Here is a 115,343-nt window from a genome sequence, read left to right as displayed (position 1 = left end):
CTGACCACCGAGATCGGCGTGGACCGTTCGCTCGTCGACGTCGACCGGATCCTCGAGCTGGCCAGCGACGTCGCGCACCAGGTCGCGCGGCCCGCCGTGCCCGTGACGCTGTTCGTCGCCGGGCTGGCCTCGGCCGGCGGGTCGCCCGAGGACGTCGAGCGGATCCTGCGGATCGTCGAGCAGCACGCCCAGCAGTGGGCCTCCGGGCTGGACGGCTCCGCGTGATCACCGTGCGCTACTTCGCCGCGGCGGCTGAGGCGGCCGGGGTCGACACCGAGCAGGTCGCCGCCGGGTCCGCCGGAGAGGTCGCCGCTGCGCTCGTCGCGCGGCACCCGGCGCTCGGCGCCGTGCTCGGGCGGTGCGCGCTGCTCGCGGACGGGGTGCGGGTCGAGGGCGACGGCCTCGTCGCGGCCGGGGCGACGCTCGACGTCCTGCCGCCGTTCGCGGGCGGCTGACGCCCGGCCGCTGACGCCTGGCCGCTGACGCCCGCCATTGTCAGCCGGTGTGCCGCTCAGCCGCCGATCGCGCTCATCGGCCGGTCCGGCTGGTGGAACCCGGGCTCGCCGATCCCGTGCCCGGCCTTCTTGCCCGCGAGGCACCGCAGGTAGGCGTCGACGAGGTCGGCGTCCGTGCCGCCCTCGCGCAGGATCTGGCGGGTGTCGACCTCGGCCTCGGAGAACAGGCACGCGCGCAGCTGTCCGTCGGCCGTGAGGCGCAGCCGGTCGCACGCACCGCAGAACGGTGCCGTCACGCTCGCGATGACGCCGACGGTCTGCGGCCCCCCGTCGACGTACCAGAGCTCCGCCGGCGCGGCGCCGCGTCCCTCCACCTCGGTCAGCGTGAACTCGCTGCTCAGGCGCTCGAGGATCTCGGCCTGGGTGACCATCTGCACGCGGTCCCAGGTGTGTCCGCCGTCGAGCGGCATCTGCTCGATGAAGCGCATCTGGTAGCCGCGGTCCACGGCGAACCGGGTCAGCGCGACGACCTCGTCGTCGTTGACACCCCGCATGGCCACGGCGTTGATCTTCACCGGGCTCAGTCCTGCGGCGTCGGCCGCGGCGATGCCCGCGAGCGTCTCGACGAGTCGGTCGCGGCGAGTCAGCTCCATGAAGCGGGAGCGGTCGAGGGTGTCGAGGCTGATGTTGACCCTGCTCAGGCCGGCGTCCTTCAGCGGCGCCGCCAGGGCGGGCAGGCGCAGCGCGTTCGTCGTGATCGAGACCTCGGGTGCGTTCGGCAGCGCGGTCAGCCGGCGGACGATGTCGACCACGTCGACCCGCAGCAGCGGCTCTCCGCCGGTCAGCCGGATCTCGGTGATGCCGTTCTCGACGCCCACGCGGGCCACGCGGATGATCTCGTCGGTGCTGAGCATCGTCGAGCGGGCGAGCCACGGGACACCCTCGGCGGGCATGCAGTAGGTGCAGCGCAGCGAGCAGCGGTCGGTCAGCGAGATCCGCAGGTCATGGTGCGGTCGGTTGAAGCGGTCGACGAGCGTCGTCATTGCATCCCCACCCAGACGTGCGATCCGTTCTCGAGGATCTCACGCTTCCAGACGGGCAGCTCGGCCTTGACCATCTCCACCAGCCGACGGCAGGCGTCGAACGCCGCGGCCCGGTGCGCGCTGGACACCGCGGCGACGATCGCGGCCTGCCCGACCTCGAGGTGGCCGACCCGGTGGCTCACGGCGACGCCCAGGACCCTGTCCTCCGCAGCGATCGCGTCGACGATGCTGCGCAGCACGCGCTCGGCGTCGGGGTGGGCCGAGTACTCGAGCGCGACGACCCGGCCCTCGACGGACGGGTCGTGGTCGCGGACCAACCCGGCGAACGTCGCGACGGCGCCGGCGACCGGGGTGCTGACGTGTTCCACGTGAAACAGCAGGTCCAGCGGCTCGTCGGCGATGCGCGCGATCATCCGTGATCGCCCCCGGCGAGCTGGTCGACGAGGTGGGGAAGGAGGGGAAGGACGGCTGCGAGGCCCTCGGTGACGCCGCCGGGTGAGCCGGGCAGGTTCACGACGACCCTGCCGTCGGCCGTGACCCCGGCGAGCCCGCGGGACAGCACTGCGGTCGCGACCGATCCCGAGCGCCGGAGCAGCTCCGGGATGCCGGGCAGCTCACGCACGAGGAGCGGCCGCGTCCCCTCGGGCGTCTCGTCGCGCGGCCCGACGCCCGTGCCCCCGGAGGTCAGGACGACATCGGCACCTACGGCCGCTTCGATCGCGGCTCGCACGGAGGCCGCTCCGTCCGGCACGACGCGGACGTCCACGGCGTACCCCGCGGCCTCGAGCAGCTCGCGCGCGGCGGGCCCGGACCGGTCCTCGCGCACGCCGGCGGCCGAGCGGTCGGAGACGACCACGATGACGGCGCTGCGGGTAGAGGGCACGCGGCCAGAGTAACCACGGGCCGCGACTGTCCTCCGGCCTCGTCCACAGCCCGCCGACCTGGGGACAACCGCCGACGGGCCGGCGCGAGGGCAGCTAGCGTCCCGCCGATCGGAAGGAGGTCGGATGCGGACGAGGCTCACGGTCCTGCGCGGGGACGAGGCGTGCGACGTCGTGGTCACGACGGACGCCGACGCGACCGTCGGCGACGTCGCGGACGCCCTCGCGCGGGCGATGGGGCAGTCGCTCGGGTCGACCCTGCGGGTCGTCCACGCCGGTGAGGTCGACGGCTGGGCGCTGCCTCGCGGCGCGGTGGCGGTCGAGGTGGCGCTGCGCGCCGGCTCCGTCGTCACCCTCGTCGACCCGGCTCACGACGATGCCGTCGCCGGCGCCAGGGTCCAGGTGCTCACCGGGCCGGCGGCGGGGCTCGACGTCGAGGTGCCGCGCGGCCTGGCGACGCTCGGTCGCGGCGAGGACAGCGACGTCGTGATCGACGACCCGATGGTCTCGCGCAGCCACGCGCGCGTGCTCGTCGGGGCGCACGTGGAGATCGTCGACGCGGGATCCTCGAACGGGGTCGTCGTGGGTGGTGGTCGGGTGGACCGGGCCGTCGTCGGCCCGTCCGACTACGTGCTGCTCGGAGACTCCGTGCTCCGTGTGACGCCGCTCGCGCCCGACGACCGCGACGACTCGGCGGTCGTGATGTTCAACCGGTCCCCGCGCCTCGCCGCGGCGTTCGGGGCGCGCACGGTCGAGGCGCCGACCCCGCCCGAGCCGCCGACTCCCGCCAAGCTGCCGCTGCTCGCGCTCGTCGCGCCGCTGCTCCTGGGCGTGGCGCTCTTCGCGGTCATGCGCAGCACCCTCACGCTCGTCTTCCTGGCCCTGAGCCCGGTCATCATGGTCGCGACGTTCGTCGACCGGCGCCGCGGCGACCGCCGGCGCCAGCGCGAGCAGGCTGCGCAGTTCGCGGCGGAGGTTGCCGCGCTGGACCGTGAGCTCGACGCCGACGAGGAACGGGCTGCGCGGCTCGCGGAGATGCCGTCCACCGCCACCGTCGTGGCCGGCGCGCGGGCCCGAAGCCCCGTCCTGTGGTGCCGCCGGCCGGAGCACGCGACGTTCCTGGCCGTGCGTCTCGGCGTCGGGAGCGCCGTGTCGCGCACGACGGTCCGGCTTCCCGGTCGCGGCCGGGCCACGACCGAGCTGTGGTCGATGCTCACCGACGTCCGCGACCGGCACGCCGAGGTCGCGGGCGTGCCGCTCGTGGCTGACCTGCGCGCCGTCGGCGCCGTGGGGGTCGCGGGGCCGGCGTCGAACGAGGTCGCACGGGCCCTCGTCGTGCAGCTCGCCGGGCTGCACTCGCCGGCGGAGCTGGTGATCGCCGCCGTGGCGTCGCCGTCCAGCCAGGTGTCCTGGGAGTGGCTGGCGTGGCTCCCGCACGTCGAGTCCGCGCACAGCCCGCTCGGCGGTCCACACCTGGCCGCGCACCCGGCGGCTGCATCCGTGCTGGTCACGAGCGCGGAGGAAGTGGTCGCGGCGCGTGGGGCGTCGAGCGGGGTGCTGCCAGCGGTCCTGCTGGTCGTCGAGGACGACGCGCTCGCGGACCGAGGCCGGCTCGTCAGGCTCGCCGAGACCGGTCCTGCCGTCGGCGTCCACGTGCTGTGGCGCGCCGACGTCGTCGACCGGCTGCCTGCCGCCTGCCGAGCCTTCGTCGCCGGAGCGGCGGATGGCTCGTGGTGCGTCGGGACCGTCGCGGACGGCGCGCGGGTGGACGCGGCCGTCGAACGGGTCGGGACCGACGAGGCCACCGACTTCGCGCGCGGACTCGCGGCAGTGGTCGACTCGGGCGCCCCGGTGATCGACGAGACCGACCTCCCGCGCAGCGTCGGCTTCGTCGCGCTGGCCGGCGCGGAGGTCGCCGAGAGCCCGGCGGCGGTCCTGGAGGTGTGGCGAGAGACCGGGTCGGTCCTCGATCGGGACGGGCCGCCGGTCCGGCGGCGGCGCGACGCCGGGCTGCGAGCGCTCGTCGGGCTCGGGTCCGGCGGCCAGTTCGTGCTCGACCTGCGTGCCCAGGGGCCGCACGCCCTCGTGGGTGGGACGACCGGCGCGGGCAAGAGCGAGCTCCTGCAGGCGTGGGTGCTCGGGCTGGCGACCGCCCACAGCCCCGACCGGGTGACGTTCCTGCTCGTCGACTACAAGGGCGGCGCAGCTTTCGCCGACTGCGTGGACCTGCCGCACTGCGTCGGCCTCGTCACGGACCTGTCGCCGCCCCTGGTCCGCCGCGCGCTCGCCTCGCTGCGGGCGGAGCTGCGGCGGCGCGAGCACCTGTTCAACCGCAAGGGCGTCAAGGACCTGCTCGAGCTCGAGCGCAGCGGCGACCCGGAGACGCCGCCGGCGCTGGTCATCGTGGTCGACGAGTTCGCCGCGCTGGTCGCCGAGGTGCCGGAGTTCGTCGACGGGGTCGTCGACGTCGCTCAGCGCGGCCGGTCGCTCGGTCTGCACCTGATCCTCGCGACCCAGCGTCCGGCCGGTGTCATCAAGGACAACCTGCGCGCGAACACGAACCTGCGCGTGGCGCTGCGGATGGCCGACGAGCACGACTCGACCGACGTGCTCGGGTCCGCGCTCGCGGCGGGCTTCGACCCCGGGCTCCCCGGGCGCGCGGCGGTGCGGACAGGGCCCGGGCGCGTGTCGATGTTCCAGTCGGCGTACCCGTCCGCGCGCTCCGGTGGCGCCCCCCGGCGGCCGACCGTGCGCATCGAGTCGCTCGCGTTCGGCCCGGCCGTCCCGTGGGACGTCGCGCCCGTCGTCAGCGAGCCCGACGACGACACGCCCACGGACATCGCGAGGGTCGTGGCGACCGTCCGCGCGGCCGCGCTCGACATCCCGCCCCCGCGTCGGCCCTGGCTCCCCGAGCTGCCGGCCGTCGTCGGCCTCGAGGCAGCGCTCGACGGGATCGTGCTGGGCATCGCCGACCGTCCCGCTCAGCAGGAGCAGCACGTCGTGTGCTGGCGGCCCGACGAGGACGGCTGCCTCGCCGTGCTCGGTACGGGAGGATCGGGGAAGTCGACCCTGCTGCGGACCGTTGCCGCGTCCGCGGCCGGCGAGAACGCCCACGTCTACGGCCTCGACCACGGGTCGGGCGGGCTCGCGATGCTCGACGTCCTGCCGCACGTCGGTGCGGTGATCGACGGCGCCGACACCGAGCGCACGGTCCGCCTGCTCCGCCGCCTCCGCGACCAGCTCGACGAGCGGGCCACCCGGTTCGCCGCGGCGCGCGCGGGGACGCTCACCGAGTACCGAGCCCTCGCGGGTCGGCCCGACGAGCCACGGGTGCTGCTCCTCGTGGACGGCCTGGCCGCCTTCCGCGAAGCCTACGAGGCGGATGCCGGGCGCACCGGCGCGTGGGCCGCGTTCCAGCGCATCGTCGTCGAGGGCCGGCCGCTCGGCATCCACGTGGCGATGTCCGCCGAGAGGCCGGGGGCGCTGCCGACCTCGCTGTCGGGCAGCGTGCAGCGCCGGCTCGTGCTCCGGCAGGCCGACGAGTCCGCGTACGGCGTGCTCGGGATCCCCAAGGACGTGCTCGGCCCCGCGTCCCCACCGGGCCGCGGCGTGTTCTCCGGCGAGGTCGACGAGCTCCAGGTGGCCGTCCCCGGCGCGGCCGCGAGCCCCGCGGAGCAGGCCCGGGCACTCGTGGCCCTCGCCGCCCGGGTGCGACGGGATCGCCCGCCGGAGGCCGTGCGTCGCCTTCCGACGTTCGTCGCGCAGGCGGACCTGCCCGTGGAGGTCGACGGCCTGCCGGTCCTCGGCGTCGCCGACGACACCCTGCAGCCGCTGGGATTCACGCCGCGCGGCACCTTCGTGCTCGCGGGACTGCCAGGGAGCGGCAGGACGACGGCCCTCGGCGCGATCGCCGAGGCGCTGCGCCGCTGGTCGCCGGGCACGCCGCGTTACTACGTGGGCAACCGGCGGTCGCCCGTGCACGCGGCGGCGGGCTGGACCGACGTGGCGCTCGACGCCGACGACGCGGCCGCGCTCGCCCGCGCGATCCTGCCCTCGCTGTCGAGGCCGGACCGGCTCGTCGTCATCATCGTCGAGGGTCTGGGCGACTTCCTCGGCGGCCCGGCCGAGCAGCCGCTCACGGACGTCGTCCGCGCTGCCCGGCGGGGTGACCACCTGGTCGTCGCCGAGGCCGAGACGAGCGCGTGGGGATCATCGTGGCCGCTCGTCGCGGACGTGCGCGCCGGCCGCCGGGGCCTCGTCCTGCAGCCCGACTCGCTGGACGGCGACGCCCTGTTCCGCACGGCTTTCCCGCGCATCGCCCGCGCCGAGTTCCCCCCGGGACGCGGCGTCTACGTCGAGGCCGGGCGCCAGCACCGGGTGCAGGTGGCCGTCCCCGGGTAGGGCTGTGGAAAACCGGGACGAAGCGGACGCGAACTCTCCTACGGTGCAGCCAGGCGGAGACCTCCGCCGCACGGACCACCGGGAGGAACCATGGCCAACCTCGACGTCTCCTACTCCGAGATGCGTGACGCGGCGACGCGGCTCAGCACGGGTCAGGACGACATCACCACCAAGCTCAACGAGCTCAAGGGCTTCATCGAGGGGCTGATCTCCTCGGGATTCGTCACCGACCAGGCCTCGGTGACGTTCGGGGAGTCCTACCGGAAGTTCACGCACGGGGCGACCGAGCTGATGGGCGGTCTGTCGAGCCTCGGCGACTACCTGCGCAAGGCGTCGGACGCCCTCGAGGACACGGACAAGCAGCTCGCGTCCGCACTGCGCGGCTGACGCACGGCCGACGAGGGGGCGAGGCATGGGCGACCGGTTGATCGTCGACACCGACGGCCTGCGCGAGGCCGGCACGGCGCTGCGGTCCGTCGCGGAGGAGTTCGACGCCGCGGACGCACGCAGCGACGCAGTCGCTGAGGATGTCGGGCACGACGAGCTGGCCGGCGCGATCCGGGACTTCGCGCACGGCTGGGACGACCGGCGCGCGGACATGGTCCAGGGCGTGGCCGAGCTGGCACGGTCGTGCGAGGGGATCGGCGGCGCGTTCGAGGACCTCGACCTGCAGTTCGCCGCGGTGCTGCGGGGGGACGCGTGAGCGAGTCGTGGTTCCCCCTCGCGCCCGCCGATCCCGTGCCGGGTGACCCGCGCGTCGTGCGCCGGGCGTCGGAGCGGTACGAGGACGTCGCGCTCGCCATCGCCACTGCGGCGGGCCGACTGCGAGAGATCGCCGCACAGCGCCACGACGTCTCCGAGGCGGTCGAGGCCATCGCGACCAAGGCCGGTGACGTCGCCGACCAGATCGGCCGCGCCCGTGGGCGGTACGCAGTCGTCGGGCGGGCCCTGGGTGCGTACGCCGTCCGGCTGGACGCGGCACAGGGTGCTGCCCACGCCGCGTTGCGGGCCGGGCGGAGCGCCGACGAGGACCGCCAGGACGCCGATGCTCGCGTCGTCGCGGCCCGGGCCGCCCTCGAGGTGTCCACACCCGACGACCTGCCCGCCAGGACCCGGGACCTCGAGCGAGCACGGGCCGACCAGGACGGCGCCGACCGTGCCCTGGATGCAGCGCGAGCCGACCTCGAGCGCGCGGTGCTGGCGCGCGACGCGGCCGCCGAGACCGCGGCGACCGCGATCCGCGGTGCCCTGCACGACGGGCTCGACGACGGGTGGTGGCAGGACTGGGGCAAGGCGGTGCTGACGACGATCGCCGCGGTCGCCGACGTGGTCGCCAACGTCTGCGGACTGCTGGCACTGGTGTTCTGCTGGGTGCCGGGGCTCGGCGAGCTGTTCGCGCTCGCGGCCCTCTTGGCGGCGGCGGTGAAGCTGGCAGCGGACATCGTCCTGGCCATCTCGGACGACGACGTGACCTGGGGAGACGTCGTCTGGGATGCGGCCGGCCTGATCCCCGGTGGTCTGGGCAAGGGCGTGGGGACGATGGCGCGCACCACCACGCGAGCCGCGGCCGGGACGGCCCGGCGAGAAGCCGGCCTGATCGCCTCGAGGCCCCCGGGGTCGCGCCCGCCCGGTGCTCCGGGCGGCGGCAGCTCGTGGGACGTCATCCAGAACCTGGCCGGCGGCCCCGCGTCCACCCTGAGCCGCCACGAGGCCACCGAAGCGATGGGGTCGGCGAGCGGTCGAGCCGCCTTCAAGGACGCACTGGATCCACGCATCGAGTTCAGGGCCTACCGCGACGGCCGCTCGATCACCGGGTCCAAGACCCTGCGCGAGTGGTGGGCCGACAGCCGCGGGGCGACGTTCGCCGTCCGCATGCTCGGCGACCCCGCGCTCGCGAAGGACCTCCACGCGGTCAACGCGATCTCGCCGAACCTCCTGGATGTCTCTGCCAGTACGGCAGACGCGGTCCGACGATCCCTGCGCTGGCGACGCGCGGCCGCCGGGGCCTACGGCGTGACCGCGTCCGACGCATTGTTCGGTCCGCAGGACTTCTCCGACTGGGCGTTCGACACCGACAACTACGCCCCGGGTGGCTACCACGCGGGGCAGAGCCTGTGGAACGTCCACCAGGACGGCGACGCCCGACGGGTCCTCGACGTGGCGCCGGGCCGATGACCGGGAGCGCGCTGGAGCCGACACCGATCGCCCTGTACCTCCCGGACGACTGGTGGATCGTCGACGTGGCCTCCGAGCCCGCCCGTGAGCGCTCGATCGCCGCGCTGGTCGCCCGGCAGGTGGGCCGCGCTGACGACCGGGCCGCGCTGCGCGCCGAGATTCGCACCGCGCTGGGCAAGCAGGCGAGGGACGCGGCCCGGGCGGGCGCGTTCCTGCTCGCGATCTCGCTCATGCAGGTCGGCGAGGCTCGCCTCCCCGCGGCGCTCGCGGCGTACCGGCTCCCGCGCTCGGGGGGCGGCGAGCTGCACTCGCTTGAGCGAGCCTTCGCGCCGTTGCCGTCGGACGGCCTCGAGCTGGTGGTCGCCGATCGGGGGTCCGTGCTGCGCCGGACGTGGGTCGATCGCGCGACCGCCCGCGAACCTGCGCCTGACACCCGGGTCTTCCGCGCCGACTACTGGCTCGACCTTCCCGGCGCCGCCGAGATCGTCCTGCTCACGTTCAGCACCCCTCTCGTCGAGGCGGCCGACGCGTTCCTCGAGCTCTTCGACACCATCGTCGACACGGTCGACGCCTCCACCGGGGCCAGCGCCCGCGAGGTCGACACTCTCGTGGAGCACCTGCGGCGCGCCGGCGGATCCGTGCCACGGCGCTGATCCGGTGGCGGCGCGTGACGACAGACGCGACAGCTTCCCCGCGTACCGTGACCAGGCCCGACGTGGGTGACGCGACGTGAGGAGTGACGATGGGCAAGGCACGTCCGCCCTGGCTGCTTCCGGCCGCGCTCGTGAGCGCGATCGGCCTGGTGACCCTAGCGGTGTCCGTCGGTCGCGCGGCGCCCGACGAGCGGGCTCACGCGCTGCTCGTCGCGGCGATCACGGTCGTGGTCCTCGCGGTGATCGTGACGGCGATCGTCGTGCCGATCACCCGCGCGAACCATCGCCGGGTGCGCCGCGTCGCCCAGGAGCGCCCGGGGTGGGACCTGGCCGCCGCGTGGGCCGACGGGACGCTGGGCGATGCCCTGCGGGAGCTCGGCGCGACCAAGCCGCTCCCCCAGGGGTCGGGCGACGCGATCGTGCTTGCCTGGTCGGGCGAGGGCGTCGAGCTCTGGGACGGCGGCAAGCCGCCGGTCCGCCTGCTCGCCCTGCCGTGGCGGGACGTGGTGCAGGTGACGGGCACGCGCGCCCAGGCGGGCACCATGGTCATGAACGGCCTCGCGGTGACCGTCCACAGTGGCGTGGCGCTCGTCCTGTGCCCGAGCCGCCAGCTCTCGGGCGGGATCGCCGGCGCGAGCGAGCTCCAGGTCGAGCAGCTGGCGGATCGCCTGCGAGCGCACGCAACCACCCACTGACACACCCGCGACGGCCGGCGCCCGCGCCCGGTACCCTGGCCGGACAACTGAACACGCTGCTCGAACCGCGGCGGGAGAGATCCCGCGCGTGTAGCGGGACGCCGAAGGAGAAACCTCCCCGGGAAACTCTCAGGCCCCTGTACCGCCGCGGCGAGGCAACTCTGGAAAGCGGCCCGGCGACGGGCCCACCGACGGTGCAAGCCGGCGCGCCCCGAAGCCCCGAGAGGGCGTGGCGGACCGGCAAAACTCTCAGGTCGTGTGCCCGCACACGGATGACAGAGCGGGGAGCCCACCGTCCGCCCCGACGTCAGTCGGGCGAGCCCCCAGCGGAGCAGCACGTGACGAATCCTCAGTTCATCTCGGGTATCAACGTCGGCACAGCCGAGTCGGTCCCCACGACCGCCGTCGAGCACACGCCCGCCGCCGTCGAGTTCGCCGACCGCCACATCGGTCCGCGCGGGACCGAGACCGCGCGGATGCTCGCGACGGTCGGCTACGAGAGCCTCGATGCGCTCATCGACGCCGCCGTTCCCGAGTCGATCCGCAGCGGCCGCCCGCTGGACCTGCCCGCCGCGCGCAGCGAGGTCGAGGTGCTCGCCGCGCTGCGCACCATCGCGGGCAAGAACAAGGTCCTCACCTCGATGATCGGCCAGGGCTACTCGGACACGATCACGCCGGCGGTGATCCGCCGCAACGTGCTCGAGTCGCCCGCCTGGTACACCGCCTACACGCCGTACCAGCCGGAGATCAGCCAGGGTCGCCTCGAGGCGCTGCTCAACTTCCAGACGATGGTCACCGACCTCACCGGCCTGGACATCGCCAATGCCTCGCTCCTCGACGAGGCCACCGCGGTCGCCGAGGCCGTCGCCCTCATGTGGCGCGGCCAGCGCAACAAGGCCGGCACCGTGATCCTCGACGACCAGCTGTTCGGCCAGTCGCTCGCCGTGACGCTCGGGCGCGCGCACGCCATCGGGCTGCCCGTCGTCGTCGCCGACCTGTCCCAGGGGCTGCCCGAGGTCGAGGGCGACCTGATCGGCGTCGTCGTCCAGCAGGTCGCCGCCTCGGGCGAGGTCCGCGACCTGACGTCGGTGATCGCTGCCGCGAAGGCCCGCGGCGCGCTCGTCACCGTCGCCGCCGACCTGCTCGCCCTCACGCTCCTGACCAGCCCCGGCACGCTCGGCGCCGACGTCTCGGTCGGGTCCGCGCAGCGGTTCGGCGTCCCGCTGTTCGGCGGCGGCCCGCACGCCGCGTTCATGGCGGTCCGCACCGGCCTCGAGCGCATGCTGCCCGGCCGCCTCGTCGGCGTCTCGATCGACGCCGACGGCGCCGCCGCGTACCGGCTCGCGCTGCAGACCCGCGAGCAGCACATCCGCCGCGAGAAGGCGACGAGCAACATCTGCACCGCGCAGGCGCTGCTCGCGATCGTCGCGTCGATGTACGCGGTCTACCACGGTCCCGACGGCCTGCGGGCGATCGGCGAGCGCGTGCACGGCTACGCCCGCTGGATCGCGAAGGCGCTCGAGGACCACGGCGTCGAGGTCGAGCACGCGGCGTACTTCGACACCATCCGTGCCGTCGTCCCGGGTCGTGCGCGCGACGTCGTCGCTGCGGGTGTGCGCCAGGGGGTCAACCTGTGGGCGCCCGACGACGACCACGTCCAGATCTCGTGCGACGAGGCGACCGACGAGGCAGCCGCGCAGGCGGCGTTCTGCGCGTTCGTCGTCAGCGGGGTGACCGACATCGAGTCCGACGGGAGCGGCAACCGCCACTTCGTCCTGACCAGCGCCCAGGCCGCACCGCTCCCGGACGCGCTCCGCCGCACGGACGCCTACCTCACGCACCCGGTCTTCCACCTGCACCGCTCCGAGACCGCGATGCTGCGCTACCTGCGCAAGCTCTCCGACAAGGACCTGGCCCTCGACCGCACGATGATCCCGCTCGGCTCGTGCACGATGAAGCTCAACGCCACGGTCGAGATGGAGCCTATCTCCTGGCCCGAGTTCGCGAGCATCCACCCGTACGCCCCGGCCGACCAGACGCAGGGCTACGCCGAGCTCGTCACGCAGCTGCAGGACTGGCTCGCCGAGATCACCGGCTACGCAGCCGTCAGCGTCCAGCCGAACGGCGGCTCGCAGGGTGAGTTCGCCGGCCTGCTCGCGATCAAGGCGTTCCACGCGGCCAACGGCGAGGCGCGCGACATCTGCCTCATCCCGGCCAGCGCGCACGGCACCAACGCGGCGTCGGCGGCGCTCGCGGGCATGCGCGTCGTGGTGGTCGCCACGGCCGACGACGGCGAGATCCAGCTCGACGACCTGCGCGCCAAGCTCGAGCAGCACGGCCCGGCGGTCGCCGCGATCATGATCACCTACCCCTCCACGCACGGTGTGTACGAGGAGCACGTCCGCGAGGTGTGCGACCTGGTCCACGCCGCGGGCGGGCAGGTCTACATCGACGGCGCCAACCTCAACGCGCTCGTCGGCCTCGCACGGCCCGGCGAGTTCGGCGGCGACGTCAGCCACCTCAACCTGCACAAGACGTTCTGCATCCCGCACGGCGGCGGCGGCCCAGGCGTCGGCCCGGTCGCGGTCGCGGCGCACCTCGCGCCCTACCTGCCCGGCGACCCGACGCCCGGCGCGACCAACGCGGTCGCTCCGGTCAGCGCCGCGCCGTGGGGCTCCGCCAGCATCCTGCCGATCTCGTGGGCGTACGTCGCGCTCATGGGCCCGGACGGGCTGCGGACCGCGACCGAGACCGCGGTGCTCGGCGCCAACTACCTGGCCACGCGCCTGCACGAGCACTTCCCCGTGCTCTACACCGGCCCGGCCGGCCTCGTCGCGCACGAGTGCATCCTCGACATCCGCGAGATCACCAAGGCCACGGGCGTCACGGCCGAGGACGTGGCCAAGCGGCTCATGGACTACGGCTTCCACGCCCCGACGCTCAGCTTCCCGGTCGCGGGCACGTTGATGATCGAGCCGACCGAGTCCGAGGACCTGGGCGAGCTGGACCGCTTCGTGGACGCGCTGGTCGCGATCCGCGGCGAGATCGACCAGATCGCCGCGGGCGTCTGGCCGGTCGAGGACTCCCCCCTGCGGGGTGCCCCGCACACGGCCGCCTCGGTGTCGTCGGACGTCTGGGAGCACGCGTACGGCCGCCAGACCGCCGCCTTCCCCGTCGCGAGCCTGCGCGCCGGCAAGTACTGGCCGCCCGTGCGCCGCATCGACGGAGCCCGCGGCGACCGCAACCTCGTCTGCTCGTGCCCGCCGGTCGAGGCGTACGCGGAATGACCGACGCTGTGAAGGAGACCGAGATGACCGACGTCCTGTCCCCGCTGCACGACGAGCACGTCGCGCTGGGTGCCGCGCTGACGAGCTTCGCCGGCTGGCAGATGCCGCTGCGCTACTCCTCGGACATCGCCGAGCACCAGGCGGTGCGCACCGCGGCCGGCCTGTTCGACCTGTCGCACATGGGTGAGCTCGAGATCAGCGGCCCTGACGCCGGGCGCGCGCTGGACGGCGCTCTCGTCGGGAACCTCTCGGCGCTCGCGCCGGGTCGCGCCCGCTACACGATGATCTGCGCGGAGGACGGGGGCGTCATCGACGACCTCGTCGTCTACCGGCTCACGCAGGACCGCTACCTCGTCGTCGCCAACGCCTCCAACGTCGACGTCGTCCGCGACGCGCTCGTCGAGCGGCTGGCCGGCGACGCGACGCTGGACGACCAGTCGCTCACCACCGCGCTCGTCGCCGTGCAGGGCCCGCTCGCCGAGCAGATCGTCACGTCCCTGACCCCGCAGGCCGACGCCGTGAGCGCGCTGAAGTACTACGCCGCGGTCGACGCGACGGTCGCGGGCATCGACGCGCTCGTCGCCCGCACCGGGTACACGGGCGAGGACGGCTTCGAGCTGTTCGTGCCCGCCGAGCAGGCTCCCACGCTGTGGGCCGCGCTCCTCGAGGCCGGCACGCCGCTCGGCCTGGTCCCCGCCGGGCTCTCGGCGCGCGACAGCCTGCGCCTCGAGGCCGGGATGCCGTTGTACGGCAACGAGCTCGACCGCACGACCACCCCGCACGACGCCGGGCTGGGCCGCGTGGTCAAGCTCGACAAGGTGGACGACGAGGGGAACCCCGTGCCCTTCGTCGGCCGCGAGGCCCTCGCCGCGCGCGGCGAGGCGCAGCCCACGCGCCAGCTCGTCGGGCTGCAGGGCCTGGGCCGACGAGCGGCCAGGCACGGCTACCCCGTCACCACGCCGGCCGGCGAGGTGGTCGGCGAGGTCACGTCCGGCGCCCCCTCGCCCACGCTCGGCCACCCGGTCGCCATGGCCTACGTCTCCCCGAAGCACTCGGCCGAGGGCACCGAGCTGCTCGTCGACGTGCGCGGCCGTGGAGAACAGGTGCGCGTGGTGCCCCTTCCCTTCTACCGTCGTCCTCGGTAGAACCGAGTCACACCCAGCCCAGCCCGCACGCCGAGAGAGAAGCCCCATGACCGTCGAGCTGCCCGCCCACCTGCACTACACCGTCGAGCACGAGTGGCTCGACGACGCGTCGCCCGCCACGATCGGCATCACCTCGGTGGCCGCCGACGCGCTCGGCGACATCGTCTACCTCGAGCTGCCGGCCGTCGGCGAGTCCCTCACGGCGGGCTCGGTCATCGGCGAGATCGAGTCGACCAAGTCGGTCTCCGAGCTCTTCTCCCCCGTGAGCGGCACGGTCGCCGAGGTCAACCAGGCCGCGATCGACGACCCGTCGCTGGTCAACTCCGACCCCTTCGGCGCCGGGTGGCTGCTCAAGGTCGAGGTCACCGAGACCGGACCCGTCCTGACGGCCGAGGCCTACGCGGCCCAGTCCGCGGGCTGAGACCTCCCTCGGCAGATTGCGGCCATACGGGGGAATCGTGACGGCCCGATAGAGTGAATGGCCGCAGGATCCAGGGCTCGGTGTATCTACCTCGAGGTACTCGGTTCATTGTTGACGGCAGAACACACGCCGCGGTGGGGGCAGCGAGGCACGACGAGACAGGTTTCGAAAGTGGCGTCATAACCACTCTCGGGCCCGCTCTCATCCGGTACTCAGCCCCATCGTGGGCCCGGCGCAGACCGGGAACACGTCAGAACCGGAGGACATCATGACCATCCTGGACACGAGCGAGCAGGCCACCTCGGCCGTCACCGTCTCCCTCACGCGCCGCGAGCGCGTCGTCCTGGCCGAGCTGGGCGAGGACGTCACGCTCGAGGAGATCGCCACCCGCCTGTTCGTCACGCGCAACACCGTGAAGTCGCAGGTCCGGAGCGTCTACCGCAAGATCGGCGTGTCGACCCGCTCCGAGGCCGTGGCCTGGGCGATCGAGCACGGCATCCGCTGACCGACTCCGAGCCGGGCCGAGCGCCTGGCAGACTCGCGCGCATGACCGAACCGGTGCTCGTCGTCGCGGCCGCCATCGTGGACGACCTCGACGACCCCCGAGCACTGCTCGCCGCTCGTCGCGCCGTGCCCGCGTCGCTCGCGGGCCGGTGGGAGTTCCCGGGCGGGAAGGTCGAGGTCGACGAGGACCCCGTGGACGCGCTGCACCGTGAGCTCCGTGAAGAGCTCGGGGTCCGGGTCGAGCTGGGCGCCGAGATCGTCGGGCCCGACGACGGTGCGTGGCGACTCACCGAGACGTACGTGATGCGCCTCTGGTACGCGGAGCTGGCCGAGGGCGTGCCCGCTCCGCTCGTCGAGCACGACGAGGTCCGGTGGCTGGCCGCGGGGCGGTGGCTGACGGTGCCGTGGCTGGACGCCGACGTGCGGATCGTCGAGGCGATCAGCAGCATCAGCCCGGCCGCCGTCAGCCCAGCGCGAGCCGCATCCGCCGCACCGCCTCCGTGAGCGTCGCCGTCGACGCCGCGAGGTTGAGGCGCACGTACCCCTCGGCGGCAGCGCCGAACGTCGCACCGTCGTTGACCGCCAGGCGACCGTGCTGCAGCAGGCGCCTCGACGGCTCGGCACCGTAGGCGCGCAGGTCGATCCACGCGAAGTAGGTCGCGGCGGGCGGCTCCCACCGGGCCTTCGGGACCTGTGCCGCGAGCAGGTCCTCGACGAGAGCCTGGTTCGCACGCAGCCCGTCGAGCACCTCTGCCAGCCATGACCGCCCTTCCGCGTACGCGGCGGCGTGCGCGATCGTGCCGAGGTGGCTCACCCCGTGCCGGATGATCTCGGGCAGGCGCGCCAGGTCGTCGACCGCGTCGGGGCCGGGCACCGCGACCGCGGACTTCAGGCCCGCGAGGTTGAACGCCTTCGACGCCGAGTGCAGCGCGATGGCGTCGGGGATGACGGTCGTCGTCGGGGTGAAGGCGCCGCGCAGGACGAGCGGGGCGTGGATCTCGTCGGCCACCACACGCACCCGGTGCCGCCGCGCGAGGTCTCCGACCGCCCCGAGCTCGTCGGAGGTGTGCACCGCGCCCGTCGGGTTGTGCGGGTGGCAGAGCAGGTACGCGCCGCCGCTGGCCCGGGCGAAGGCCGAGTCGAGCACGTCGAGGTCGAGCCGGCCGTCGTCGCCGAGCGGCGCGCGGACCACTCGTCGGCCCGCGTGCTCGATGAACTGCGCGAACGGCGGGTAGACGGGCGGGTTGATGACCACCGGGGCGCCCCTCTCGGTGACGAGCGACAGCACCTCCGCGGCGCCGATCATCACGTCCGGCACCGACCGAGTCGTGGCGGCGTCGATCTCCCACCCGTACAGCTCCTGGACGAACGGGGCCAGCGCCTCGCCGTTGAGGCCCTCGGCGTCGTATCCCGTGTCGCCGAGCCGCATCGCCTCGGTGACCGCGCGGACCACCGGCGCGGGTTGCGGCACGTCCATCTCCGCGACCCAGCAGGGCAGCACGTCCGGCGGGTACTGGCTCCACTTGATGCTGGTGCGCTCGCGGAGCTCGACGAGGGGGACGGTGTCGAAGATCGTCACCGGTCCGACGCTAGCCGACCCATCCCGCCGCACTTGGTGCGGGAGTTGCCCCCCGGGGCGGCGGACGGCCTCAGGGGTCGACTCCCGCCACAAGTGCGGCGGGATGCGTCGTGTCGACGAGCCGAGCGGGGGCGGATCGAGCGGGGACGAGCCGAGCGGGGCGGGCCGGCCGGAGCGGGGACGACGAAGGCCCCGGCCGCGCATGGCGGGCCGGGGCCTTCGGGGACGCGTCAGAGCGTGGCGCGGACCGTGCGGGTCGCCGCCAGGATGCGCTCGAGCGAGGGGGTGACCTCCTCGTAGCGGCGGGTCTTCAGGCCGCAGTCCGGGTTGACCCAGAGCTGGTCGACCGCGATGGCCTTGACCGCGTCGGCGAGCAGCTCGGTGACCTCGGCCTCCGAGGGGACGCGCGGCGAGTGGATGTCGTAGACGCCCGGGCCGACGGCGCGCGGGTAGCCCGCCGCGGCGATGTCGCCGAGAATCTCCATCTTCGAGCGCGCGGCCTCGATGGACGTCACGTCGGCGTCGAGGCCGTCGATCGCGCCCATGATCTGGCCGAACTCCGAGTAGCACAGGTGCGTGTGGATCTGGGTGTCCTCGCGCACGCCCGCCGTCGAGAGGCGGAACGAGCGGACCGACCAGTCCAGGTACGCCGCGTGGTCCTCGGCGCGCAGGGGCAGCAGCTCGCGCAGGGCGGGCTCGTCGACCTGGATGATCGCGATGCCGGCGGCCTCGAGGTCGTTGATCTCGTCGCGCAGCGCGAGCCCGACCTGGTTGGCGGTGTCCCCGAGCGGCTGGTCGTCGCGGACGAAGGACCAGGCCAGGATCGTCACCGGGCCGGTGAGCATGCCCTTCATGTGCTTCTGGGTCAGCGACTGCGCGTACTGCGCCCAGGCCACCGTGATCGGCGCCGGGCGGGACACGTCGCCCCACAGGATCGAGGGGCGGGTGCAGCGCGAGCCGTACGACTGGACCCAGCCGTTCTCGGTCACGGCGAACCCGTCGAGGTTCTCCGCGAAGTACTGCACCATGTCGTTGCGCTCGGGCTCGCCGTGCACCAGCACGTCGAGGCCGATCTGCTCCTGCAGCTCGACGACGCGGGCGATCTCCGCCTTCATCTCGTCCTCGTACTGCCCCGCCGTCAGCTCGCCCTTGACGAAGGCCGCGCGGGCCTTGCGGATCTCGGGCGTCTGGGGGAACGAGCCGATCGTCGTGGTCGGCAGCGGCGGGAGGTCGAGGCGCTCGGCCTGGGCCTTCTTGCGCGTCTCGAAGTCGCCGCGGTTGAACGCGTCCTCGGTGAGGGCGGCCACCCGGTCACGGACCTCGGGACGCACCACGCCGGGGGCGGTCTTGCGGGAGTTCACCGCGTCGGAGGCCTCGAGCAGCTGCTCGTGGATGGCCTCGCGGCCCTCGGTCAGGCCCTCGGCGAGCACGACGACCTCGCGGACCTTCTGGTCCGCGAACGCGAGCCAGCTCTTCAGGGTCGCGTCGAGGTTCGGCTCGTCCTCGGTGGTGTGCGGGACGTGGAAGAGGCTCGTCGACGTGCCGACGGTGACCGCGGCGGCGCCGAGGTTCTCCAGGCGCTCGAGGATCGCGAGCTTCGCGTCGAGGTCGGCGCGCCAGATGTTGTGGCCGTCGATCACGCCGGCCACCAGCGTCTTGGTCTCCAGGCCGGGGACGGCCTCGGCGGGGACGTCGCCGCGGACCAGGTCGATGCCGATGGCCTCGACGTCGGTCGCCGCGAGCACGGGCAGCGCCGCGCCCAGGTCGCCGTAGGGGGCCGCGACGAAGATCGCCGGGCGGCTCTCCGCGCCGGTCAGCACGCCGTAGGCCTCGACGACGGCCGCGAGCAGACGCTCGGCGGGAACTTCGATCGAGTCGGAGACGAGCGCCGGCTCCTCGAGCTGCACCCACGTGGCGCCCGCGGCGGCGAGCTCGGCCAGCAGCTGCACGTAGACCGGCAGGATGTCCTGCAGGCGGTCGATGGGTGCGAAGTCCTCGGGCGAGCCCTCGGTGGCCTTCGCCAGCGCGAGGTAGGTGACCGGGCCGACGATGACGGGCCGCGTGACGACGCCCTCGGCGAGGGCCTCCGCGAACTCACGGACCGGGCGGTCGCTCGAGTAGCTGAACACGGTCTCGGGGCCGATCTCCGGCACCAGGTAGTGGTAGTTGGTGTCGAACCACTTGGTCATCTCGAGCGGCAGGTCGTCGCCGCGGCCGCGGGCGACCGTCGAGTAGCCGGCGAGGTCCAGGCCGCCGTCGGTGACGAGGTCGGCGAAGCGGGCCGGCACGGCGCCGACGACGGCCGTCGCGTCGAGCACGTGGTCGTAGAACGAGAAGGCGCTCGGGATGGCCGGGACGTCGGTGGGCAGGCCGAGCTCGGCCAGGCGGGTGCGGGTGCGGCGGCGCAGGTCGGCGGCGGTGGCCTCGACCTCGTCGGCCGACGTCTTGCCGGCCCAGAACGCCTCGATGGCCTTCTTGAGCTCGCGACGCGGCCCGATGCGCGGGTAGCCGAGGACGGAGCCGGCCGGGAACTGGGGGACGTTGCTCATGGGAGATCAGCCTTCGGGGGTAGTCGGTACTGAGGGCACGGGGTCAGGGGCTGCACCGGTGCGGGACGAGGTGCCCGCTCCGCCGTGCAGCTGCGCGCCCTCGAGGAGGTCGAGGGCCGCGTGGTGCTTGTTGAACGTGTAGACGTGGACGCCGGGCGCCCCACCGTCGAGCACGCCGTTGATCAGGTCGATGCCGGCGCGGATGCCGCGCCGGTGCTGGTCGGCCTCGCCGTCGGCGTTGCCCAGCAGGTCGAGGAGCGACCGTGGCACCGGGACGCCGGTGAGCTCCTGCACGCGCAGCAGGCGGGCCGGGTCGGTCGTCGGGATGATGCCCGGGATGATCGGGATCACGACGCCGGCCTCGCGCGCCTCGGCGACCAGACCGAGGTAGGCGTCGGCGTCGAAGAACACCTGCGTGATGGCGAAGTCGGCGCCGGCCTCCTGCTTGGCCAGCAGCGAGGCGACGTCCTGCGCACGGGTGCCCCCGGTCGCGGCGTTGCCCCGCGGGAAGGCCGCCACCGAGATCGACAGGGGACGCACGCGGGCGCGCACGGCCTGCGACGGGCTGGCGATGCAGCGCTGCGACTCGATCTCGCGCAGCAGCTCGACCAGCTCCCCGGCGGTGTTCAGGCCCTCCGGGTGCGGCTGCCAGTCGGGCTGGTCCACGGGCGGGTCGCCGCGCAGCGCGAGGAACGAGCGCACGCCCTCGTCGAGGAACTCCTCGACGATCGCGGTCACCTCGGCGCGGCTGGTCCCCACGCAGGTCAGGTGCGCGATCGGGTTGAGGGTCGTCTCGCGCAGCAGCTGGGTGACGAGCGTGCGGCTGGTCTCCCGCGTCTTGCCCGAGGCGCCGTACGTCACCGAGACGAAGTCCGGACGGACGTCCTCGATGGCGCGGATGGTCTCCCACAGCCGGGGTGCGGCGTGCGGGTTGCGGGGCGGGAACAGCTCGAACGAGACCGTCGGCCGGTCCACCGACGCCAACGGGCGCAGTGCGGGCGCGGCGTGCACGGCCGGGGTGCGCGGTTCCACGGTCGCGGCGCTCACGCGGCGGACCCGAGGGTGCTCAGACACGAGGTCTGCGACATGGTTCACTCCATCGGTCCTGGCGGAAGCACCCACACCCTCGTCGCGAAGGGGGTTGCTGCGGCGTCAATGAGCCAGGTCTCTCGGCCGCTCTGGATGGTTGGCTGAAGATTAGCCACGCTCTCGCATCGTGGGCAAGGTTTCCCAGTCAGTGAGACGACGGAGTCCGCACCACGGCTGCTGGCAACGCAAGAGCCGATCCGACGCGCTTGTGCTCAGCGTTGGTCGCGCCTGGCGGCAGGAACGCTGAACGCAGCGGTGCCGGGACCAGCCGGACGCGAGCGGGGCGGGCCGGGCTGGGGGGCCGGCCTCTGCGGATCAGCCGCGGCGGCGGGGCGGCGTGAAGGGCTGGGGGCGCTGGCGCTGCGACGGGACGTCGAACCACGAGCTCGGCGCGGGCGCAGGGACGGACATCAGGCCGTCCTGGACCGCCGCGAGGATGGACGCGTCCGGGGCGGCCGATCCGACCAGCGCCTCGCGTGCGGCACGTGCGGCGTCGTCGCCGGGCTCGCTGCGGGGCAGATCGGTCATGCGCGGCAGAGTAGCCCGTTAGGGGGACGTGGCAGAACTCCGCACGGGCAACGTCACCCGCCAGGAGCAACGCGCGGCAGCCACCTGCACCGGGTGCGGCGGTCAGGCGGTGGTGGGCGTGCGCGCGAGGACGACGGGGCACCCTGCGAGGTGGTCGTCGACGACGCCGCAGGCCTGCATCGCGGCGTAGGCCGTGGTCGGGCCGACGAACCGGAAACCGCGGGCCTTGAGCTCCTTGGCGAGTGCCTTCGACTCGGGTGTCGTCGCCGCCAGGCCGGCCCACGTGGACGGGCGGACCCAGTCGGAGCGGTCGGGTGCGAACGACCACAGGATCTGGTCGAGCGTGCCGCCGGCTGCGTGCAGGTCCCGCAGGGCGCGGGCGTTGGCGATCGCGGCGTCGATCTTGGCGCGGTTGCGGACGATCGACGCGTCGGCCATGAGGCGGGCCACGTCGGTGTCGTCGTACTCAGCCACGACCTCGGGGTCGAAGTCGGCGAACGCCTCGCGGAACGCGGGGCGCTTGCGCAGGACGGTGATCCAGGCGAGGCCGGACTGGAACGCCTCGAGGGTGAACCGCTCGTACAGGGCGTGCTCGCCGTGCACCGGCACGCCCCACTCCTCGTCGTGGTAGCGCTCGTACAGCGGGTTGCCGTCGCCGAAGCAGCGCCGGGCGGTGAGGGTGCTGGCGGGGGCGGCGGCAGGATCCACGGAGGTGGTCCCCGCGGCGGCGTTGCCCAGGGCGACATCGGTCATGGGGTGAGTCTGCCGCTGCGCTCCGACATCGGGGCAGGGTTCCGGGGCGAATTGTGGACGCGGGCGCCCGGCCCCGGGGCTGTGGTCGGCTCGAGGCTCAGGCGGGCCGTGGGGTCCGGGCTCAGGCGCGGGCGATCATCGCCTCGATCCCGTCGAGGATCACCCGCGTCCCGAACGGCAGCGCGCCCTCGTCGGGCGCGGCGAACGCCCCCGCGCGCGCGGCGGCCACGAGGGCGGGGTGCGTCTGCTCGTCGGCGAGCAGCAGGACGAGCTCGTCGGGCGACGCGGCGAGGTCCTCCTCCACCAGCTCGGTGCGCCGGGCAGCGATCGCCGACGCGACGCGCGCCTCGTCGAGCATGTGCGCGGCGAGCGTGCCGGTGACGGCGAGCCGGTCCGCCGGGGACAGCGGCGTGTCGTCGAGCGCCGCGAGCATCGCCTCCATCCAGGCGAGCCGGTTGGGGCCGAGCGCGTGCAGCACGGACGTGGTCTGCGCGAGCCAGGGGTGCGCCGCGATGACCGGGCGCTGCTCGCCGAGCAGCACCTCGAGCCGCGCCCTCCAGTCCCCCACCTTGGGACCCACGAGCGGCGGCCGCCCGCCCGCACGGTCGGACATCAGCGCGAGCACCTCGTCCTTCGACGACACGTACCGGTAGAGCGACATCGTCGTGAAGCCGAGCGACTCGGCGAGCCGCGCCATCGAGACGCTGGCGATCCCCTCGGTGTCCGCCAGCGCGATGCCGGCGTCGGCGATCTGCTCGACGGTCAGGCCCGGTCGCCGCCCGCGTCGGCCCGGCGCCGGTGCCCGCCACAGCACCGCGAGGTCGCGTGGGAGCCCGGCGAGGTCCGGGCCCGGTCCGTCGCCGGCCCGCTCGGCCTCCGCGCGCGCCTTCTCCGCCTCGCGCGCGGCCCGCTGCTGCGCCAGTGCTGCGGCGCGCTCGGCCTTCGCCGCGTCGCGCAGTGCCCTGCCCGCCTCGCGGGCGGCGTCGCGGGCTGCCCGCTCGCGCTCGCGCTGCGCGTTCTGGTCCGCCTTGGCCCGGTCGCGCTCGGTCCGCTCCTGGTCGCGCCGGGCGGCGTCGGCCGCCTTCGCCGCGTCCTGCTCGCGCTCGTCCTCCGACCGCCGCGCCTGCTCGGCGTCCTTCGCGCGGGTGCGGTCGATCTTCTCGGCGTCGCGTCGAGCCCGCTCGGCCTCCTTCTGCGCCGCCCGCTCGTCGCGCTCGCGGTCGCGTCGCAACGCGTCGGCCTCGCGGCGTGCGTCCTCGGCCTCGCGCTGCTCGCGCGCCTCGGCGCTGGGGTCCAGCTCGTCGTGCTCGGTCACAGCAACCTCCTTGACGTCCGATCCTATAAGTGTGTATGACATACACACACAGTTTACGACGTACGCAGAAAGGAACCACGATGACCGCTCCGATCATCGCCGTGCAGGGGCTGCGCAAGTCCTACGGTGACGTGACCGTCCTCGACGGCGTCGACCTCGAGGTCGCACGCGGCGAGGTGCTCGCCCTGCTCGGCCCCAACGGCGCCGGCAAGACGACGACGGTCCGCATCCTGTCCACGCTGCTCCGCCCCGACGCGGGCACGGTGACCGTCGCCGGCTACGACGTCGTCCGCAGCCCGGGCCGCGTCCGGGCCGCGATCAGCCTCACGGGGCAGTTCGCGGCGGTCGACGAGCTGCTCACGGGCGAGGAGAACCTGCGCCTCATGGCCCGGCTGTCGCACCTGGGCCGCACCGAGGCGCGAACCCGCCCCGCGGCGCTGCTCGAGCTGTTCGACCTCACCGACGCGGCACGCCGTCCGGTCAAGACGTACTCGGGCGGCATGCGACGCCGGCTGGACCTCGCGGCGAGCCTGCTCAGCCGCCCGCAGGTGCTCGTCCTCGACGAGCCGACGACGGGTCTCGACCCCCGCAGCCGCAACGACCTGTGGACCGTCATCGGCGACGCCGTCCGGGCGGGCACGACCGTGCTGCTCACGACGCAGTACCTCGAGGAGGCCGACCAGCTCGCCGACCGGGTCGCGGTGATCGACCACGGCCGCGTCATCGCCAGCGGGACGGCGGCCGAGCTCAAGGGCCAGGTCGGCGCCGCGCACGTCGAGCTGACGACGCCCACGGGGATCGAGCGCATCGAGACCGACGGCTCGGTCGGCGACGTGCACCGCATCCTCGGCGACGTCGAGCGCCGCGGCCTGCCCGTCGAGAGCTGGGCCGTGCGCACCCCGACCCTCGACGACGTCTTCCTCACCCTGACCGGCCAGCCCGCCGATGCCGCCACCACCGAGGCCCGAGAGCTCCAGGAGACCCGATGACCACCCTCGACCTGACCCCCCGCGTCGACCAGTCGCCCACGGGGAGCCTCGGCGACACGCTCGCACTCGTCGGCCGGTGCCTGCGCCGGTCCACCCGCCAGCTCGACACCCTGCTGCTCGCGGTCATGCTCCCCGTGATGCTGCTGCTGATGTTCGTGTACGTGTTCGGCGGGGCCATCCAGTCGGGCATGGACTACGTCGACTTCGTCGTCCCTGGCATCCTGCTGCTCACCGCCGGCTACGGCGCCTCGACGACGGCTGTGGACGTGGCGAGCGACATCACCGCCGGGATCATGGACCGGTTCCGGTCGATGCCGATCCGCGCGACGGGCGTGATGACGGGCCACGTGGCGGCGAGCATGGCGCGCAACGCCGTCTCCACCGCGCTCGTGGTCGGCATCGCACTGCTCATCGGCTTCGACGCGAAGGCCTCGGTGCTCGACTGGTGCGCGGCGATCGGCCTCATCGCCCTGTACGTCGCCGCGCTGACCTGGATCGCGGTCGCCATCGGCGTCGTCGCGTCCGGTCCGGAGGCGGCGAGCGGGTTCTCGTTCGCCATCCTGTTCCTCCCCTACGTCTCCAGCGCGTTCGTCCCGGTCGAGTCCATGCCGTCGGTCCTCTCGTCGATCGCCGCGTGGAACCCGGTGACGCCCGTCGCGGACACCCTGCGCGGGCTGCTGCTGGGCACCCCCGTGGGCTCGTCGGCCGCCCAGGCGGTCGCCTGGTGCGTGGGCCTGCTGCTCGTCGGCTGGGTCGCGTCGAGCGTGCTGTTCCGGCGGCAGCGGTGAGGCGCGCGGGGTAGGAAGGAGGGGTGAGCACACCAGAGCCGAACCCGACCGCGTCCCGCCGCACCTGGGCCTGGGTGATCGTGGCGTGCGTCGTCGTGGTGGCGGTCGTCGTCGCGGTGATCGTCGCGACGAGGCCCGACGACGACGACGCGGCGGCGCCGCAGCCGACGACGAGCACGACGAGCACGACGAGCACCCCGGCTGCGACGCCGTCGGACACACCGACCGCGACCACCACCACGACCGCTGCCCCCGCGGGCTGCGCCGCGACGGACGACACCACGCCGGAGGACGCCGGTGTCGCCGAGGTCGCGGACGTGGACGGCGACGGCCGCGAGGACCAGGGGTGGATCACCGGCGGCGCCGACCGGCGGTTCGGGATCACGACCGCGTCCGGCGCGACGTTCTCCGCCGCGATCGACAGCGCGAGCCCGGAGCCGGCGTCGGCGGTCGTGCAGGTCGTCCAGACGGACGAGGTGCCGATCGCGCTCGTCGACCTAGGCCGTGAGGCGCTGCTCTTCTCGCTGTCGGGGTGCGCGGTGACGCCGGTGCAGAACGCGCAGGGCGAGCCGTACACGTTCGACCGCGGGTTCGGCGACGCCGGTACGGGTGTGGGCTGCACGTCGGACGGCGGGGTCCTGCGGCTGGCCGGGCTGAACGCGGTGTCGGCCGACGACGGCGCGACGTTCGACGTCACGCGGACGTTCGTGGACCTGTCCGCCGACGGGAGGACGGCGACGAACGGCGATGCCGAGCAGGTCGCGACCGGCGCCGCGAAGGACGACCCCGTGGTGACCACGGCGCAGGAGGTCAGCTGCGGGGACCTCGTGGCCGGCGAGGACGGGCCGAGCGAGCCGCGGTCCTGACGATCAGAGCGCGGCGATCGCCTTGCGGATACGCGTCGGCGAGACCGGGACCGGCGTGCCGAGCTGCTGGGCGAACAGGCTGACGCGCAGCTCCTCGAGCAGCCAGCGGACCTCGTCGACCTTCTCCGGGTCGGCACCCGGCCGGACGTTCTCCAGCTGCTCGGCCGCGTCGCGCACCTGCCAGCCGAGGTCGGCGTCGCGCTGCGGGTTGTCCGCGGCCTTGGACAGCCGGTACTGCGCCGCGCGCAGGTAGCGGGTCAGCTGCGGCAGGCGGGCCGCTCCCGTGGCCGCGACGAACCCGTCGTGCACGAGCCGGTTCGCCTGCGCTCGCACGTCCTGGGCGGTGGCCAGCAGGGCCAGGCTCGTCGCGCCGCGCAGGTCGACGTCGAGCTCGCGCCACGCGGTCAGCACGGTGACGAGGGCGCCGACCACCTGGTGCACCGCGTCCTCGAGCCCGTCGCGGACCCTCGCGCGCAGGGCGGCGTACGCCTCGGCGTCGCGGACGACCGTCGGGCCGACGAGGGCGTCGATCGCCGCGAGCTGCACGTCGGTGACCAGCGCCGCGGTGCTCGGGTAGGGGCTCGCCGCGAGCGTGAGGGCCTGCGTGCCGGTCCAGCGGGACGTGATGCGGGCCGCCGGGAGGCCGACGTCGAGCAGCAGCAGCCGGCGCAGGCCGGCGCGTGCGGCGGCCGGCACGGCGGACTCGTCGGCCAGCGCGCGCACCGCGACGGACCGGTCGGGCTCCTCGACGAGCGTCGGGTACGCCCGCACGACGACCCCACCGGAGCCGGTCGCCTCGAGGACCTCGGGCAGCGCGGGCAGGTCGGCGGGCCAGGTCGTGAGCCCGGTACGCACGAGGTCGAGCGCGGGCGCCGCGCCGGCCGCCGGCGCGGATGGTGAAGCCTTCGGCCCGCTCAGGGGGACGAGTGCTTCACGAACCGCCGACGAGGGCAACGAGGGCTGGACGGCCGCGCGGGCCTCGGCCATCGCCGCCTGGACCGCCGTGCGCACCGCGTCGTCCACCGCGCGCTGCGCCCGGGACGCGAGCCGGTCCTGCAGCACCGCGAGCTCCTTGCCCTCGTCGATCACCCCGCCCTTGTCCCCCACGACGCGGAACGTCATGCGCAGGTGGCTCGGCAGGCGGTCGTCGCCGAAGTCGTCGTCGGCGACCTCCACGTCCCGCAGCGCGCGGACGGCGGAGGCGAACGCGTCGTGGAACGAGGGCGCGGAGTCGCCGGCGCGCACGGTGTCGGTCCAGGCGGCCATGTTCGTCCGCATCCAGGCGGCTACCTGGCGCGCGACGTCCGGGGCCGGCACCAGCTGCACGCGCACGGGCTTGGGCAGCGCGCGGATCGTCGCGGTGACGAGCTCGTCGAGCAGCCCCGGCACCATCCAGCCGAAGCCGTCGGGCTGCACGCGCGTGAGCTGGCCGATGGGCACGTGCACGGTCACGCCGTCCGCCTCGGTGCCGGGCTGGAACTGGTAGGTCAGGGGGAGCGACAGGTCGCCCTGCGGCCAGCGCGAGGGGAACGCCGACTCGTCGATCTGGTCCGCGTCGGACGCCACGAGCAGCTCACGGCTGAACGACAGCAGGTCCGGCGTGGCGCGCCGGGCGGTCTTCCACCACTGGTCGAAGTGGCGCGCGGAGACGACGTCGTCGGGCACCCGCTCGTCGTAGAAGTCGAACAGCACGTCGTCGTCCACCAGCAGGTCACGGCGGCGGGCGCGAGCCTCGAGCGCCTCGGCCTCGGCGAGCAGGCGGCGGTTCTCGTGGAAGAACTGGTGGTGGGTGGTCCACTCGCCCTGGACGAGCGCGTGCCGGACGAACAGCTCGCGTGCCTGCGCCGGGTCGACCTTGGCGAACAGCACGCGGCGCTGCGCGACGATCGGCACGCCGTACAGCAGCACCTTCTCGAACGCGGTGGCGGCACCCTGCTTCGTCGACCAGGCCGGCTCGGAGTACGTGCGCCTGACCAGGTGCGCGCCGACCTCCTCGGCCCACTCGGGCTGGATGCGCGCGGCGTCGCGCCCCCACAGGCGCGAGGTCTCGACGAGCTCGGCGGCCATCACCCAGGCGGGGGGCTTGCGGGACAGGCCGGAGCCGGGGAACAGCGCGAACCGCGCACCGCGCGCGCCGAGGTACTCGTTGCGCGGTCGCCGCCCGCCGCGCGCGTCGGGCTTCTTGCCGCGGGTGGAGACCTCGGTGGCCTCCTGCATCCCGATGTGCGACAGGAGCCCGGCCAGGATCGCGATGTGGATGCGGTCGCCGTCCCAGCTGAGCGCGAACTGGCCCGTGCGCACGGTCTCGTCGACCTCGCCCTCCGGCTCGTCCTTCGGGCGGGGGGCGCCGACGACGATGTCGAGCGGCTTGGCGAGCTCGCGCAGCTGCGTGACCACGTCCTGCCACTCGCGGATCCGCAGGTAGTTGAGGTGCTCCGCGCGGCACATCCGGCGGAATGCCGAGCCGGACAGGTCGCGCTGCTGGTCGCGCAGGTAGTGCCACAGGTTGAGGTAGGACAGCAGGTCGGACGTGGGGTCGGCGAATCGCGCGTGCATCTGGTCGGCGCGCTCGCGCTCCTCGGCCGGGCGCTCGCGGGGGTCCTGGATGGACAGCGCGGCGGCGATGATCATGACCTCGCGCGCCACGCCGCGGTGGCCGCCCTCGACGATCATCCGAGCCAGGCGGGGGTCCATCGGGAGCTGGGCCAGCGCGCGGCCGGTGGTGGTCAGGCGCGTGGCGCCGTCGCGGTGCTCGAGCGCGCCGAGCTCGGTGAGGAGCTGGACGCCGTCGCGCACCGAGCGGTCGTCGGGCGGGTCGACGAACGGGAAGTCGTTGACGTCCTCGGGGGTCGTCGCGACACCCACCGCGATCATCTGCAGGATGACCGACGCGAGTGATGTACGGAGGATCTCCGGCTCGGTGTACAACGGCCGGGACGCGAAGTCCTCCTCGGAGTACAGCCGGATCGCGATGCCGTCCGCGACGCGGCCGCAGCGGCCCGAGCGCTGGTTCGCCGACGCCTGGCTGATGGGCTCGATCGGCAGCCGCTGCACCTTCGTGGCCTTGGACCACCGGCTGATCCGCGCGGTGCCGGGGTCGATCACGTAGCGGATGCCGGGCACCGTGAGGGACGTCTCGGCGACGTTGGTCGACAGGACGATCCGTCGGTGCTGGTGGCGCTCGAACACGCGGTGCTGCTCCGCCGCGGACAGCCGGCTGTACAGCGGGAGCAGCTCGACGTGCTGAGGGTGGCGCGGGTCGGTGACCCGCGGGCCGAGCGAGCCGCGCAGCGCGTCCTCGGCGTCGCGGATCTCCCGCTCGCCCGAGAAGAACACCAGGATGTCGCCCGGGCCCTCGACCATGAGCTCGTCGACGGCCTCGATCAGCGCGGTCGGCAGGTCGCGGTCCTTGGCGCCCTTGACGGGCGCGCCGTCGGTGCCGAGCTCGTCGGGCGACAGGGGCCGGTACCGCACCTCGACCGGGTACGTGCGGCCGCTGACCTCGACGACCGGCGCGGGGACGCCGTCCGCGTCGGCGAAGTGCGCGGCGAAGCGCGCCGAGTCGATGGTGGCCGAGGTGATGACGACCTTGAGGTCCGGCCGGCGCGGCAGCAACCGCGTGAGGTAGCCGAGGATGAAGTCGATGTTCAGCGAGCGCTCATGCGCCTCGTCGATGATCAGCGTGTCGTAGGACCACAGCATCGGGTCGCGCTGGATCTGGGCGAGCAGGATGCCGTCCGTCATCACCTTGACGAGGGTCGACTCCGACGACTGGTCCGTGAACCGGACCTGGTAGCCGACGATCTCGCCGAGCGTGGTGCCGACCTCCTCGGCGATCCGCTCGGCGACGCTGCGCGCCGCGATGCGCCGGGGCTGGGTGTGGCCGATCTGGCCGGCCCTGCCGCGGCCCAGCTCCAGGGCGATCTTCGGCAGCTGGGTGGTCTTGCCCGAGCCCGTCTCGCCCGCGACGACGACGACCTGGTGGTCGCGGATCGCCGCGGCGATCTCGTCGCGCCGGGCGCTGACGGGCAGCTGCTCCGGGAAGCTCAGCGGCGGCAGGACGACGGCCGCACGGCGCTCGGCGTCCCGCGCGCGGCGGGCGGCACGGCGCTGCTCGTCGGCCTCGCCCGCCCCCGTGCCCCCGCGCGGGCGGCGGGCGCCCGTCGTCGGCGCGCCCTCTCGTCGGGCGGCTCCGCCCCGACCGCGACCGCGGCGGCCGCGCGAGGCGGGGGACGCCGGGCTCGGCGGGGTGGTGGTCACGATCCACGATTCTCCCAGGCCCGGCGGCCTGCACGCGCCTTGAAATGTCGGCGGCCCACGGGCGGCACGTCGGTCATCCGCCCGGCACGGGTCGTACGGTGATCCGGTGGAGACCACGGAGGGTGAGCAGCGCGCGGTGGCGGCGCTGGACGCGAGCGGACTGGCCTACCAGCTGACCCGGCACGGGCGGGTGGGGTCGTTGGCCGAGGCCGCCGCAGCGCGCGGCGTGGAGCCGGCCCGGATCGTCAAGACGATCGTGGTGCGGCGCGGCGAGGGCGACTACGTGTTCGTCCTGGTGCCGGGCGACCGCACGATCAGCTGGCCCAAGCTGCGCGAGCTCCTCGACGTCAACCGGATCTCGATGCCGGACGCCGCGGTCGCCCGCGACGTCACCGGGTACGAGCGCGGCACGATCACGCCGTTCGGGTCGCTGCAGCCGTGGCCGGTGGTCGCGGACGCGCGCGTGCCGGGCGGGTACGTGTCGATCGGAGCGGGCGCGCACGGTGTCGCGGCCGGCCTCGACGGGTCCGCGCTGGTGCGTGCGCTCGGGGCGACGGTCGCCGACGTGACCGACCCCGAGAGCCCCGCGTGAGGCACGCCACGCCGGGAACGTCCGGTACGCCCGGCCCGTTGGTCCTCTCGAGTGGCGCTCGGTGGCGACCGGCGTACGGTCTTGTCGCCGAGCCGAGAACGTGACCGGCAGACGAGCGGCACACGACGACGAGGGGCGCACGTGATCGACCTGGCAGAAGCGGGCAGCATCCGCATCGAGGCGGGCCCGGAGACGACTGTCGTGCGCCTGGTCGGGGAGATCGACGCTGCGCTGCGGGCGCAGGCGAGCGAGTCCATGGCGCTGGCCCTGACGGCGGACGCGCCCGTGCTCATCGAGGCGACCGAGGCGACGTTCATCGACTCCTCGGGCATCGCCTTCGTCATGCAGCTGCACCATGCCGCGACCGAGGCGGGCATCGACGTCGCGCTGCGTGACCCGAGCCGCGTGCTGCGCGAGGTGCTCGAGATCATCGGCTACTCCGACCAGCTCCGGGACGCCGACGGCGTACCCGCGCAGTAGGCCGCGGCCTGCCTTCGAGGTCGTGTCGGACCCCCGGGATACGGTCCGGGCATGCGGTTCTTGCACACCTCCGACTGGCACCTGGGCCGGACGCTGCACGGGGTCGACCTCCTCGACCACCAGGCGGCGTACCTCGCGCACCTGGTCGACGTGGTGCGCTCCGAGCAGGTCGACGCGGTGGTCGTCGCGGGTGACGTGTACGACCGCGCGATCCCGCCCGTCGAGGCCGTGACGCTCCTGTCCGAGACGCTCGCGCAGCTGTCCGAGCACGCGACCGTCGTGGTGACGTCCGGCAACCACGACTCCGCGACGCGGCTGGGGTTCGGCTCCGCGCTGATGCGCGACCGGGTCCGGCTGCGCACCCGGGTGGCGGGGCTTGCCGAGCCCGTCGAGCTCCCCGACGGCGTGCTCGTCTACGGGATCCCGTACCTGGACCCGGACTCGGTGCGGCACGCGCTCGCGGACGACGAGGGCACGGTGCCCGCGCGCTCGCACGAGGCCGTGACCGTCGCCGCGATGAACCGTGTCCGCGCCGATCTCGCCGCTCGCCCGGGCCGCCACCGGGCGGTCGTGGCGGCACACGCGTTCGTCATCGGGGGCGAGGCCTCCGAGTCCGAGCGGGACATCCGCGTCGGCGGCGTCGACCACGTGCCCGCCGGCGTGTTCGCGGGCGCGGAGTACGTGGCGCTCGGGCACCTGCACGGGCCGCAGCGCGTCTCGGGGCCGGACGGCGCGACGGTGCGGTACTCGGGCTCGCCCCTGGCCTACTCCTTCTCCGAGCAGCACCACGCGAAGTCCTCGGTCCTCGTGGACCTGGCGGACGGCGGGGTGCGCACCGAGCTCGTCGCGGCGCCCGTGCCCCGTCGCCTCGCGGACGTCACGGGCACGCTCGAGGAGCTGCTCGGCGCGGCGGGCGAGCCGCACGTCGACGCCTGGACGCGGGTGACCGTCACGGACGCGCACCGGCCGGCGGACCTGTACCGCCGCGTGCGTGACCGGTTCCCGCACGCGCTCGTGGTCCAGCACCGGTCGTCGTCCGACGCGGTCGCCGCGCGTGCCGTCGCCGTGACGGCCGCGCACGACCCGGTCGCCGTCGGGGCGGACTTCGTCCAGCACGTCACGGGTCACGCGCCCACGGTCGACGAGCTCGCGGTGCTGCGCGCCGCGTACGAGCACGTCGCCGCGGCGGAGCGGAGCGCCTGATGCACCTGCGCACCATGACCCTGCAGGCCATCGGCCCGATCGCGGGCGAGCACACGGTCGACTTCGAGGCCGTGTCCGCCTCCGGGCTGTTCCTGCTCGACGGCCCGACGGGCTCCGGGAAGTCGACGCTGATCGACGCGGTCGTCTTCGCGCTGTACGGCAAGGTCGCGTCCGCCGAGGCGAGCGACGACCGGCTGCGCTCGGCGTACGCGGCCGAGGACGTCGAGAGCTTCGTCGACCTCACGTTCGAGGTCGGGTCGGGGACCTACCGGGTGCGGCGCACGCCCGCGTACGACCGGCCGAAGAAGCGCGGCGCGGGGACGGTCAAGCAGCAGGCGTCGGTCCGCATGTGGCGCGTCCAGCCCGACGACCCGACGGGCGCGATCCCCGGCAGCGAGCCGATCACCCGGCTCGACGAGGCGGGGCTCGAGATCGAGCGGGTCGTCGGCCTCTCGCGCACCCAGTTCGTGCAGACGATCGTGCTGCCGCAGGGCGAGTTCGCGCGGTTCCTGCGCGCCAACCCCGAGGACCGCCGCGGGCTGCTGCAGAAGATCTTCGGCACCGAGGTGTACGAGCGGATGCAGCAGCGGCTCGCGGAGATGCGCGCCGAGGCGAACCGCGAGATCGAGGCCGCACGCTCCGCGCTGGGCACGGCCGCCGCGCACCTGATCGGCGCGGCGCGCCTCGGCGAGGACGACGCTCTGGCCGTGCGGGCCTCGGTCGAGGCGGCCGGCGCCTCCGCGGGGATCGACGAGGTCACGGCGCTCGTGGGCGCGCACGCGGTCGCGCTGGGTGCGGCTGCCGAGGGTGCTGTGACGACGGCCGCGGCGGCCGAGCTCGCGCGGGCCGGTGCCGGCGTGGCACTGGACGACGCCGTCCGCACCGAGCGGCTCATCGCCCGCCGGACGCGGCTGCTCGCCGACCAGGCAGCCCTCGACGCCGCGCTCTCCCAGCACGCCGAGGCGGTGCTCGTGCTCGAGCGGGCGCGGGCCGCCGCAGCCGTGCGCCCCCTGCTCGAGGGCGCCGACCGCGCGCTCGCCGATGTCGCGACGGCGCGCAAGACCGTCGTGGCCGCGCTCGACGCCGCGCCGCCCGCGCTCGCCGCCGTTGTGACCGGGGGCAGTGACGGCACGGACCACCCGGGTGACGTCGACCCCGCCGTCCTCGGACCGCTGCGCGACGTCCGCGAGGACGCGGTGCGCGACGCCGCGGCCCTCACCAGGGTCGTCAGCCTCGAGGCCGAGCTCAACGACAAGCGCCGGGCCGTGCGGGACGCACGCGACCTGGTCGAGACGCTGCGCGACGAGATCGCGGCCGACGACCGGTGGCTCGCCGCTCGCCCGGCCCTGAGTGCGACGCTCGCGGAGCAGTCCGCGGCCGCGGAGGCGCTGGCCGCACGGGTGCCGGAGCACTCCGCGACCCTGGCCGCGCTCGAGTCGTCGGCATCCGCCCACCTCGCCCTCGCCGCCTCCCGGAGCGAGCTCGCGGCAGCCGCCGAGGGTCAGGGCGCCGCAGCCACGGCGGCGGCCGCCACGGTCGCGCACGAGGCCGCGCTGCGCACCGCGCGGATCGCCGGGCTGGCCGGCGAGCTCGCGACCGCGCTCCGGGACGGCGAGTCGTGCCCGGTCTGCGGCTCGGGAGACCACCCCGCCAAGGCTTCGCTCGCCCCCGACCACGTGTCCGCTGCCGACGTCGCGGCGGCCGAGCGTCAGCGCTCGGCCGCGGAGGAGGCGCTCGGCCAGGCGCGCGACCTGCACGGCAGGCTGGCCGAGCGGGTCGCCGTGGCGCAGGACGCGCTCTCCGGGTCGACCCCCGAGCAGGTCGCCGCCGACCTCGCGAGCACGCGCGACCTGCTCATGGCTGCCCGCGCGGCGGCCGCGGACGCCGAGCGGTTGACGGCCGAGTGCGTCGCCCACGACGAGGCGACCGCGGCCCGCCGAGCGGCCAGGCAGGAGACCGTGACCCGCCAGGCCGACGTCACGGGTCGCGTCGAGGTCCTGCAGCAGGCGCTCGGTGCCGACGAGGCCGAGGTCGCGCTCGCCAGCACCGGGTTCCCGACCGTCGTCGCGCGGCAGTCGGTGCTCCTCGCCCTGGTCGAGGCCGCGACCGAGCTGCTGGCGGCCATCACCGACCGCCAGGACGCGGAGCGGCACGCCGCGGACCGGCGCGCCGAGCTCGAGGGCGCCCTCGCGGAGCGTGACTTCGCCGACGCGGCCGCCGCACGTGCGGCGCTGCTCGGCCGCTCCGACCTCGCCGAGCTCGAGCGGGGGGTCACCGCGTACACCGCCGCCGTCGAGCGGGTGCGGGCCGACCTCGCCGAGGACGAGATCAATGCGCTCGCGCCCGACGCCGCGGTCGACCTGCCCGCCGCCCGCGAGGCCGAGCGCGTCGCCCGCGAGGCGGCGACCGCGGCCGAGGGGCACGCCCGGGTCGCGGTCGAGCGCGCCGCAGCCGCGCAGGACGCCGCCGACGACGTCCTCGAGGCCGCGCGCCGGCTCGCTTCCGCGTGGGCCGCCGGCGGACCGGTGACGCGGCTCGCGGGACTGGCCTCCGGCACCGGTGGCGACAACGGCAAGGGCCTGTCGCTCGCGACGTACGTGCTCGCGCGCCGGTTCGAGGACGTGGTCGCCGCCGCCAACGAGCGGCTGCTGGCGATGTCGGACGGTCGCTACGAGCTCACGCGTTCCGAGCAGAAGGAGGACGTCAGCTCGCGACGCACCGGCTTGTCGATGCGGGTCGTCGACCACCGCACGCAGCAGCAGCGGGACCCCCGGACGCTGTCGGGCGGCGAGAGCTTCTACGTCTCGCTGTGCCTCGCGCTCGGCATGGCGGACGTCGTCACGGCGGAGGCCGGCGGCATCGACCTGGGGACGCTGTTCGTCGACGAGGGCTTCGGCACGCTCGACGCGCACACGCTCGACCAGGTGCTGCTCGAGCTCGGCAAGCTGCGCGCCGGCGGCCGCGTGGTCGGTGTCGTGTCCCACGTGGACGCGCTCAAGCAGTCCATCGCCGACCGCATCGAGGTGCGGCCGCTGCCCGAGGGACCGAGCACCCTGCGCGTCCTGGCGTCGTGAGGCCGGCGGCTACCAGGACCACCCGCGGGACGTGAGCTCGACCTCCTCGCGGAACCGCTCGCCCGGGTCGCCGAGCGCGCACGGCAGCACCTCGACACCGGCCATCTGGCACGCCTCGGCGAGCAGCTGGTCGTACGCGAGCTGCGACGCGATGATCCGCTCCGCCCGCGCGTACAGGTGCGGGTCGAGCTCGAGGGCACGCACGTGGTCCGCGACGACGCTCAGCCGCTCCTGCACGCGCAGCGCGTCGAACGGGTCGGTCAGGGGCGGGTGCCGGTGGCGCAGCTGGTCTGCCAGCTCCTCCAGCCGGGCGGCGAGGGCCGTCCGCCATCGCGGCGGCTCGTCGGGCGACGGGATGCACATCACCGCCAGCCAGAACAGCACCCCCGGGAGGATGAGGACGAAGATCAGGAGAAGCCACGTCATCGGGCGTCCTTCGTCGTGCAGGTCTCGCCAGGCTAGGTCCGCACTGTGACGCACGCCAGGGGTGCGGGCCTCAGGACCGGGGTGATCCGCGCCGATGTGAGGGGGGTGAGGGCACTGACGAGGAGGCGCGTCGCCGCGGTCGGCGTCGTCGCAGTCTTCGCGGTCGCCGGCCTGACCGGGTGCGACGCGGCGGTGCAGACGCCGGGAGCCTCGTCGGTGACGAGCACGCCCGCTCCGGCCGCCACGGCGACCACGCCGGCACCAAGCCTCGTGCCGAGCCCGTCGCGTACGCCGGTCCCGTCGCCCACACCCGCCCCGTCCAGCACAGCCGGTACCGCGCTCGCCGCGGTCGAGGCCCTCGACGTCAAGGGCCGCGCGCCGCGCACGGGCTACGACCGCGACGAGTTCGGCCCGGCGTGGCAGGACGTCGACCGCAACGGCTGCGACACGCGCAACGACATCCTCGGGCGCGACCTCGTCGACGTCGCCTACAAGGCCCGGACGCGTGAGTGCGTCGTCGCCTCCGGCACGCTGCACGACCGCTACTCGGGCGACGACATCGACTTCGTCCGCGGCCAGGACACCTCCACCGCCGTCCAGATCGACCACGTCGTCGCGCTCTCGGACGCCTGGCAGAAGGGCGCGCAGCGCTGGGACGACGCGCGCCGCACGGCGTTCGCGAACGACCCGCTCAACCTGCTCGCCGCCGACGGCCCGCTCAACCAGTCCAAGGGCGACGGCGACGCCGCCACGTGGCTGCCGCCGAACAAGGCGTTCCGCTGCGAGTACGTCGCGCGGCAGGTCGCGGTGAAGCTCGACTACGACCTGTGGGTGACGGCAGCCGAGCATGACGCGATGGTTCGCGTGCTCTCGACGTGCCCGGCGCAGCAGCTGCCCACCTCGGACCCGGTGCCCGGGCCGGGCGGGGCGGATCTCGGCGCCTTGAAGGAACCGACCAAGTCGCCGACCAAGGCACCGACGAAGGCGCCGACGAAGAAGCCCGCGCCGCGCGACGCCGACGTGACGTACGCGAACTGCGCGGCGGCCTGGGCGGCCGGCGCCGCACCGGTGCACGAGGGCGACCCCGGCTACAGCCGCAAGCTCGACCGGGACGGCGACGGCGTGGGCTGCGAGTGGGCGCCCTGACCCGTCTCGCCTACGGTGGGCCGGTGACTCGGAACAGGACCAGCAGCCGGCGGTGGGACGCGTGAGCGCGCGGGGCGTGGTGATCGGCGTCGTCGTGGGCGTCGTCGTCCTCGGCGCGGGCGCGGTCGGCGCCGACCGGTGGGCGGCCGGCGAGACCCAGGACCGTGCGGTGGACGCGATCGAGCAGAACCTCGAAGGCGTCGTCGGCACCCCGTCGGTGGACGTCGGCAGCTTCCCGTTCCTCACCCAGGTGTGGGCAGGCTCGATCGATGACGTGACCGGCCACGTGCAGGGCGCCACGCTCGGCGGGCTCGATGCGACGGACGTCGACGTCGAGGCCACGGGCGTCTCCACGAGCGAGCCGTACACCGCCGACCACGCGACCATCTCCGCGACTCTGCCGACCGCGTCGATCGAGAAGGTCGTGGCCGACCGGTCGGGGCTCGACCTCAAGGTCACGCTGGTCGACGACAAGCTCAAGGTCTCCGGGACGGTCCTCGGGCTGACCCTCGCGGCGCAGATCGACCCGCGCGTCACCGAGGGCAAGCTCCTGGCCGACGTCGCCGAGCTCTCGCTCGGCGGGCTCAAGGTCGACCCGAGCGACATCCCCGGCGGCGGCGGTGCGCGGCTCGAGGGCATCGAGATCCCCGTCGAGGGGCTGCCGAAGGGCCTCGTCCTGACGGACGCGAAGGTCACGGACGACGGTCTGCGGATCACGGCCGAGGGCGACGACGTCGTCCTGACCGTCCAGAGCTGACGGGTGGACTGGCTCTCCGACGTCTGGCACGACGTCACCACCCCGCAGCCCGCGCCCTCCACGACCGCCACGCTCGTCACGGCCGCCGTCGTGCTCGTCTGCCTGGTGGTCCCCACGGTGTGGCACATCGCCCGGCACGCCCTGACGATCGTGCACGAGGCGGCCCACGCGTTCGTGGCCGTCCTCGTCGGGCGGCGCCTGTCCGGCATCCGCGTGCACTCCGACACCTCCGGGCTGACCGTCTCGGTCGGCAAGCCGCGTGGGCCGGGCATGGTCGCGACCGCCGCGGCCGGCTACCCCGGCCCGGCGATCGTCGGCCTGGCGGCGGCCTGGTTCCTCTCGCTCGGGTACACGGTCGGGGTGCTGTGGGCGCTGCTGGTGCTCGTGGTCCTCGTGCTCGTGCAGATCCGGAACTGGTACGGGCTGTGGGCGGTGCTCGTCAGCGGCGCCGTGCTCGTCGTGGTCACCGTGTGGGGCTCGTCGGACGTGCAGGGCATCACCGCGCACGCCGTGACCTGGTTCCTGCTGCTGGGCGCGCCGCGCGCGGTGCTCGAGATGCAGTCGCAGCGCCGTGGCCTGCGCCGCGGCGGTCGTCAGGACACGTCCGACGCGGGCGCGCTCGGCCGCCTCACGCACCTGCCGGGCGGGTTCTGGGTCGCGGTGCTGCTGCTCGTCTGCCTGGGCGCGCTGGCGCTCGGCGGCTGGTGGCTGCTCAGCGCCCGATGACGCACCGGCCGAGCTCGCGCGCCAGCGCCGACCTCTCGTCGGGCGTGACCCACAGCCCGTAGGCCGCCTTCACGCGCACCTGCCGCACCGCGTACACGCAGCGGTACCCGACGGCCGGCGGCAGCCACGCGGACGCGTCGGACGCGCCCTTGTCCTGGTTGGCGCCCCCGTCCACCGCGAGCAGGTTCGCCGGGTCGTTGGCGAAGGACCGGCGTCGGGCGGCGCTCCACGACGCGGCCCCGGTCTGCCACGCGTCGGCGAGCGCGACGACGTGGTCGATCTGCACCGCGGCCGAGGCCGCGCCGCGTGCGAAGGCGATCTGCGTCCCGGTGTACGGGTCGTCGAGCGTGCCGCGCAGGACGACGCAGTCCTGCGTGACAGGCGCGGCCAGGTCCCGGGTCAGGACGTCGTTGCGCGTGTCGCAGCCGTTGCGGTCCTCGTCGGCCCACGCGGCGCCGAACTGCTCGCGCTCGTAGCCGTCGGACGAGCCGGGAGCTCGGACGGGCAGCGCGGCGAGCGCGGCACGGGCCGCGGCGAGGTCGGCCGCCGCGACGGGGAACTGCGCGGACGCGCGCGTGCGCGACCACCACGGACCGCCGAGCCCGACGACGAGGCAGCAGACCAGCAGCGCGGCCCACACCCAGCGCGCTCGCATGCCCCGACGATGCCGCGCGACGGCCGCCGCAGAGGCGCGGATCCACCTGTGGACGGCTCAAGGTCCTGGCCGGGCCGCGCCGCACCTGACAGGCTGACCTGCATGGACCCGTCCTACGACCTGTGGACCCGAGTCGCCTGCGAGTTCATCGGGACGGCGATCCTCATCATCCTCGGCAACGGCGCGGTCGCCAACGTGCACCTCAAGGGATCCAAGGGCTACGGCGGCGGCTGGTCGCTCATCGCGATGGGCTACGGGTTCGGCGTGATGATCCCCGCGGTGATGTTCGGAGGGATCAGCGGCAACCACATCAACCCGGCGTTCACGATCGGCCTGGCGACCTGGGGCCTGTTCCCGTGGTCGAACGTGGCTCCGTACATCGCGGCGCAGATGCTCGGCGCGATGGCGGGACAGGTGGCGATCGTCCTGACCCACAAGCCGTACTACGACCGGACGACGAGCACCGACGACGTGCTCGCCACGTTCTCGACGGTCAACGCCGCCCGCTCGCGCGTGAACGGCTTCGCCAACGAGCTGCTCGGGTCGGTCGTGCTGTTCTCCTGCGCGCTCGCCCTCGTGCACTCCCCGCTGACCGCGACCGAGCCCGCCGTCGCGCACGTCGCGATCGGCTTCCTGGTCTGGGGGCTGGTCGCCGGGCTGGGCGGCCCCACGGGACCTGCGCTCAACCCGGCGCGTGACCTGGGGCCGCGCATCGTGCACGCGCTGCTCCCGCTCAAGCACAAGGGCGGCTCAGACTTCCGCTACGGGTGGGTGCCCGTGGCCGCGCCGATCGTCGCCGGCGTGATCGGCGTCGGGGGCTGGAAGCTGCTACTCGGCTGACTCGACCGGCGTCAGCACGAACACGGGGATGAGCCGGTCGGTCTTGGTCTGGTAGCTCGCGTAGTCGGGCCAGCTCGCCACCGACCGTGCCCACCACTCGTCGCGCTCGGCGCCGGACGCCTCGTGCGCGAGGTAGTCGCGCTTGTCCGCGCCGTCCTGCAGCTCGACCAGCGGGTTCGCCACGAGGTTGTGGTACCAGAGCGGGTGCTCGGGCGCGCCGCCCTTGGACGCGACGACCGCGTAGGAGCCCTCGTGCTCGACGCGCATCAGCGCGGTCTTGCGGAGCTTCCCGCTCGTGGCGCCGAGGGTCGTGAGGACGATGATCGGCACGCCGCGCATCGTGTTGGCCTCGCGGCCGTCGGTGGCCTCGTAGGTCTCTGCCTGCGTGCGGGCGTGCTCGGACGTGCTGGGTGCGTACTCTCCGGTCAGCGGCATGCCGTCAGCAACGGATCGCCCGGGGCATGCATTCCCGTCAAGGCCGAGCCCGCACGTGCCGATGGATGCGCATGCGCTTCAACCCGCCCCCGAACTGGCCCGCCCCTCCCGAGGGCTGGGTCCCTCCCGCCGGCTGGACGCCGGACCCCTCGCTGCCGCCCCCGCCCCCGGGCTGGCGGCTGTGGATCGAGGGTGAGCCGCTGTCCTCCGTCACGGAGACCGACCACCAGCGCAAGCACGCCGTCCGGTCGTTCTGGATCGGCATCGCGTTCTTCGTCGCGAGCTCGGTGGCGATCTTCATCGCCTCGCGCAACGGCGGCGGCGTGATCTGGTACGGCGGGCTGATCGTCGGCATCGCGTCGCTCGTGCGTGCCGTCCTGAGCTACCGCGCCTCGCGCGCGTCCGGCGGCCCGGCCCTGACGAGCCGCTCGATGGCGGTCGTCGGCATCGCGGTGCTCGTCAGCGTGGTGGCGGCCGGCGTCGCCGCGAGCTCCTGGGTGGAGTCGGCGAACCTCACCGCGACCGTCGGCTCGTGCTGGAAGCTCGACGGGGACGACGCCGTCGCCGTGCCGTGCTCGGCGTCGCACTCCTACCGCGCGATCGCCGAGGTCACGGACGAGTCGCAGTGCCCGCAGCAGTACGTCGGCACGGTCGAGGGTGACGCCGGCAAGCTCCTGTGCATGGCCGACGACTGACGGTCAGGCGCCCTCCGACAGCGCGCGAGCCCGCAGCAGCACGGCGTCGAGCATGTCCGGGGTCAGGCGGCCGGTGAAGGTGTTCTGCTGGCTCACGTGGAAGCAGCCCAGCAGCGTGAGCCTCGTCGCGCCGCGGGTGACCACCAGCTCGACGCCGTGCCCGAACGCGGGACGCGGCCGTGGCACGTCCCAGCCGAGGTCGCGCAGCGTGGCGAGCAGCGCCTGCCAGCCGAAGCCGCCCAGGACCACGACGACCGCCGGGTCGACGATCTCGAGCTCGCGGGCGAGGAACGGCGCGCACGTGCGGCGCTCGTCGGGCGTCGGTGCGTTGTCCGGCGGGGCGCAGCGCACCGGGGCCGTCGCGCGGATGTCGGTGAGGGTCAGGCCGTCACCGACGCGCGTCGACGTCGCCTGCGAGGCGAAGCCGGTGCGGTGCATCGCGGCGAACAGGAAGTCCCCCGAGCGGTCGCCGGTGAACATCCGGCCGGTCCGGTTCGCGCCGTGCGCTGCCGGAGCGAGGCCGACGACGAGCACCCGGGCGTGCGGGTCGCCGAAGCCCGGGACGGGGCGCGCCCAGTAGGTCTCGTCGCGGAAGGCGGCCCGGCGCACCCCGCCGACCTCCTCGCGCCACGCGACCAGCCGCGGGCACCTGCGGCAGGCGACGACCTCGGCGTCGAGGTCGGCCAGCGCGTCGGGCATCAGAACCGGTCGGGGTCGCCCGCCCCGACGCGCACCACCTCGGGCGTGCCGTCGGTCCAGTCGACGACGGTGGTCGGCGCCGTCCCGCAGTCACCGGCGTCGACGACCGCGTCGAGCGCGTCGTCCAGCTCCTCCTTGATCTGCCAGCCCTCGGTCATCGGCCAGTCGTGGCCGGGCATCAGCAGCGTGCTCGACAGGAGGGGCTCGCCGAGCTCCCGCAGGATCGCGGACACCACGGGGTGGTCCGGGATGCGCACCCCGACGGAGCGCTTCTTCGCATGCGCGAGCCGGCGCGGCACCTCGGGCGTCGCGAGCAGGATGAACGTGTACGGGCCGGGCGTCGCGGCCTTGATCGCGCGGAACGCGCTGTTGTCGAGGTGCACCAGCTGGCCGAGCTGGGCGAAGTCCGCGCACACGAGCGTGAAGTGGTGGCGGTCGTCGAGGTGGCGGATCTTGCGGATCCGCTCGGCGCCCTGGTGGTTGTCGATCCGCGTGCCCAGCGCGTAGCAGGAGTCCGTCGGGTAGGCGATGACGCCGTCCTTGCGCAGGATGTCGACCACATGGGCGATCGATCGCGGCTGGGGGTTCTCGGGGTGGACGTCCAGGTAGCGCGCCATGCTGCGAGCGTACGAGCACCCGCGGGCGGCCGCGACCAGGCATGCGAACGGCCCGCGGCCCCACCCCGTGCAGGGGCGGGCCCGCGGGCCGTGGTGCAGCGTGGGTCAGCTGGCGTCGAGGATGTCGACGACGAAGACGAGCGTCGAGTTCGCCGGGATGCTCCCCTGGGCGGTGTCGCCGTAGCCCTTGTCCGGCGGCACGACCAGCAGCACCTGGCTGCCGACGGTCTGGCCGACGAGGCCCTCGTTCCAGCCCGCGATGACGCTGGCCTCGCCGATGTTGGTCACGTCGTACGTGTCCGGCGTGCGCGTCCAGGAGGAGTCGAACGCCGTGCCGTCCCAGGTCCAGCCCGAGTACTTGACGGTGACGGTCTGGCCCTTCTTGACCTCGGCACCCTTGCCCTTGATGAGCGGCTGGGCGACGAGCGTCGTCGGCGCCTTCTCCGTCGAGGCCTTGATGGTGGGCTCGCCGGTGTCGCTCAGCGTGACGGTCGGCAGACCCGCCTTGGGGGCGACCGCGTCGCCCTCGGCGCGGGTCGGGATCGTCTTGGCCCCGACGACCTCGAGCGCGAACACCTGGGTCGCGGCGGCGGTCGTGGCCGTGGCCGCGGACGGGGCCGCGAAGGTCAGGCGGACGCCGACGTGCGTGCCCTTGAGGGCGGCGTCGAGCTCGGGGATCTGCGTCGCGCCGGCCGTGAACGACTCCGCGCTGTCGGGGTAGCTCGACTGCAGGACCGAGCCGTCGGCACCCGAGATCGCCACGATCTGCACGCTCAGGTGCTGACCGTCCTTGATCTCGTCGCCGTCGCCGTCCTTGACGACGTTCACGACGAGGCCGCCCACGGAGAAGGGCTTCTCGGGGAGCGTGACCTTCGGCTCCTTGCCGGCGTCACCCACGACCGTGATCTTCTTCACCGAGGCGACGTCCGCGGCGCTCGCTGTCGCGGTCGTCGGCTGCGGGGAGCTGCTCGACGAGGCCGTCGGCGAAGCGGTCGACCCGTCACCGGAGTCGGTGCCGCACGCGGCGAGCGTGGCGGCGAGGGTCAGGGCGAGGGCACCGGCGGCCAGGCCGCGGGCTCGTGTCGTGCTGCGCACGAGGTACTCCGTCGTTTCGGGGGCTCCACCCCGGCGACGAGGCGGCGGACCACGGAACCGTACGCGATGAACCTGGACGTGCGCTGAGCGAGCCGCATGATGACGCGGTTCGCTCACGCCGCCGGGCTGCCCAGCCCGAGGAAGGCGCCGAGCTCCGCGAGCTGCTCGGGGCGCGTCGGGAGGTAGTCCGTCAGCGTGCGGGACCGGACGACGACGGCGCACCACTGGGCGCGGGAGATCGCCACGTTGACGCGGTTGCGGTTGATGAGGAACTCCATGCCCCGGGGTACGTCGTCGGGCGACGAGGCAGCCGTGGTCAGCAGGGCGACGGGAGCCTCCTGACCCTGGAACTTGTCGACGGTGCCGACCCTCACCCCTCCCAGGCCCGCGTCCCGCAGAGCGCGAGCCACCGTGGCCACCTGTGCGTTGTAGGGGGCGACGACGAGAACGTCCGCGCTGGTCAGCGGCCGGTCGACGCCCCTCGCCGGGTCGCGCCAGCGGCGGCCGACGACCGCCCGGACCTGCTCGACGACGACAGCCGCCTCCGCCGCGGAGCTCACCGCGTCGCCGTCGTGGTCGACGAGCAGCACCCGGACTCCCGGCTCGATCCCCTCGAGCTCGCGGTCCGCGGTCTGGGGCACGCAGGTCAGGCGGTCCTCGTAGGACAGCCGGCTCACGGCGGCCGTGAGCGCGGGGTGCATCCGCCAGGTGCGGTCGAGGAAGTAGCCGAGCTCGTCGGGCAGGGTGTCGTGGCCGTCCGCGAGCCAGCCGAGGGCCGAGCGGTCGACGGGGAACGGGTGCGAGCCCTGGCTGACCTGCGGCAGCTGCTGCGGGTCGCCGAGCAGCAGGAGGTTGCGCGCGGCGCCCGAGACGGCCACCACGTTCGCCAGCGCGAACTGCCCGGCCTCGTCGACGACGAGCAGGTCGAGGGGCTCGTCGGGCAGGCGTTTGGCGTTGACGAAGTCCCAGGTCGTGCCGCCGACGACGTACCCGGCACCCGCGGCCGACGCGTAGAACGTGCCGTAGTCCGAGTCGGTCGGGACCGGCCGCCACGGGACGTCCGCGTCCTTGTCCTTGCTCCGCTTCGCGATCCGCTCCGGCGGGAAGCCGGCCGCGATGACCGACTCGAGCATGTTCGCGATGACCGCGTGCGACTGCGCGACGACGCCGACGCGCCACCCCTGCATCGCGAGCTGCGCGATCACGTGCCCGCCCGTGTAGGTCTTGCCCGTCCCGGGCGGGCCCTGCACGGCGAGGTAGGAGCGGTCGAGGTCCAGGACCGCGGCCGTGATCGCCTCGGTGGTGCCCTCGGCGTCCTCCGGGCGAGGCAGCGGGAGGCCGGACAGGGTGCGGGGCGGGACGCGGCGCAGGATGTCGAGCGCCGCGTGCTGCGGCAGCCGCGGGAGGCCGTCCGCGACGCGGGCCGCGAGCTCGCGGATCGCGGCGGCGATCCCCGTCGTGACGGGTGGCGAGCCGGGGGTGAGCGCCATGGGCAGCTCGTCGCCTCGCTCGGCGTCGGGGGCGATCGACTCACGGATCGTGACGACGTCCCACGCGCCGTTCGGCGCACGGTGATCGTCGACGGTCTCCACGCTCAGGACCTCGGAGCCGGTCGCGCCGCGCAACCCGTTGCTCGGCACGTTCGTGAACGACGGTGGCCCGTCGTAGAGCGCGAAGGGCTTGGCTCCGGCCTTGATCTCGCTCCCGGGCTCGAGCGTCCCGCGGATGCTGAGCTCGCGTCGGGGCCGCTTGGCCCTCGCCGTCGTGTGCCAGTCGGCGACCACCTCGACCGGACCGGTGACCAGCAGCGTCGACCGGGCGTCCGACCACTCGTCGACCGGGTCCCGGAACCGCGCGAAGTGCGCCCACCAGAACGGCTTGTCGTCGCGCCGGTGGTAGGCCAGGCACGCGCCGAGCAGCTCGAGCGCGTGCGCGTCGCGCTCGCGGGCGGCCGGTTCGACAGTCCCCGTGCCCGCCCCGCCGCGCAGCCCCGCCGCCGCGGCCAGCAGGCGCTCCTCGAGCTCGTCGACCTCCGGGTCGGCTCCGTCACCAGGCCCGGCCTGGCCGTCGTCGTCGCTCCCCGACGTCCCGCTCCCGGGCGGCCGGTCGACCTGCTCGAGCAGGAAGTTCCGCAGCCGCAGCGTCGAGACGCAGTCGTACTCGTTGTAGTCGGCGATCTCCCCGAGCCGACGCCGCCACTCGTCGTCGTGCCCGGCGTCGCGCTCGGCGCAGGCCTCGGCGTACTCGACGATCGAGGCCGCTGCGTTGGTCACGTCGCTCTCGCGCAGGTGGTCACCCATGTACAGCGGCTCGAGCTTCTTCAGCGAGTACGAGGCGGCGCCCACCCGCAGCGAGTGCCGCACGGTCGCATACAGGTCGACGAGCAGGCCGGTCCTCGCCCAGCCGTCGATGACGTCCTCGTACACGCCGTGCCGGCCGGCCAGCCGGTGCAGCGCCGTCTTCTCGTACGGCGCGTAGTGGTAGACGTGCAGATCAGGGTGCTGGGCGAGGCGAGCCTGCACGTACTGGACGAACTCCACCAGGGCGGCGCGCTCCTGCGCGCGGTCGTGCGCCCAGAAAGGCACGAACCTCGGCTCCTCCTCGCCGGCAGGGGCCTCGACCACGCCGAACAGGTACTCGAGGCCCCAGTCCGCGGGCGAGTCGGCGGGCACCGAGTCGTCGGTCCACAGGGGGTCGCCCTCGAAGTCGAAGAAGATGTCGCCCGCACTCGGGGCCGGCAGCGAGACGATCGCCGCGGGGTCGATCACCTCGAACGCGAGCGGGGCCCGGTCCGGGTCCTCGCGCGTCGCGCCGCCCGGGCCGACCTGCAGGCGCGCCTGCAGCCGCAGCGCTCCGAGCGTCGTGGCGCTGAGCCCGTCGACCGGCTCGGTGGACGCGGCGAGCGTGTCGATGGTGTCGATGCCGGCGGCAGCGAGCCGCGCCCGCTGCGTCCTGCGCATGCCCGCGACCAGCAGGACGTCGCGCGACGCGGCGACCTCGGGAGCGCACACGTCGCAGGTCCCGCACGCGGCGTACCGCTCGTCGCGCCACCGCAGCGGCGACTCGTCCGCCCGTCGTTCGGCGAGCAGGGCCTCCAGCCGCGCGCGCCGGTCCCGGTAGACGGGCAGCAGGTCGGCGAGCCGGTGGCTGGAGACCGTGCGGTCGCCGAGCACCAGGTGGACCTCGTCGGCCGTCGGGACGCCGGCACGCACCAGCTGGTCCGCGTACGCGGCGAGCTGGACGAGGGCCGTCGTCTTCGCGCTGCGGGCGAGCTTGGTGTCGTGCACCGCGTAGCGGCCGTCGGCCTGCCGGACGACGAAGTCGGCCCACCCGCTGAACGTGCCGTCGAAGAACCCCGCCTGGTAGACGACGGGAGCGCCGGACCGCAGGGCCGCGAGCGTCCGCTCCTGGACGTCGACCAGCGCGGCGCGCTCGGTCGCGTGCTCCCACGTCGGCCGGGCGATCCGGACCACGTCCGAGCCGTACCCGGCGAGCACCTGCTGCTCGTGGACCTCGCCGAGCGTGGCGACCCGCGCCAGCATCGCGTCCGCCCCGAGCTGCACAGGAGCCGCGCGTCCCAGGCGCGCGTCGAGCGCGCGCACGACCGCGAACTCGCAGGTCGCGGCGTGGGTGAGGTCGCTGGGGCTCAGGACGAGCCCGCCGTCATCGAGGAGGAGCACACCGCGACCGTATCGGCGCCCACCGACGTGCGGCCCGGGCCGTCACGCCCCGAGCGCCCTCGTCGTCGACGGGTCGACCTTGCGCCCCGAGACCGCGATGTCCGCCCGCGCACCGGCGGCGGCGCCGGCGGACCAGCCCACCCCGCTCAGCCGGCGCCGGGACGTGCGCACCTGCGGGAACGCCTCCGACAGGGCGGCGTCGACCCGGGTGTCGCGCGCCGCCACGACGAGCGCGCTCGACGTGCCCTCCGCCTCGGCCTCGGTGAGCACCTCGGCGTAGAACGCCGTGAGCCGGTCCGCGACGACGATCGTGAACCCGGCGGCGAACGCTCGCTTGTCGCTCGCCGTCCCCCCGTGCGCGTACATCTCCGCGAGCATCTGCGGCTCGAGGGAGTCGGCGAGCACCGCGGCCATCGACATGTCCGACGCGAACCCGAACGCCACGTGCTCGGTCGCACCGCCGCGCCGCACCCGCAGCGAGCGGCACCCGAACGCCCCGTAGACCGCGGACCGCAGCGCGAGCCGGTCCAGCACCCACGAGCCGACGATCTCGGTGTCGGTGCGGATCGGCTCGTGCGCCTCCTCGCGCGTCATCCGCACGCTCGCCTCGTCGATGCTGTGCCGCAGCATGAGCTTCTCCGCGCGGCTGCGGGCCAGCTCGCGCTCGGCCTCGTGCGGAGACCCGCCGTCGGCGATGGCCAGCAGCGTGCGGATCAGGGCCTGCGTCTGGTCGAACGACTTCGGCATCGGGTACTCCTCGGGTCTGCGAGAGCGTCACGGTACGAGCCGGGTCCGACACGTGGCCCGGCGGGCAGCAGTGGGTGGGCGGCGGGAGTCAGACCGCCGGGATCACGTCCACGATCCCCTCGAGCCCGACGAGGTCGACGGTGTGGTGCGTGACGAGCGCGGCGCCGTGCGCGTGCGCCGTGGCGGCGATCAACAGGTCGAGGCTGCGCGCTCGCGGTTGCCTGCCGGCAGCAACGACCGCTGCGGAGATCAGCCCAAAGCTCGAGGCCACCTCCGCGTCGACAGGAAGCGGATCGAACCGGCGCTCGACGTAGCTCAGCACGCGGAGTCGCCGAGCGCGCGCGGCACTGCTGTCCGCGGCGAGGACGCCGAAGTTCAGCTCCGCAAGGCTGACCACGCTGACGGCGAGCTCTGCATCGATGGCGTCGAGTCGGCCCTCGATCAGGACACTCGTGTCGAGGACGACCCTCATGCGGAGGCGAAGGGGTCGCGCAGACCGTGGTCGAGCTGGTCGCTCTCGGCCCGGAGGCTGTCGTCGGCTTCGTGACCGAACAGGTCCGCCACCTCGTCGTAGTGCAACCACGTCCGACGGCCCAGCGGTGCGAGTTCGGCGACCTCACGGCCGTTGACCGAGACGCGGAGTCGTTCGCCTGCCTCCACGCGCCGGAGCACCGCGCTCGCGTTCTGGCGTAGCTCGCGTACTCCGACGACGTCCATGGTCAGCGACGGTAGCACTTGTGCTACATCTGGGCTTGGCGCTCGAATTCTCATGGCTTGAGACTGCCCTCAGCTCGAGCCTTGCCGATGCCGAGCGCGGAATCTGTGGAAGGCAGAGCCCGCGGCGGGGGCTGTGGTCGGCTCGACGACGTGCGACGGATAGCCTCGCAGGACTGGTACGACCGACGACGAGGACGGTTCATGGCTCCCATCAGGTTCGGCGTGGTCGGCAGCGGCTGGCGCGCAGAGTTCTTCGTGCGGATGGCACGGCTCCTGCCCGAGCAGCTCGCCTGCGTGGGCGTCGTGACGCGCACCGCCGAGCGCGGCGCCGAGGTCGAGCGCCTGTGGGGCGTGCCGACCGTGCGCACCGCGGCGGAGCTGGCGGCGCCCGAGCTCGTCGTCGTCGCGACGCCGTGGCCCGTGACGCCCGACGCGATCCGCGAGCTGGTCGCCCGCGGCGTTCCGGTCCTGGCCGAGACGCCCCCGGCGCCGGACGCCGACGGCCTGCGCGCGCTGTGGGGCGACGTGGGCGCGTCAGGCCTCGTGCAGGTCGCCGAGCACAGCCCGTTCATGCCGGCGCACGCGGCGCGGCTCGCCGCGGTGCTGGGTGGGATCCTCGGTGAGGCGAGCAGCGTACAGATCTCGTCGACGCACCTGTACCACGCGGTCGGGCTGATCCGTCGGTTCCTCGGGGTGGGCTTCGACGAGGTCACCGTCCGCGCGACGACGACGACCGAACGGCTGCTCGACCCGGTCGGCCGGGACGGCTTCACCGGCGCGAGCGAGCCCCGCGAGGCATGGAACATCCTGGCCACGCTCGACTTCGGCCAGGGCCGCAGCGCGCTGTACGACTTCACCGACAACCAGTGGCACAACCCGCTGCGCACCAACCGGATCGTGGTCCGCGGCTCGCACGGCGAGCTGGTCGACGACGCCGTCACGCGCTGGGTCGACGAGCGCACCATCCTCACGTCGACGTTCAACCGCAGGGTCTCCGGCCTCGAGCAGAACCTCGACGGGTTCGACCTCGAGCACATCAGCCTCGACGGGCGAGTCCTGTACCGGAACGAGTTCCACGGTGCGCGCCTCGCCGACGACGACCTCGCGGTCGCCGGCATCCTGGCCGCCACCGGGGCGTGGGTCCGCGGCGAGGCCGAGCAGCCCTACCCGCTGGCGGACGGCTGCCAGGACCACCTGCTCGGCCTGGCGATCGAGGAGGCCGGCCGCACCGGTGAGCCGGTCACCACCGCGCGCGAAGCGTGGGCGAGCTGATGCCCTGGTTCGACCTGCTGGGCTGGGTCGGGTCGCTCCTGGTGATCCTGTCCCTCATGCAGGCGCGCGTGCTGCGGTTCCGCTGGATGAACCTCGTCGGCGCGGCGCTCGCGACGGGCTACAACGCCGCCATCGGCGTGTGGCCCTTCGCGGTCATGAACGGCGTCATCACGATCATCGACGTCTACTGGGTGATCCGGCTGCAGCGCGAGCGCAACGACGACGTGACCTACGAGGTCATCGAGGTGGGCACCGACGACGCGCTGTGGCGCCACATCCTGGCCGTGCACCGCGACGACATCGCCACGTTCGGCCCCGACACCCTCGACCCGGTGGGCGACGACCGTTCGGTGTGGGTCGTCGCGCGCAAGGACGAGGCGGTCGGGATGGTCGTCGTGCGCGACGCGGGCAACGGTGTCGGCCGCGTCGAGATGGACTACGTGACGCCCCGGTTCCGCGACTTCACCCCGGGGCAGTACGTCTACCAGCGCAGCGGGGTGTTCGCGGCGAAGGGCTTCCAGACGCTCGAGCACGGCGACAACGCCCAGGCCCGCACGTACCTGACGCGGGTGGGCTTCCACCGCGAGGGCGAGGTGTGGACCCGCCCGGTCGCGGCCTAGGAAGCCAGCCGGCCCGACGCCGCGGGATCGCTGATCTCGGCCCACACCGCGTCGAGCGACAGCCCGAGCACGTCGGCGATCGCCGCGATCGTCGGGAACGCGGGGGTGGCGACGCGGCCCGACTCGATCTTGCGCAGCGTCTCGGGCGAGACTCCCGCGTCGAGCGCGGTCTCCAGGATGGAGCGCGAGCCGCGGGCCCGGCGCAGCAGGGCGCCCAGGCGCTGCCCGCGCTCGAGCTCGGCAGTGGTGAGCGGCAGTCGAACCATGAGCCGATAGTAATACCGGGATAGTATGGCCGGGATAGTTATTGGTAGGACGACGAAGAAGGCACCATGATCGAGATCCTCAGCCCCGCCGAGCTGCTCCGAGCCAAGGACACGGGCGCGCTCGTCGCCCAGATCCTGCAGACCCTCAAGGGTCGCAGCACGGTGGGCACCAACCTCCTGGACATCGACCGCTGGGCCCGGCAGATGATCGCCGACGCGGGCGCGCTGTCCTGCTACGTCGACTACGCGCCGTCGTTCGGCAGCGGCCCGTTCGGGCACCACATCTGCACGTCGGTCAACGACGCGGTCCTGCACGGGCTGCCGCACGACTACACGCTCGCGGACGGCGACCTGCTCTCGCTCGACCTCGCCGTCTCGCTCAAGGGCGTCGTCGCCGACTCGGCGATCAGCTTCGTCGTCGGGTCCGCGAGCCCGCAGGACGAGGCCATGATCGACGCGACCGAGCGGGCCCTGCGCGCGGGGATCGCGGTGGCGATGCCCGGTGCGCGCGTCGGCGACCTCTCGCACGCGATCGGCGAGGTGCTGACCGCGGCGGGCTACCCGATCAACGGCGACTTCGGCGGCCACGGCGTCGGGTCGACGATGCACCAGGACCCGCACATCGCCAACGACGGGCGCGCGGGCCGCGGCTACACGCTGCGCCCCGGCCTGCTCCTGGCGCTCGAGCCGTGGGTCATGGCCGACACCGACGAGCTCGTCACCGACGCCGACGGCTGGACGCTGCGCAGCGCGACGGGCTGCCGGACCGCGCACAGCGAGCACACCATCGCGATCACCGACGACGGTGCCGAGGTCATGACCCTGCCCTGACCGCCTGAGACACCTGCGCGGAGCGACCGTCGCCGGTGAGCAGCGAGACCCGGAGCGTGAACGGCGGCGCCACCCGGACGACCACGTCGTACTCGTGCGGCTGCTCGAGGGTCGCCCGCGTCACGACGATCGGTGCGGTGCTGATCCGGGCGCGGCGGGGGACGTCCGGCAGCGCGATCGACAGCGAGACGGGCAGCGTGACCGGCCCCGGCAGGCCCGGCAGGCGGATGTCCTTCACGGCGTCGGAGCTCAGCGCGTCGGGCAGGTCGAGCCGCTGCAGCGCCTCGCGGACCGCCCGCGCACCGGACGGGTCCGCCGCAGGCACCCGCAGGGGCAGGCGGATCGGCGGGAAGGTCCGGCGCGACGCCGAGACCAGCACGGTGAGGACGGTCGGAGGCAGGTCCTCGAGCGGCGCGTCCGACGCGACCCGCGCGAGCACGTAGCCGGACAGCAGCTGGACCGAGACAAGGTCGAGCGAGGGCGGGTCCGGCACCCATGCGGGCACGGTCACGGCCTGGGCCGACGAGCGTCCGGCCGGGTCGACGAGCGTCACGGCCACCCCGACCGCCGAGGTGGCCACGGGTCGCGTGAACCACAGGGCCAGAGGCGTGCGCCCGGCCGCGCGCGGTCCGGCGACGAGAGCGAACGCGGCAGGCGGCGAGGTCCCGGTCACGGGCCCGGCCGGCACGAGACCCAGCGCGAGCGGGTCCGCAGTCCCGATGCCGTCCGCGACGGCAGAGACCCGGAAGACCCCGTCAGCCAGCGTCCGGGAGGTCGACGACGTCGACGTGGTCACGAGCACCCCGTCGTGACCCCCGCCGAACACGGTCGCGACGAGCGGCGCGAGGTCCGGCGGGCCGGCCGGCCGGACGCGGACGACGACGTCGTCGCTGGCCGGCGAGGGCAGGCCCCGAACCGCCTCGACGGGCACGGTGAGCACGGGCACGGCGACTGCCCGCACGTGCCAGTCGTCCCACGACTCGTCGAACGCCCCCGACCACGACCCCGAGTACAGGGCAAGCCCGGACGCCGGGTCGACGGGCGCGCCGGGGCCGGGTGCGACGGCGGGCACCGTCGCGAAGGCGGGTCCCATCGTCTCCGGGCGCAGGGCGGCCTCGGCGGAGCGGGTGCGGTAGAGCAGGAACGAGGCGACGGGCACGTCGGAGTCGGCGGACAGCGACACCGAGACCGTGCCGGCGGCGCCGAGCACCGTCCGCACGCGCGGCGGCCCGGGGTGGCGCAGGCGCGGCGCGGCCACGGACTGCAGGACGGCGTGCGCGGGCGAGCCGGTGGGCCAGTCGGACGCGACGCCCGTCGGGGACAGCGTGGTGACGGTGAACAGGTGGATGTCGGTCGACCCCGCGGGCAGCGCGACGTCGGCCTCGCGGGCGGTGCCGGGCAGCTCGAGCAGGCGGCGGAAGGCCGCGCGCCTCGCCGTCGGCGTCATCCCGTCGTACGCGGCCCACAGCTGCGCGAGCCGCACGCCCGGCAGGGTCCCGTCGGGCGCCTTCTGCGCGAGGCCGGCAGCCTGCCGCAGCGACGTCTCGGCCGCCTCCCACACGGCGATGCCCTTGCGGCCGTCGAGCGCCGCACCCGCCGCGACCGACCAGTGCACGCGCACGTGGCTGCGTCCCTGGGCGTCGGGGGTCGAGCCGATCGGCACCCCGGGCGGGGCCGGCGGCAGGATCGGGGGGACGGGCACCGGGCTCGCGACGTTCGCGATGGCGGGGTGCGCGGGGTCGGGGAGCCAGCCCGCGTCGCCCACGGCGACGAGCGGCACGCGCGCCCAGACCTGCACGCCCCAGCGCGGGGTGGCGGAGAAGTCGAGCGTCGGCACCGGGATCGTCACCCGGTAGCGACGGCCGTACGCGCCCTGCGCGGAGCCGGGCGCGACGACCGCGTCGCCCTCCTCGTCCAGGTGCTCGATCGTCACGTCGCCGGGGCCGGTCAGCGTCTCGCCCACGAAGGGCAGGGTGACGTCGCGCCGGAACGCCCCGGCGGGCGCGGCGGCGACGGGGTCGACGCCCGCGGGCGGGGGTGCAGCCGCCGTGGGGGTGCGGAACAGCACGGCGGCGAGCGCGACCGACGAGGGCGTGCGGTCGCGCCACTCCACGGAGATCTCGACGGCCAGGGTCGCAGGGCACGTCGTCGAGCCGGTGTAGCTGCTGGTCAGCGAGACGCCGACGACGTGCGGCCCGGGCGGCCCGGGCTCGTCGCCGTCCCAGGGCACGTCGGCCCACGGGGACCAGACGCCGAACACGTCCTGCACCGCGATGGGGTAGCCGACGTGCCGACCGCCGCTGCCGAGCGGGATCTCCTGGTCGGCGTCGACCATCGACGTGCGGGTGGAGGCAGGCGTGGGGGCCGGCCCGTCGGGCACGAGCACGAGCGCGCGGCGGTCGCCCGCGAGCCGCTCGTCGACCAGCACCTCGGCGGCCGAGGCCCCCGTGTACCGGGCGATGACCCCGGACGTCGGTCGGCCCATCGCGACCGACCCGGGCACGCGGTCCCACTGCACCTGCACCGACTCGCGCCACGCGCCGTCGCGCGACTCCGGCGCCAGCAGGCCCGAGCGGCGGGTGGTCAGCGCGTGCGGGGTGGTGGTGGCGATGTGCGGCTCGGGCTCGGGGACGTACGCGGCGACCTGGACCGGCCCGGTGCGGGCCGGGGTGTCGGGGTAGTCGGCCGTGACCATGAACTCGAGACCCTCGCCGCGGGGCAGCTGCGTGGCCGGGTAGGCGGTGCCGAAGCCGGTGGCCAGCGCGAGGAACGGGTCGGCCGACGCAGGCAGGGTCAGCAGGGACAGCGGCGAGAGCGTCGCGGTCGTCGCGAGCGACGACGTCCGGCCGCCCGACGAGGGCGGGTCGACCGGCGGGGAGTCCGCGAGCGCCGCCTGGTCTGCCGGGGTGCGGCCGGGCCGGTAGAGCCGGTCGATCCGGGGCAGCAGGTCCCCGACGACCTCCTTGAGCAGCGCGGTCGGGTCCGGCGCGCGCCACGCGGGCGAGACGGCGTGCCCGGTCGAGGTCACCGGCGCCCAGCCGAGCGGCGGGCCGCCACGGTCGAGGCGCTGCTGGGCCGCGGTCACCGGGTCGGTGAGCGCCGAGATGATGCCCTGCTTCGAGGTGTCGTAGTCGGTGCCCGGCCACGTGGCGTCGACGGGCAGCCCGACGAGCTCGATCGGCTTCCAGCCGGGGTCGTCGATCATCTCCTGCAGGGGCACGATCTGGACCTGGGGGTCGGTGCCGTTGCTCAGCAGGACGCGGGTGATACCCGCCGTCTTGAGCCGCAGGATCGCGCGCCCGCCGCCGGGCACGGTCACGGCCGCGGCGCCCATCGCCTCGGTGAGCCCGCCGCCCCGGTAGGTCCCGACGATGCCGACGGGCTGGGTCGCGTCGACGACCTGGCAGTCGACGACGACGATCGCGGCGATCGTCGGCAGCCGCAGGACGAGCCCGTCGTCGTGCTCGCGCACCACCACGTCGACCTTGCCGACCTTCGGCCGCGGCCGGCCCACCCACACGGTGAACGGTCCGAACGGCACGCCCAGCAGCGGGTTGCACTGCCAGCGCAGCTGCACGTCGACGGCCCGCTCCTTGAGCTCGGCCGCGGCGTTGCGGATCCACGGCGCGACCGAGTCCGACACGTGCGTGGTCGCGTGCAGGCCGCGCACGCCGACGAGCTGCCCACGCAGCACCGTCGCCCACGGCACCTGCGACCCGGTCGCCCGCAGCCAGTACGGACGGGAGATGCGATCCATCAGTCCTCCACCTCCCAGGGGGCCCGCTCGAGCAGCACCTGCACGGCGGTCACGGCCGCCGCGGCGGTGCCGGACAGGTCGTCGGCCTCCCGCCGCAGCTGCACGGTCAGCTGCTTGCCGCGCGCACCCGCGCCCAGCAGGATCACGGCCCGGGTGTCGCCGGGTGCGCGCACGACGCGCGTCACCGGTGCGCCGCCGCCCGCCACGGCCAGCGTCATCCAGTCGCCTGGCCTCGGCGCCCACCACTCGTGCGTCGGGTCGTCGGCGTCGACCGGTCCCGTGACGCGCGTCGCGACCAGCCGCGAGCGCCACAGGGCCTCGCTGCCCTCGACGACCACGGCGACGGGCTGCGGCACCGCGTCGGGCGACCACAGCACCTGGACCGCGGGGTACCGGGGCACCTGCGGCACGGGGAGCCCGGCCGCCTGGAACGCCTCGTCGAGCTGGCCGCCGGTCGGCCGCTCCGCGAGGGTCGCGAGCCCGGCGGGGACCGGGACCAGCGCGTGCAGGGGGCGCGTCGCGGCGAGCAGGCGGGCGAGCTCGGGCACGTCGTGGAACCGCGACGTGGTGAACGGCACGCGGTAGAGCCGTCGGCCCTCCGCGTTCTCGGGGGCGCCCTTGGTCACGGCGAGCACGTCGAGCAGGTAGTCGGTCAGCGGCTCGAGCGGGTAGTCGAGCGTGATGACCGAGTGGTAGGTCGTCGACCCGGCATCGGGCGTGCACGGCAGGGTGTCGAGCAGCGCGGTCACCGTCTCCTGCCACGGCGTCATCACCGCGACCCCCTCGACCGCGGCGAGCAGCGTGCCGTCGACCTCGGCGGGGATCGTCAGGGGCACGCCGGGGCCACCGCCGCCGGGGGGCGACGGGTGCCGGCCGGACGCGGACCGCACGACGACCCGGATCTCCTCGCCGTACGCGTCGAACAGCGCGCCGACCTTCTGGGTGGCCAGCGCGATGCGCAGCGGCTCGCCGAGCAGCACGCCCGCCTCCCCGACGCCCGGCGCGGTGGTCAGCAGCCACGGCTCGAGCCGCTCGGGAGCCTTGTCCGTGCCGTCGGCGCGGAAGCGGAACTCCTGCGGGGTGCCCGCGGTGTACGACTCGGGGACGGTGGCGGCCGGCTTGGCCTCCTGCTTGATCGACTGCGCCTCCCAGCTCACGCGCACGGTGTACTCGCGGCCGGGCAGCAGCAGGGCGTGGTCGTCGGGGTCGTCGGTCACGGCCGTGACGACGGCGCCCTTGTCCGTGGTGATCGTCGTGGTGTCCCAGTCCTCGCGGTGCAGCTCGGCCGCCGTGGTCCCCGCGGCGGCGACGACCCAGAAGGCGAGGCCGAGGAGGTCCTTCGCGTCACGGTCCCAGCCGATCTCGATCTCCACCGTGCCGTCCGGCACCTTCGGCGTGAGCAGCACCGGCAGCAGCCCCCCGCCGGCGGCCATGACGCGCGCCGCGATCTGGGCCGCACGCTGCACGGGGTCGGACCACGGGTCGGCCAGCCACTGCGGCGGGATGGGGTGGCTCGAGGTGATCATGTCCGCGCCGCTCGCGCGGTACTCGTCGATGACGTTCCCGTCGGCGTCGCGTGAGCGCAGCACCAGCCCCTTCTCGATGCCGCGACGAGGCACGAGCAGCAGCGCGTCGAACGACGCGAGCCCCGCCTCGACCCGCAGCGTGACGCTGTCCGCGAGCTCGCTCGGGGAGAACCGCAGCGCGTCCCACGCCTGCTTGACCTGCTCGATCTCGAGGTCGTCGGCGCCCGGGGCGGGCTCGGGCTCGTCGCCGGTGGGCGAGCGCAGGATGCGCCCCTCGCACTGGCTCTGGCCGTCCCCGGTCGCGACGCGCCCCCACGCGGCCTGCGCGTCCTGCAGCGAGACGCCCCCCGCGAGCAGCGCAAGCACGTCGGGGGTCCCGGCGCCCGCGGCCGGCAGCGAGCCAGGCCCGAAGGTCGCGGCGGAGCCGTTCGTGGCGGCCAGCGCCTCGCGGCGGGTCCCGAGGACCCCGCCCTTGCGCGGGCAGGTCACGCGGTCGCCGACGACGACGGCCGGGTCCGTGCCCTGCAGGAGGTCGACGAACGCGTCGCCGGTCCGCCACGGCTCGCGCACCACGGCCTGGGAGTCGGGCGGTGCCGAGCGCCAGGTGCCGGGCTCGTCGGGCCACGCCACCCCGGTCAGCGTCCAGCCCGCCGCGGAGGGGCCGGTGGCCTGCTCGTCGAAGGTCCACAGCACCGGGACGGCCTTGGCGACGGGCGTGCAGATCGTGCCCCAGCGCTCCTCGACGGTCGTCGTGAGCTCGCGGCCGAGCGTCACGGCACGCGGGGTCGCGGTCGGCAGCCACGACAGCAGGGCGAGCGCGGGCCCGACCAGCGGGTCGCCGACGAGTGCGCGCGCCCACCAGGTCGCCGGGGTCTTGCCGGCCGTGAGGTCGCCGACGAGCTCGACCTTCGTGACGCGGTAGCGGAACCAGGAGTCGCCCCGCTGGACCCACGGGTTGGCGGGCAGCCCGTTGGCGCCGCGCGCGACCCCGCCGAGCACGACGTCCCCCGCCTTGACGCCCGGCGCGGTCTCGAACAGCACGACCGGGATCGCGTCGAGCGGCACGCTCGGCAGCTCGTCGGCCGACCCCGCCTCGACCGCCCGGCCGATGACCCCGTCGACGGCCCGGTCCACCGCGGACCCGTCCACCAGCGCGGGCGAGCGCGAGACCAGGCTGACGCCCGAGACCAGCGGCGGTGGGACGAGCGGCAGCGGGGTCGGGTCGCCGATGGTCAGCTCGACGCAGCCCTTGACGCTGAAGAAGAAGAAGTCGACCTCGCCGCACACCTGGCCGTGCACGTACGTCCGGTCGACGACGTGCTCGGTCGGCAGCCCCTGGTCGACGACCTGGCGCCCGACGAGGACGGTCAGCTCGGCGCTCGCGGAGATGCCGATGATCCACAGCCGCAGCTCGCCGGAGACGTAGATGCGCCCGCCGATCGCGAACGGGGAGAACGAGACGATCGCGTCGAAGCCCGCGGCCACCTCCAGGTACAGGCCGACGGCCTTGGAGCCCATCAGCACGACGCTGATGTGGAACCCGACGGCGACCGTGATGCCCGTGGTCACGAGCGGGAGGCCCTCGATGTGGATCGTCGTGCCGTCGCCGTGGACCATGAGGTAGCCGGTGCCCTCGAAGACGTCCAGGACGTTGACGGTCACCGGGTTGGTGTTCGTGCCGAGGTCGACGAACCACTGGTCGAGGTGGTTGACGTCGAAGAACGCGGTCACCGGGACGCGGATGGTCAGCAGGCTCGGCACCTCGTAGGACGCGACCAGGCCGATGGTGATCGTGCCGCGGCCGAAGTCGAGGTCGAGCACCGCGAGGAACGTGGCCTGCTCGCTCGGGTTCTTCAGGGCCGGGGGCGCCTTGATGACGTCGGCCTTCATGGCGAACAGCAGTCGCGGGCCGGGCACCTCGACGAGCACGAGCCCCTTGAGGTGGACGATGTAGCCGCCCTCGGACGTGCCGAGCAGGATGCCGCCGGCCACCGCGAAGGCACCGGGCTGCACCTTCCAGCCGGAGGGCTTCATGACCGAGCCGTTGGGGTCGGTGAGCTGGGACTGCAGCCACGCCAGGGCGGGGACCTGGACGCCCGTGGGCTCGTCGCGCGCGAAGTTGACGGCGATGCCGCCGAGGAAGCCGTAGATCGCCAGCCCGGAGTTGGCCAGCGGGATCGGCACGGGGAACTCGACCTCGGCGCCGATGAGGACCCCGGTCACGCCGTCCTTCTGCTTGACCGCGATCTGCGCGGCGATGCGCAGCTTCACGGGCGTCAGGGTCGCGTCGAACGCCCCCTCGAACCCGGACTCGTCGATCTTGACGTACCCGGAGCCGTGGATGACGTTCGGCACGTCGATGCTCGCGCCCAGCGCGGTGAGCTGGGGGAACTCGGCCTGGTCGAGCCGGATCCGCACGCGCGCCGAGTCGACGGTGACGATGCCGAGGTCGATGCCGAGGCCGACCTCGACCTCGAGGTAGAGCGGGTTGTCGCGGCTGATCCGGCCGCCGATGACGCGCAGGATGTCCTTGAGCGCGTCGGGCCCGATGAGCGAGCCCATCGGGATGTCGAGCGAGTAGCCCGCCGACGGGTCGAACACGGGGAGCGGCACGTACTGGACGGTCCCGTCCGGCTGCGGGTCGGAGCGCCACTGCGAGCGCAGGCCGACCGCCTTGTAGCGCGCGGTCAGCGGCTTGGTCGGCTCGACCTTGAGGATGCCGATGTCGAACGTGAACGCCGTCTCGACGTCGAGCAGCACGCTGACGCTCGTGCTGCGTGGACCGTCGCCGGTGGCGGGGTCGACGAGCCCGCTCGTGACGACCAGCTGCCCGCCGTGCAGCGTGATCTTCTGGGTCTTGATGACCCCGGCCGCGCCGACGCCGACAGCGAGCCCGCCGGCGATGACCATCGGCACGAGCTCGCCCGCGGTGGGGGAAGGCGGCGTGACGGCGGCCAGCAGCGGGGACAGCACCGCGACGGCCCCGAGGATGTCGAGGCCGGTCTGGTCGCCGGCGCCGCGGACCTGCTGCCACAGGCCGTCCTTGTCCGCGTCGATGGCCTTGAACTGCGCGGTGACGTCCCAGCTCGAGCGGTCCTCGGCGATGCGCAGCCGCAGCAGGAACTGGCTGATCCCGTCGTTCGGGTTGTCGCGCGGCGGGATGGTCGCGCCGGGCTTGACCGAGCCGATCTGGTTCTCGGCCGCGGTCTGGATGTCGATCTCGCCGTAGATCTCCGCGCGCACGAACGTCGAGCGGACGAGCTCCACCGTGACGCCGAGCTTGCGGAAGCACGCCGGGACCGGGGTGCGGGTGGGAGCCGGGTCGGTGGTCTGCGGCGGCGGGTCGGCGGCCGGGCGCTCGAGGTGGGCGGTGACGTCGATGGTCTGGTCGACCGCGGCGCTGGCCCGGGCGTGCCACCAGTCGGGGGCGTCCTGCGCGGGCGTTCCGGTCGGGCCGCTGGCCTGGGCGTCGGTCTCGCCGTGCCCCGGGTCGACCGGGGTGACGTCCGTGAAGTGCAGCTCCGTGCGGGAGGTGTCCTCGAGCAGCGCGATCAGGGCGTCGCGGCGGCGCTCGGACAGCTCGCGGTTGTAGCCCGCGGTGCCGGAGTGCCCCTCGTAGGAGGCCCATCCCTCGACGGTCCAGTGCACGTTCTTCGGCAGCGCACCGAGGCGGGCCAGGCCGTCCGGGCTGAGCAGGTTCGGCGCCGTGCCGGGATCGGTGCGGGTGCGGAAGCGCTGCGAGCGGAGGTTGCCGGGCGCCATCCACCAGGGCGTGGACGGGCCGCTGCGCATCTCGTCGGGGGTCGGGTGGTCGAACGAGTAGTAGGCGTCGATCGTCGTCGTCGCCCCGCCGCCCGTGCGCGTGATCCGGGCCTGGACGTCGACGGGCGTGCCGGTGGCGACGTCGACCTGGGCGGTCGGGCCGGTGACCGGCGCGTGCCCGGCCCAGGTCCAGGTCACCGTTCCGTGCGGGTCCTCGTTCAGCGAGACGGTCACGGCGTTGCCGGTCGCGGCCTGCGTGCGGACCCGGAAGCCGACGTTCGACGTGGTGGTGGGCACGACGTCGCGCGCGGACGACGAACCGTGGGCCGCACCCGTGCGGCGGTGGGCGTCGAAGGTCCTCGTCGTCGCGTGCGACCCCGCGTCCGTGACGGTGACCTCGACGTGCACGGTGCCCGTGTCGGGGACGGTCAGCGCGACGCGGTCGGAGAGGGTCTCGGTGCCGTCGACGAGCAGCCGGATGCGCAGGGGAGCGATGCCTCCGCCGCCGTCGACGAACATCGTCACGTCCTCGGGCAGCTCGACCGCGGAGATCGGGTCGGTGTCCGGGACGCCGATCCACTCGCCCGCCGGCGTCTGGAAGCGGATCCGCACGGTCGGCGCGGACCCGCGGTTGACGACCTCGGCGTTGAGCTCCCCGGTCACGCCGGCGTGCGCCCCGAACCCGATCCACAGGTTGCGCACGCCCGCGCTCACGGCGAGCCCCTCGAGCCCGTTCGGCGCGACGAACAGCCGCACCTCGGGCAGGTAGAGCCCCTGCCACTCGTCGGGCATCGTGCGCGCACCCGCCGGGACGCCGGACGGCCCGGCCGTGCCGGACAGGTCGAGCACCGCGGCCCGGAACGCGAACCCGACCACGTCGCCCGGCCCGACGAGCGCGTACGGCGGCTCCATCCGCACCAGGTCGACCACGGGGTCCTCGGGCGTCCCGGCGCTCGGCACGGGGATGAGGTCGACGCTCACTGACCCGCCGGCCGGGCGCAGCACGCGGACCTTGACGCTGGGGAGCCTGAACCGCACGAGGGGATGCGCCGGGTCGGCGCGCAGCTGTCCCTGGGCGTCGAGCATCGCGCCGCGCAGGTACGGCATGCGGATCGCCGAGCTCGGGACGGTCAGGGTGACGCGCACCGTGCCGTCGGGATCGCCACCGGGGCCGGTCAGCCGCAGCCCCAGCTCGATCCCGAAGCCGGACGAGAGCTCGATCGCTCCCCCGTCGCCGGTCGACCCGCCGTGCGTGACCGCGCCGCTGCTCAGGTCCATCTCGAGCGACCGGTCACCGCCGATCGTCGTCGACCAGATCTTCCACGTGCCATCGTCCTCGGCGCGCTCGGTCGAGGTCGGGGTGTCGACCGAGTCGAGCAGCGGGCGCAGGGTGTCGAGCGCCCCACCGGAGGTGGTCGAGCCGGGCAGGTCGTCCCAGAGCGTCATCGCCTGGCCTTCCGCGCGGGAATCCGTGTCACCCGAAAGGGGGACAAACCAGGCATAGAGATACATGCCCATCCGCGTCAAGGGCTCCACCGCCCCACCCACCGGCCCGAGATAGCCGCACTTGTGACAGGAGTTGTCTGGTGGGGCGCGACGGCTGCGTCAGGAGTGCACTCCCGTCACAAGTGCGGCGGGATGCGTCGCCGACGTGCGCGCGGGGCCGCCCGGTGTGACCGTCAGGGGGTGACCCGATTCGGATACACCCTCATGACCGAGCAGTCCGGCCCCCGCGAGCTGGTCGGCTACGCCGTCGACGCCGAGAAGGCGGGCTTCGACCTGCTCGTCTCCTCCGACCACTACTTCCCGTGGCTGGACAGCCAGGGGCACGCGCCGAACGCCTGGACGCTGCTCGGCGCGGTCGCGCAGGCGACCAGCACCGTCGAGCTCATGACGTACGTGACCTGCCCGACCATGCGCTACCACCCGACGGTCGTCGCGCAGCAGGCCGCCACCCTCGCGGTGCTGTCGGGCGGGCGTTTCCAGCTCAACCTCGGTTCGGGCGAGAACCTCAACGAGCACGTGGTCGGCGAGGGCTGGCCGGCGGTCGGGGAGCGGCAGGACATGCTCGAGGAGGCGATCTCGATCATCCGCTCGCTGCTCGACGGCGAGGTCGTGACCTGGGAGGGCAACCACTTCCGGGCGGACCAGGCCAAGCTGTGGGACCTGCCCGAGAACCCGGTCGAGCTCGGCGTCGCGGTCAGCGGTGACCACTCGGTCGAGCGGTTTGCTCCGCTCGTCGACCACCTCGTGGCCGTCGAGCCGGACGCCGACCTCGTGACGAGCTGGGACAAGGCACGCGGCGGGGAGGCCTCCCGCAAGATCGGCCAGGTGCCGATCTGCTGGGACCCGTCGCGCGAGCGCGCGATCGAGCGCGCGCACGACCAGTTCCGGTGGTTCAGCGGCGGCTGGAAGGTCAACGCGGACCTGCCGATGCCGGCCGGGTTCGAGGCCGCGAGCCAGTTCGTCCGGCCCGAGGACGTCGCCGAGTCCATCTCGTGCGGGCCGGACATCGACGCGCACGTCGAGGCCGTCGCCGCCTACTGGGAGGCCGGCTTCACCGACGTGGCCATCGTCCAGATCGGGGACGACGGCCAGCAGCGGTTCCTCGACGAGGCTGCCGCTCCCCTGCTCGAGGCCCTGCGGGCCGCGGCGAAGACGACGGAGGACTGACCATGGCCGTGACGAGCTTCGGCGACCTGCCCCTGGCGGACCGCGACCGCGCGTGGGACGGCGCCGGCGCCGAGAAGCGGGTCCGCGCGTGGGCCGACGCCCAGGACGAGCCGAACGCGAAGTACCGCGACGCCCACGTCTGGTACGACGCGGACGCCAAGGAGAACTTCACCGGCTACAAGCTGCTCATCGCCGACGTGATCGACGGCAGGCTCAAGGCCGTCCCGCGCGGGGTCTTCGCCGCCGCTGCGGTGATGCAGGGCTCGCGCGGCGGCGTGGACCTGCCGGACAAGGACCGCGACCGGGTCAAGAGCCACCTGGCCAAGTACTACGCGAAGCTGGACGAGACGCCGCCCTGGGAGGACTGAGCGCTACGCGCCGAAGGCGGCGACGCGCTACGCGCCGAAGGCGGCGACGCCGGCGTGGTCGTCGGTGCGCAGCTCGAACCAGACGGTCTTGCAGTCGCCTGCAGCGTCGAGGTCGGACCCCCAGTCGCTCGCGAGCCTGTCGATGAGCCACACGCCGCGGCCCCCGCCGTCGGTCGGCGGGGCGTCACGGAGCACCGGCTCGTCGCGGTGGCTGTCGGTCGCCTCGACGCGGATGCGCTCGTCGTCCACGTCGACCCGCAGGATCACGGGCGGCCACGCGTGCTCGACCGCGTTGGTGACGAGCTCGCTGACGAGCAGGACCAGGAGCTCGCGGCGCTCGGCCGGGATGCCGGCCTCGGCGAGCTTGTCGGCGGCCCAGTGGCGTGCAGGAGCGACGGCCCTGTAGTGCGGGTCCACCGTCCGTTCGGCGCGCATCGCCGGCCCCCAGTCCTGTTCTCGTGACATGCGACGGTCCAACGGACCCACCGATTCGGCAACTCGAACTCGGCTCGATGTCCGAGATGTCCGAATACTGCCTGCCACCATGGGTGCCATGACCTCCTCGCCGCCTTCCCGCGCTCAGGTCCGACGGTGGCGGCAGTACCTGGCCGACGAGCGTGCCGAGGCGGCCGTCTACCGCGATCTCGCGTCGCGTCGCGCGGGTGAGGAGCGCGAGATCCTGCTCGCGCTCGCGGACGCCGAGAAGCGCCACGAGCAGCACTGGCTCGACCTGCTGGGGCCCGACGTGGGGCGGCCCGTGCGCGGCGACATCCGCACGCGCACGCTCGGCTGGCTCGCGCGCCGGTTCGGGTCCGTGTTCGTCCTCGCCCTCGCGCAGCGTGCGGAGGCCCGCTCGGAGTACGACGACGACGAGGACGCCACCGCTCAGATGGCGGCCGACGAGCGCATCCACGAGGAGGTCGTCCGCGGCCTGGCCGCGCGCGGCCGCAACCGGATGTCGGGCACGTTCCGCGCTGCCGTGTTCGGCGCCAACGACGGCCTGGTCTCCAACCTCGCGCTGGTGCTCGGCATCGGCGCGAGCGGCGCGTCGCCGCACACCGTGCTGCTCACCGGCCTGGCCGGCCTGCTCGCCGGAGCGCTGTCCATGGGCGCGGGCGAGTACGTCTCGGTGCGCTCCCAGCGCGAGCTGCTCGAGGCCTCCCGCCCCGGGCCGGCCGCGCGCGCCGCGCTGCCGCACCTGGACGTCGACGCCAACGAGCTGGCGCTGGTCTACCGGGCGCGCGGCATGGCGCCCGGCGACGCGCAGGCCCGCGCGGACCTCGTCCTCGCGTCGCTGACCGAGTCCACGTCGTCGGCCTTCGGGGTGCCGGGGAGCGACGAAGCCGCGCCGGACGTCGACGAGCACGAGACGGTCGGCAGCGCGATGGGTGCCGCAGGCGCGAGCTTCTGCTTCTTCGCGTCGGGGGCGCTCATCCCCGTCCTTCCGTACCTGCTCGGCGCCGAGGGTCTGGTCGCGGTGGCGTGGGCGTCCGGGCTCGTCGGCCTCGCGCTGCTCGGCACGGGCGCGACCGTCGGCCTGCTGTCCGGCGCCTCCCCCGGCAGGCGCGCGCTGCGCCAGCTCGCGATCGGCTTCGGCGCCGCCGCGGCGACCTACCTGCTGGGCCTCGCGTTCGGCGCGTAGCGCGGCCGCGCAAGCGGCCATCGTGCCGTGGCTCACGTGGACAGGGGGTTTAGGTAAGCCTCACCTTGTGCTTATCCTGGCCGCGTGACGACGACGACCGCCACCGACACGGTGACCGCGACCGAGCCGACCTTCCGCATGTTCGCGGTCCAGGTCGCCGCCGTGCAGCGCCTGTGCCCCAGCGTGCTGCGCCTGACGTTCACGGGCGACGACCTCGACCGGTTCGCCGACAACGGGTTCGACCAGCGGATCAAGTTCTTCCTGCCACTGGCCGACGCCCCGTACGACGAGCTGCTCGAGCTGGGCGCGTCCGCCGACTGGTACGGGCACTGGCGCGCGCTGCCCGACGAGCGCCGCCACCCCATGCGCACCTACACGGCCCGCTCCGTGCGCACCGACCGCCGCGAGGTCGATGTCGACATCGTGCTGCACGGCGACCTCGGCCCGGCCTCGCGCTGGGCGACGACCGCGGCCCCCGGCGACGAGCTCGTCATCTGCGGCCCGAACGGCGCGGCCGTCGGCCCGCACGGCGGCGTCGACTTCGTCCCGCCCGCCGTCACCGACCGCCTGCTCATCGCGGGCGACGAGACCGCGCTGCCCGCCATCGCCGGCATCCTCGAGCGCCTGCCCGCCGACTCGCGCGGCGAGGTCCTCATCGAGATGCCCTCGAGCGACGACCGCCTCGACCTGCTCGCCCCCGCCGGCGTGACCGTCCGCTGGTTCGGCCGCGACGGCTTGGCGCACGGCACCCTGCTGATCCCCGCCGTCCGCGCCGCCGCCGCCCGCATGCTGCCCGGCCAGGCGCCGGCCGCCGACATCGAGCTCGAGGACGTCGACGAGGACATGCTCTGGGAGGTCCCGGTCGACGAGCACGGCCAGCCCCTGCGCGAGATGGCCGCGATGTACGCGTGGCTGGCCGGTGAGTCCGGTGTCATCAAGACCCTGCGGCGCCACCTGGTGACCGAGTGCGGCGTGGACCGGAAGGCCGTCGCGTTCATGGGGTACTGGCGGCAGGGGAAGTCGGAGATCAACTGATCCCGACAGGCCCGAGCTCGTTGGTTCGATCCGCTCGTTCAGGGCGATAGCCTCCACGCACCGGCCAAGGCTGTGGCAATCGCGGCCTCGCTGCCACCTTTGATCCTGATCGGCGTCGCCAAGCTCGACGTGATCAGTGGGACACCAGACGGTGGACTGGCGAGCGCATCCCTCCTCAACCTCCGGCTCCTGCTCGGCACGAGATTCGACCCACTTCGCGCAGTCGTGCACTGGAACGACCGGCTGGCGCTTCAGGACGGTGCAGTCGACCACGCCCACGGCGAACCGACCGCCGCGGTTGACGTCCGGCCGCGCAGCGCACGAGCAGCCATCTTGTTCTTCCTGTGCGGCACGTGCGTCATTGCCGTGCTGCAGCCGTCGTGGTTCCTCGGGGAGTGGTGACTCGGATCAGCGGTTGCGGGTCGCTGGTCGGTCCAGCCTTGCGGTGACCTGCGAAGACGCCAGCAGTCGGCCGGCGTCTCCGCAGGTCACGCGCGGGTCACCTGACGTGCAGCGTCACCACCTTGCTCGTGACGGTGCCCTGGGCGTTGCGCACGACGACCTTCGCCTGCAACCCGTCCCGCGCGTGCGTGGCTGCCAGCTTCAGGCTCGTGTGCCTGCCGCCGGAACGCACCCAGGTGTGGGAGCCCGCCGCCTTGGTCCACCACTGGTAGGTGGCCTTCGGTGAGGCGGCAGCGGTGACGCGGAAGGTCGCGGCCCTACCGGCCTTCGCGCTCACCGACACGGGCTGCTTGGTGATGACCGGCTTGGCGGCCTTGACCGAGATCGTCGCCGCCTTGCTGGTCGTCGTGCCGACGGCATTCGTGAACACCGCCCGGTACTTCGCGCCCTTCAGCCCGGCGCTGACCTTGACCTTGAGGGTCGTGGACCGTGCACCCGAGACCGCCTTCCAGGTGCGGTCGCCGGCCAGCTGACGCTGCCAGGTCACCGTCGGGGCCGGGTAGCCCGACGCCTTGGCCGACAGGCTGACGGTCGAGGTCAGCCCGCCTGCGACCGACTTCGGCTGTGTCGACACCTTCGGTGCGACGCGGGTCACGTGGACGACGGCCGTCGTCGACGTGGCGGTGCCGGCGGCGTTCCTGAACACCGCGCGGTAGGCCGCGCCGTCGTTGGCAGCGGTGACCGCCACCCCGAGCGACGTTGACGTGCCCGCGGTGGCCACCCACGCGGTCGACCCGGGAGCCCGCCGCTGCCACGCGACGGTCGGTGCCGGGTAGCCGCTCGCAGCGGCACGCAGGGTTGCCGTGCTGCCGAGTGCCTTCGTCGTCGACGCCGGCTGCGTGGTCACCGCCGGGGCCGCCTGCGGGGTCGCCCTGACGACGACCGAGAAGGTCGCGCTGCCCACGTTGCCGGCCTTGTCCCGCGCAGTCGCGGTCACCTTCGTCGTGCCGACGGCGAAGGACGAGCCGGGCCGCACGGAGTACCTGACCGGGACGGAACCGTCGCGGTCGTCCGTGGCCATGGCGGTGAAGTCGACCTGCACACGGCTCGCGCCCTGCGGCAGGGTGGCGACCCGCGTCGAGGGCGGGTACACCTTCGGCGCGAGCTTGTCCGCGAGGGAGACGCCCTGCACGCCGTCCAGGTCCTGGCGGTGCTTGGTGATCACGAAGCCGTCGTCGGTCACGTCGACCTGGTAGATCTCACCGCGCACGGTCCCTTCGGACATGTGGTTGTGCTCGACCATGAGAGTCGTGCCGTCGAAGGCGGTGAACACCATCGAGTGGCCCTTGTCGGCGTAGTCGAGCTCGGGGAGCTGCTCCCACGGGCCCTCGAGGGAGCCGGTGCGGGAGATGGCCTGGGCGAGCACGTACCGGTCGTCGCGGTAGGTCGTCCACATCGTCAGGAGCGAACCGTCGGGCGTGGTCTTCATGAAGGCGCCATCAGTGACGTAGCCGGGCAGCTGCTTCTTGGACAGCAGCTTGTCGTCGGTGACCGAGGTGTACCGGCCGCCGTAGAGCGGGTCGCTGTAGAACGGCACCTCGGAGGCGCGCCACAGCAGGATGGGATCGCCGGCGGCGCCCGAGAGATCGTCCTTGAGCGGGATGGCCTCCATCGTCCCGTCCTGCTTCTGCACCCACTCGTGGGCGTAGATCATGTAGGGCTTGCCCGCGGGATCGACGTAGAACGTCCCGTCGAGCGTCATGAAGTCCTCCGGCGTCACCGGGGCGTCAGGGCTCAGGTCGACGAAGGGGCCGGTGGCCGTGTCGGAGACGGCGATGATCGTCGCCCGCCGGGTCGAGGCGACCCATCGGTTCGAGTCCTCGCTGGTGTCGACCGGGTGGGTGACGCTCGTGTTGTTGTGCAGCGTCGTGAACAGGTAGTACTTCCCCTTGTAGGCGTGCACCTCGGGTGCCCACGGGCTGGTGTTCGCGTTCCACTGCGTCCCGCCGGTCGGCACCGTGTAGACGATCGTCGGCACCGACCAGTGGACGAGGTCGAGCGACTGGTACGCCATCGTCCCCGACGCCTGGACGCCGCTCCCGCACGCGCCGGTGCGGCTGTTGCTGGTGTAGAGGAAGTAGCGCTTCGACGCCTGGTCGGCCACGATGAACGGGTCGTGCAGACCCATGTCCGGCATCGTGCACGGGAAGCTCGTCGCGAGCGCCTCGGTGGCCGGTGCGGCGGGCGGGGCGGTGGCGGCCGACGGGTTGCGGACGATCACGTCGAACGACGCCGTCGCGGTGTTGCCGGCCTTGTCCTTCGCCGTGACGGTGACCGTGCTCGTGCCTCGGGAGAAGTACGAGCCGGGCGTGCGCGAGTACGTCACCGCGACGTCGCCGTCGACGGCATCGACGGCGCTCGCGCGGTAGGACACGGACGCAGGCGAGCTCGAGGTCTCGACGACACGGGTGGACGGCACGTAGATGACCGGCGCCGTCGTGTCTGCGATCGTCACGCCGCTCACGCCGTCGAGGTCCTTGAGGTGCGCCGCGACCGTCAGGGCGCCCGAGTCGGCGTAGCCCGCCTCGTACAGCTCGGCGTGCGGACTCGCCGCCGGCCCCGCCTCGGCGAGCACCAGGGTCCGCCCGTCGAACGCGGTGAACGTGCTGGCCTCGCCACGGTCGCGAGGCAGCAGCTGAGGCTGCTGGACCCACGGCCCACGGATGTTGCCGGTCGGCGAGATCGCCTGCATCTGTGCGCGCTGCCCCTCGCGCTGCGTCGTCCAGAGCATGACCAGCGCGCCGTTCGGAGCGGTGATGACCTCGGGGTCCGACGCGACGTAGGGCGCCTGCTGATCGCTGTTCGCGGAGTTGAAGTCGGGGTCCTGGCTGCCGAAGTTCTTCTCCTTCCAGAACTTCGCGTCCGAACCCTTGAACAGGAAGAACTGGTCACCGACCGGCTCGTCGAGCGCGGCGTTCAGCTGGACGGCCTCGAACGTCCCGTCGATCTTCTGGTGCCAGTCGTGCGCGTACGCCAGGTACGGGGTGCCGTCGGGGTCGACGTAGAGCGTGCCGTCCCCTGTCGTCAGGACCAGGTCGGTCACCGGGTCCGCCAGATCGACCGGGGCGAACGGGCCCTGCGGCGTCGACGCCGACAGCACGACGGTCGCCTCGGGGTGCGTGCTGAAGTACCGGTTGCCGGAGCTGTCCCAGCCCGAGCCGGTCGTCCCTGTCTCCAGGACCGCGTCGGGGTCGGTCAGGGTGACGGTCATGTAGTAGGTGGCGCCGACCTTCTGCACCTCGGGCGAGGACGGGTTGGCCGGCGTGGCCGTCAGAGGATTGTCGGTCGCAGGGTTCTGGTCCGGGTCCGGGATCTGCCAGGCACCCGTGGTGCCGGTTGCCGTGTACGCCGCGGCGGGCATGCTCCAGTGCTCGAGGTCCTTGCTCGTCTGGACCTTGACCTGTGAGCTCCCCGATCCGACGCCTGCCGTATACAGGTAGTAGGTCTTCGTCGTCGCGTCGGCATAGATGGAGGGGTCCCGCGCGGTGATCGCATCGAGGGCGACGGGGTAACCCGGCGCGACGGGCGGCGCAGCGAGTGCCGGGCTCGCGGCGGCGAGACCGGCGGCAGCAACGGCGAGAGAGCTCAGCAGGCCGACGGCCCGGGCTCTCCTGGTTGCGTGGTGCGTGTGACGTGGCATGTGGCTTGCACTCCTTGTCCTGCAGGCGAGCCCCGTGGAGGCATGTCGGCACCGTGGACGGGACGTCAGGCGACGTCTCGCGCGGTTCGGGCATGACGACAACTGCACTCGGCGTGCGCTCGGCTGTCTGTGTTCGTCCGCCCGCGCCTGGGCTCTGAGCTCTGGGCGCCGGCGGACCTGATGGACTGTTCTCGGTCTCCGGTGACCGATCTGGCATCAAGATGGTTACGTAACCATTGCCACACTTGCTCGCGCGCTCGGACCTGTCAAGGGTCTGCGGGTGGCCAATCTGTTTCCGGGAGCAATCGTTATGGTGACGTGACCATTTGCGTGGGTACGTGCCGGGGAGTCCCACTGCGAGGGCGGCCGGGGACTCGACTGCTTCGAGCGCGCCGCCCGGGTCTGCCGCCGCGAGCGGCCACGTACGATCGCCGCGTGCCCCCCGAATCGCCGCTGCCGGCGCGGCACGGCCTGAGCGCCGCCCGGCTGCGCACCCCCGACCGCGACCGGTCCCGCGATGACGAGTGGCCGACGATGGGCGCGTGGCTCCGGGACCGGCTGCCCGAGCACGTCGACGTGCCGGGGATGCTGGCGGACGGCAGGTTCGTCGACGCCGGTGGACGGGCGGTCCGCGAGGACGACCCGTTCGCCCCGCACCAGTACGTCTGGTTCCACCGCGACCTGCGTGACGAGCCCGAGGTCACCGCGCCGATCCACGTCGTGCACCGCGACGAGCGTCTCGTCGTCGTCGACAAGCCAGCCTTCCTCTCATCCATCCCGCGCGGCCGGCACGTCATGCAGAGCGTCGTCGTCCGCCTCCGCGCCGAGCTCGGCCTGCCCGAGCTGTCGCCGCTGCACCGCCTCGACCGGGTGACCTCCGGACTGCTGATGCTGGCGACCGAGCAGCGGTGGCGCGGGCCTTACCAGACGCTGTTCGAGCGGCGGGAGGTCAGCAAGACGTACTGGGCGCTGGCGCCGCTGCGCGAGGAGCTCGAGCTCCCGGTCGTCGTGCGCAACCACATCCACAAGGAGCGGGGCTCGTGGCAGGCCGAGGTGGTGCCGGACGCTCCGGTCAACGCCGAGACGCTGGTCGAGCTCGAGTCGGAGGTCGACGGGCGCGGGATCTACCGGCTGACGCCGCGGACCGGTCGCACCCACCAGCTCAGGCTTCATCTGGCCGGGCTCGGCATCCCGATCGTCGACGACCCGCTCTACCCGGTCGTCCGGGACGTCGAGGTCGACGACTTCCGCCACCCGCTGCAGCTGCTGGCCGGGCGGGTCGCGTTCACGGACCCGGTCGACGGGAGTGCGCGCGAGTTCCGCAGCGTGCGGCGGCTGCCGCTGGCCGGGGCGGGCTGAGTCAGCGACCCAGGTCCGGCGAGCGGCCCTCGGTGCTCTCTCGGACGACGAGCGTGTGGGGCGCCGTCAGCTGGACGGCCGGCGTCTCAGGGTCGGCGATGCGCGCCGTGATGCGGGCGATGGCCTCCCGGGCGATGAACGGCGTGTCCAGCGAGACCGTGCTGAGGGAGGGGCGCGAGTACCGCCCCTCCTCGATGTCGTCGACGCCGATGACGGCGACGTCCTCCGGGGCGCGCAGCCCCGCGTCGTAGACCGCGCGCAGTGCACCCATGGCGAGCAGGTCGGAGTAGCAGAAGATCGCGTCGGGACGCTCGGCGCCCTCGAGCAGCTCGCGGGCCGCCTGGTAGCCATCCGCGCGGCTGTAGTGGACCGCGGGGCGGAGGTAGTCCTCCAGCGGAGTCATCCCCGCCGCGCGCAGCGCCCGCTCGTAGCCGGCCGTGCGCTGCTGCGGCGTGGCGTAGTCCTCCTGCGGCTGCGCACCGATCGCCGCGATCCGCGTGCGGCCGATCGCGATCAGGTGAGCGGTGGCGTCGTGCGCGGCCTGCACGTTGTCGATCGCGACGTGGTCGTAACGGCCGTCGAACTCGTGCTCCCCCAGGAGCACCAGCGGCATCGTGCGGCTGTCCTGCATCGCGAGCAGCTCCGCCCGGGTCACCAGGGGGCTGAACAGCACGCCGTCGAAGAGCATCCCGCGGTCACCGCCGGTGAGCAGCTCGCGCTCGCGGTCGTGGTCGTGGCCGGTCTGGTCGATCATCACGCGGTAGCCGACGTCCGCCGCTGCGGTGATCACCTCGCGCGCGAGCTCGGCGAAGTACGGGACGTCGATCTCGGGGACGACGAGCGCGAGGACCCCGGTCCGGCCCGTGCGCAGCGTGCGGGCGACGGGGTTGGGGCGGTAGTCCAGCTCGTCGATCGCCCGCTCGACGCGGGCGCGCATCTGGGCGCTGACGTGCTCGTACCCGCTGACCACGTTGGACACCGTGCGCACGGACACCTTCGCCCGCAGCGCGACGTCTCGGAGCGTTGCCGCCACGTTTCACCCTCCCGGCTTCGCGATTCCCCTGATCATAGGGCTTGCAACGTGTGCAAACCAGGGCTACGTTTGCACACGTTGGCAAAGCGTTGCGGAGAAGCCGCGCCTGGCCACCCGAGTGCACAAGGGAGTGCTCCATGCACCAGCTACGAACTGGCCCCCGCCAGAGTTTCCGCCGGTCGACCGCCGCGGTCGTCGGCGCGCTTCTCGCCACCTCGGCACTGGCCGCGTGCGGCCCCTCGATCACCTCCGGCGACCCCAAGCCATCCGGGGGCTCGACGCCGGGTGACACGACCGCCGCCGCCGACCCGAACGTCCTGCAGGCGCCGAGCGAAGCCTCGCCCAGCGGTGAGATCACCATCTGGGACCGCTCCGGCGACCTGTTCAAGGTCTTCGACGCCGTGATCAAGGACTTCAACGCGAAGTACCCGGACATCAAGGTCAACCACGAGGCCGTCGACATCGACGCCAAGCTGCAGAACACGCTGATCACCGGCACGGACGTGCCCGACGGGGTCTTCCTGGACGACGCCAAGGTGGCCGGCTACTCGCAGTACCTGTGGAACCTCAACGACGTGCTCAAGCCGTACTCGGGCGACATCGCCCAGCAGAAGCTCGACGTGAACTCGCTCGACGGCGGGATCTACGGCGTCCCCTTCGACCTCGACCCCGGCCTGCTCTACTACAACGCCACGGCGCTGGAGAAGGCGGGCATCGACGCCACAAAGATCGAGACGTACGACGACCTGCTCGAGGCCGCCAAGCAGTACAAGGCGAAGGTGCCCGACTCGGCACCCATCCACCTCGAGCAGAGCGCGTTCCTCGGCCAGCTCCAGCTCGAGATGTACGCGAGCCAGCTCGGCACGAGCATCGCCGACGAGAAGGGCCAGCTGCGCCTGGACTCCCCGGAGTACAAGCAGATCCTGACCTGGCTGGACACCGTGCAGAAGGAGAAGCTCGGCACGCGTGCGGAGTACCTGAGCCCGAGCGACATCAAGCCGCTCGACTCGGCCAGGGAGGTCTTCTACCCCTGGGCGATCTGGTTCGACTTCGCGCCGCAGCAGCTGCTCCCGAAGACCAAGGGCGACTGGCGGGCGATGCCGCTGCCGGCTTGGACGCCGGGTGGCGCCCGCAGCGGTGCGATGGGCGGCTCGTCGTTCGCGCTGCCCAAGGACGGCAAGAACTCGCAGCTCGCGTGGCTGTTCTACGAGTTCCTCATGTTCGACCCGCAGGGCTACCAGTCCGTGTGGGGCCCGAACGAGGTCTATCCCGACGGCCTGAACACCTCGATCCCGAGCTACGAGCCGGCCGCCGACCCGGCCAAGCCGCTCTTCGGGCCCGTCGAGGCGCTGGGCGGCCAGGACCTGTGGGCCACCGCGGTCGACGCAGGCGCGCAGATCCCGGGCGGCGCGCCCATCCCCGCATGGTGGGCGGGCGCCGTCGACTACCTGGGCAACAACATCCAGCTGATGCTCGACGGGAAGATGACGCCCGACCAGGTCATCGAGCAGTCCACCAAGGACATCCAGAAGAACCTCGTGGACCGTCAGTAGCCGTCCTGCACTCTGCGCACCTGAGGACACTCCGTTGACACTCGCACCAGCCCCCCCGCGGGCGCAGGCGCCGTCGGCCACGTCGCGACGGAGACCGCACCGGTCTCCGTCGCGACGGAAGCTGGCGCCCTACGTCTTCGTCTTCCCCTTCATCGCCCTGTTCCTGGCGTTCGGCGTCTACCCGATGCTGTTCACGCTCCAGCTCAGCTTCACCGACTGGCGCGGCTCGGGATCGGCGCAGTGGGTCGGGTGGGGGAACTACACCTATCTGCTCACCAACCCGGCGTTCTGGTCGTCGCTCGGCAACTCGGCGGTCATGTGGCTGCTGATCGTGCCGGTGCAGATCGTCGTCGCCCTGCTCGTCGCGGTCCTCCTGGACAACGCGAAGACCCGGATGCGCGGCTTCTACCGCGTCGCGTTCCTGGTGCCGTTCGTGACGCCGCTCGTCGCGGTGGCGCAGATCTGGGTCGTCGTCTTCGACCAGCAGTACGGCGCCGTGAACTCGGTGCTGAACGCGCTCGGGCTGCCGGACGTCGGGTGGCTGACCACGAGCGTGTGGGCCAAGCCCACGCTCGCGCTGCTGTTCCTGTGGAAGACGACGGGGTTCATCGTCATCATCCTGCTCTCGGGGCTGCAGTCCATCGATTCCACGGTCTACGAGGCGTCATCCATCGACGGTGCGTCGCGGTTCCGGCAGCTGCGGAGCATGACGCTGCCGCTCGTCCGTCGGACCCTGATGTTCGCCGTGGTGCTCCAGACGCTGGCCATCTTCCAGATGTTCGCCGAGCCGTACGTGGTCACGGACGGCGGCCCCTACGGGTCGACGACGACTGCAGGCCTGTACCTCTACGACCACATCACCCGCGCCGACCTGGGGACGGGTGCCGCCAACTCGTTCCTGCTCGTGATCGTCGTCATGGTGCTCTCGCTCGGCTTCGTGCGCCTGCTCCGGTCGGAGGACTGACATGACCACTCCATCCGTCACCATCCGGCGACGCCTGCCGGGCGTCGTCACCCAGGTGTTCCTCGTCGTCCTGGCGCTCGCCTTCCTGGCGCCGGTCGCGTGGGCGGTGCTCTCGGCGTTCAAGCCCGCGGCGCAGATCATCAACGACCCGCTCGGTTTCGACCCGTCGAGCGCCACGCTCGACAACTTCACGCGGATGTTCGCGGACGTTCCGATCGTGCGCGGGTTCGTGAACACGGCGATCGTCCTGCTGCTCAAGGGCAGCCTGACGCTCTTCTTCGCGCCGCTCGCTGCCTACGGGTTCGCCAAGTACGACTTCCGGTTCAAGGGCGTGCTGTTCGGCACCGTGCTGATCACGCTGATGCTCCCGACGATCGTGCTGATCATCCCACTCCTGCTGGAGATGAAGGAGCTGGGCTGGGTCAACACGTACCAGGCGCTCGTGCTGCCGGGGGCGGTCGACGCCTTCGCCATCTTCTGGATGCGGCAGGTGATCACGGCCGTCCCGAACGAGCTGCTCGATGCAGCCCGCGTCGACGGCTGCACCGAGTTCGGCATCTTCTGGCGGATCATCCTGCCGGTCATCCGGCCTGCTCTCGCCGGCCTCGCGGTGCTGACGGTGATGAACATCTACAACGACTTCGTCTGGCCGGTCGTGATCGCCAGCTCCGACCGGATGGCGACCCTCCAGGTGGTCCTGTCGTCGCTCGCGCAGAACATCACCGGCAACCGGATCGGCGCCGACTACGCGACGGTCACGGGCGAGCTCCTCGCCGCGGCGTCCATCGCCCTCGTCCCGCTCCTGCTCATCTTCATCGTGCTCCAGAAGCACTTCATCAACGGCATCCTCGCCGGCAGCGTCAAGGGCTGAAGCCCGCACATGAAAGGCACCACCATGACCTCAGCCCTCCCGCGCGCCGAGTACCCGCGCCCGGACCGCGACCGTTCGGCGTCGTGGCTGACCCTCAACGGCGAGTGGGACCTCGAGTCCGAGGCCGGCTCCGCGACGATCGTCGTCCCGTTCGCCTGGGAGACCGCCGCGTCGGGCGTGGCCCGGACCTGGATGGAGCGCGGCGTCTACCGCCGGACCGCCACGGTGCCCGCCGCGTGGGGCGAGGCCCGCGTCGTGCTGTGCTTCGGCGCGGTCCACCACAGTGCGCGAGTCCTGGTGGACGGGCACGAGGTGGGCAGCCACGTGGGGGGCTACGACTCCTTCGAGATCGACGTCACCGACCACGTCCGCCCAGGTCACGCGTTCGAGCTCGTCGTCGAGGTGGTCGCACCCGCCGACAAGCGGGAGATCCCGCACGGCAAGCAGCGCTCGATCCCGCGCGACGACTACGACGGGGTCTCGTTCACACCGACGTCGGGCATCTGGCAGAGCGTCTGGCTCGAGGCCCGGGGGCGGACCTACCTGGCCGAGGTGGCCGTCCGCGGCGACTCGCTGACGGGCTTCGCCATCTCCGGCCGCCTCGCGGGCGACGCCCCCGCGTCGGCCTCGGTGGTCGCGCGGCTGGGCGTGACGTCCGTCCAGCTCGAGCGGGCCGACGACGGCAGCGTGACGGGCTCACTCGCCGTGCCCGAGCCCCGCCTGTGGTCGCCGGCCGACCCGTTCCTGTACGAGATCGAGCTGGTGACGGACGGGCAGCCCGACGACCGTGTCCTCGTCACCGCGGGACTTCGCCGGATCGAGACGCGCGGCGAGCAGCTGTTCCTCAACGGCGAGCGGCTCTACGTCCGCGGCGTGCTCGACCAGGGCTACTGGCCCGGCACGGGCCTCACCGCCCCGAGCGAGGAGGCGCTGCTCGCGGACATCGACCTGGCCGCCGAGCTCGGCTACAACCTCGTGCGCAAGCACATCAAGCTCGAGGAGCCGCGCTGGCTGCACCACGCCGACCGCGTCGGCATGCTCGTGTGGGCCGAGCCGCCGGCCCCGAGCCGGTTCACACCAGCCGCCGCCGACGCGTTCGAGGCGCAGCTCGCCCCGATGGTCGAGCGCGACGGGAACCACTCGTCGATCGTCGTCTGGGGCCTGTGGAACGAGGAGTGGGGCCTCGACTGGGACATCCCGGGCAGCCCGGACCGGGCGGCCGCGGCGGCGCACTCGTACGACACGCTGCGCGCCCTCGACGACACCCGGCCGATCGTCGAGAACTCGGGCTGGTCGCACGTGCGGACCGACCTCGTGGACTGGCACTACTACGACGAGGACCCGCAGCGCTGGGCCGACAACCTGGCCGCGATGGCCACGGGTGCGCTCGAGCACTTCGAGGTCCGGCTCGGCCCGGACTTCGTCGTCGACAAGTCGCTGTACGGCTCTGCGGACCACCCGAGATCCGGCGTCCCGATCCTCAACAGCGAGTACGGCGCGGGCTTCACGAGCCTCGAGCGCGCCTGGAGCATGCGCTGGCAGACCCAGGAGCTGCGCCGCCACGACCGGTTCGCGGGCTACGTGTACACCGAGCTCGCCGACGTCGAGCACGAGATGGCCGGCGTCGTCGACGCCGACCGTCGCCCCAAGGACCGCGGCGGGCTCGTCCCCGCGCACGTGAACGCGACGACGACGCTCGTCGTGGACCTCGTACCCGCGCACGCAGGGGCGGACATCCCGCTGCCGACCGAGCCGCTCGTGCTCGACGTCCACGTCTCGCACCACGGACCGTCCACCGTCGCCGGGCGGGTCCGTGCCGCGTGGTCGACGCCGGGGTCGCCGTCGCCCGGCGGGGCCGAGGTGGTGGCCGAGTCTGACACGGTCAAGGCCGAGCCGTTCGTGCTCTCCGAGGCCGTGACGCTGCGCGTCCCCGCGCCGACCGGAGTTCCCTCGGCTCGGCTCCACCTCTGGTTCGTCGACGACGCGGACGCCCCGCAGGCCTGGACGTACGTCGACGCGGCACCGATCGAGGCGCCGAACCGGCGGGGAGCGCGCACGGAGCGCTAGGAATTCCGTCCACATCGAGATCGCAGGGGGACGAGACGGTCGAGCCGGAGCTGCCGGGCTACATGGTCGCGTTCTTCGTGCTGTTCGGGATCCTGTTCGACGAGCATGCCGCCGCCCGCGCGCGGATCCTCGCCGGCTAGCTCGCTCGAGCCTTCCGCAGCGCCCGCAGCGTGCGGATGCTGTCGCACGCCACCAGGGCCCCGGCGACGAGCGCCGGCTGGAACACCAGCCGCACCGCGCGCTTGGTGTCCGTGTCGAGGCCGAACCCGTCCTTGTGCTCGACGAGCTGCGCGATGTTGCCGGGGAAGACCCCGATGAAGAACGCGGCCGCGGCCACGCCCACCCAGGCGCGGGCCGGCTGCCGCCAGGTCGCGACGAGCGCCGCGCCGAGGGCGATCTCGGCGACGCCGGAGACAAGCACGACCGCGTCCGGGTCGGCGGGGAACCAGGACGGGACCTGCGCCTGGAACTCCTCGCGCGCGGTGGTCAGGTGCGACGTGCCGGCGAACAGCAGGCCGGCGCCGAGGGCGACCTGACCGGCCGCGCGGGCGACGGAGGCGGGGGTGGTGGTCATGGGTCCGATCCTCGCCCCCCGACGACGACCCCGCAGGTCGACGACCCCGCAGACCGACGACCGGTGGCTTGCGCACGCCTCCGGCCCGGGAAGCGTGCGCAACCGACCGGTCGGGCGGAGGTCAGGCCTCCGGGCGCGGGGCGTGGCGGTCGAGGAACGCGTAGACCTCGCGCGCGTCCACGCCCGGGAAGGCGCCCGTCGGCAGAGCGGTGAACACCTGCTGGTGGATGCGCGCGCTCGGCCAGGACGCGTCCTGCCAGCGGGCGGCCGACGACGCGGCCGGGCGGCGGCAGCACGCCTCGTCGGGGCACGTCGAGGTGTGCCGGACGCTCGTGTCGCGGCCGCGGAACCACGAGGCCGACGAGAACGGCACGCCGACCGCCAGCGCCATCTGTCCCGTGGTGCCCGAGCCGGTCTGCGTCGAGCACCAGAACGTGCCGGCCGGGGTGTCGGTGTACTGGTAGGACTCCGACGAGCGGTCGCGGCGGGTCAGTGCGCGGCGCACGCCCCAGTTCCGGCACACCAGCTGGCCCTCGATCGCGCCCGTCACGTCAGTCGGCAGCGGCAGGCCGTCGTTGGCGTACGCGCGGTAGATCGCGCCGTCGCCGCCGATCCGCACGAAGTGCACCGGGATGCCGAGGTGGTGGGTGGCCAGGCTGGTGAACCGCTGCGCCGCGGCCTCGTGCGTCACGCCGAACGCGTCGCGCAGGTCCTCGATCGCGAGGTCCTTCTCGCGCTTGGCCTGCTGCAGGTGCTCGACCGTGGCCGTCTCGGGCATGAGCGCGCACGAGGCGAAGTAGGTGATCTCCATGCGCTGGCGCAGGAAGTCGTCGTACGACGAGGGGCGCTCGTGGCCCAGCACCCGGTGGGCGATCGCCTGCAGGGCGAGCGAGCGCAGGCCGTGCCCGCCGGGCGTCGACGCGGGCGGCAGGTAGATGCGGCCGTTCGCCAGGTCCGTGACCGTGCGGGTCGAGCTCGGCAGGTCGTCGACGTGGATGATCGCGAACCCCAGCTGCTCGGCCATCCGGGACACGGCGCGGTGCGTGAGGGCGCCCGACGTGTAGCCGGCCTTGCGCACCATGGCCTCGGCGGCCTGCTCGATCTCGGGCAGGTAGTTGTCCCGCTCCTGGCGCTCGACTCGGATCTGCGTGTTGGCCCGACGAGCCTCCTCGGGGGTCGCCACCGACTCGAGGTCGCGCCGCGCGAGCTCGGCGTGCAGGCCGACGAGGTGCTCGAGGACCGGCAGCGGCAGCGACTTCCCGGCGCGCACGGTCGGCAGCGCGAGGCGCTCGAAGCCTGCGGACCGCTGGGCGCGGTCGAGCGCGATCTCGAGGGCGGCCCGGCGTGAGGGCGGCTCGGCGTCGAGCAGGTCGGCGACGGTGACGTCGAGCGCGTCGGCGATGCTCCGCAGCAGCGCGAGGCGGGGCTCGCGGTGCCCGTTCTCGACCAGGGACAGCAGGCTCGGCGTCACGCCGACCCGCTCCCCCAGCGCGTCGAGCGTCAGCCCGCGCGCCGTGCGCAGGTGCCGCACACGGCGACCGAGCACCAGGGAGTCGCCGTCGTCGTCCGATGTGGTCACATCCTGACCGTACGTCAAGAACCGCGATGCTTGACACCCGAACGGGCCCGCATTCCGGCCAGGCTTGACGACACGATGGTTCTCACGCACAGGACGTGGGCCGCCCGAGGCCTGCGGAAGGAGCTCGAGGACATGACCACGCTGGCCGACGCACCCACCCGCACCTCTCTCGCCGACGTCTCCGCCGCTGCCCGCACGGGGGTCCACGCCTGGGTCGCCGCCGTCGCCGAGCTCACCGAGCCCGACGCGGTCGTGTGGTGCGACGGCTCGGACGACGAGCGCCGCGCCCTGATCGCGCAGATGGTCGGCACCGGCACGCTCCTTCCCCTCGACCCGACGCTGCGCCCCGGCAGCTACCTGGCGCGCTCGGACCCCGACGACGTGGCCCGCGTCGAGTCGCGCACGTTCATCTGCTCGCAGGACCAGTCGGACGCCGGCCCGACGAACAACTGGCGCGAGCCGGGTGCGATGCGCACCGAGCTCGACGAGGTGCTCGTCGGGAGCATGCGCGGCCGGACGATGTACGTCGTGCCCTTCTCGATGGGTCCGGTCGGGGGGCCGCTGTCCCAGATCGGCGTGCAGGTCACCGACTCTCCCTACGTCGTCGTGAGCATGGGCGTGATGACGCGCGTCGGCACCGCCGTCCGCGAGCTCGTCGAGGCGGGCGCCCCGTTCGTCCCGGCGGTGCACTCGCTCGGCATGCCGCTCGTCGACGGTGCGACGGACGTGCCGTGGCCCTGCAGCACCACGAAGTACATCGCGCACTTCCCGGAGACGCGCGAGATCTGGTCGTTCGGCTCCGGCTACGGCGGCAACGCGCTGCTCGGCAAGAAGTGCTTCGCGCTGCGCATCGCCTCGGTCATGGGCCGCGACGAGGGCTGGCTCGCCGAGCACATGCTGCTGATCCGCCTGACCGCGCCGACCGGCCGCCGCTACCACGTGGCCGCGGCGTTCCCCTCGGCGTGCGGCAAGACGAACCTCGCGATGCTGCGCCCCACGCTGCCGGGCTGGCGGGTGGAGACCATCGGCGACGACATCGCCTGGCTGCGGCCCGGCCCCGACGGCACGCTGCGCGCGATCAACCCCGAGGCCGGCTTCTTCGGCGTCGCACCCGGCACGGGCGAGGCCACCAATCCCGCTGCCATCGAGACCCTGAGCCACGACACGATCTTCACCAACGTCGCGCTCACGCCCGAGGGCGACGTCTGGTGGGAGGGCCTGACCGACGAGGCCCCCGCGCACCTGACCGACTGGACCGGCCGCCCCTGGACGCCCGACTCCCCGACCCCGGCCGCGCACCCCAACTCGCGCTTCACGGTCGCAGCCGCCCAGTGCCCGACGATCGCCGACGGCTGGGACGACCCGGAGGGCGTCGCGCTCGACGCGATCGTCTTCGGCGGGCGCCGGGCCACCAACGTGCCGCTCGTCGCGCAGGCGGAGAGCTGGGAGCACGGGGTGTTCATGGGCGCGACGATCTCCTCGGAGCGGACCGCCGCCGCGGAGGGCCTGGTCGGCGAGCTGCGCCGCGACCCGTTCGCGATGATGCCGTTCTGCGGGTACGACATGGCCGACCACTGGGAGCACTGGCTGGAGGTCGGGGCCGCGCTGGAGCACAAGCCGCTCGTGTTCCAGGTGAACTGGTTCCGCAAGGACGAGTCGGGGCAGTTCATCTGGCCCGGGTTCGGGGAGAACTCGCGCGTGCTGGCGTGGGTCGTCGACCAGGTCGACCGCTCCCGCGGGTTGCGCACGGACGTCGGGGCCGTGACGAGCCCCGTCGGGCTGCTGCCCGCACCCGGCGCGCTCGACACCGACGGCCTCGACCTGTCCGTCGACGCGCTCGCGGCGCTGTTCGAGGTCGACCGCGACTCGTGGGCGCTCGAGGCCGATCTCACGCAGGAGTTCTTCGCGACCTTCGGGGACCGCGTGCCGCCCGCGCTGCACTCCCGTCTCGCGCACCTGCGTGCCGCGCTCGACGACTGACGCCGTCGTCGTGCTCAGCGTTCCTCACACATGTCGGCAGGAACGCTGAACGCAGGCCGCCGACGGGTAGAACGCGGCGACTCGGGGCACGATCGGAGGGTGCCTACCCACGAAGCTGAGTCCGACCTGCTGGCCCGCGTCCCCGACGGACTGTTCATCGGTGGCCGCTGGCGCCCTGCCCAGGACGGCGCGACGCTGACCGTCACGGACCCGTCGTCGGGCGAGACCGTCAAGACGATCGCGTCGGCGACGGCCGACGACGGCATCGCCGCGCTGGACGCCGCGTCGGCGGCGTTCCCCGCGTGGGCGGCGACGCCCCCACGCGAGCGCGCCGAGATCCTGCGTCGCGCGTTCGACCTCCTGCAGGAGCGCGCCGACGACGTCGCGCTGCTCATGACGATCGAGATGGGCAAGCCCCTGGCCGAGTCGCGCGGGGAGGTCACCTACGGCGGCGAGTTCCTGCGCTGGTTCAGCGAGGAGGCGCCGCGGATCCAGGGGCGCTACGGCATCAACCCCGAGGGCACCGGGCGGACGATCGTCTCGGAGCACCCCGTCGGGCCGTGCTTCCTCATCACCCCGTGGAACTTCCCCCTCGCGATGGCGACCCGCAAGATCGCGCCCGCGCTCGCGGCTGGCTGCACGGTGGTCGTGAAGCCCGCCGCACTCACGCCGCTGACCACGCTGTTCCTCGCGCAGATCCTGCACGACGCGGGGCTGCCCGCGGGCGTGCTCAACGTCGTGACGACCTCGTCGTCCGGGCCGGTGTCGGAGGCGATCATCGCCGACCCGCGGCTGCGCAAGCTCTCGTTCACGGGATCGACGCCGGTGGGGCAGCAGCTGCTCAAGCAGGCCGCAGACGGGGTGCTGCGCACGTCGATGGAGCTCGGCGGCAACGCGCCCTTCCTGGTGTTCGACGACGCCGACCTGGACCGGGCCGTCGAGGGCGCGATCGCAGCCAAGTTCCGCAACATCGGGCAGGCGTGCACCGCGGCGAACCGGTTCATCGTGCACCGGTCGGTCGCCGAGGAGTTCTCCCGCCGCGTGACCGAGAAGGTCGCCGGCTTCGTCGTCGGGCGCGGCACCGAGGAGGGCGTGACCGTCGGGCCGCTCATCGACGACCGCGCGGTGGAGAAGGCCGAGACGCTGGTCCGCGACGCCGTGGACCGCGGCGCCACCGTCCGCACGGGGGGCTCGGCGATCGACCGGCCCGGCTCGTACTTCGAGGCGACCGTGCTCGACGACGTCCAGCCGGGGAGCAAGATCCTGCGCGAGGAGATCTTCGGGCCGGTGCTGGCGATCGCCACGTTCGACGACGAGGACGAGGCGATCCGGCTCGCGAACGACACCGAGTACGGCCTGGTCTCCTACGCCTACACGCAGAGCCTGACGCGCGGGCAGCGCCTCGTCGAGCGCCTGGAGACCGGGATGATGGGCCTCAACGTGGGTGTCGTCTCCAACGCGTCGGCGCCCTTCGGCGGCTGGAAGCAGTCCGGGCTGGGCCGCGAGGGCGGGGCCGAGGGGATCCACGAGTACCTCGAGACGAAGTACACGCTGACCCCCGACCCGTTCGCGTAGTCGTCGGCCCCTGCCTAGGCTCGCGGCAGGACGGACAACCTAGGGAGAGCGCATGAAGGGCAAGGTCGCATTCGTCGCCGGAGCCGGGCTGGGCTACCTGCTGGGCACCCGCGCGGGACGCAGTCGGTTCGACAAGATCCAGGTGTGGGCCGGGGACGTGTGGAAGGACCCGCGCGTCCAGGGGTACGTCCAGGACTTCGAGGTTCAGGCCCGGCAGTTCGCCCGCGACCAGGGCGCAGTGCTCAAGGACCGTGCGGTCGACGCGGCGTGGTCGGCGATGGGGCAGACGTCCAAGAAGCCCGCCTCGGACCCCGACGAGATCGTGGTCGAGGACGAGCTGGACCCGAACGCCCGGCGGTTCTGAGGGTCGGGTCAGGCTCGCTCGGCCCGGCCGACCGCCCAGCGGTTGACGAGGTAGAGGACGACGCCGATCGCGAGCAGGATCCCGGCGCGCAGGTAGACCGAGCCCTCGCGCCCGGTCAGCGGCGACGCGAGGACGAGCGACACGATCGCGCCGAGGACCGGCGCCCATGTGGGCGCGCGGAACGGTTTCGCGTCGTCGCCCTCGACCTTCTCGGCCGCCTCGTCGTCCTCGTCGGCGCTGCGGCGCAGCACCAGCACGGAGACGTTCACGGTCGCGAACACCAGCAGCAGGAGCAGCACCGTGGTGTCCGCGAGCCCGGCCAGGTCGCCGGTCGCGACGAGCGTCATCGCGATCAGCACCGTGAACGCGATCGCGACGTACGGCGTCTGGCGGCCCGCGTGCACGCGCGAGAAGATCTTCGGCACGATGCCCTCGTTGCTCATCCCGTAGACGAGCCGCGACGCCATGATCATGTTGATCAGCGCGGTGTTCGTGACGGCCAGCAGGGCGATGAGCGCGAACAGCTTGGGCGGGAACGTCAGCCCGGCGACCTTGACCACTTCGAGCAGCGGTCCGGTCGAGCCGGCGAGGGTCTCGGTGTCGACGAGCATCGTCGAGGTGAAGGCCACGCCCAGGTAGATCAGGCCGGCGATGATCAGGCCCCCGAAGAGGGCGCGCGGGAAGTCGCGGCGCGGGTGCTGGGTCTCCTCGGCGAGGTTGACCGAGTCCTCGAAGCCGAGCAGCGCGTAGAAGGCCAGCCCGGTGGCGCCCAGGATGGCGATCCACGGCGTGCCCTCGGTCGTGATCTCCATGGCCCGCGACGGGTCGCCGTCGCCCTGGACGAGCGCGACCACGCCGATCGCGAGGATCACGATCAGGCCGGACGCCTCGACGATCGTCAGCACCACGTTGACCTTCACCGACTCCGAGATGCCGATGACGTTGATCGCGGTGATGACCAGCAGGAAGAACCAGGCGGCGATCAGCGTCGGCACGGTGATGAACTCGGCGAGGTAGTCGCCGCCGAACGCCCGTGCCGCCGCGCCCGCGCTGGTGATGCCCGACATCAGCACCGCGAAGGCGACGAGGAACGTGACGAAGGGTCGCTCGAACGCTCGCTGCGCGTAGAGGGCGGCCCCCGCGGCCTGCGGGTAGCGGCCGACGAGCTCCGCGTACGCTGCCGCCGTGAGCGTGGCCAGCACGAACGCGCACAGGAACGGGATCCAGATCGCGCCGCCGACCTCGCCGGCGACCTTCCCGGTCAGCGCATAGATGCCCGCGCCGAGGATGTCCCCGACGACGAAGAGCAGGAGCACCTTGCGGCCGATGGCCCGGCGCAGGGTGGGGTTGGCGGTGTCGGCATCGGCGCTCACGTGCACCTCCTGGACGGACCCGGCGTGCTGGTTCGGGCCAGTCTGGCCTGGGTGGGGACTATGCGCGCGCTGTGAGCGCCTCGTCCGTCACGGCCTCGGGGGTCCCGGCGACGAGGACGTCGACGCCGTCCTCGTCGGGCTCCAGGTCCTCGAGGGTCGCGAGCTGCGAGGCCAGGAGCGTCGCGGGCATGAAGTGGCCGGCGCGGGCCTCGAGGCGGCGGGTGAGCTCGTCGGGCGGGACGACCAGGTGCACGAACCGGACGCGGCCGTGCGCCCCGCGCAGCACGTCCCGGTAGGCCCGGCGCAGGGCCGAGCAGGCCACGACCGTGTCGCCGCCGGCGGCGTCCATCGCGTCGCGGATCAATGCCAGCCACGGGGCGCGCTGCGCGTCGGTCAGCGGGATGCCTGCGCGCATCGACTCGACGTTCGCCGCGGGGTGCAGGTCGTCGCCCTCGATGAACGTCGCGCCCAGCCGCTCGGCGATCAGCCGGCCGACCGTCGTCTTGCCCGTCCCGGACACCCCCATGACCACCACGTGCTCGCTCACGCCCGCCACCCTGACAGATCCCGCCCCACTTGTGGCACGAGTCGCCTCCTGGGGCCCGTTCCGGTCTCACCGGTGCACTCCCGTCACAAGAGGGGCGGGATGCGTCGGGGATCTGGCCGACCGCGGCGGAAGTCGTGAGCAAGGGCAACTAAACTCGCGCGGTGCCATCCCTCGTCGTCGACACGACGCCGCTCCGCATCAGTCCCGCCTTCCGGCGCCTCTGGTTCGGTCTGTCGATCTCGAACCTCGGCACCCAGCTCACGGTCGTCGCGGTCGGTCTGCAGGTCTACGACATCACCGGCTCGACGTTCACCGTCGGCATCCTGGGCCTGTTCGCGCTGGTCCCGCTGATCATCTTCGGGCTGTACGGCGGCGCGATCGTCGACCACTACGACCGCCGCAAGGTCGCGCTCTACGCGTCGCTGGTCAGCTGGGCCGTGATCCTCGTGCTGGCGATCCAGGGCTGGGCGGACAACGAGCACGTCGGGCTGCTGTTCGCCCTGGTGGCCGTGCAGTCCGGGGCCAACGCGGTGAACGCGCCGGCCCGCAGCGCGATCATCCCCCGGTTGCTCGAGCCGCGGCTCATGCCGGCCGCCAACGCGCTGCAGGCGATCGGCTTCCAGACGGCGCTGACCGTGGGCCCGCTGATCGGCGCCGCGCTGGTCGCCGCGTTCGACTACGGCCTGGCGTACACGGTCGACTTCGTGCTGTTCACCTTCGCGCTCGCGGCGGTGTTCCGCCTGCCGCCGGTGCTGCCCGAGGCCTCCTCGACCCGCCGCGCGCGAGTCGGGATCGGGTCGATCGTCGACGGCCTGAAGTACCTCGGCACGCAGAAGAACGTGCGCATGACGTTCGCCGTGGACCTGATCGCGATGGTCGTGGCGATGCCGCGCGTCGTGTTCCCGGCCGTCGGCATCTGGTACCTGGGCGGCGGCGCGACGACGACCGGCATCCTCACGGCGGCGCTCGCGGTCGGGGCCGTGCTGTCCGGCACGTTCTCCGGCGGGCTGGCGCGCGTGCGGTGGCAGGCGCGCGTCATCACGTTCGCGATCACCGGGTGGGGGCTGTCGATCGTCGCGTTCGGGCTCGTGCTCGTGGCCGTCGGGCGGGACAAGCCGGACCACGTGCTGTGGGCCGCGCTCGCGATCGCGTGCTGCACCCTGGTCGCGGCCGGCGGGGCCGACGAGATCAGCGCGATCTTCCGCCAGACCATCCTGCAGACCGCCACGCCCGACGACATGCGCGGCCGGCTGCAGGGCGTGTTCATCGTCGTCGTCGCGGGCGGTCCGCGCCTGGGCGACCTGTGGATCGGGTCGATGTCGGAGTGGGTCGGCGAGGCGTGGGCGGTCGTCATCGGCGGGTCGCTGTGCGTGGTGCTGCTCTGGCTGCTGGTGCGCTGGCAGCGCTCCTTCTGGGACTACGACGGGCGGAACCCGGTCGCCTGAAGACCCACCCACGGGTGGACGGGGTCGATCCCGGAGGCTGATGTGCCGCGAGCCGCGGTCGACGAGCCTGGGGTGGTGACGACCTACATCCATGGCCGGCCCGAACGGGCGGTCCGCCGCCGACGCCGGTCGGCGATCGTGCTCACCGTCGTGCTGCTCGCGGCGACGCTCGTCGGGCTGCACCTGGCCGACGCGACGGATGCCGCCTCCGCGCAGTCCCCGACGGCCGCACCCGTCCTGGACGAGGACCCCGCGCTCGCGGGCGTCGACGACGAGCTGGCCCGCCGGTTCACCGCGGCGCAGGCCGCGGCGGCCGACGACGGGGTGGTCCTCACGCTCACGTCGGGCCGGCGCACCGCCAAGGAGCAGCGTGCGCTGGTCGAGGCCGCGGAGAAGAAGTACGGCTCGAAGGCCGAGGCGCACCGCTGGGTGCTGCCCGCGCGCTCGTCGGCGCACGTCAAGGGGTTGGCGCTCGACGTCGGCCCGACCTCCGGCGCGCTCTGGCTCGGGGAGCACGGGCTCGCCTACGGGCTGTGCCGGACCTACGCGAACGAGGTGTGGCACTTCGAGAAGCTGCCCGGCGACCGCGACGAGTGCGCGCCGATGCACCCGGACTCCTCGTCGGGCTGGTGACCGGTCCGCGACCCCCCTGGCCGCGGACCGGTCGCCGGGTCACGCCGTGGTGCAGAGCGTGCCGTTGAGGCGGAAGGCCGTCGGCGCCGGGTTGGCGCCGCTGTACCCGCCGTTGAAGCCGAACGACGTGCTGCCGCCCGCCGGGATGCTCGCGTTGTAGCCGGCGTCCTTGGCCGAGACGTCGGCGCCGCTCTGGCTGGCGACCGCGTTCCAGGCCTGCTGGACCGTCTGGCCCCCGGGGAACGACCAGGTCAGGGTCCAGCCGTTGATCGCGGCGCCCTGGTTCTTGACCGTCACGTTGGCGGTGAAGCCGACGTTCCACGATCCCGGCACCGCGTAGGTGACCGTGCAGCCGCCCGCGGGGGGCGGGGTGGTGACCGTCGGGGTGGGGGTCGGCGTGGGGGTGACGGTCGGCGTCGGGGTGGGTGTGACCGTCGGTGTCGGGGTGGTCGGCGGCGTCGTCGGGGTGGCCGTGTTGAGTGCGGCCAGCGTCGAGGTGTACGCCGCCTTCGGGTTGCCGCTGTTGTCGAAGAGCAGCGGGTTCTCGCCCGTGCGCCACGAGTCGGAGTCGCGCACGCCCCACACGGTGATGCCGGTGCAGCGGGTCACCGCGAGGCAGGCCTTGGTGACGGTCGAGTAGACCGAGGGCTGCGAGCTGCCCTGCGCGACGTCGAGCTCCGTGATCTGCACGTCGACACCGAGGTCGGCGAAGCGCTGCAGGTTGGCCTGGTAGTCGCCCGGGACACCGGTGCCGAGGTGGCTCTGGAAGCCGACGCAGTCGATCGGGACGCCCCGGGACTTGAAGTCCTTGACCATGTTGTAGACGCCCGTGGACTTCGCGTTGACGCCGTCGGTGTTGTAGTCGTTGTAGCAGAGCTTGGCGCCCGGGTCGGCGGCGCGGGCGGCGCGGAAGGCGGCCTCGATCCAGTCGTTGCCGGTGCGCTGCAGGTTGGAGTCGCGGCGGCTGCCCCGGCCGTCGTCGGCGAAGGCCTCGTTGACGACGTCCCAGGCGTAGATCTTGCCCTTGAAGTGCGTCGCGACCTGGGTGACGTGGTTGATGAGCGCGGTGCGCAGGGCCGTCCCGGACAGGTTCTGCATCCAGCCCGGCTGCTGCTGGTGCCACGCCAACGTGTGGCCACGCACCTGCTTGCCCCCGTTGGCGGCGGCCCACGCGACGAGCCGGTCGCCCTGCGTGTAGTTGAACTGCCCCTGAGACGGCTCGGTCGCGTCCATCTTCATCTCGTTCTCGGGCGTGACCGAGCTGAACTCGCGTGCGGCGACGGCCGCGTAGGTCGCGTCGGACAGCTTCGACGGTGCGATCGCCGCACCGAAGTACCGTCCGCTCTGCGCGGCCGCGGCGCCGAGCGTGCTCGCCGCCGCCTGGGCGGGGGCCATGACGGCCAGGCACGTGCCGGCCGTCGCCATCGCGAGCGTGGCAGCGATCAACGCCTGCCGCCCGCGTCGTGGTGTGCTGCTCATGGGGTCACCTCTCTCGGGTACCCGCCGTCGTTGGCGGGTGGGCGGCTCCCCTGCGGCGGGGGCGTGCGCACATCCGCGTGCGCGCGCTCGGTCCCGACCAAGCCGTTACGGCCCACCGTGGCAGGGATCCGATAACGATGTCGAAGCCTGAAACGATTCGCACCGCCGATTGCCGCGCGTGGCCGGCTGATCGATCGCCGGGCGCTGCTGGCCGATCGTCTCGCCGATTCGGCATCGTCTCGCCGATCGGAACCGACGAGACGATGCCGAACCGGCGAGACGTGGGCCGGCCCGGACTCTGCTCCTCGCCGGAGACGACCCCAGGCGGGTCAGCGGGGGACGTTGCGGATGTTGGAGCGGGCCATCGCGACCACGTCCGCCACGCCGCCCCCGATCACCTGCTTGGCCATCGCGCGCGTGAAGCCGGAGACCTGCGCGCGCGTGATCTTGGGCGGCAGGGACAGGGCGCGCGGGTCGGTGACCAGGTCGACGAGGGCCGGGCCGTCGTGCGAGAAGGCCTCGCGCAGGGCGGACCGGATCTGGCGCGGGTCCTCGACGCGGACCGACGGGATGCCGACGGCGGCGGCGATCGCCGCGTAGTCGACGGCCGGGGAGTCGGTCGCGTAGGACGGCACGCCCGCGACGAGCATCTCCAGGCGGACCATCGCGAGCGACGCGTTGTCGAAGACGATCACCTTGACCGGCAGGTCGAGCGCCCGCAGCGTGATGAGCTCGCCGAGCAGCATCGACAGGCCGCCGTCTCCGGCGATCGCGACGACGGCGCGCGGCCGGGCCGCCTCGTCCCCCGTGCCGCCCGGTCCGGCAGGGTCGCCCGACGAGGTCGACGACGGCTGCGCCAGCGCCGCACCGATCGCGTGCGGGAGCGCGTTGGCCATCGAGCCGTGCAGGAACGAGCCGATCACCCGGCGCCGGCCGTTGGGCGTGATGTAGCGCGCCGCCCACACGTTGCCCATGCCGGTGTCGACCGCGAACACCGCGTCCTCGGGCGCCTCCTCGTCGAGGATCGAGGCCGCCAGCTCGGGATGGATCGGGGTGAGGTCCTCGGCGTCCTTCGTGTACGCGCCGACGACACCGGACATCGCCTTGTCCTGCCGGGAGAGCATCTTCTCGAGGAAGCGCCGGTCGTCCCGGGCCCGGACCAGGGGGAGCACCGCGCGGAGGGTCTCGCCCACGTCGCCGAGCACGGCGAGGTCGTTGCGCGTCCGGCGGCCCAACCTCGTCGGCTCGATGTCGACCTGCGCGGTCGGCACGTCGGGCAGGAACTCCGGGTACGGGAAGTCGGTGCCGAGCAGCAGGATCAGGTCGGCGCCCTCCAGCGCCGCCGCGCACGCGCCGTAGCCGAGCAGGCCGGTCATCCCGACGTCGAACGGGTTGTCGTACTGGATGACCTCCTTGCCGCGCAGCGAGTGGCCGATCGGGGCCGCGAGCTTCTCGGCCAGCGCGAGCACCTCGTCGCGCGAGCCGCGCACGCCGGCCCCGGCGAAGATGGTCACGCGGTCCGCGGCGTCGATCGCGGCGGCCAGCGCCCGGACGGACTCGTCGGCCGGGACCACCCGAGGGGCAGGCGCCGGGGTCAGCACGTCGATGCCGTCGTCGGCCGCCTCCAGCTCCGCGACGTCACCCGGCAGCGTGAGGACCGCGACGCCCGGTGCCCCGTACGCGTGGTGGATGGCCGAGCGGATGACACGAGGCGCCTGCGCTGCCGACGTGATCATCTCGCTGTACGCCGAGCACTCGAGGAACAGCCGGTCGGGGTGGGTCTCCTGGAAGAACTGCGTGCCGATCTGCGCGCTCGGGATGTGGCTCGCGATCGCCAGGACGGGGACCCGCGAGCGGTGCGCGTCGTACAGGCCGTTGATGAGGTGCAGGTTGCCGGGCCCGCACGAGCCCGCGCACACCGCGAGCCGTCCGGTCAGCTCCGCCTCGGCGGCGGCCGCGAACGCGCCGGCCTCCTCGTGGCGGACGTGCACCCAGGCGATGTCGACGCCGTCGTCCGCCGCCCTCCGCACCGCGTCGACCACGGGGTTGAGGCTGTCCCCGACGATCCCGTAGACGTGCCGCGCCCCCGCGGCGACGATCTGGGCGACGAGCTGGTCGGCAATCGTGCGATGGGCCATCCCCCCATCGTGTGCGCGGGATCGGCGTCCCGCACCTGCTCAGGCCAGGCCGGCCAGCGCCCGGTCGAGGATCGCCCGCAGCCGGGGCACGTACTCGTCGAGCCAGTCGCCCTCGTAGGCGCGTGGGGTGATCTCGACGAGCATCACGAGCGCGAGCTGCACGCGGTAGAGCAGCAGCCGGGTCGCCGCGGCCGGCTCGTCGACCGCCCACGGCTCGCCCGCCTCGGCGGCGTAGCCCGCGAGCAGGTGCGCGGAGGTGCCGTTCCACATCGCGTCGGAGCCGACCAGGTCGAACAGCGGGTCGCCCCACACCGCGCGCTCCGGGTCGATGACGCCGAGCAGCTCGCCCGACGCAGGGTCGACGAACAGGTTGCCGGGCCACAGGTCGGTGTGGACCAGGCGCGGGGTGGTGACCTCGGCGAGCGCGTCGGCGTGGCGGGCGACGGCGGCGCGGATCTCGTCGTCGGGCAGGACGGTGCCCCACCGCCGTCCGTCCGCCAGCAGCGCCTCGACGATCAGCCCGAAGGCCTCCGGCCACGTGTCCGCGAGCAGGCCGGGGCCGTGCGGGTACCCGAACCGCGGGCCGGTGACCGTCCCCTGCCGCGCGAGGTGCGCGCCGAGCTCGGTCTCGACGCGCATGAGCCGCGGGTCGCCGGGCTCGAACCCCGCCTCGTTCAGCGGGACGCCGTCGAGGTGGCTGACGACGACCACGTCGGCGGGCAGCAGCGTGCGGCTGAAGTCCGTGAGCAGCAGGGTCGGCATGCGCAGCTCGGGGCGGCCGTCGGCCAGTGCGTAGACGAGCGCCTCGGTGCGTAGCACGTCGTGCTCGTAGGTGAGCAGGCGGTCGGTCTCGTCGGGCGCGGCCTTGACGATCACCCGACGCCCGTCCTCCAGCGTGACCCGATGGGTGGTGGCGAACATGCCGCCCGTGAGCAGCTCCGCGGACGTCAGCGTCCCCAGGGGTGCGACGATCCGCGACAGGGCATCGGTGCTGGTCACCGCTCTACGGTAGCGCTCCGGCCGTCGTCATCGAAACGATTTGACTCGACGCACTCGGCGAGCTCGGCGGCCGAGACCGACGCGCCCGCGGAGGCGGACACGGACTGGTCCTCGAGCTGGTCGTGGACGTGCCCGGTGTGCTTGCCGCGCAGGGTCCGGTAGGACAGGAGCACCGCGACGACGGCGACGACCGCCGAGACGACGACCACCCGGAACCCGGCGCGCGACCCGTTCTCGTCGATCTGCGCGCCGGCGATGGACGAGCCGACCGAGACGCCGACGCCGAGCGCGGTGCCGACCCAGGTCAGGCCCTCGGTCAGCCGCTCCGGCGGGACCAGCTGCTGCACGAGCGCGTTGCCGTTGATGAGCGTCGGCGCGATCGCGAAGCCGGTGACGAACATGACCGCGGCGAGCATCCACAGCGAGTCGACGAGGAAGAACAGCGAGACGCCGACGGCGAGCGCGATCATCCCGTTCGCGAACCGCTGGTGCAGCGGGCGCTTCCAGTGCCGCGTGCCGTAGAGCAGGCCGGAGACGAGCGAGCCCGCGGCGAACACGGCGAGCACCGGCCCGGCGAGGTTCTTCTGGCCGGCCTCGTCGGCGAACGCGACGGTCGAGACGTCGTTGGCGCCGAAGATCGAGCCCATCGCGACGAACACCAGGACCAGCACGAGCATGGCCGGGGTGCGCAGCACCGAGCCGGTCGGGCGGGGCTGGTCCTTGGGGGCGACGGGCGGCTCGGTGGCCCGCAGCGCGCAGAACCAGTACCCGCCGATGATCATCGCGACGAGGGGGACGATCAGGCCGGCGGTCGGCTCGACGCCGGTGGCCAGCAGCGTCGCGGCCACGGGCCCGACGACGAAGACCAGCTCGTCGACCGCCGACTCCAGGGCGTACGCGGTGTGCAGCTGGCGCGGGTCGCTCAACGTGTTCGACCAGCGGGCGCGGACCAGCGACCCGAAGGACCCGATCGCCGCACCGGTCACCGCGGCCGTCACGTAGAGGACGGCCTCGGGGGCCTCGACGATCGCGGCGACGATCAGCCCGACGAGCCCCGCGGCCGACACGGCCACGGCGGGCCGCATGATCCGCGCCTGCCCGTGCCGGTCCACCAGCCGCGACAGCTGCGGCGAGCACACGGCCTGCGCGATGACGTAGACGGCCGAGACGCGGCCGGCCAGGCCGTAGGAGTCGTAGATCGCGGAGACCATGAGCACGATCCCGATGCCCACCATCGACATCGGCAGCCGCGCGAGCGCGCCGGACGCGGAGAAGGCGAGCGCTCCGGGCCGCTTCAGCACATCTCCGTAGGGCCCCAGCACCCGCCCAGTCTGTCACCCCGCGCGCGGCCGGCCGGTCGGGGGATGATCGGCGCATGACGGTTCACGTGACGGATGTGCCCGACGAGCAGCGCTACGAGGCGCGCGACGAGTCCGGGGAGCTGATGGGGGTGTCCTACTACGACGTCGTCGGGTCGACGGTGGCGTTCACCCACACCGAGGTCGACGAGCGCTTCGAGGGCCAGGGGGTCGCCGGCGCCCTGACCCGCTTCGCGCTGGACGCGGTCCGGGAGCAGGGCGACCGCACCGTCGCGCCCCTGTGCCCGTACGTGAAGGGCTGGATCGCCCGCCACGAGGACTACCAGGACCTGCTGGCCCCCTCCTGACAGCTCCGACCGGTGGGTTGCGCGCGGTTCCGCGGCGGGATGCGTGCGCAACCCACCGTTCGGGCACCGGACGGTGTCAGTGAGGGGTGAGTGCGGGGTCAGTGGGGGGTGCGGACCACGCGGACCTCGCCCGCGCCGAGCTTCAGCGTGCCCGTGACGCGGTCGCCCGTGAGGAGCTCGACGCCGTCGGCCGGCACGGCGACCGGCTCGTCGAGGTGGTTGATCGCGACGACGTAGGTGGCGGACGCTCCCGCGCGGCGGACGACCTCGACCCCCTCCGGCAGGTCCGGCGGCGTGATCCCCGCGTCGGCGTACGCGAGCCGCATCAGGGGGGCGAGCCCGTCGACGTCCAGGCGGGTCGAGAGGTACCAGCCGTGCCCGTCGCCGAGCGCGTGCCGGGTGATCGCGGGCCGCCCGGCGGCCGGGCCGTCGTCGTAGGCGCCGACCACGGACGCGCCCGCGAGCACGATGTCGTCGGCCCACACGTCCCCGGAGACCGGGGTCCCGGACAGGTCGACGCGCACGGACTGACCCGCGCGCAGGGGCAGGAACTCCTCGACGCTCATGCCGAGCGCCTCGCGCAGCGGAGCCCCGTAGCCGCCCACGTGCACCGCGTCGAACTCGTCGACCACGGCCGAGAAGTACGAGACCAGGAGGGTGCCGCCGCCGGCGACGTAGCGCGTGAGGTTGGCTGCGCCCGCCTCGGTGAGCAGGTAGGACGCCGGGGCGACGACCAGCGGGTAAGCCGACAGGTCGGCCTCGGGGTGCGCCATGTCGACCGTCAGGCCGTCGCGCCAGAGCCGCTCGTGGAACGCGGCGAGGCGCTCGCGGTGGTCGAGGTCGTCCGAGGGGCGCCACTCGAGGTCCTGCGCCCAGAACGACTCCCAGTCCCACAGGATCGCCGCGTCGGCGACGGTCCGGGACCCCCGCAGCTCGGCGAGCCGGCCGAGGTCGGCCCCCAGGGAGACGACCTCGCGCCACACGCGCGACGACGTCCCGGTGTGCGGCAGCATCGCCGAGTGGAACTTCTCCGCGCCCGAGCGGGAGGCCCGCCACTGGAAGAACAGGATCGCGTCGGCCCCGCGGGCCAGGTGCGACAGCGAGTTGCGGTGCATCTCGCCGGCCCGCTTCGCGACGTTCCGCGGCTGCCAGTTCACCGCCGACGTGGAGTGCTCCATGAGCATCCAGGGGCGCCCGCCGGCCACCGAGCGGGTGAGGTCCGCGGCGAGCGCCAGGCCGACCTCGGGGTGCTCGTCGGCCGCGGTGAGGTAGTGGTCGTTCGAGACGACGTCGACCTCGCGGCCCCAGGCCCACAGGTCGGTCGACGGGCAGGCGCCCGCCATGAAGTTCGTCGTGATCGGGACCGAGGAGTGCGCGCGGATCGCGTCGCGCTCGGCGACGAAGCACTCGCGCAGCGCGTGGTCGGTGAACCGCGCGAAGTCGAGGCGCTGGGCCGGGTTGACCACGCTCGCGGCGACCGCCGGGACGCCCACGTGGTCCCACGAGCCGTAGCGCTGGCCCCAGAAGGCCGTGCCCCACGCGGCGTTGAGCGCGTCGAGCGTGCCGTACCGGTCCTGCAGCCAGGCGCGGAAGGCCGCGGCCGACGACGGGGAGTAGTCCTCCGAGACCGGGGCGCCGTACTCGTTGTGCACGTGCCACAGCGCGAGCGCGGGGTGCGACCCGTAGCGACGGGCCAGCTCGGTGGCGATCCGGACGGAGGCGGAGCGGTACTCCGGCGAGCTCGGCCCGGCCATGCCGCGCGAGCCGAAGCCCAGCGCCGTCCCGTCCCGCGTGACGACTCGCGCGGCGGGGTAGGTCGCGAAGAACCACGCGGGGGGAGAGGCTGTGGGGGTACCGAGGTCCACCCGGATCCCCGCGGCGTGCAGGAGCTCGACGAGCTCGTCGAGCCAGCCGAAGTCGAACTCGCCCTCGCTCGGCTCGAGCAGCGCCCAGGAGAAGATGCCGATGCTCACCAGGTTGACGCCGGCCTCGTGCATGAGGGCGATGTCCTGGTCCCAGACCTCGCGCGGCCACTGCTCGGGGTTGTAGTCCCCGCCGTAGGCGATGGCGTCCAGGCCGAGCGGCCAGGACGGCGAGGTGGGACCGGGATCGGCGAACATGACGCTCCATCGAGTCAGTGAAGTGTGTGCGAATGCTGTGCACGCTCACAGTCACTGTGACCGCGCACAACGACCAGATAACACTGTGGACACGGTGGTTGACAAGTCCTTGAACGCTGAGGCACTGTGACCGGGCACAGGCAGGCGTCGCTGGGACGCCAACCGTTCGTCGCAGAGCTGCGACGGATCTCGACGAGGAGGTCAGATGCGCCTGCACCCAGGCATCAGAGCCGCAGCGATCATCGCTGCAACCACGCTTCTTGCCGCCGGCTGCACGTCCGGCGACGACACGTCCGGCACGCCGTCGGCGGGCAGCACGGAGAAGGCCGAGAAGGTCGACCTCACGTTCTGGACGTGGGCACCGGGCATGGACGACGTGGTCAAGGCGTGGAACGCCGAGAACCCGGACATCCAGGTGACGGTGAACAAGCAGGACGGCGGTGACCCCGCGGTCACCAAGCTGCTGACGGCCATCAAGGCCGGTTCCGGCGCACCCGACCTGATGCAGACCGAGTACCAGAAGATCCCGACGCTCGTCGCGGCCGACGCCCTGGCCGACATCTCCGGCTCGGTCGACTCGAGCATCGCGGGCCACTTCGCGGACGGCACCTGGCAGTCCGTGACGCTCGGCGGCGACGCCGTCTACGGCATCCCGCAGGACTCCGGCCCCATGGAGTTCTACTACCGCGAGGACATCTTCAAGAAGTACGACCTCACGGTCCCGACGACGTGGGCCGAGTACGCCGACGTCGCCACCAAGCTGCACGAGGCCGACCCCAAGGCCTACCTCGGCACGTTCTCGGCCACCGACGCGGGCTGGTTCACCGGCCTCACTCAGCAGGCCGGTGCCTCGTGGTGGGGCATCAACGGCGACGCGTGGTCGGTCGACATCGACTCCGCCGCGTCGCAGAAGGTCGCCTCCTACTGGGGCGACCTCGTCGAGAAGGGCGTCATCGACAACAAGCCGATGTACACCCCGGAGTGGAACGCCGCGCTGAACGACGGCACGCAGGCCGGCTGGGTCTCCGCGATCTGGGCCCCCGGCGTCCTCGCGGGCAACGCCGCCGACACCCAGGGCAAGTGGAAGATGGCGCCCATGCCGCAGTGGAACGCGGGCGACGACGCCACGGGCAACTGGGGTGGCTCGGCCACGTCGGTGACCTCGCAGTCGAAGAACGTCGAGGCCGCGACCAAGTTCGCCACCTGGATGAACACGAGCCAGGAGGCCGTCAACATCCTGGTCGCCAAGGGTGGCCTCTACCCGGCCGACCTCCCGGCCCAGGCCGAGGCGCTCTCCGCCCCGCCGGCCTTCTTCCCGAACCAGCCGGACTTCTACACGACGGCCACGGACATCGCGAAGACGGTGCAGCCGTTCTCCTACGGCCCGAACGTGAACGTCGCGTTCTCGGCGTACAACGACGAGTTCGGCAAGGCCGCCGAGTCGAAGAAGGCGTCCGCCTTCCTCACCGCGCTCACGGGCATGCAGAAGGCCACCGTCGACGACCTGAAGAACTCCGGCTTCACGGTCGACGAGTAAGGCACCCGGGCGGCCACCCGCACCCCCCCTCGCGGGTGGCCGCCCACCCCATCACCTTCGACAGGAGACCGGACGATGACCGTCCAGACGCCTCCCCGCGCCCGTCGCCGCCGCAGCGGCCGGTTCGCGCCGTACGTCTACCTCGCCCCGGCGATGACCCTCTTCGCGCTGTTCCTCGCGCTGCCCATCGGCTACGCCCTGTACCTGAGCTTCCGCACCGTCAAGGTCAGCGGGCTCGGGCTCGGCAAGGGCGCCCGCACCGAGGTGTGGGCGGGCTTCGACAACTACGCCCGGTCGCTGACCGACCCCGACTTCATCGACTCGGTCATCCGGGTCGCGCTGTACGGGCTCGTGCTCGTGCCCGTGATGCTCGGCCTCGCGCTGCTGTTCGCGCTGCTGCTGGACTCGCGCCGGACCCGGGCGCGTGGCTTCTCGCGGGTCTCGATCTTCCTGCCGTACGCGGTGCCCGCGGTGATCGCCTCGCTGCTGTGGGGCTTCCTCTACCTGCCGCGCGTCAGCCCGTTCTACTACGTGTTCGACAAGATCGGCTGGGACGCCCCGGACATCCTGTCCTCGCAGTGGGTGCTGTTCGCGATCGCCAACATCGGCCTGTGGGGCGGTGTCGGCTTCAACATGATCGTCATCTACACCGCACTCAAGGCCATCCCGTCCGAGCTCTACGAGGCCGCGCGCCTCGACGGCGCGACCGAGGTGCAGATCGCCTGGCGGATCAAGATCCCCGTGGTCACGCCCTCGCTCATCCTCACGTTCCTGTTCTCGATGATCGCGACGCTGCAGGTGTTCGCCGAGCCGATGACGCTGCGGCCGCTGACCAACACGATCTCGTCGACCTGGAGCCCGCTCATGAAGGTCTACCGGGACGCCTTCACGCGCGACGACATCTACTCCGCCGCCGCGACCTCGGTGATCATCGCGCTCGCCACGTTCGCGCTCTCGTTCGGCTTCCTGCGCCTGGTGCAGCGCCGTGCCTTCAGCCAGGAGAACAGCTGACATGACTGCCACCCTCGCTCCGACCAAGCCGCCGACCGTCGTCCGCGCGACCACGGGCGCCACGGGCCCGACGAACAAGCGCAGCACGCTGTCCACCGTGGTGCTGCTCGTCGGCGCCGCCTACTGCCTGCTGCCCGTGCTGTGGGTGCTCGTCGCGTCGACCAAGAGCGCCGGCCAGCTGTTCACGACGTTCACCTTCACGCCGTCCACCCACCTCTGGGACAACATCACCGACCTGTCGGCCTACCGCGGCGGCCTGTTCTGGCGCTGGATGGTGAACACCGCCCTGTACGCGGGCGTCGGCGCGCTGCTCTCGGTGGTCGTCTCCGCGATGGCCGGCTTCGGGCTGGCGAAGTTCAGCTTCGCGGGCAAGAAGGCGATCTTCAACGTCATCCTCGCGGGCGTGCTGGTGCCCGGCGTGGTGCTCGCGATCCCGCAGTACCTGCTGCTCGCGCAGGTCGGCCTGACCAACACCTACTGGTCGGTGCTGCTGCCGAGCATCATCAGCCCGTACGGCATCTACCTCGCCCGGATCTACGCGGCCGCGTCGGTGCCCGACGACGTCCTCGAGGCGGCCCGCACGGACGGCGCCGGCGAGGCGCGGATCTTCACGCGCATCGCGGTCCCGATGATGGTCCCGGGCCTGGTCACGGTGTTCCTGTTCCAGTTCGTCGCGATCTGGAACAACTACATGCTGCCGTACATCATGCTCGGCAACGACCGTCTGTTCCCCATCACGGTGGGCCTGTCCGGCCTGCTCAACCAGGGTGCGTCGCAGCCCGCGATGTACACCGCCGTGATCACCGGGGCCCTGCTGTCGATCATCCCGCTGATCGCCCTGTTCCTGCTCCTGCAGCGGTACTGGCAGGTCGACCTCGCCGCCGGCGCGGTCAAGGCCTGAGCGGCCCCCTAGAGTTCGCTGTGATGGAACCCCAAGGACAGGCGCGCAAGCGCCCGACGATCCGCGACGTCGCGGCCGCCGCCGGCGTCTCGCGCGGCACGGTGTCCCGCGTCATCAACGGAGGCCACTGGGTGTCCCCGGGCGCCCTCGCGGCCGTCGAGGAGGCCATCAAGACCACCGGCTACTCGATGAACCAGCACGCCCGCAGCCTCGCGACCGGCCGCTCCAACTCGGTCGCGTTCCTGCTCACCGAGGCGCAGCACCTGCTGTTCGAGGACCCCAACTTCTCGATCCTGCTGCGGGGGGCGGCCCAGGCGCTGGCCGCGCGCGGCATGCCGCTGCTGCTCATGGTGGCGGGCACGCCCGACGAGCAGAAGCAGGTGCTCGACTACGTCGGCGCCGGTCACGTGGACGGCGTGCTGCTCATCTCCTCGCACGCGGGCAGCCCCGTGCTGCGGTCCCTGCTGCGCCAGGAGATCCCGACCATCGCGTGCGGCATCCCGCTCGGCTTCGAGTCGACCGTCGGGCACGTCGCGGCCGACGACCTGGGCGGCGGCCGTCGCATGACCCGCCACCTGCTCGACACCGGGCGCACCCGCGTCGCCACGATCACCGGCCCGCTCGACACCCCCGGCGGGCGGCTCCGGCTCGAGGGCTACCGCACCGAGCTCGGCGACGCGTACGACGAGAGCCTCGTCGCGCACGGCGACTACACGCGCCAGGGCGGGACGTCCGCGATGCGCGAGCTGCTCGAGCGACGGCCCGACCTCGACGCGGTGTTCGTCGCCTCCGACCTCATGGCCACCGGCGCGATGCAGGTGCTGCGCGAGACGGGCCGGCGGATCCCCGAGGACGTGGCGGTGGGCGGCTTCGACGACTCCGGCCTCGCGGCGACCCTCGACCCGGCCCTGACCACGATGCGGCAGCCGTTCGAGCGGATCAGCTCGGAGATGGTCCGCCTCCTGCTGGACGTCGTCGACGGCGCCGACCCGGCCACCATCACCCTTCCGACCTCCCTGGTCATCCGCGCCTCCGCCTGACCCCCCGCGACCAGGTGGCTCTGCCCGCCTCGCCCGTGTTGGGCGTGCGCAACCACCTCCTCGCGGGCGACCGGCCCGCCGACCGGTGGACGACGCACGCTTCCCGGCCGGGTGGCGTGCTCAACCCACCGGTCGTCCGGCCGGCGACCTCGCGGGCCGGTCAGCCGCGGTGAGCGACCATCGCCGCGGGTCAGCCCCCCCGCGACCAGGTGGTTCCGCACGCCTCGACCTCGTTGAGGGTGCGCAACCACCTCCTCGCGAGCCAGCGGCTCGGCGAACGGTGGATGACGCACGCTTCCCGACCGGTTGGCGTGCTCAACCCACCGGTCGGGGAGGCGGGGGTTACGCGCCGAGGGCTGCCGAGACGACGTCCTTGGCCTCCGCCTGGACCTGGGCGAGGTGGTCGGCGGAGACGAAGGACTCGGCGTAGATCTTGTAGACGTCCTCCGTGCCGGACGGGCGGGCCGCGAACCAGGCGTTGGCGGTGGTGACCTTGAGGCCGCCGATCGCCTCGTCGTTGCCGGGCGCGCGGGTCAGGCGGTCGACGATCGGGTCGCCCGCGAGAGTCGTCGCGGAGACCTGCTCGGGGGACAGGGCCGCGAGGGTGGCCTTCTGCTCGCGCGTCGCCTCGGCGTCGATCCGCTCGTACCAGGACTCGCCGAACTCCTCGACGAGCTCGCGGTGCCGCTGCGAGGGGGACTTCCCGGTCGTCGCGAGGATCTCGGAGGCCAGCAGCGCCGCGATCGGCCCGTCCTTGTCGGTGGTCCAGACCGTGCCGTCCTTGCGCAGGAACGAGGCGCCCGCGGACTCCTCCCCGCCGAACCCGATCGACGAGTCGATCAGCCCGGGCACGAACCACTTGAACCCGACCGGCACCTCGATGACGCGCCGCCCGAGCCGGGCACCCACGCGGCTGATCAGGTCGGAGGAGACCAGGGTCTTGCCGATGCCCGCGTCGGACGGCCACTGCGGGCGCGCACCGGAGTACAGGTAGTCGATCATCACGGCGAGGTAGTGGTTCGGGTTCATCAGCCCGCCGTCGGGCGTGACGATGCCGTGCCGGTCGGAGTCGGCGTCGTTGCCCGTCGCGATGTCGTACGGCGCGGGGCCGTCGCCGGCCGTCATGCGGTTGACCAGCGAGGCCATCGCGTACGGCGACGAGCAGTCCATCCGGATCTTGCCGTCCCAGTCGAGGGTCATGAACGGCCAGCGCGGGTCGGCCTCGGGGTTCACCACCGTCAGGTCCAGGCCGTACCGCTCGCCGATCGCGCCCCAGTAGTCGACGACCGCACCGCCCAGCGGGTCCGCGCCGATGCGCACGCCGGCGGACCGGATCGCGTCGAAGTCGATCATGTTCGACAGGTCGTCGACGTACGACGAGAGGTAGTCGTGCTTGCGGATGTGCTCGGAGGCGATCGCGCGCTCGTACGGGATGCGCGGCACCGAGCGCCACCCGGACGCGAGGATCTGGTTCGCGCGGTCCGCGATCCAGCCGGTCGAGTCGGACCCCGCGGGGCCGCCGTGCGGCGGGTTGTACTTGAACCCGCCGTCGGTGGGCGGGTTGTGCGAGGGGGTCACGACGATGCCGTCGGCGAGGCCGGGACCCTGCGTGCGCACGCCCTCGGACGTGCCCGCGCCGTTGTGCCGCAGGATGGCCAGCGAGACGGCGGGCGTGGGGGTGAACGAGTCGCGCGCGTCGACGTGCACCTCGACGCCGGCGGCGACCAGCACCTCGATCGCCGTGCGCTGCGCGGGCTCGGACAGCCCGTGGGTGTCCCGCCCGATGAACAGCGGCCCGTCGGTGCCCGCGCCGCGGCGGTACTCGACGATCGCCGCGGTGATCGCGACGATGTGCGCCTCGTTGAACGCCCGCTTGAACGCGCCCCCGCGGTGGCCGCTCGTGCCGAAGACCACCTTCTGGTCCGGGTCGGTGACGTCCGGCTCGAGGTCGTAGTACGCGGCGAGGAGGGCGTCGATGTCGACGAGGTCCTCGGGCAGGGCGGGTGTTCCGGCGCGCGGGTGCATACCTCGATCCTTCCTCAGGCGCGACGACAATGCACGGGCCCTGGTCCCGGTAGCCTGGACCCATGGCCAAGAACACCACCGACTTCGTGCTGCGCCCCTTCGAGGGACTCCCGGGCGAGCCCGACTGGGTCGCCCTCAAGGAGGTCGTCCCGGCCGCCACGGGCACCGCGCGCACGACGAAGGAGTACGGCTCCCACGAGGTCCTCGTCACCACGGTCCTGCCGCAGGCCTGGCCCGCGCTGCACCGCGCCGACGGTGTGATGCTCCTGGCCCTGCAGACCACGACCAGCTCGGGCGACTCCAGCCGCGACCTGGCCGCCGCCCTGCTCGAGGCGATCGACGCCGAGCCCGGCACCGCGATCGAGCTGACCGGTCTGCCCGAGGCCGGCCCCCGCCTGCAGGACGTGCTCGACCTGTCGGTCCCCTTCGAGGTCACCGTCCAGGACTCGTTCGCGTACTGGCTCGCGCCCGACGTCGAGCGCACCGACGACCTCGCCGCGGCGATCGAGGAGGCCGACGCCGGCATCATCGACACCCGCAAGCTCGACGGCGTGGACTCGGCGTACTGGTGCCGCATGGGCGCGCGCGAGTTCCTGCGCTGGGCGCAGCCCCACGAGGAGCAGGTGGTCCTCGACGGCCTGGCCCGCCTCCACGCGAAGCGCGCCTCCGGGTTCGACGGCGCCAAGTTCGTCGGCTACTTCCGCTCGAGCGGCCTCGTCGTCCCCGTCTGGGAGCTGCCGCGCGGCACCGAGGCCGAGGACATCGCGGACGCCGTCGTCGCGTTCGCGCCCGCGTTCGCCGAGGCGCTGGACAGCACCGAGCCCCTCGACGCGAACGAGCGACGCGCGCGCGCCGGCCTCGTCGCACGCCAGGTCACGCTGCGCTGACCCCCCACGACCTCGCTAGGCTGACGCCGTGACGGCCCAGGGCACGCAGACCCCCGACGACGACGCGGGGGCCTCGAAGCCCCGCGCCCGCGGCCGGTCCCGCGCCGCGACGACCACCCCCGCGCCGGCACGCGCCCCCCGTGTGCGCCAGCGCGTCGCGGTCGTCATCCCCGCCAAGGACGAGTCACGGCGGATCGCGGCCACGGTCCGGTCGGCCAAGTCGATCCCGCACGTCGACCTGGTGCTCGTGGTCGACGACGGGTCGGAGGACGACACCCAGCACGTGGCCCGCGAGGCCGGGGCCGTGGTCGTGCGGCACTCGCACAACCGCGGCAAGGCCGCCGCGATGGAGACGGGCGCGGCCGTCGTCGCGATGCGCGACGCCCCGGACCGCCTGCCCCGCATCCTGCTGTTCATCGACGGCGACCTGGGCGAGACGGCGGTCAACACCGCGCCGCTCGTGCCCCCGGTGGTCGAGGGCCACACCGACCTCGCGATCGCGCTGATCCCGCCGCAGCCCGGCGCGGGCGGCCGCGGCATCGTCGTCGGTGCCGCTCGTCGGGCCATCCAGTCGCTGACGGGCTGGACCCCGACGCAGCCCCTGTCCGGCATGCGCTGCCTGACGCGTGAGGCGTTCGAGGCCGCCACCCCGCTCGCGCACGGGTGGGGTGTCGAGACCGGCATGACCATCGACCTGCTGCGGCGGGGCTTCCGCGTCGTCGAGGTGCCGTGCGAGCTGCGGCACCGGCCGTCCGGCTCGGACCTCAAGGGCCAGCTGCACCGCGCCGCGCAGTACCGGGACGTGCAGCTCGCGGTCAACGCGCGCCGGCTGCGGTCCGCGGCGGGCGCCGTGAAGCGCAAGGTCACACCGAAGCCGGGCAGCCAGACCCACCGCTGACGGGCCACCCCCGTACCCTGGGGCCGTGCCCCTGACGTCCCGCTGGCCTGCCCGCGCCCTGATCACGGCGCTCGTGGCGTGCCTCGCGGTCGCCCTGGGGGCCGGGTCCGCGTCGGCCGACGAGGACACCGCGCCCGCCGAGCCCGTCGTCCTCGTCGGCGTCGGCGGCCTGCACTGGTCGGACGTCGACCGCACCGCGACCCCCACGCTCTGGCGGATGATCACCGGCGGCTCGGTCGGATCCATCTCGGTGCACACGGCCAACCCCGTCACGTGCCCGGTCGACGCCTGGCTGACCATCTCCGCCGGGCGGCGCGTCGCGGTCCCCACGCCCGACGAGGGCACCGTCGACTCGTCGGACGACTCGACCGCCGACGATGCGGTCCCGGTGGAGTGCGAGCCGCTCCCCACGATCACGCCGACGACCGGTGACGCCGAGCCCACCCCGCACCGGGTCTCCGGCTGGGCGGCGCTGTCCGACGAGGGCAGCGAGGGCTTCGGCGCTCCCGGGACGATCGGCCAGCGGATCGACGACGTCGGCACCTGCACCACGGCCGCCGGACCGGGCGGCGCGATCGCGCTGGCGGACCTCGGCGGGGACGTCGCGCGCTACGCGCAGGACCCCGGCGCCCTGTCCACCGCGGACCTGACCGCCTGCCCCGTGACCGTGCTCGACGCCGGCGAGCTCCCGGCCGACCGGACGCAGCGCGCCGACGCGCTCACGCTGCTCGACCTGCGCCTCGGCCAGGTCATCCGCTCGGTGCCGGTCGGCACCCGCGTGCTCGTCGCCGGGGTCTCGGACAGCCCCGCGGGTGAGACGGGCCTGCAGGTCGTCGTCGAGTGGCGGCGCGGCGGGGGAGAGGTCGGCTGGCTCTCGTCGGGCTCGACGCGCCGGCCGGGCATCGTCACGCTCGCCGACCTCGGCGCGACGCTCGCGCAGGCCGGCGGCGCCGACACGAGCGACCTCGACGGGTCCCCGCTGGTGGTCAGCTCCGAGCGGCGGATGAGCACCGACCGCACGGTCGAGAACCGCCGCTACCTCACCGAGATGACGACGATCAGCCCGCAGCTGCTGCCCGTCCTGCTGCTCACGGCCGCCGGGGCCGCCCTCGTCGCTCTCGTCACGGTCGCGGTCGCCCGACGCCGGCGCCGCACGCCCGCTCCCGCGACGCGCCGAGCGGTGCTCGCGGTCCTGCTCCTCGGCGTCTGCACCCCGGTCGGCGCGCACCTCGCCGCGCTCTCGCGCTGGTGGGGCTCGCCGGCACCGCTGTTCGCGGCGACCGGCTGGTACGTGCTGGCGACGACGCTCGTCGCGCTGGTCGCCTGGCTCGTCTCCCGCGCCCTGCCCGCGGGCCGGTGGCGCCTGGCCGCTGCCGCCGCCGGCGCGACGTGGCTGGTCCTGACGATCGACGGCGTGACCGGCACGGTCCTGCAGCAGGGCTCGATCCTCGGCGTCGCGCCCACCGCCGGTGCCCGGTACTACGGGTTCGGCAACACGACGTTCGGCGTCTACGCCGCCGCGGCGCTGGTGCTGGCCGGGGCGATCGGCGCCTGGCTGCGGTCGGCCGGTCGGCGCACGGCCGCCATCGTCGCGGTGTCCGTGGTCGGGGTCGTGTCGGTGGTCGTGGACGGCTGGCCCACGTTCGGCGCGGACTTCGGCGGCGTGCTGGCCCTCGTGCCCGCCTTCGCGGTGCTGGTCGTCGCCGTCGCGGGCGCCGTCGTGACGGTCCGGCGCGCGGTCGCGATCCTCGTCGGCGCGGTCGTCGTCGTCAGCGTCGTCGCGGTCGTCGACTGGGCCCGACCCGGGCGCAGCTCCCACCTCGGCCTGTTCGTCCAGCGGGTCATCGACGGCGACGCCTGGGGCGTGGTCTCGGGCAAGGCCCAGGGGGCCTGGGCGACGATCGACCAGCCGGCCGGCGCGTTCGCCGCCCTCGCGTGCCTCGCGGTGTGCGCGGTGCTCGTCGGCCCGGACCGTTGGCGTCCCGCGTTCCTGCGGCGGGCGTACGCGTCGTGGCCGCTGCTGCGCGGGGTGCTCCTCGCGGTCGTCGTGGCGGCGCTGCTCGGCGCGCTCGTCAACGACAGCGGCGTCGTCGTCGCCATCGCGGTCCTCGGCCTGGCGGGCGTGTCCCTCGTGGTCTCCGCGCTGGCCAGCGCCTGGGACCGGCTGCCCGCGACGACCACCCCGCGCGAGGCCGACGCCCCGCTGCGTCGGATGCCCGCGGTCCTGGTCGCGACCGGCGGCGCCCTGCTCGCGGTCCTGCTCCTGGTCACCGTCACCGTGCCCACCCAGGCCGTCGCGGCCGGCGCCGTGACCTCGGGCACCGGGCAGGTCGCGGTGAGCGCGGACAGGCCGGTCGTCGTGCTCGGCACCGCGGGTCTGACCTGGGCCGACGTGGACCGCGCGGCGACCCCGACGCTGTGGGGGCTGCTGCGCGACGGCGCGGCCGCGGGCGCGGTGTCCGCAGGCGTGACCGGGCGCCCCTCGTGGTGCGACTCCGCGGGGTGGCTCGCGCTGAGCGCGGGCCGGGCGCCCGTCACGGGCGAGCCGGTCGACGGCGAGTACCGGTGCGCACCGTGGTCGGTCACCCCGGACGGCGACGGCGCGCGGGTCGAGGGCTGGGACGCGATCGCCGCGCTGCAGTCCCGCTCCGAGTTCCGCCCGACGATCGGCGAGCTGGGTGACACGCTCGCGGACGGCGGCGTGTGCGCGACGGCCGTCGGCCCGGAGGCGGCGCTCGCGCTGGCCGGCACCGACGCGAGCGTCGGCCGCTACCGGACGCTCGAGGACGCGACGGCCGACCCCGCCGACGTGTTCTCGTGCCCGCTGACCGTCGTCGACGCGGGCTCCGCGCCGCACTCGGTGGACATCGACCCCACCGTGCGCGCCGCCGAGCTGACCGCGCTCGACTCCCAGGTCCGCAGCCTCCTGCGCGTGATCCCCACGGGCTCGACCGTGATGCTCGTCGAGACCGGCAACCCCGCCCCGAGCCGCCCGTCGCTGGGCGTGGGCATGCTCGACTCCGCCGACGTCACCGGCACGCGGTACTGGTCCACGCCGTCGACCCGCTGGGTGGGGGTGGTGCGCCTGCTCGACCTGCCCGCGACGCTGCTGACCGCCGTCGGCATCACCCCGCCGGACGTGTTCACCGGCTCCGCGATCACCGTGGGCGAGGACCGGCCCGCGGACGCCGCGACCGCCGTGCGGCAGCTCGCGGACCTCACCACCCGGGACCAGGCGCTGCGCGGCACCGCCGGCAAGGTCACCACGACGCCGATGATCATCGGCCTCGCGCTCATCCTGCTCTCGACGTTCGTCGCGCCCCTGCTGGCCCGCCGCCGGCCGCGCACCGAGCTCGTCACGCGGCGGGTCGTCGACGCGGTCCAGCTGTTCCTCGCGAGCCTGCCCGCGGGCGTCTTCCTCATGACGGCGACCTCGTGGTGGCGGTTCGCGTCACCGTCGGCGGTCATGTGGTGGTCGGTGCTCGGCTGCACGCTCGCGATCGCGGCCGCCGCCGCGCTCGTGCCCTGGCGACCGGTCGCCGGCGGCCCGGGCCTCGTCGCGCTGCTCACGTTCGGCCTGCTGACGCTCGACGCGGTGCTCGGCACGCCGCTGCACCGCGGGAGCCTGCTCGGCCCCGCGCCGACGCTGGGCGGCCGGTTCTACGGCTTCGGCAACCCGACCTACTCGGTGTACGTCGTCGCCGGGCTGCTCGGCGCAGCGGCGCTCGGCACCTGGCTGCGTCGCTACGGCCGGTGGGTCGCGGGGGCCGGTGCCGCGCTGGTCTGCGGCACGGCGCTCGTCGTCGACCTGTGGCCGAGCCTGGGCGCCGACGTGGGCGGCGGCCTGGTGCTGCTGCCCGCCGGGGCGATCGTCGTGCTGGCCGTCGTCGGCATCCGGGTGACGTGGCAGAAGCTGCTCGTCGCGGGCGTGGCCGGCGTGCTGCTCGTCGCCGGGATCGGCGTCCTCGACTGGCTGCGGCCCGCGCCGGAGCGCACCCACCTGGGCATCTTCGTGCAGTCGGTGGTCGACGGGACGGCGTGGGAGACGATCAGCCGCAAGCTCGGCTACGCCGTGCGGACCGTCAACGGCGGCTGGGTCACCTGGACCACGCTGGCCGTGCTCGTCGTGGGCGTCGTCCTGCTGTGGAAGGGCTCGCCGCTGCGCTGGACCGCGTGGGAGCGCCTGGAGCGGCAGTGGCCGATGGTCCGGCCGGCGATGTTCGCGCTGCTGCTCGCCGCGGTGGGCGGCTCGGTGGTCAACGACTACGGGATCAAGATCGCGACGGCTGTGCTCGCCGCCCTCCTGCCCCTGCTGGGGATGCTGCTGGTCCGCAGCACGCCCCTGCCCGGCGAGGACGACGGGATGCCGGCGCCCGACGAGGCGGCGCAGCACTACCCTGCGGAGCAGCGCACCACCTGACGGGAGACCCCATGGCACTGCCCCGCTACGCCTACCTCGGTCCGGCGGGCACGTTCACCGAGGCCGCGCTGCGCCAGGTGGTCTCGCCCGACGACGCGCAGTACCTGCCGCAGAGCGACGTGACCTCCGCGATCGCCGCGGTCCGCGCCGGCCGGGCCGACTTCGCGGTGGTCGCCATCGAGAGCACCGCCGAGGGCGGCGTGACCGCGACGCTCGACAGCCTGGCCACGGGCGAGCCGCTCGTGCTGCTGCGCGAGGTGCTCGTCCCGGTGCAGTTCACGCTCGCCGCTGCTCCCGGTGTCGCGCTCGGCGACGTCCACCGCGTCTCCGCGCACCCCCACGCGTGGGTGCAGTGCCGCCGCTGGCTCGCCGCGCACCTGCCGGACGCGGTGCACGTCCCCGCGACGTCGAACACCGCGCCGGCCGCGCTCATCGCCTCCGGCTCGACGGCGCTTCCCTTCGACGCCGCGCTGGTGCCGCCGCCCGCCGTGGCGACCTACGGCCTGACGGCGCTCGCGGAGCACGTCGCCGACAACGCCACCGCGGTCACGCGCTTCGTCGTCATCGGCCACCCCGGCGACGTCCCGCCGCCCACCGGGGCGGACAAGACGACCCTCGTCGTGCACCTGCCGGACAACGAGGCCGGCGCGCTGCTCTCGATGCTCGAGCAGTTCGCGGCGCGCGGCGTGAACCTCTCGCGCATCGAGTCCCGTCCGATCGGCGACTCGCTGGGCCGGTACTCGTTCTCCATCGACGCCGAGGGGCACATCCTCGACGAGCGGGTCGGCGAGGCGATCATGGGCCTGCACCGCCGGTGCCCGTTCGTGCGGTTCCTGGGTTCCTACCCCCGGGCCGACGAGGTCGCGCCGACCGTCCACCTCGGCACGGCCGACACCGACTTCGTCGAGGCCCGCGCGTGGCTGCGCGCGGTGCGGGACGGCGCGGCGACCTAGCCCGCGAGCATCACGAGCCGCTGCGTCGCGCGGGTCATCGCGACGTAGCGGTCGACCGCCCCCTCGATCCCCTCCCCGAACGCGTCGGGCTCGACGAGCACCACGAGGTCGAACTCGAGCCCCTTGGCCAGGGTCGGCGTGAGCGACCGGACGCGGTCCGTCCCGACGAACGCCGGGTCGCCGATGACGCACGCGACCCCGTCCCCGTGCTCGGCGAGCCAGCCGTCGACCACGGCGTGCAGCTCCGCGACGGGACCGTGCGTGACCGGGATCCCGCTGCTCCGGATCGACAGCGGCACGTTCGCGTCGGGCAGCGCCGCCCGGATCACCGGCTCGGCCTCGGCCATGACCTCCGACGGCGTCCGGTAGTTGACGCTCAGCGGCGCGAGCGTGATCCGGTCGAGCCCGACCCGCTCCAGGCGCGCCTGCCACGACTCGGTGAACCCGTGCCGCGCCTGCGCGCGGTCGCCCACGATCGTGAGGCTGCGCGACGGGCAGCGCGCCAGGAGCATCTGCCACTCGGCGTCGGTGAGCTCCTGGGCCTCGTCGACCACGACGTGCGCGAACGGTCCGGCGAGCAGGTCGGGGTCCGCGGTCGGCACGGCCGCCTGGTCGACGAGGGCGTGCTGCAGGTCCGCGCCGCGGAGCATGGACATGAGGTGCATCTCGGAGTCGTCGGTCTCGATGAGGTGGTCGACGACGTCCGCCATCTGCGCCTGCTGGGCCGCGACCGCCGCGGCCTGGCGCCGCGCCCGGCGGGACGCCTCGGGGTCGCCGAGCCGCTGCCGCGCGGCGTCCAGGAGCGGCAGGTCGGCCACGGTCCAGGCCTGGGCGTCGGCCCGCTGCAGCGCGTGGACCTCGTCGGGCTCCAGCCACGGGGCGCACAGCCGCAGGTAGGCCGGGACGGACCACAGGTCGGCGACGAGGTCGGTGGGCTCCAGGAGCGGCCAGGCGCGGTCGAGGATCTCGCGCAGCTCGCGGTTGGCCTCGAGCGAGCGCCGCAGCTGGTCGGCCGTGACCTCGTCGTCCTCGTTCTTGTCCAGCACGATCGCGAGCAGGGCCTCCCAGATCTCGTCGCGGGCCTCGTTGTGCGGGGTGCCGGCCTCGGGGGCGTCGAACGCCTCCGCCCAGTCCTCCGCGCTCAGCCACAGGTCCGCCCACGGCGTCTCGACGAGCGTCCCCGCGGTCGGTGGCCGCTCGGAGAACCGCACGGCCGGCTCGATCGCTGCGACCATCGCGGCGGACGACTTCAGGCGCGCCACGCGCGGGTCGGCCTCCGGCACCGCGGCGGCTCCCTCGGGCACCAGGTCGCGCAGCGTGCACGTCTGGACGCCCTCCTCGCCGAGGCTCGGCAGCACGTCGGACACGTAGTCCAGGTACGGCTCGTGCGGGCCGACGAACAGCACGCCGCCACGGCGGTGACCCAGGCGGGGGTCGGAGTAGAGCAGGTAGGCGGTGCGGTGCAGCGCGACGACGGTCTTGCCCGTGCCCGGACCGCCGTCGACGACGAGCGCGCCCTGCGACCCCGCGCGGATGATCGTGTCCTGGTCCGCGGCGATGGTGCCGAGCACGTCGCGCATCCGGGCGGAGCGGTTGGCGCCCAGGCTCGCGATGAACGCGGACTCGTCGTCGAGCGCGGCGCCGGGCTCGACGTCCCCGAACGCCTCGTCCCAGTAGTCGGAGACCCGCCCGCCGGTCCAGCGGTAGCGCCGACGACTGGCCAGGCCCATCGGGTTCGCCAGGGTCGCCCCGAAGAACGGCTCGGCCGCGGGCGAGCGCCAGTCGAGCAGCAGGCGCCGGCCGTCCGCGTCGGTCAGGCCCAGGCGGCCGACGTAGACGACCGAGCCGTCCTCCCCGACCATCCGGCCCAGGCACAGGTCGAGCCCGAACCGGCGCAGCGTGCGCAGGCGGGCGGTGAGGCGGTGGACCTCCTGGTCGCGCTCGAGCGCGGCGGTGCCGTGCCCGCCGGGCGCGCGCCGGGCCGCGTCGAGCCGGCCGGTGAGCTCCGCGATCGTGGCCTCGAGGCTGGCCGCGATGGCCGCGAAGTGCTCCTCGTCGCGCTCGACGAGGGCGGGGTCCGCCTTGGCGGCGAGCCGCTCGGGCAGGTGGAAGGCGGTCAGGGGGAAGGGCATCGGGTCTCCGCTCGCCGGTCGGGCTTCGGCGGGCGATTCTTCGCCACGAGGGGGGCCTTGCGGCAAGCCCCCCCGGTGCTCTATATCTTGGAAGCGGAAGGTCAGACCGCCGCGACCCGGACCACCAGGGCACCGGGGTCCACGCGAGCCGCGACCTCCACGACGCGCCCCACGACGTCGCCGTCGACCTGCGCGTGCTCGCCGCCCGGGACCACGATCCGCACCTCGCGCGCGCGCCGGTGGTCGATGCGGCCGATCTTCGGCGCCCGGCTGCTCGGCACGCCCCAGCCCTGCAGCACCACCTCGCCGAAGAGCTGCGCCCAGCCCGCGATCCCGCCGCGGGCGTCGATCGCGGCGAGGTCGAGCCAGCCGTCGTCCAGCTGCGCGTCGGGCAGCAGGACCAGGCCGCCGGGGAGCTTGCCGCAGTTGCCCACGAGCAGGCTGCGCAACCGGGTCGTGGTCGCCTTCTCGTCGTCGACCCGCACGTGCACGCGGGTCCGGTCGCCGCGCAGGTGGCGGATCCCCGCGACGAAGTAGGCGATCCAGCCGACCTTGGCCTTGAGGGTGGGGTCCGCGTCGGCGACCATCGCGGCGTCGAAGCCGAGCCCGGCGATGACCAGGAAGATGTGGTCGCGCGGCTGGTCGGAGTCGGGCGGCAGCTCGTCGGCCGCCTCGGCGACCTTGTCCTTGACCTCGGACTCGAACCGCAGCACGCGCAGCCAGCCCACGTCGATGGTCCGGTCCCGGCCGGTCAGCGCGATGCGGAGCGCGGCGAGCGGGTCTCCCAGGGGCAGGTCGAGGTTGCGCGCGAGCAGGTTGCCCGTGCCGATCGGCACCAGCCCCATCGGGACCCGCGTGCCGACGAGCCCCTCGGCCACGGCCCGGACTGTGCCGTCCCCCCCGACGGCGACCACGACGTCCGCGCCCGCCGCCACGGCCTGGCGGGTCTGGCCCACGCCCGGGTCCTCGATCGTCGTCTCGAGCCACATGGGCTCGGCGAGGCCCAGCTCCTGGGCGGTGCGGCGGACGCCGGCGTGCAGGTCGGCGGCGTCGGGCTTGGAGGGGTTGGCGACGAACGCGACGAGCGCGCCGCCCTCGTCGACCTCCTGCGCGAGGCCGCGGGCGGCCGGGCTCACCCCGGACTCGAGGCGGCGGTGCAGGGACCCCTGCCGGCGGTAGACGACCACGGCGATGCAGATGGCAGCCACGGCCAGCACTCCGGCGGCGATCGACACCCATCCGACCCAGGTCACAGGCGCAATCTACGGGGCGGGCGCGATCTGGGCGAGGGCCCACCTCCGGGCGCTCTGGGGCCTAAGGTCGGTTTGACCAGCCGCACCACCTTGGAGGAGCCATGTCAGACGCAGTCAGCGCTGCGGTCCGGGCGACGCACGACGCCGCTCGCGAGTCCCTGCCGTTCGACGACACGCGGGACGCCGAAGCCGCCTCGCGTGGCCTCCTCGTCCCCGCACCACCGCAGGTCGTCGACGGCGACGGTCGCGTGCTCTGGGACGTCGCCGGCTACGGGTTCCTCGAGGGCGAGAACCCCGGCACCGTCCACCCGAGCCTGTGGCGGCAGAGCGGCCTGGTCGCCCAGGCGGGCCTCTACGAGGTCGTCGAGGGGATCTACCAGGTCCGGGGTCTGGACCTGTCGAACATCACGTTCGTCGAGGGGGAGACGGGTGTCATCGTCATCGACCCGTTGATCTCGGTGGAGACCGCGGCAGCGGCGCTCGAGATGTACCGCGGCAACCGCGGTGACCGGCCGGTGACCGCGGTGATCTACACGCACTCGCACGTCGACCACTTCGGCGGCGTCAAGGGCGTCACGACGCTCGAGGACGTCGAGGCGGGCCGCTGCCCGATCCTGGCGCCGTCCGGATTCATGGAGCACGCCGTCGCGGAGAACGTCTACGCCGGCACTGCGATGTCCCGCCGCGCCGGCTACATGTACGGCGCCGCCCTCGAGAAGGGCGCCGACGGCCAGGTCGGCGCCGGGCTCGGCCAGACGACGAGCACCGGCACGATCTCGCTCATCGCTCCCACCTTGGACATCACGAGCACCGGCCAGACCGAGACGGTCGACGGCGTGGAGATCGTCTTCCAGATGACGCCCGGCACCGAGGCGCCGAGCGAGATGAACTTCTTCTTCCCCGGGTTCAAGGCGCTCTGCATGGCCGAGAACGCGACGCACACCCTGCACAACCTGCTGACGCTGCGCGGCGCGGTCGTCCGCGACCCGCACGTGTGGTCGGCCTACCTCACCGAGGCGATCAACCTCCACGGCTACCAGAGCGAGGTCGTGTTCGCGTCGCACCACTGGCCGACGTGGGGGCGCGACGAGCTCGTCGCGTTCCTGTCCACCCAGCGCGACCTCTACGCCTACCTGCACGACCAGACCCTGCG

Annotated in this window: 91 protein-coding genes and 2 riboswitches (2 of these 93 cut by a window edge); of the genes, 53 read left to right on the top strand and 38 right to left on the bottom strand. The window is 73.4% G+C overall.

Annotated features, from left to right (window positions below; all coding sequences use genetic code 11):
* Together EDF34_RS17880 and EDF34_RS12420 are read left to right on the top strand one after the other, a co-directional pair.
* On the top strand, positions 1 to 225 hold the 3' portion of the coding sequence (locus tag EDF34_RS17880) for an NTP transferase domain-containing protein (RefSeq protein ID WP_233575365.1). 669 nt of this gene lie to the left of the window's left edge; 225 of the gene's 894 nt are visible here — the last part of the coding sequence; the start codon falls outside the window, past its left edge; it ends in the stop codon at positions 223 to 225.
* The gene (locus EDF34_RS12420; protein WP_123371785.1) at positions 222 to 455 is read left to right on the top strand and encodes a MoaD/ThiS family protein; all 234 of its coding nucleotides are present in this window, start codon (positions 222 to 224) and stop codon (positions 453 to 455) included. The genes EDF34_RS17880 and EDF34_RS12420 overlap by 4 nt, the downstream gene beginning before the upstream one ends.
* 56 nt (positions 456 to 511) lie before the next feature.
* Here EDF34_RS12420 and moaA read toward each other — a convergent pair whose 3' ends face one another.
* The 3 genes from moaA to EDF34_RS12405 are packed head-to-tail and all read right to left on the bottom strand — an operon-like array spanning position 512 to position 2,381.
* Positions 512 to 1,498 (bottom strand): GTP 3',8-cyclase MoaA, encoded by a 987-nt coding sequence (moaA, locus tag EDF34_RS12415; RefSeq protein WP_123371784.1) that lies wholly within the window; start codon positions 1,496 to 1,498, stop codon positions 512 to 514.
* The gene (locus EDF34_RS12410) at positions 1,495 to 1,911 is read right to left on the bottom strand and encodes a molybdenum cofactor biosynthesis protein MoaE (protein ID WP_123371783.1); all 417 of its coding nucleotides are present in this window, start codon (positions 1,909 to 1,911) and stop codon (positions 1,495 to 1,497) included. Before EDF34_RS12410 ends, moaA begins: the two co-directional genes overlap by 4 nt.
* On the bottom strand, positions 1,908 to 2,381 hold the full coding sequence (locus tag EDF34_RS12405; protein WP_233575364.1) for a molybdenum cofactor biosynthesis protein B: 474 nt from the start codon (positions 2,379 to 2,381) through the stop codon (positions 1,908 to 1,910). Before EDF34_RS12405 ends, EDF34_RS12410 begins: the two co-directional genes overlap by 4 nt.
* 124 nt (positions 2,382 to 2,505) lie before the next feature.
* Here EDF34_RS12405 and EDF34_RS12400 point away from each other — a divergent pair, with 124 nt between their 5' ends.
* From EDF34_RS12400 to EDF34_RS12350, 11 genes are all read left to right on the top strand, one after another.
* Positions 2,506 to 6,780, top strand: a complete 4,275-nt coding sequence (locus tag EDF34_RS12400) for an FtsK/SpoIIIE domain-containing protein (protein ID WP_123371782.1) — start codon at positions 2,506 to 2,508, stop codon at positions 6,778 to 6,780.
* A gap of 90 nt (positions 6,781 to 6,870) precedes the next feature.
* A complete protein-coding gene (locus EDF34_RS12395; RefSeq protein ID WP_123371781.1) occupies positions 6,871 to 7,167 on the top strand; it encodes a WXG100 family type VII secretion target in 297 nt (98 codons plus the stop codon).
* A gap of 25 nt (positions 7,168 to 7,192) precedes the next feature.
* Positions 7,193 to 7,483 (top strand): hypothetical protein, encoded by a 291-nt coding sequence (locus tag EDF34_RS12390; RefSeq protein ID WP_123371780.1) that lies wholly within the window; start codon positions 7,193 to 7,195, stop codon positions 7,481 to 7,483.
* Positions 7,480 to 8,955: a hypothetical protein gene (locus tag EDF34_RS12385; RefSeq protein WP_123371779.1), complete on the top strand. Its 1,476-nt coding sequence runs from the start codon at positions 7,480 to 7,482 to the stop codon at positions 8,953 to 8,955. The genes EDF34_RS12390 and EDF34_RS12385 overlap by 4 nt, the downstream gene beginning before the upstream one ends.
* Positions 8,952 to 9,608 (top strand): hypothetical protein, encoded by a 657-nt coding sequence (locus tag EDF34_RS12380; RefSeq protein WP_123371778.1) that lies wholly within the window; start codon positions 8,952 to 8,954, stop codon positions 9,606 to 9,608. Before EDF34_RS12385 ends, EDF34_RS12380 begins: the two co-directional genes overlap by 4 nt.
* An 89-nt stretch (positions 9,609 to 9,697) precedes the next feature.
* On the top strand, positions 9,698 to 10,303 hold the full coding sequence (locus EDF34_RS12375) for a hypothetical protein (protein WP_123371777.1): 606 nt from the start codon (positions 9,698 to 9,700) through the stop codon (positions 10,301 to 10,303).
* A gap of 61 nt (positions 10,304 to 10,364) precedes the next feature.
* Positions 10,365 to 10,458, top strand: a riboswitch (glycine riboswitch).
* A 201-nt stretch (positions 10,459 to 10,659) separates the two neighbouring features.
* Positions 10,660 to 13,590, top strand: coding sequence for an aminomethyl-transferring glycine dehydrogenase (gene gcvP / locus EDF34_RS12370; RefSeq protein WP_370450071.1), 2,931 nt, complete (start codon positions 10,660 to 10,662; stop codon positions 13,588 to 13,590).
* Positions 13,591 to 13,613: 23 nt separating this feature from the next.
* Positions 13,614 to 14,735, top strand: a complete 1,122-nt coding sequence (gcvT, locus tag EDF34_RS12365; RefSeq protein WP_123371935.1) for a glycine cleavage system aminomethyltransferase GcvT — start codon at positions 13,614 to 13,616, stop codon at positions 14,733 to 14,735.
* Between the two features lie 46 nt (positions 14,736 to 14,781).
* Positions 14,782 to 15,156, top strand: coding sequence for a glycine cleavage system protein GcvH (gene gcvH, locus EDF34_RS12360; RefSeq protein WP_123371775.1), 375 nt, complete (start codon positions 14,782 to 14,784; stop codon positions 15,154 to 15,156).
* Between the two features lie 268 nt (positions 15,157 to 15,424).
* Positions 15,425 to 15,661 carry a LuxR C-terminal-related transcriptional regulator gene (locus EDF34_RS12355; protein WP_123371774.1) on the top strand — a complete coding sequence of 79 codons (237 nt, stop codon included), beginning with the start codon at positions 15,425 to 15,427 and terminating at the stop codon, positions 15,659 to 15,661.
* Positions 15,662 to 15,702: 41 nt separating this feature from the next.
* Positions 15,703 to 16,164, top strand: a complete 462-nt coding sequence (locus EDF34_RS12350; RefSeq protein WP_123371773.1) for a (deoxy)nucleoside triphosphate pyrophosphohydrolase — start codon at positions 15,703 to 15,705, stop codon at positions 16,162 to 16,164.
* Here EDF34_RS12350 and EDF34_RS12345 read toward each other — a convergent pair.
* From EDF34_RS12345 to EDF34_RS12320, 6 genes are all read right to left on the bottom strand, one after another.
* Positions 16,124 to 17,239: a MalY/PatB family protein gene (locus EDF34_RS12345; protein WP_233575362.1), complete on the bottom strand. Its 1,116-nt coding sequence runs from the start codon at positions 17,237 to 17,239 to the stop codon at positions 16,124 to 16,126. The genes EDF34_RS12350 and EDF34_RS12345 overlap by 41 nt on opposite strands.
* Positions 17,240 to 17,469: 230 nt before the next feature.
* Positions 17,470 to 19,788 (bottom strand): 5-methyltetrahydropteroyltriglutamate--homocysteine S-methyltransferase, encoded by a 2,319-nt coding sequence (gene metE, locus EDF34_RS12340; RefSeq protein WP_123371771.1) that lies wholly within the window; start codon positions 19,786 to 19,788, stop codon positions 17,470 to 17,472.
* Between the two features lie 6 nt (positions 19,789 to 19,794).
* On the bottom strand, positions 19,795 to 20,835 hold the full coding sequence (locus tag EDF34_RS12335) for a methylenetetrahydrofolate reductase (protein ID WP_123371770.1): 1,041 nt from the start codon (positions 20,833 to 20,835) through the stop codon (positions 19,795 to 19,797).
* A 46-nt stretch (positions 20,836 to 20,881) separates the two neighbouring features.
* Positions 20,882 to 20,977, bottom strand: a riboswitch (SAM riboswitch).
* 215 nt (positions 20,978 to 21,192) lie between these two features.
* On the bottom strand, positions 21,193 to 21,405 hold the full coding sequence (locus EDF34_RS12330; RefSeq protein WP_123371769.1) for a hypothetical protein: 213 nt from the start codon (positions 21,403 to 21,405) through the stop codon (positions 21,193 to 21,195).
* Between the two features lie 102 nt (positions 21,406 to 21,507).
* Entirely contained in the window at positions 21,508 to 22,158 is a 651-nt protein-coding gene (locus tag EDF34_RS12325; protein WP_123371768.1) for a DNA-3-methyladenine glycosylase I, read from the bottom strand.
* A 121-nt stretch (positions 22,159 to 22,279) separates the two neighbouring features.
* Positions 22,280 to 23,473 carry a TetR/AcrR family transcriptional regulator gene (locus tag EDF34_RS12320; protein WP_123371767.1) on the bottom strand — a complete coding sequence of 398 codons (1,194 nt, stop codon included), beginning with the start codon at positions 23,471 to 23,473 and terminating at the stop codon, positions 22,280 to 22,282.
* An 80-nt stretch (positions 23,474 to 23,553) separates the two neighbouring features.
* Between EDF34_RS12320 and EDF34_RS12315 the strand changes: the two genes are divergently transcribed.
* Genes EDF34_RS12315 through EDF34_RS12305 form a run of 3 tightly spaced genes read left to right on the top strand, consistent with a single transcriptional unit; the run spans position 23,554 to position 26,116 of the window.
* On the top strand, positions 23,554 to 24,462 hold the full coding sequence (locus tag EDF34_RS12315) for an ATP-binding cassette domain-containing protein (protein WP_123371766.1): 909 nt from the start codon (positions 23,554 to 23,556) through the stop codon (positions 24,460 to 24,462).
* Entirely contained in the window at positions 24,459 to 25,250 is a 792-nt protein-coding gene (locus EDF34_RS12310) for an ABC transporter permease (protein WP_123371765.1), read from the top strand. The genes EDF34_RS12315 and EDF34_RS12310 overlap by 4 nt, the downstream gene beginning before the upstream one ends.
* A gap of 23 nt (positions 25,251 to 25,273) precedes the next feature.
* A complete protein-coding gene (locus EDF34_RS12305) occupies positions 25,274 to 26,116 on the top strand; it encodes a hypothetical protein (protein ID WP_123371764.1) in 843 nt (280 codons plus the stop codon).
* 3 nt (positions 26,117 to 26,119) lie between these two features.
* Here EDF34_RS12305 and hrpA read toward each other — a convergent pair whose 3' ends face one another.
* The gene (hrpA, locus tag EDF34_RS12300) at positions 26,120 to 30,376 is read right to left on the bottom strand and encodes an ATP-dependent RNA helicase HrpA (protein ID WP_199737868.1); all 4,257 of its coding nucleotides are present in this window, start codon (positions 30,374 to 30,376) and stop codon (positions 26,120 to 26,122) included.
* 106 nt (positions 30,377 to 30,482) lie between these two features.
* Here hrpA and EDF34_RS12295 point away from each other — a divergent pair, with 106 nt between their 5' ends.
* The 4 genes from EDF34_RS12295 to EDF34_RS12280 all read left to right on the top strand — a co-directional run bounded on the left by EDF34_RS12295 (position 30,483) and on the right by EDF34_RS12280 (position 35,725).
* On the top strand, positions 30,483 to 30,968 hold the full coding sequence (locus EDF34_RS12295; RefSeq protein ID WP_123371933.1) for an aminoacyl-tRNA deacylase: 486 nt from the start codon (positions 30,483 to 30,485) through the stop codon (positions 30,966 to 30,968).
* 141 nt (positions 30,969 to 31,109) lie between these two features.
* Positions 31,110 to 31,448 carry an STAS domain-containing protein gene (locus tag EDF34_RS12290; protein ID WP_233575361.1) on the top strand — a complete coding sequence of 113 codons (339 nt, stop codon included), beginning with the start codon at positions 31,110 to 31,112 and terminating at the stop codon, positions 31,446 to 31,448.
* Positions 31,449 to 31,499: 51 nt separating this feature from the next.
* On the top strand, positions 31,500 to 32,651 hold the full coding sequence (locus tag EDF34_RS12285) for an exonuclease SbcCD subunit D (protein WP_123371763.1): 1,152 nt from the start codon (positions 31,500 to 31,502) through the stop codon (positions 32,649 to 32,651).
* Positions 32,651 to 35,725 carry an AAA family ATPase gene (locus EDF34_RS12280; protein ID WP_123371762.1) on the top strand — a complete coding sequence of 1,025 codons (3,075 nt, stop codon included), beginning with the start codon at positions 32,651 to 32,653 and terminating at the stop codon, positions 35,723 to 35,725. Before EDF34_RS12285 ends, EDF34_RS12280 begins: the two co-directional genes overlap by 1 nt.
* A gap of 9 nt (positions 35,726 to 35,734) precedes the next feature.
* Here EDF34_RS12280 and EDF34_RS12275 read toward each other — a convergent pair whose 3' ends face one another.
* Complete coding sequence (locus EDF34_RS12275) at positions 35,735 to 36,151, bottom strand: hypothetical protein (RefSeq protein WP_123371761.1); 417 nt, start codon at positions 36,149 to 36,151, stop codon at positions 35,735 to 35,737.
* A gap of 105 nt (positions 36,152 to 36,256) precedes the next feature.
* Between EDF34_RS12275 and EDF34_RS12270 the strand changes: the two genes are divergently transcribed.
* The 3 genes from EDF34_RS12270 (at position 36,257) to EDF34_RS12260 (ending at position 38,780) form a co-directional block, all read left to right on the top strand.
* Entirely contained in the window at positions 36,257 to 37,297 is a 1,041-nt protein-coding gene (locus EDF34_RS12270; RefSeq protein WP_233575360.1) for a DUF1524 domain-containing protein, read from the top strand.
* Between the two features lie 61 nt (positions 37,298 to 37,358).
* Positions 37,359 to 38,054, top strand: coding sequence for a DUF2993 domain-containing protein (locus EDF34_RS12265; protein ID WP_233575359.1), 696 nt, complete (start codon positions 37,359 to 37,361; stop codon positions 38,052 to 38,054).
* A 3-nt stretch (positions 38,055 to 38,057) separates the two neighbouring features.
* Positions 38,058 to 38,780, top strand: a complete 723-nt coding sequence (locus EDF34_RS12260) for a M50 family metallopeptidase (protein ID WP_123371760.1) — start codon at positions 38,058 to 38,060, stop codon at positions 38,778 to 38,780.
* On the opposite strand, the gene EDF34_RS12255 is transcribed toward EDF34_RS12260, so the two are convergent.
* On the bottom strand, positions 38,767 to 39,435 hold the full coding sequence (locus tag EDF34_RS12255; RefSeq protein ID WP_123371759.1) for an HNH endonuclease family protein: 669 nt from the start codon (positions 39,433 to 39,435) through the stop codon (positions 38,767 to 38,769). The genes EDF34_RS12260 and EDF34_RS12255 overlap by 14 nt on opposite strands.
* A 102-nt stretch (positions 39,436 to 39,537) precedes the next feature.
* Between EDF34_RS12255 and EDF34_RS12250 the strand changes: the two genes are divergently transcribed.
* On the top strand, positions 39,538 to 40,275 hold the full coding sequence (locus EDF34_RS12250) for an MIP/aquaporin family protein (RefSeq protein WP_123371758.1): 738 nt from the start codon (positions 39,538 to 39,540) through the stop codon (positions 40,273 to 40,275).
* On the opposite strand, the gene EDF34_RS12245 is transcribed toward EDF34_RS12250, so the two are convergent.
* Positions 40,264 to 40,710 (bottom strand): nitroreductase family deazaflavin-dependent oxidoreductase, encoded by a 447-nt coding sequence (locus EDF34_RS12245; protein ID WP_123371757.1) that lies wholly within the window; start codon positions 40,708 to 40,710, stop codon positions 40,264 to 40,266. The two genes, EDF34_RS12250 and EDF34_RS12245, sit on opposite strands and share 12 nt — an antisense overlap.
* Positions 40,711 to 40,781: 71 nt before the next feature.
* On the opposite strand from EDF34_RS12245, the gene EDF34_RS17695 reads away from it, so the two are divergent.
* On the top strand, positions 40,782 to 41,405 hold the full coding sequence (locus EDF34_RS17695) for a hypothetical protein (RefSeq protein ID WP_199737865.1): 624 nt from the start codon (positions 40,782 to 40,784) through the stop codon (positions 41,403 to 41,405).
* 3 nt (positions 41,406 to 41,408) lie between these two features.
* On the opposite strand, the gene EDF34_RS12235 is transcribed toward EDF34_RS17695, so the two are convergent.
* From EDF34_RS12235 to EDF34_RS12205, 7 genes are all read right to left on the bottom strand, one after another.
* Positions 41,409 to 42,104 (bottom strand): uracil-DNA glycosylase, encoded by a 696-nt coding sequence (locus EDF34_RS12235; RefSeq protein ID WP_123371756.1) that lies wholly within the window; start codon positions 42,102 to 42,104, stop codon positions 41,409 to 41,411.
* Positions 42,104 to 42,721: an L-threonylcarbamoyladenylate synthase gene (locus tag EDF34_RS12230; protein ID WP_123371755.1), complete on the bottom strand. Its 618-nt coding sequence runs from the start codon at positions 42,719 to 42,721 to the stop codon at positions 42,104 to 42,106. Before EDF34_RS12230 ends, EDF34_RS12235 begins: the two co-directional genes overlap by 1 nt.
* A 105-nt stretch (positions 42,722 to 42,826) precedes the next feature.
* Positions 42,827 to 43,816 carry an FKBP-type peptidyl-prolyl cis-trans isomerase gene (locus EDF34_RS12225; RefSeq protein ID WP_123371754.1) on the bottom strand — a complete coding sequence of 330 codons (990 nt, stop codon included), beginning with the start codon at positions 43,814 to 43,816 and terminating at the stop codon, positions 42,827 to 42,829.
* A gap of 113 nt (positions 43,817 to 43,929) precedes the next feature.
* Positions 43,930 to 47,496 carry a bifunctional RecB family nuclease/DEAD/DEAH box helicase gene (locus tag EDF34_RS12220; RefSeq protein ID WP_123371753.1) on the bottom strand — a complete coding sequence of 1,189 codons (3,567 nt, stop codon included), beginning with the start codon at positions 47,494 to 47,496 and terminating at the stop codon, positions 43,930 to 43,932.
* A gap of 42 nt (positions 47,497 to 47,538) precedes the next feature.
* Complete coding sequence (locus tag EDF34_RS12215) at positions 47,539 to 48,243, bottom strand: DUF2786 domain-containing protein (protein WP_123371752.1); 705 nt, start codon at positions 48,241 to 48,243, stop codon at positions 47,539 to 47,541.
* An 88-nt stretch (positions 48,244 to 48,331) separates the two neighbouring features.
* Positions 48,332 to 48,715, bottom strand: coding sequence for a PIN domain-containing protein (locus EDF34_RS12210; protein ID WP_123371751.1), 384 nt, complete (start codon positions 48,713 to 48,715; stop codon positions 48,332 to 48,334).
* Positions 48,712 to 48,960: a type II toxin-antitoxin system Phd/YefM family antitoxin gene (locus EDF34_RS12205; protein ID WP_123371750.1), complete on the bottom strand. Its 249-nt coding sequence runs from the start codon at positions 48,958 to 48,960 to the stop codon at positions 48,712 to 48,714. The genes EDF34_RS12210 and EDF34_RS12205 overlap by 4 nt, the downstream gene beginning before the upstream one ends.
* A gap of 201 nt (positions 48,961 to 49,161) precedes the next feature.
* On the opposite strand from EDF34_RS12205, the gene EDF34_RS12200 reads away from it, so the two are divergent.
* Both EDF34_RS12200 and EDF34_RS12195 read left to right on the top strand, forming a co-directional pair.
* A complete protein-coding gene (locus EDF34_RS12200; RefSeq protein WP_123371749.1) occupies positions 49,162 to 50,232 on the top strand; it encodes a Gfo/Idh/MocA family protein in 1,071 nt (356 codons plus the stop codon).
* The gene (locus EDF34_RS12195) at positions 50,232 to 50,852 is read left to right on the top strand and encodes a YgjV family protein (protein WP_123371929.1); all 621 of its coding nucleotides are present in this window, start codon (positions 50,232 to 50,234) and stop codon (positions 50,850 to 50,852) included. The genes EDF34_RS12200 and EDF34_RS12195 overlap by 1 nt, the downstream gene beginning before the upstream one ends.
* On the opposite strand, the gene EDF34_RS12190 is transcribed toward EDF34_RS12195, so the two are convergent.
* On the bottom strand, positions 50,849 to 51,118 hold the full coding sequence (locus EDF34_RS12190; RefSeq protein ID WP_123371748.1) for a helix-turn-helix domain-containing protein: 270 nt from the start codon (positions 51,116 to 51,118) through the stop codon (positions 50,849 to 50,851). The genes EDF34_RS12195 and EDF34_RS12190 overlap by 4 nt on opposite strands.
* Positions 51,119 to 51,184: 66 nt before the next feature.
* On the opposite strand from EDF34_RS12190, the gene map reads away from it, so the two are divergent.
* Entirely contained in the window at positions 51,185 to 51,949 is a 765-nt protein-coding gene (gene map / locus EDF34_RS12185; protein ID WP_123371747.1) for a type I methionyl aminopeptidase, read from the top strand.
* Here the strand turns inward: map and EDF34_RS12180 are convergent.
* Both EDF34_RS12180 and EDF34_RS12175 read right to left on the bottom strand, forming a co-directional pair.
* A complete protein-coding gene (locus EDF34_RS12180; RefSeq protein ID WP_123371746.1) occupies positions 51,933 to 55,706 on the bottom strand; it encodes a hypothetical protein in 3,774 nt (1,257 codons plus the stop codon). The genes map and EDF34_RS12180 overlap by 17 nt on opposite strands.
* Complete coding sequence (locus EDF34_RS12175) at positions 55,706 to 62,440, bottom strand: DUF6603 domain-containing protein (RefSeq protein ID WP_123371745.1); 6,735 nt, start codon at positions 62,438 to 62,440, stop codon at positions 55,706 to 55,708. The genes EDF34_RS12180 and EDF34_RS12175 overlap by 1 nt, the downstream gene beginning before the upstream one ends.
* 240 nt (positions 62,441 to 62,680) lie before the next feature.
* On the opposite strand from EDF34_RS12175, the gene EDF34_RS12170 reads away from it, so the two are divergent.
* Positions 62,681 to 63,667, top strand: coding sequence for an LLM class F420-dependent oxidoreductase (locus tag EDF34_RS12170; protein ID WP_123371744.1), 987 nt, complete (start codon positions 62,681 to 62,683; stop codon positions 63,665 to 63,667).
* Positions 63,668 to 63,669: 2 nt separating this feature from the next.
* On the top strand, positions 63,670 to 64,035 hold the full coding sequence (locus EDF34_RS12165; RefSeq protein WP_123371743.1) for a hypothetical protein: 366 nt from the start codon (positions 63,670 to 63,672) through the stop codon (positions 64,033 to 64,035).
* A gap of 27 nt (positions 64,036 to 64,062) precedes the next feature.
* Here the strand turns inward: EDF34_RS12165 and EDF34_RS12160 are convergent, their stop codons facing one another.
* Complete coding sequence (locus EDF34_RS12160; RefSeq protein ID WP_233575358.1) at positions 64,063 to 64,500, bottom strand: ATP-binding protein; 438 nt, start codon at positions 64,498 to 64,500, stop codon at positions 64,063 to 64,065.
* An 88-nt stretch (positions 64,501 to 64,588) separates the two neighbouring features.
* On the opposite strand from EDF34_RS12160, the gene EDF34_RS12155 reads away from it, so the two are divergent.
* The 3 genes from EDF34_RS12155 (at position 64,589) to EDF34_RS12145 (ending at position 67,114) form a co-directional block, all read left to right on the top strand.
* Positions 64,589 to 65,677, top strand: a complete 1,089-nt coding sequence (locus tag EDF34_RS12155; RefSeq protein WP_370450064.1) for a VIT1/CCC1 family protein — start codon at positions 64,589 to 64,591, stop codon at positions 65,675 to 65,677.
* An 84-nt stretch (positions 65,678 to 65,761) separates the two neighbouring features.
* Positions 65,762 to 66,712: a siderophore-interacting protein gene (locus tag EDF34_RS12150; protein ID WP_233575357.1), complete on the top strand. Its 951-nt coding sequence runs from the start codon at positions 65,762 to 65,764 to the stop codon at positions 66,710 to 66,712.
* Positions 66,713 to 66,784: 72 nt separating this feature from the next.
* A complete protein-coding gene (locus EDF34_RS12145) occupies positions 66,785 to 67,114 on the top strand; it encodes a hypothetical protein (protein ID WP_123371740.1) in 330 nt (109 codons plus the stop codon).
* Between the two features lie 97 nt (positions 67,115 to 67,211).
* On the opposite strand, the gene EDF34_RS12140 is transcribed toward EDF34_RS12145, so the two are convergent.
* Entirely contained in the window at positions 67,212 to 70,814 is a 3,603-nt protein-coding gene (locus EDF34_RS12140; protein WP_123371739.1) for a family 43 glycosylhydrolase, read from the bottom strand.
* A gap of 435 nt (positions 70,815 to 71,249) precedes the next feature.
* Here EDF34_RS12140 and EDF34_RS12135 point away from each other — a divergent pair, with 435 nt between their 5' ends.
* Positions 71,250 to 72,173 (top strand): pseudouridine synthase, encoded by a 924-nt coding sequence (locus EDF34_RS12135; RefSeq protein ID WP_123371738.1) that lies wholly within the window; start codon positions 71,250 to 71,252, stop codon positions 72,171 to 72,173.
* A 1-nt stretch (position 72,174) separates the two neighbouring features.
* Here EDF34_RS12135 and EDF34_RS12130 read toward each other — a convergent pair whose 3' ends face one another.
* On the bottom strand, positions 72,175 to 73,206 hold the full coding sequence (locus EDF34_RS12130) for a LacI family DNA-binding transcriptional regulator (protein ID WP_123371737.1): 1,032 nt from the start codon (positions 73,204 to 73,206) through the stop codon (positions 72,175 to 72,177).
* A 137-nt stretch (positions 73,207 to 73,343) separates the two neighbouring features.
* On the opposite strand from EDF34_RS12130, the gene EDF34_RS12125 reads away from it, so the two are divergent.
* From EDF34_RS12125 to EDF34_RS12110, 4 genes are all read left to right on the top strand, one after another.
* Positions 73,344 to 74,759, top strand: a complete 1,416-nt coding sequence (locus EDF34_RS12125; protein WP_123371736.1) for an ABC transporter substrate-binding protein — start codon at positions 73,344 to 73,346, stop codon at positions 74,757 to 74,759.
* Between the two features lie 184 nt (positions 74,760 to 74,943).
* Positions 74,944 to 75,723: a carbohydrate ABC transporter permease gene (locus EDF34_RS12120; protein WP_123371927.1), complete on the top strand. Its 780-nt coding sequence runs from the start codon at positions 74,944 to 74,946 to the stop codon at positions 75,721 to 75,723.
* Between the two features lies 1 nt (position 75,724).
* Entirely contained in the window at positions 75,725 to 76,594 is an 870-nt protein-coding gene (locus tag EDF34_RS12115) for a carbohydrate ABC transporter permease (RefSeq protein WP_123371735.1), read from the top strand.
* Positions 76,595 to 76,618: 24 nt separating this feature from the next.
* Complete coding sequence (locus tag EDF34_RS12110) at positions 76,619 to 78,661, top strand: glycoside hydrolase family 2 protein (RefSeq protein ID WP_233575356.1); 2,043 nt, start codon at positions 76,619 to 76,621, stop codon at positions 78,659 to 78,661.
* A gap of 136 nt (positions 78,662 to 78,797) precedes the next feature.
* Here EDF34_RS12110 and EDF34_RS12105 read toward each other — a convergent pair whose 3' ends face one another.
* The gene (locus EDF34_RS12105; RefSeq protein WP_123371733.1) at positions 78,798 to 79,235 is read right to left on the bottom strand and encodes a hypothetical protein; all 438 of its coding nucleotides are present in this window, start codon (positions 79,233 to 79,235) and stop codon (positions 78,798 to 78,800) included.
* Positions 79,236 to 79,356: 121 nt separating this feature from the next.
* Positions 79,357 to 80,814: a helix-turn-helix domain-containing protein gene (locus EDF34_RS12100; protein ID WP_123371732.1), complete on the bottom strand. Its 1,458-nt coding sequence runs from the start codon at positions 80,812 to 80,814 to the stop codon at positions 79,357 to 79,359.
* A 132-nt stretch (positions 80,815 to 80,946) separates the two neighbouring features.
* Here EDF34_RS12100 and EDF34_RS12095 point away from each other — a divergent pair, with 132 nt between their 5' ends.
* The 3 genes from EDF34_RS12095 to EDF34_RS12085 all read left to right on the top strand — a co-directional run bounded on the left by EDF34_RS12095 (position 80,947) and on the right by EDF34_RS12085 (position 84,733).
* Complete coding sequence (locus tag EDF34_RS12095) at positions 80,947 to 82,794, top strand: phosphoenolpyruvate carboxykinase (GTP) (RefSeq protein WP_123371926.1); 1,848 nt, start codon at positions 80,947 to 80,949, stop codon at positions 82,792 to 82,794.
* Between the two features lie 99 nt (positions 82,795 to 82,893).
* Positions 82,894 to 84,369 (top strand): NAD-dependent succinate-semialdehyde dehydrogenase, encoded by a 1,476-nt coding sequence (locus tag EDF34_RS12090; RefSeq protein WP_233575355.1) that lies wholly within the window; start codon positions 82,894 to 82,896, stop codon positions 84,367 to 84,369.
* Positions 84,370 to 84,421: 52 nt separating this feature from the next.
* On the top strand, positions 84,422 to 84,733 hold the full coding sequence (locus EDF34_RS12085) for a YtxH domain-containing protein (protein WP_123371730.1): 312 nt from the start codon (positions 84,422 to 84,424) through the stop codon (positions 84,731 to 84,733).
* 8 nt (positions 84,734 to 84,741) lie between these two features.
* On the opposite strand, the gene EDF34_RS12080 is transcribed toward EDF34_RS12085, so the two are convergent.
* On the bottom strand, positions 84,742 to 86,106 hold the full coding sequence (locus EDF34_RS12080) for an APC family permease (protein WP_199737860.1): 1,365 nt from the start codon (positions 86,104 to 86,106) through the stop codon (positions 84,742 to 84,744).
* A gap of 58 nt (positions 86,107 to 86,164) precedes the next feature.
* On the bottom strand, positions 86,165 to 86,632 hold the full coding sequence (locus tag EDF34_RS12075; protein ID WP_123371925.1) for a gluconokinase: 468 nt from the start codon (positions 86,630 to 86,632) through the stop codon (positions 86,165 to 86,167).
* A gap of 182 nt (positions 86,633 to 86,814) precedes the next feature.
* On the opposite strand from EDF34_RS12075, the gene EDF34_RS12070 reads away from it, so the two are divergent.
* Together EDF34_RS12070 and EDF34_RS12065 are read left to right on the top strand one after the other, a co-directional pair.
* The gene (locus tag EDF34_RS12070) at positions 86,815 to 88,098 is read left to right on the top strand and encodes an MFS transporter (RefSeq protein ID WP_123371728.1); all 1,284 of its coding nucleotides are present in this window, start codon (positions 86,815 to 86,817) and stop codon (positions 88,096 to 88,098) included.
* 75 nt (positions 88,099 to 88,173) lie between these two features.
* Positions 88,174 to 88,731: a D-alanyl-D-alanine carboxypeptidase family protein gene (locus EDF34_RS12065; protein ID WP_148076622.1), complete on the top strand. Its 558-nt coding sequence runs from the start codon at positions 88,174 to 88,176 to the stop codon at positions 88,729 to 88,731.
* Between the two features lie 39 nt (positions 88,732 to 88,770).
* Here EDF34_RS12065 and EDF34_RS12060 read toward each other — a convergent pair whose 3' ends face one another.
* From EDF34_RS12060 to EDF34_RS12045, 4 genes are all read right to left on the bottom strand, one after another.
* A complete protein-coding gene (locus EDF34_RS12060) occupies positions 88,771 to 90,210 on the bottom strand; it encodes an endo-1,4-beta-xylanase (RefSeq protein ID WP_123371726.1) in 1,440 nt (479 codons plus the stop codon).
* A gap of 329 nt (positions 90,211 to 90,539) precedes the next feature.
* A complete protein-coding gene (locus EDF34_RS12055; protein WP_123371725.1) occupies positions 90,540 to 92,348 on the bottom strand; it encodes a pyruvate dehydrogenase in 1,809 nt (602 codons plus the stop codon).
* A gap of 39 nt (positions 92,349 to 92,387) precedes the next feature.
* Positions 92,388 to 93,347, bottom strand: coding sequence for a phosphotransferase family protein (locus tag EDF34_RS12050; protein WP_233575354.1), 960 nt, complete (start codon positions 93,345 to 93,347; stop codon positions 92,388 to 92,390).
* Positions 93,344 to 94,669 carry an MFS transporter gene (locus tag EDF34_RS12045; protein WP_123371724.1) on the bottom strand — a complete coding sequence of 442 codons (1,326 nt, stop codon included), beginning with the start codon at positions 94,667 to 94,669 and terminating at the stop codon, positions 93,344 to 93,346. Before EDF34_RS12045 ends, EDF34_RS12050 begins: the two co-directional genes overlap by 4 nt.
* Positions 94,670 to 94,722: 53 nt before the next feature.
* Between EDF34_RS12045 and EDF34_RS12040 the strand changes: the two genes are divergently transcribed.
* Positions 94,723 to 95,013, top strand: a complete 291-nt coding sequence (locus EDF34_RS12040; RefSeq protein ID WP_123371723.1) for a GNAT family N-acetyltransferase — start codon at positions 94,723 to 94,725, stop codon at positions 95,011 to 95,013.
* Between the two features lie 98 nt (positions 95,014 to 95,111).
* On the opposite strand, the gene EDF34_RS12035 is transcribed toward EDF34_RS12040, so the two are convergent.
* Entirely contained in the window at positions 95,112 to 97,133 is a 2,022-nt protein-coding gene (locus EDF34_RS12035) for a beta-galactosidase (RefSeq protein ID WP_123371722.1), read from the bottom strand.
* 205 nt (positions 97,134 to 97,338) lie between these two features.
* On the opposite strand from EDF34_RS12035, the gene EDF34_RS12030 reads away from it, so the two are divergent.
* The 4 genes from EDF34_RS12030 (at position 97,339) to EDF34_RS12015 (ending at position 101,622) form a co-directional block, all read left to right on the top strand.
* Positions 97,339 to 98,670, top strand: a complete 1,332-nt coding sequence (locus tag EDF34_RS12030) for an ABC transporter substrate-binding protein (RefSeq protein WP_123371721.1) — start codon at positions 97,339 to 97,341, stop codon at positions 98,668 to 98,670.
* A 75-nt stretch (positions 98,671 to 98,745) separates the two neighbouring features.
* Positions 98,746 to 99,681, top strand: a complete 936-nt coding sequence (locus EDF34_RS12025; RefSeq protein ID WP_123371720.1) for a carbohydrate ABC transporter permease — start codon at positions 98,746 to 98,748, stop codon at positions 99,679 to 99,681.
* Between the two features lies 1 nt (position 99,682).
* Positions 99,683 to 100,582 carry a carbohydrate ABC transporter permease gene (locus tag EDF34_RS12020; protein ID WP_123371719.1) on the top strand — a complete coding sequence of 300 codons (900 nt, stop codon included), beginning with the start codon at positions 99,683 to 99,685 and terminating at the stop codon, positions 100,580 to 100,582.
* A 23-nt stretch (positions 100,583 to 100,605) separates the two neighbouring features.
* Entirely contained in the window at positions 100,606 to 101,622 is a 1,017-nt protein-coding gene (locus EDF34_RS12015) for a LacI family DNA-binding transcriptional regulator (RefSeq protein WP_123371718.1), read from the top strand.
* A 342-nt stretch (positions 101,623 to 101,964) separates the two neighbouring features.
* Here EDF34_RS12015 and pgm read toward each other — a convergent pair whose 3' ends face one another.
* Entirely contained in the window at positions 101,965 to 103,647 is a 1,683-nt protein-coding gene (gene pgm / locus EDF34_RS12010) for a phosphoglucomutase (alpha-D-glucose-1,6-bisphosphate-dependent) (RefSeq protein ID WP_123371717.1), read from the bottom strand.
* A 62-nt stretch (positions 103,648 to 103,709) separates the two neighbouring features.
* On the opposite strand from pgm, the gene EDF34_RS12005 reads away from it, so the two are divergent.
* From EDF34_RS12005 to pheA, 4 genes are read left to right on the top strand one after another with little or no spacing between them, the layout of a single operon-like run.
* The gene (locus tag EDF34_RS12005) at positions 103,710 to 104,534 is read left to right on the top strand and encodes a DUF5926 family protein (RefSeq protein ID WP_123371716.1); all 825 of its coding nucleotides are present in this window, start codon (positions 103,710 to 103,712) and stop codon (positions 104,532 to 104,534) included.
* A gap of 28 nt (positions 104,535 to 104,562) precedes the next feature.
* Complete coding sequence (locus EDF34_RS12000) at positions 104,563 to 105,432, top strand: glycosyltransferase family 2 protein (RefSeq protein ID WP_370450063.1); 870 nt, start codon at positions 104,563 to 104,565, stop codon at positions 105,430 to 105,432.
* Positions 105,433 to 105,457: 25 nt separating this feature from the next.
* A complete protein-coding gene (locus EDF34_RS11995; RefSeq protein WP_123371715.1) occupies positions 105,458 to 109,852 on the top strand; it encodes a hypothetical protein in 4,395 nt (1,464 codons plus the stop codon).
* 11 nt (positions 109,853 to 109,863) lie between these two features.
* Positions 109,864 to 110,805 carry a prephenate dehydratase gene (gene pheA, locus EDF34_RS11990; protein WP_123371714.1) on the top strand — a complete coding sequence of 314 codons (942 nt, stop codon included), beginning with the start codon at positions 109,864 to 109,866 and terminating at the stop codon, positions 110,803 to 110,805.
* Here pheA and helR read toward each other — a convergent pair.
* Entirely contained in the window at positions 110,802 to 112,937 is a 2,136-nt protein-coding gene (gene helR / locus EDF34_RS11985; RefSeq protein ID WP_123371713.1) for an RNA polymerase recycling motor ATPase HelR, read from the bottom strand. The genes pheA and helR overlap by 4 nt on opposite strands.
* Before the next feature lie 101 nt (positions 112,938 to 113,038).
* Positions 113,039 to 114,190 (bottom strand): diacylglycerol kinase family protein, encoded by a 1,152-nt coding sequence (locus tag EDF34_RS11980; protein ID WP_123371712.1) that lies wholly within the window; start codon positions 114,188 to 114,190, stop codon positions 113,039 to 113,041.
* A 101-nt stretch (positions 114,191 to 114,291) separates the two neighbouring features.
* Here EDF34_RS11980 and EDF34_RS11975 point away from each other — a divergent pair, with 101 nt between their 5' ends.
* Positions 114,292 to 115,343, top strand: the 5' portion of a protein-coding gene (locus tag EDF34_RS11975; RefSeq protein WP_123371711.1) for an alkyl/aryl-sulfatase. The gene runs 841 nt beyond the window's last position; 1,052 of the gene's 1,893 nt are visible here — the first part of the coding sequence; its start codon is at positions 114,292 to 114,294; its stop codon lies beyond the right edge, outside the window.

The sequence above is a fragment of the Cellulomonas sp. PhB150 genome (genome assembly GCF_003755175.1).
In the GTDB taxonomy this organism is placed as follows: Bacteria; Actinomycetota; Actinomycetes; order Actinomycetales; family Cellulomonadaceae; genus Cellulomonas.
The sequence above is the reverse complement of the archived record's forward strand: the minus strand, read 5'-3'. Positions and strand labels throughout refer to the sequence as shown.

Coding starts and splice junctions, on each gene's coding strand:
- EDF34_RS12175 (WP_123371745.1), bottom strand. CDS start 62,440: ATGACGCTCTGGGACGACCTGCCCGGCTCGACCACCTCCGGTGGGGCG.
- EDF34_RS12095 (WP_123371926.1), top strand. CDS start 80,947: ATGACCACGCTGGCCGACGCACCCACCCGCACCTCTCTCGCCGACGTC.
- map (WP_123371747.1), top strand. CDS start 51,185: ATGATCGAGATCCTCAGCCCCGCCGAGCTGCTCCGAGCCAAGGACACG.
- pgm (WP_123371717.1), bottom strand. CDS start 103,647: ATGCACCCGCGCGCCGGAACACCCGCCCTGCCCGAGGACCTCGTCGAC.
- EDF34_RS12375 (WP_123371777.1), top strand. CDS start 9,698: ATGGGCAAGGCACGTCCGCCCTGGCTGCTTCCGGCCGCGCTCGTGAGC.
- EDF34_RS12160 (WP_233575358.1), bottom strand. CDS start 64,500: ATGTCACGAGAACAGGACTGGGGGCCGGCGATGCGCGCCGAACGGACG.
- EDF34_RS12275 (WP_123371761.1), bottom strand. CDS start 36,151: ATGACGTGGCTTCTCCTGATCTTCGTCCTCATCCTCCCGGGGGTGCTG.
- EDF34_RS12210 (WP_123371751.1), bottom strand. CDS start 48,715: ATGAGGGTCGTCCTCGACACGAGTGTCCTGATCGAGGGCCGACTCGAC.
- EDF34_RS12255 (WP_123371759.1), bottom strand. CDS start 39,435: ATGCGAGCGCGCTGGGTGTGGGCCGCGCTGCTGGTCTGCTGCCTCGTC.
- EDF34_RS12165 (WP_123371743.1), top strand. CDS start 63,670: ATGGCCGTGACGAGCTTCGGCGACCTGCCCCTGGCGGACCGCGACCGC.
- EDF34_RS12155 (WP_370450064.1), top strand. CDS start 64,589: ATGACCTCCTCGCCGCCTTCCCGCGCTCAGGTCCGACGGTGGCGGCAG.
- pheA (WP_123371714.1), top strand. CDS start 109,864: ATGGCACTGCCCCGCTACGCCTACCTCGGTCCGGCGGGCACGTTCACC.
- EDF34_RS12040 (WP_123371723.1), top strand. CDS start 94,723: ATGACGGTTCACGTGACGGATGTGCCCGACGAGCAGCGCTACGAGGCG.
- EDF34_RS12055 (WP_123371725.1), bottom strand. CDS start 92,348: ATGGCCCATCGCACGATTGCCGACCAGCTCGTCGCCCAGATCGTCGCC.
- EDF34_RS12325 (WP_123371768.1), bottom strand. CDS start 22,158: ATGACCGATGTCGCCCTGGGCAACGCCGCCGCGGGGACCACCTCCGTG.
- EDF34_RS12120 (WP_123371927.1), top strand. CDS start 74,944: ATGCTGTTCACGCTCCAGCTCAGCTTCACCGACTGGCGCGGCTCGGGA.
- EDF34_RS12200 (WP_123371749.1), top strand. CDS start 49,162: ATGGCTCCCATCAGGTTCGGCGTGGTCGGCAGCGGCTGGCGCGCAGAG.
- EDF34_RS12230 (WP_123371755.1), bottom strand. CDS start 42,721: ATGGCGCGCTACCTGGACGTCCACCCCGAGAACCCCCAGCCGCGATCG.
- EDF34_RS12235 (WP_123371756.1), bottom strand. CDS start 42,104: ATGCCCGACGCGCTGGCCGACCTCGACGCCGAGGTCGTCGCCTGCCGC.
- EDF34_RS12330 (WP_123371769.1), bottom strand. CDS start 21,405: ATGACCGATCTGCCCCGCAGCGAGCCCGGCGACGACGCCGCACGTGCC.
- gcvH (WP_123371775.1), top strand. CDS start 14,782: ATGACCGTCGAGCTGCCCGCCCACCTGCACTACACCGTCGAGCACGAG.
- EDF34_RS12315 (WP_123371766.1), top strand. CDS start 23,554: ATGACCGCTCCGATCATCGCCGTGCAGGGGCTGCGCAAGTCCTACGGT.
- EDF34_RS12085 (WP_123371730.1), top strand. CDS start 84,422: ATGAAGGGCAAGGTCGCATTCGTCGCCGGAGCCGGGCTGGGCTACCTG.
- moaA (WP_123371784.1), bottom strand. CDS start 1,498: ATGACGACGCTCGTCGACCGCTTCAACCGACCGCACCATGACCTGCGG.
- EDF34_RS12180 (WP_123371746.1), bottom strand. CDS start 55,706: ATGGATCGCATCTCCCGTCCGTACTGGCTGCGGGCGACCGGGTCGCAG.
- EDF34_RS12190 (WP_123371748.1), bottom strand. CDS start 51,118: ATGGTTCGACTGCCGCTCACCACTGCCGAGCTCGAGCGCGGGCAGCGC.
- EDF34_RS12410 (WP_123371783.1), bottom strand. CDS start 1,911: ATGATCGCGCGCATCGCCGACGAGCCGCTGGACCTGCTGTTTCACGTG.
- EDF34_RS12060 (WP_123371726.1), bottom strand. CDS start 90,210: ATGAGCAGCACACCACGACGCGGGCGGCAGGCGTTGATCGCTGCCACG.
- EDF34_RS12245 (WP_123371757.1), bottom strand. CDS start 40,710: ATGCCGCTGACCGGAGAGTACGCACCCAGCACGTCCGAGCACGCCCGC.
- EDF34_RS12195 (WP_123371929.1), top strand. CDS start 50,232: ATGCCCTGGTTCGACCTGCTGGGCTGGGTCGGGTCGCTCCTGGTGATC.
- EDF34_RS12115 (WP_123371735.1), top strand. CDS start 75,725: ATGACCACTCCATCCGTCACCATCCGGCGACGCCTGCCGGGCGTCGTC.
- EDF34_RS12215 (WP_123371752.1), bottom strand. CDS start 48,243: ATGCCGAAGTCGTTCGACCAGACGCAGGCCCTGATCCGCACGCTGCTG.
- EDF34_RS12285 (WP_123371763.1), top strand. CDS start 31,500: ATGCGGTTCTTGCACACCTCCGACTGGCACCTGGGCCGGACGCTGCAC.
- EDF34_RS12355 (WP_123371774.1), top strand. CDS start 15,425: ATGACCATCCTGGACACGAGCGAGCAGGCCACCTCGGCCGTCACCGTC.
- EDF34_RS12350 (WP_123371773.1), top strand. CDS start 15,703: ATGACCGAACCGGTGCTCGTCGTCGCGGCCGCCATCGTGGACGACCTC.
- EDF34_RS17695 (WP_199737865.1), top strand. CDS start 40,782: ATGCGCTTCAACCCGCCCCCGAACTGGCCCGCCCCTCCCGAGGGCTGG.
- EDF34_RS12020 (WP_123371719.1), top strand. CDS start 99,683: ATGACTGCCACCCTCGCTCCGACCAAGCCGCCGACCGTCGTCCGCGCG.
- EDF34_RS12250 (WP_123371758.1), top strand. CDS start 39,538: ATGGACCCGTCCTACGACCTGTGGACCCGAGTCGCCTGCGAGTTCATC.
- EDF34_RS12205 (WP_123371750.1), bottom strand. CDS start 48,960: ATGGACGTCGTCGGAGTACGCGAGCTACGCCAGAACGCGAGCGCGGTG.
- EDF34_RS12310 (WP_123371765.1), top strand. CDS start 24,459: ATGACCACCCTCGACCTGACCCCCCGCGTCGACCAGTCGCCCACGGGG.
- EDF34_RS12280 (WP_123371762.1), top strand. CDS start 32,651: ATGCACCTGCGCACCATGACCCTGCAGGCCATCGGCCCGATCGCGGGC.
- EDF34_RS12380 (WP_123371778.1), top strand. CDS start 8,952: ATGACCGGGAGCGCGCTGGAGCCGACACCGATCGCCCTGTACCTCCCG.
- EDF34_RS12105 (WP_123371733.1), bottom strand. CDS start 79,235: ATGACCACCACCCCCGCCTCCGTCGCCCGCGCGGCCGGTCAGGTCGCC.
- gcvT (WP_123371935.1), top strand. CDS start 13,614: ATGACCGACGTCCTGTCCCCGCTGCACGACGAGCACGTCGCGCTGGGT.
- helR (WP_123371713.1), bottom strand. CDS start 112,937: ATGCCCTTCCCCCTGACCGCCTTCCACCTGCCCGAGCGGCTCGCCGCC.
- EDF34_RS12390 (WP_123371780.1), top strand. CDS start 7,193: ATGGGCGACCGGTTGATCGTCGACACCGACGGCCTGCGCGAGGCCGGC.
- EDF34_RS12125 (WP_123371736.1), top strand. CDS start 73,344: ATGCACCAGCTACGAACTGGCCCCCGCCAGAGTTTCCGCCGGTCGACC.
- EDF34_RS12395 (WP_123371781.1), top strand. CDS start 6,871: ATGGCCAACCTCGACGTCTCCTACTCCGAGATGCGTGACGCGGCGACG.
- EDF34_RS12025 (WP_123371720.1), top strand. CDS start 98,746: ATGACCGTCCAGACGCCTCCCCGCGCCCGTCGCCGCCGCAGCGGCCGG.
- EDF34_RS12035 (WP_123371722.1), bottom strand. CDS start 97,133: ATGTTCGCCGATCCCGGTCCCACCTCGCCGTCCTGGCCGCTCGGCCTG.
- EDF34_RS12075 (WP_123371925.1), bottom strand. CDS start 86,632: ATGGGGGTGTCCGGGACGGGCAAGACGACGGTCGGCCGGCTGATCGCC.
- EDF34_RS12015 (WP_123371718.1), top strand. CDS start 100,606: ATGGAACCCCAAGGACAGGCGCGCAAGCGCCCGACGATCCGCGACGTC.
- metE (WP_123371771.1), bottom strand. CDS start 19,788: ATGAGCAACGTCCCCCAGTTCCCGGCCGGCTCCGTCCTCGGCTACCCG.
- EDF34_RS12400 (WP_123371782.1), top strand. CDS start 2,506: ATGCGGACGAGGCTCACGGTCCTGCGCGGGGACGAGGCGTGCGACGTC.
- EDF34_RS12030 (WP_123371721.1), top strand. CDS start 97,339: ATGCGCCTGCACCCAGGCATCAGAGCCGCAGCGATCATCGCTGCAACC.
- EDF34_RS12110 (WP_233575356.1), top strand. CDS start 76,619: ATGACCTCAGCCCTCCCGCGCGCCGAGTACCCGCGCCCGGACCGCGAC.
- EDF34_RS12005 (WP_123371716.1), top strand. CDS start 103,710: ATGGCCAAGAACACCACCGACTTCGTGCTGCGCCCCTTCGAGGGACTC.
- EDF34_RS12140 (WP_123371739.1), bottom strand. CDS start 70,814: ATGCCACGTCACACGCACCACGCAACCAGGAGAGCCCGGGCCGTCGGC.